Source organism: Novosphingobium sp. ZN18A2 (assembly GCF_036784765.1).
Lineage (GTDB): Bacteria > Pseudomonadota > Alphaproteobacteria > Sphingomonadales > Sphingomonadaceae > Novosphingobium.
In genome coordinates, this window is sequence record NZ_CP136651.1 from 219,921 (window position 1) to 331,952 (window position 112,032).

General features: G+C 65.2%; 110 protein-coding genes and 1 tRNA gene (2 of these 111 running past the window's edge). 59 read left to right on the forward strand and 52 right to left on the reverse strand.

The annotated features are described in order from the left end of the window. The 6 genes from prfA to RXV95_RS01180 all read left to right on the forward strand — a co-directional run. Positions 1–914, forward strand: partial view of a peptide chain release factor 1 gene (prfA, locus tag RXV95_RS01155; RefSeq protein WP_338467197.1) — the 3' portion only. It extends 157 nt beyond the left edge of the window; 914 of the gene's 1,071 nt are visible here — the last part of the coding sequence; the start codon falls outside the window, past its left edge; it ends in the stop codon at positions 912–914. Further along, entirely contained in the window at positions 911–1,783 is an 873-nt protein-coding gene (gene prmC, locus RXV95_RS01160) for a peptide chain release factor N(5)-glutamine methyltransferase (protein WP_338467198.1), read from the forward strand. The genes prfA and prmC overlap by 4 nt, the downstream gene beginning before the upstream one ends. A 205-nt stretch (positions 1,784–1,988) precedes the next feature. After that, entirely contained in the window at positions 1,989–2,747 is a 759-nt protein-coding gene (locus tag RXV95_RS01165; RefSeq protein ID WP_338467199.1) for a DUF4167 domain-containing protein, read from the forward strand. Positions 2,748–2,768: 21 nt separating this feature from the next. Continuing rightward, complete coding sequence (lnt, locus tag RXV95_RS01170; RefSeq protein ID WP_338467200.1) at positions 2,769–4,424, forward strand: apolipoprotein N-acyltransferase; 1,656 nt, start codon at positions 2,769–2,771, stop codon at positions 4,422–4,424. Positions 4,425–4,466: 42 nt separating this feature from the next. Next, complete coding sequence (gene metK / locus RXV95_RS01175; RefSeq protein WP_338468602.1) at positions 4,467–5,684, forward strand: methionine adenosyltransferase; 1,218 nt, start codon at positions 4,467–4,469, stop codon at positions 5,682–5,684. Between the two features lie 117 nt (positions 5,685–5,801). Then, entirely contained in the window at positions 5,802–6,401 is a 600-nt protein-coding gene (locus RXV95_RS01180) for a hypothetical protein (protein ID WP_338467201.1), read from the forward strand. Positions 6,402–6,420: 19 nt separating this feature from the next. Here RXV95_RS01180 and RXV95_RS01185 read toward each other — a convergent pair whose 3' ends face one another. Both RXV95_RS01185 and RXV95_RS01190 read right to left on the reverse strand, forming a co-directional pair. Continuing rightward, on the reverse strand, positions 6,421–7,722 hold the full coding sequence (locus RXV95_RS01185; protein WP_338467202.1) for an acyl-CoA dehydrogenase: 1,302 nt from the start codon (positions 7,720–7,722) through the stop codon (positions 6,421–6,423). Then, the gene (locus tag RXV95_RS01190; RefSeq protein ID WP_338467203.1) at positions 7,722–9,074 is read right to left on the reverse strand and encodes a phosphotransferase family protein; all 1,353 of its coding nucleotides are present in this window, start codon (positions 9,072–9,074) and stop codon (positions 7,722–7,724) included. Before RXV95_RS01190 ends, RXV95_RS01185 begins: the two co-directional genes overlap by 1 nt. Positions 9,075–9,378: 304 nt before the next feature. Between RXV95_RS01190 and RXV95_RS01195 the strand changes: the two genes are divergently transcribed. Next, complete coding sequence (locus RXV95_RS01195; protein WP_338467204.1) at positions 9,379–10,347, forward strand: serine hydrolase; 969 nt, start codon at positions 9,379–9,381, stop codon at positions 10,345–10,347. Between the two features lie 186 nt (positions 10,348–10,533). Here the strand turns inward: RXV95_RS01195 and RXV95_RS01200 are convergent, their stop codons facing one another. Further along, positions 10,534–10,776 (reverse strand): hypothetical protein, encoded by a 243-nt coding sequence (locus RXV95_RS01200; RefSeq protein ID WP_338467205.1) that lies wholly within the window; start codon positions 10,774–10,776, stop codon positions 10,534–10,536. A 300-nt stretch (positions 10,777–11,076) separates the two neighbouring features. On the opposite strand from RXV95_RS01200, the gene polA reads away from it, so the two are divergent. Continuing rightward, the gene (gene polA / locus RXV95_RS01205; protein WP_338467206.1) at positions 11,077–13,923 is read left to right on the forward strand and encodes a DNA polymerase I; all 2,847 of its coding nucleotides are present in this window, start codon (positions 11,077–11,079) and stop codon (positions 13,921–13,923) included. Between the two features lie 18 nt (positions 13,924–13,941). On the opposite strand, the gene RXV95_RS01210 is transcribed toward polA, so the two are convergent. Beyond that, a complete protein-coding gene (locus RXV95_RS01210; RefSeq protein ID WP_338467207.1) occupies positions 13,942–14,670 on the reverse strand; it encodes a hypothetical protein in 729 nt (242 codons plus the stop codon). A 146-nt stretch (positions 14,671–14,816) separates the two neighbouring features. Here RXV95_RS01210 and RXV95_RS01215 point away from each other — a divergent pair, with 146 nt between their 5' ends. After that, a complete protein-coding gene (locus RXV95_RS01215) occupies positions 14,817–16,325 on the forward strand; it encodes a YifB family Mg chelatase-like AAA ATPase (protein WP_338467208.1) in 1,509 nt (502 codons plus the stop codon). 688 nt (positions 16,326–17,013) lie between these two features. On the opposite strand, the gene RXV95_RS01220 is transcribed toward RXV95_RS01215, so the two are convergent. The 3 genes from RXV95_RS01220 to RXV95_RS01230 form a co-directional block, all read right to left on the reverse strand. Next, positions 17,014–17,757, reverse strand: a complete 744-nt coding sequence (locus tag RXV95_RS01220; protein ID WP_338467209.1) for a LytTR family DNA-binding domain-containing protein — start codon at positions 17,755–17,757, stop codon at positions 17,014–17,016. After that, positions 17,744–19,039, reverse strand: coding sequence for a histidine kinase (locus RXV95_RS01225; protein ID WP_338467210.1), 1,296 nt, complete (start codon positions 19,037–19,039; stop codon positions 17,744–17,746). The genes RXV95_RS01220 and RXV95_RS01225 overlap by 14 nt, the downstream gene beginning before the upstream one ends. A 99-nt stretch (positions 19,040–19,138) precedes the next feature. Further along, positions 19,139–20,656 carry a fumarate hydratase gene (locus RXV95_RS01230; protein WP_338468603.1) on the reverse strand — a complete coding sequence of 506 codons (1,518 nt, stop codon included), beginning with the start codon at positions 20,654–20,656 and terminating at the stop codon, positions 19,139–19,141. A 175-nt stretch (positions 20,657–20,831) separates the two neighbouring features. Between RXV95_RS01230 and RXV95_RS01235 the strand changes: the two genes are divergently transcribed. From RXV95_RS01235 to RXV95_RS01255, 5 genes are read left to right on the forward strand one after another with little or no spacing between them, the layout of a single operon-like run. Then, positions 20,832–21,428, forward strand: a complete 597-nt coding sequence (locus tag RXV95_RS01235) for a protein-L-isoaspartate O-methyltransferase (RefSeq protein ID WP_338467211.1) — start codon at positions 20,832–20,834, stop codon at positions 21,426–21,428. A 5-nt stretch (positions 21,429–21,433) separates the two neighbouring features. Continuing rightward, positions 21,434–22,918, forward strand: a complete 1,485-nt coding sequence (locus RXV95_RS01240) for a TolC family outer membrane protein (RefSeq protein ID WP_338467212.1) — start codon at positions 21,434–21,436, stop codon at positions 22,916–22,918. A 5-nt stretch (positions 22,919–22,923) separates the two neighbouring features. Continuing rightward, on the forward strand, positions 22,924–23,433 hold the full coding sequence (locus RXV95_RS01245) for a DUF2497 domain-containing protein (RefSeq protein WP_338468604.1): 510 nt from the start codon (positions 22,924–22,926) through the stop codon (positions 23,431–23,433). A gap of 32 nt (positions 23,434–23,465) precedes the next feature. After that, a complete protein-coding gene (locus RXV95_RS01250) occupies positions 23,466–25,640 on the forward strand; it encodes a S9 family peptidase (protein ID WP_338467213.1) in 2,175 nt (724 codons plus the stop codon). After that, on the forward strand, positions 25,637–26,053 hold the full coding sequence (locus tag RXV95_RS01255) for a (2Fe-2S) ferredoxin domain-containing protein (RefSeq protein WP_338467214.1): 417 nt from the start codon (positions 25,637–25,639) through the stop codon (positions 26,051–26,053). Before RXV95_RS01250 ends, RXV95_RS01255 begins: the two co-directional genes overlap by 4 nt. A 7-nt stretch (positions 26,054–26,060) precedes the next feature. Here RXV95_RS01255 and RXV95_RS01260 read toward each other — a convergent pair whose 3' ends face one another. Continuing rightward, positions 26,061–26,360 carry a hypothetical protein gene (locus tag RXV95_RS01260; RefSeq protein WP_338467215.1) on the reverse strand — a complete coding sequence of 100 codons (300 nt, stop codon included), beginning with the start codon at positions 26,358–26,360 and terminating at the stop codon, positions 26,061–26,063. Between the two features lie 116 nt (positions 26,361–26,476). Between RXV95_RS01260 and RXV95_RS01265 the strand changes: the two genes are divergently transcribed. The 6 genes from RXV95_RS01265 to RXV95_RS01290 all read left to right on the forward strand — a co-directional run bounded on the left by RXV95_RS01265 (position 26,477) and on the right by RXV95_RS01290 (position 29,668). Beyond that, a complete protein-coding gene (locus RXV95_RS01265) occupies positions 26,477–26,908 on the forward strand; it encodes a CBS domain-containing protein (RefSeq protein WP_338467216.1) in 432 nt (143 codons plus the stop codon). A 92-nt stretch (positions 26,909–27,000) separates the two neighbouring features. Next, the gene (gene erpA / locus RXV95_RS01270; protein ID WP_338467217.1) at positions 27,001–27,333 is read left to right on the forward strand and encodes an iron-sulfur cluster insertion protein ErpA; all 333 of its coding nucleotides are present in this window, start codon (positions 27,001–27,003) and stop codon (positions 27,331–27,333) included. A 118-nt stretch (positions 27,334–27,451) separates the two neighbouring features. Next, the gene (xth, locus tag RXV95_RS01275) at positions 27,452–28,225 is read left to right on the forward strand and encodes an exodeoxyribonuclease III (RefSeq protein WP_338467218.1); all 774 of its coding nucleotides are present in this window, start codon (positions 27,452–27,454) and stop codon (positions 28,223–28,225) included. 117 nt (positions 28,226–28,342) lie between these two features. After that, the gene (locus RXV95_RS01280; protein WP_338467219.1) at positions 28,343–28,468 is read left to right on the forward strand and encodes a hypothetical protein; all 126 of its coding nucleotides are present in this window, start codon (positions 28,343–28,345) and stop codon (positions 28,466–28,468) included. After that, a complete protein-coding gene (gene msrA, locus RXV95_RS01285) occupies positions 28,465–29,139 on the forward strand; it encodes a peptide-methionine (S)-S-oxide reductase MsrA (protein ID WP_338467220.1) in 675 nt (224 codons plus the stop codon). The genes RXV95_RS01280 and msrA overlap by 4 nt, the downstream gene beginning before the upstream one ends. 58 nt (positions 29,140–29,197) lie before the next feature. Next, the gene (locus tag RXV95_RS01290; protein WP_338467221.1) at positions 29,198–29,668 is read left to right on the forward strand and encodes a transcriptional repressor; all 471 of its coding nucleotides are present in this window, start codon (positions 29,198–29,200) and stop codon (positions 29,666–29,668) included. Positions 29,669–29,671: 3 nt separating this feature from the next. On the opposite strand, the gene RXV95_RS01295 is transcribed toward RXV95_RS01290, so the two are convergent. Then, a complete protein-coding gene (locus RXV95_RS01295; protein ID WP_338468605.1) occupies positions 29,672–30,151 on the reverse strand; it encodes a GNAT family N-acetyltransferase in 480 nt (159 codons plus the stop codon). Positions 30,152–30,302: 151 nt separating this feature from the next. Between RXV95_RS01295 and dxs the strand changes: the two genes are divergently transcribed. Continuing rightward, entirely contained in the window at positions 30,303–32,225 is a 1,923-nt protein-coding gene (gene dxs / locus RXV95_RS01300) for a 1-deoxy-D-xylulose-5-phosphate synthase (RefSeq protein ID WP_338467222.1), read from the forward strand. Positions 32,226–32,244: 19 nt separating this feature from the next. Here dxs and RXV95_RS01305 read toward each other — a convergent pair whose 3' ends face one another. The 4 genes from RXV95_RS01305 to RXV95_RS01320 form a co-directional block, all read right to left on the reverse strand. After that, positions 32,245–32,940 (reverse strand): NnrU family protein, encoded by a 696-nt coding sequence (locus RXV95_RS01305; protein WP_338467223.1) that lies wholly within the window; start codon positions 32,938–32,940, stop codon positions 32,245–32,247. 35 nt (positions 32,941–32,975) lie between these two features. Further along, on the reverse strand, positions 32,976–34,280 hold the full coding sequence (locus RXV95_RS01310) for an amidohydrolase family protein (RefSeq protein WP_338467224.1): 1,305 nt from the start codon (positions 34,278–34,280) through the stop codon (positions 32,976–32,978). After that, a complete protein-coding gene (locus RXV95_RS01315) occupies positions 34,277–35,569 on the reverse strand; it encodes an amidohydrolase (protein ID WP_338468606.1) in 1,293 nt (430 codons plus the stop codon). Before RXV95_RS01315 ends, RXV95_RS01310 begins: the two co-directional genes overlap by 4 nt. 209 nt (positions 35,570–35,778) lie before the next feature. Then, a complete protein-coding gene (locus tag RXV95_RS01320) occupies positions 35,779–37,623 on the reverse strand; it encodes a peptide MFS transporter (protein ID WP_338467225.1) in 1,845 nt (614 codons plus the stop codon). Positions 37,624–37,861: 238 nt separating this feature from the next. On the opposite strand from RXV95_RS01320, the gene RXV95_RS01325 reads away from it, so the two are divergent. The 9 genes from RXV95_RS01325 (at position 37,862) to RXV95_RS01365 (ending at position 45,659) form a co-directional block, all read left to right on the forward strand. After that, positions 37,862–38,206: a GntR family transcriptional regulator gene (locus RXV95_RS01325; protein WP_338467226.1), complete on the forward strand. Its 345-nt coding sequence runs from the start codon at positions 37,862–37,864 to the stop codon at positions 38,204–38,206. Positions 38,207–38,390: 184 nt separating this feature from the next. Then, positions 38,391–38,669: an integration host factor subunit beta gene (locus RXV95_RS01330; protein ID WP_338467227.1), complete on the forward strand. Its 279-nt coding sequence runs from the start codon at positions 38,391–38,393 to the stop codon at positions 38,667–38,669. 139 nt (positions 38,670–38,808) lie between these two features. Continuing rightward, positions 38,809–38,893: transfer RNA gene (locus RXV95_RS01335), tRNA-Leu, on the forward strand. Between the two features lie 142 nt (positions 38,894–39,035). Beyond that, a complete protein-coding gene (locus RXV95_RS01340) occupies positions 39,036–39,740 on the forward strand; it encodes a PilZ domain-containing protein (protein ID WP_338467228.1) in 705 nt (234 codons plus the stop codon). A 128-nt stretch (positions 39,741–39,868) separates the two neighbouring features. Continuing rightward, the gene (locus tag RXV95_RS01345; RefSeq protein WP_338467229.1) at positions 39,869–41,491 is read left to right on the forward strand and encodes an NAD(P)/FAD-dependent oxidoreductase; all 1,623 of its coding nucleotides are present in this window, start codon (positions 39,869–39,871) and stop codon (positions 41,489–41,491) included. 31 nt (positions 41,492–41,522) lie between these two features. Beyond that, positions 41,523–41,936: a GtrA family protein gene (locus tag RXV95_RS01350; RefSeq protein WP_338467230.1), complete on the forward strand. Its 414-nt coding sequence runs from the start codon at positions 41,523–41,525 to the stop codon at positions 41,934–41,936. A 68-nt stretch (positions 41,937–42,004) separates the two neighbouring features. After that, on the forward strand, positions 42,005–43,771 hold the full coding sequence (locus RXV95_RS01355; RefSeq protein WP_338467231.1) for a hypothetical protein: 1,767 nt from the start codon (positions 42,005–42,007) through the stop codon (positions 43,769–43,771). 5 nt (positions 43,772–43,776) lie between these two features. After that, on the forward strand, positions 43,777–44,142 hold the full coding sequence (locus RXV95_RS01360; RefSeq protein WP_338467232.1) for a hypothetical protein: 366 nt from the start codon (positions 43,777–43,779) through the stop codon (positions 44,140–44,142). Positions 44,143–44,189: 47 nt separating this feature from the next. Next, positions 44,190–45,659: a sulfotransferase gene (locus tag RXV95_RS01365; RefSeq protein WP_338467233.1), complete on the forward strand. Its 1,470-nt coding sequence runs from the start codon at positions 44,190–44,192 to the stop codon at positions 45,657–45,659. On the opposite strand, the gene RXV95_RS01370 is transcribed toward RXV95_RS01365, so the two are convergent. Both RXV95_RS01370 and RXV95_RS01375 read right to left on the reverse strand, forming a co-directional pair. Continuing rightward, positions 45,656–47,173 (reverse strand): putative 2OG-Fe(II) oxygenase, encoded by a 1,518-nt coding sequence (locus RXV95_RS01370; RefSeq protein ID WP_338467234.1) that lies wholly within the window; start codon positions 47,171–47,173, stop codon positions 45,656–45,658. The genes RXV95_RS01365 and RXV95_RS01370 overlap by 4 nt on opposite strands. A 147-nt stretch (positions 47,174–47,320) precedes the next feature. Further along, complete coding sequence (locus RXV95_RS01375; RefSeq protein WP_338467235.1) at positions 47,321–50,239, reverse strand: TonB-dependent receptor; 2,919 nt, start codon at positions 50,237–50,239, stop codon at positions 47,321–47,323. Between the two features lie 288 nt (positions 50,240–50,527). Here RXV95_RS01375 and RXV95_RS01380 point away from each other — a divergent pair, with 288 nt between their 5' ends. Continuing rightward, entirely contained in the window at positions 50,528–51,079 is a 552-nt protein-coding gene (locus RXV95_RS01380) for a hypothetical protein (protein WP_338467236.1), read from the forward strand. Positions 51,080–51,092: 13 nt separating this feature from the next. Here RXV95_RS01380 and RXV95_RS01385 read toward each other — a convergent pair whose 3' ends face one another. The 3 genes from RXV95_RS01385 to xseA are packed head-to-tail and all read right to left on the reverse strand — an operon-like array spanning position 51,093 to position 53,713. Then, the gene (locus tag RXV95_RS01385; protein WP_338467237.1) at positions 51,093–52,022 is read right to left on the reverse strand and encodes a M23 family metallopeptidase; all 930 of its coding nucleotides are present in this window, start codon (positions 52,020–52,022) and stop codon (positions 51,093–51,095) included. Continuing rightward, on the reverse strand, positions 52,019–52,222 hold the full coding sequence (locus tag RXV95_RS01390; RefSeq protein ID WP_338467238.1) for a DUF2093 domain-containing protein: 204 nt from the start codon (positions 52,220–52,222) through the stop codon (positions 52,019–52,021). Before RXV95_RS01390 ends, RXV95_RS01385 begins: the two co-directional genes overlap by 4 nt. Positions 52,223–52,249: 27 nt before the next feature. Next, entirely contained in the window at positions 52,250–53,713 is a 1,464-nt protein-coding gene (gene xseA / locus RXV95_RS01395; protein ID WP_338467239.1) for an exodeoxyribonuclease VII large subunit, read from the reverse strand. Here xseA and purD point away from each other — a divergent pair. Continuing rightward, a complete protein-coding gene (gene purD, locus RXV95_RS01400; protein ID WP_338467240.1) occupies positions 53,712–54,998 on the forward strand; it encodes a phosphoribosylamine--glycine ligase in 1,287 nt (428 codons plus the stop codon). The two genes, xseA and purD, sit on opposite strands and share 2 nt — an antisense overlap. A 72-nt stretch (positions 54,999–55,070) precedes the next feature. Then, positions 55,071–55,577 (forward strand): hypothetical protein, encoded by a 507-nt coding sequence (locus RXV95_RS01405; protein WP_338467241.1) that lies wholly within the window; start codon positions 55,071–55,073, stop codon positions 55,575–55,577. Here RXV95_RS01405 and RXV95_RS01410 read toward each other — a convergent pair. After that, positions 55,574–56,569, reverse strand: a complete 996-nt coding sequence (locus RXV95_RS01410; protein WP_338467242.1) for an adenosine kinase — start codon at positions 56,567–56,569, stop codon at positions 55,574–55,576. The two genes, RXV95_RS01405 and RXV95_RS01410, sit on opposite strands and share 4 nt — an antisense overlap. A 139-nt stretch (positions 56,570–56,708) precedes the next feature. Between RXV95_RS01410 and RXV95_RS01415 the strand changes: the two genes are divergently transcribed. Then, positions 56,709–57,377, forward strand: a complete 669-nt coding sequence (locus tag RXV95_RS01415; RefSeq protein ID WP_338467243.1) for an EI24 domain-containing protein — start codon at positions 56,709–56,711, stop codon at positions 57,375–57,377. After that, positions 57,367–57,765 carry a hypothetical protein gene (locus RXV95_RS01420; RefSeq protein ID WP_338467244.1) on the forward strand — a complete coding sequence of 133 codons (399 nt, stop codon included), beginning with the start codon at positions 57,367–57,369 and terminating at the stop codon, positions 57,763–57,765. Before RXV95_RS01415 ends, RXV95_RS01420 begins: the two co-directional genes overlap by 11 nt. Here the strand turns inward: RXV95_RS01420 and RXV95_RS01425 are convergent. Continuing rightward, the gene (locus tag RXV95_RS01425) at positions 57,740–58,201 is read right to left on the reverse strand and encodes an Rrf2 family transcriptional regulator (protein ID WP_338467245.1); all 462 of its coding nucleotides are present in this window, start codon (positions 58,199–58,201) and stop codon (positions 57,740–57,742) included. The genes RXV95_RS01420 and RXV95_RS01425 overlap by 26 nt on opposite strands. 89 nt (positions 58,202–58,290) lie before the next feature. Here RXV95_RS01425 and RXV95_RS01430 point away from each other — a divergent pair, with 89 nt between their 5' ends. Then, on the forward strand, positions 58,291–58,740 hold the full coding sequence (locus tag RXV95_RS01430) for a globin domain-containing protein (protein ID WP_338467246.1): 450 nt from the start codon (positions 58,291–58,293) through the stop codon (positions 58,738–58,740). Between the two features lie 75 nt (positions 58,741–58,815). Here the strand turns inward: RXV95_RS01430 and RXV95_RS01435 are convergent, their stop codons facing one another. The 7 genes from RXV95_RS01435 to RXV95_RS01465 form a co-directional block, all read right to left on the reverse strand. Further along, positions 58,816–59,994, reverse strand: a complete 1,179-nt coding sequence (locus RXV95_RS01435) for a saccharopine dehydrogenase NADP-binding domain-containing protein (RefSeq protein WP_338467247.1) — start codon at positions 59,992–59,994, stop codon at positions 58,816–58,818. Positions 59,995–60,090: 96 nt separating this feature from the next. After that, on the reverse strand, positions 60,091–61,260 hold the full coding sequence (locus RXV95_RS01440; RefSeq protein ID WP_338467248.1) for an acyl-CoA dehydrogenase family protein: 1,170 nt from the start codon (positions 61,258–61,260) through the stop codon (positions 60,091–60,093). 33 nt (positions 61,261–61,293) lie between these two features. Further along, a complete protein-coding gene (gene dcd, locus RXV95_RS01445; protein ID WP_338467249.1) occupies positions 61,294–61,848 on the reverse strand; it encodes a dCTP deaminase in 555 nt (184 codons plus the stop codon). Positions 61,849–61,869: 21 nt separating this feature from the next. After that, a complete protein-coding gene (locus RXV95_RS01450) occupies positions 61,870–62,319 on the reverse strand; it encodes a cytidine deaminase (RefSeq protein ID WP_338467250.1) in 450 nt (149 codons plus the stop codon). A 54-nt stretch (positions 62,320–62,373) separates the two neighbouring features. Next, positions 62,374–62,646, reverse strand: coding sequence for a hypothetical protein (locus tag RXV95_RS01455; protein ID WP_338467251.1), 273 nt, complete (start codon positions 62,644–62,646; stop codon positions 62,374–62,376). Beyond that, the gene (locus RXV95_RS01460) at positions 62,643–63,338 is read right to left on the reverse strand and encodes a glycoside hydrolase family 25 protein (RefSeq protein ID WP_338467252.1); all 696 of its coding nucleotides are present in this window, start codon (positions 63,336–63,338) and stop codon (positions 62,643–62,645) included. Before RXV95_RS01460 ends, RXV95_RS01455 begins: the two co-directional genes overlap by 4 nt. Before the next feature lie 40 nt (positions 63,339–63,378). After that, positions 63,379–63,861, reverse strand: a complete 483-nt coding sequence (locus tag RXV95_RS01465; protein ID WP_338467254.1) for a UPF0262 family protein — start codon at positions 63,859–63,861, stop codon at positions 63,379–63,381. Positions 63,862–63,993: 132 nt separating this feature from the next. On the opposite strand from RXV95_RS01465, the gene RXV95_RS01470 reads away from it, so the two are divergent. Together RXV95_RS01470 and rpoZ are read left to right on the forward strand one after the other, a co-directional pair. Next, on the forward strand, positions 63,994–65,514 hold the full coding sequence (locus RXV95_RS01470; RefSeq protein ID WP_338467255.1) for a replicative DNA helicase: 1,521 nt from the start codon (positions 63,994–63,996) through the stop codon (positions 65,512–65,514). A gap of 182 nt (positions 65,515–65,696) precedes the next feature. Next, positions 65,697–66,041 carry a DNA-directed RNA polymerase subunit omega gene (gene rpoZ / locus RXV95_RS01475; RefSeq protein ID WP_338467256.1) on the forward strand — a complete coding sequence of 115 codons (345 nt, stop codon included), beginning with the start codon at positions 65,697–65,699 and terminating at the stop codon, positions 66,039–66,041. Between the two features lie 400 nt (positions 66,042–66,441). Here rpoZ and RXV95_RS01480 read toward each other — a convergent pair whose 3' ends face one another. The 7 genes from RXV95_RS01480 to RXV95_RS01510 form a co-directional block, all read right to left on the reverse strand. Then, entirely contained in the window at positions 66,442–67,428 is a 987-nt protein-coding gene (locus RXV95_RS01480) for a quinone oxidoreductase (RefSeq protein WP_338467257.1), read from the reverse strand. Between the two features lie 3 nt (positions 67,429–67,431). Then, positions 67,432–69,381, reverse strand: coding sequence for an ATP-dependent zinc metalloprotease FtsH (gene ftsH, locus RXV95_RS01485; RefSeq protein ID WP_338467258.1), 1,950 nt, complete (start codon positions 69,379–69,381; stop codon positions 67,432–67,434). 97 nt (positions 69,382–69,478) lie between these two features. Next, on the reverse strand, positions 69,479–70,462 hold the full coding sequence (gene tilS / locus RXV95_RS01490) for a tRNA lysidine(34) synthetase TilS (RefSeq protein WP_338467259.1): 984 nt from the start codon (positions 70,460–70,462) through the stop codon (positions 69,479–69,481). Positions 70,463–70,469: 7 nt separating this feature from the next. Next, the gene (locus tag RXV95_RS01495) at positions 70,470–71,441 is read right to left on the reverse strand and encodes a hypothetical protein (RefSeq protein WP_338467260.1); all 972 of its coding nucleotides are present in this window, start codon (positions 71,439–71,441) and stop codon (positions 70,470–70,472) included. An 85-nt stretch (positions 71,442–71,526) separates the two neighbouring features. Next, complete coding sequence (locus tag RXV95_RS01500; RefSeq protein WP_338467261.1) at positions 71,527–72,375, reverse strand: helix-turn-helix domain-containing protein; 849 nt, start codon at positions 72,373–72,375, stop codon at positions 71,527–71,529. Between the two features lie 147 nt (positions 72,376–72,522). Then, positions 72,523–74,799 carry a phosphoenolpyruvate--protein phosphotransferase gene (gene ptsP, locus RXV95_RS01505; RefSeq protein ID WP_338467262.1) on the reverse strand — a complete coding sequence of 759 codons (2,277 nt, stop codon included), beginning with the start codon at positions 74,797–74,799 and terminating at the stop codon, positions 72,523–72,525. 163 nt (positions 74,800–74,962) lie between these two features. Further along, a complete protein-coding gene (locus tag RXV95_RS01510; protein WP_338467263.1) occupies positions 74,963–75,121 on the reverse strand; it encodes a DUF465 domain-containing protein in 159 nt (52 codons plus the stop codon). Between the two features lie 184 nt (positions 75,122–75,305). On the opposite strand from RXV95_RS01510, the gene RXV95_RS01515 reads away from it, so the two are divergent. Continuing rightward, positions 75,306–75,503 carry a DUF465 domain-containing protein gene (locus RXV95_RS01515; RefSeq protein ID WP_338467264.1) on the forward strand — a complete coding sequence of 66 codons (198 nt, stop codon included), beginning with the start codon at positions 75,306–75,308 and terminating at the stop codon, positions 75,501–75,503. A 154-nt stretch (positions 75,504–75,657) separates the two neighbouring features. After that, positions 75,658–76,128, forward strand: coding sequence for a DUF1465 family protein (locus RXV95_RS01520; protein ID WP_338467265.1), 471 nt, complete (start codon positions 75,658–75,660; stop codon positions 76,126–76,128). 43 nt (positions 76,129–76,171) lie between these two features. Here RXV95_RS01520 and RXV95_RS01525 read toward each other — a convergent pair whose 3' ends face one another. Then, complete coding sequence (locus RXV95_RS01525) at positions 76,172–77,647, reverse strand: glycerol kinase (protein ID WP_338467266.1); 1,476 nt, start codon at positions 77,645–77,647, stop codon at positions 76,172–76,174. Next, a complete protein-coding gene (locus RXV95_RS01530; RefSeq protein WP_338468607.1) occupies positions 77,644–79,158 on the reverse strand; it encodes a glycerol-3-phosphate dehydrogenase in 1,515 nt (504 codons plus the stop codon). Before RXV95_RS01530 ends, RXV95_RS01525 begins: the two co-directional genes overlap by 4 nt. 62 nt (positions 79,159–79,220) lie before the next feature. On the opposite strand from RXV95_RS01530, the gene RXV95_RS01535 reads away from it, so the two are divergent. The 5 genes from RXV95_RS01535 (at position 79,221) to RXV95_RS01555 (ending at position 85,630) form a co-directional block, all read left to right on the forward strand. After that, positions 79,221–80,165, forward strand: coding sequence for an MBL fold metallo-hydrolase (locus tag RXV95_RS01535; RefSeq protein WP_338467267.1), 945 nt, complete (start codon positions 79,221–79,223; stop codon positions 80,163–80,165). A gap of 59 nt (positions 80,166–80,224) precedes the next feature. Beyond that, complete coding sequence (locus RXV95_RS01540; RefSeq protein WP_338467268.1) at positions 80,225–81,001, forward strand: adenylate cyclase; 777 nt, start codon at positions 80,225–80,227, stop codon at positions 80,999–81,001. Positions 81,002–81,091: 90 nt separating this feature from the next. Continuing rightward, positions 81,092–82,090, forward strand: coding sequence for a quinolinate synthase NadA (nadA, locus tag RXV95_RS01545; protein ID WP_338467269.1), 999 nt, complete (start codon positions 81,092–81,094; stop codon positions 82,088–82,090). Positions 82,091–82,175: 85 nt separating this feature from the next. Next, positions 82,176–84,323, forward strand: coding sequence for a prolyl oligopeptidase family serine peptidase (locus tag RXV95_RS01550; protein WP_338467270.1), 2,148 nt, complete (start codon positions 82,176–82,178; stop codon positions 84,321–84,323). Continuing rightward, the gene (locus RXV95_RS01555; protein WP_338467271.1) at positions 84,320–85,630 is read left to right on the forward strand and encodes a DUF2254 domain-containing protein; all 1,311 of its coding nucleotides are present in this window, start codon (positions 84,320–84,322) and stop codon (positions 85,628–85,630) included. The genes RXV95_RS01550 and RXV95_RS01555 overlap by 4 nt, the downstream gene beginning before the upstream one ends. Before the next feature lie 54 nt (positions 85,631–85,684). Here RXV95_RS01555 and RXV95_RS01560 read toward each other — a convergent pair whose 3' ends face one another. Then, on the reverse strand, positions 85,685–87,505 hold the full coding sequence (locus tag RXV95_RS01560) for a DUF885 domain-containing protein (protein WP_338467272.1): 1,821 nt from the start codon (positions 87,503–87,505) through the stop codon (positions 85,685–85,687). 61 nt (positions 87,506–87,566) lie between these two features. Beyond that, a complete protein-coding gene (locus tag RXV95_RS01565; RefSeq protein ID WP_338467273.1) occupies positions 87,567–88,514 on the reverse strand; it encodes a DMT family transporter in 948 nt (315 codons plus the stop codon). A gap of 86 nt (positions 88,515–88,600) precedes the next feature. Between RXV95_RS01565 and RXV95_RS01570 the strand changes: the two genes are divergently transcribed. Both RXV95_RS01570 and RXV95_RS01575 read left to right on the forward strand, forming a co-directional pair. Then, the gene (locus tag RXV95_RS01570) at positions 88,601–89,713 is read left to right on the forward strand and encodes an alkene reductase (RefSeq protein ID WP_338467274.1); all 1,113 of its coding nucleotides are present in this window, start codon (positions 88,601–88,603) and stop codon (positions 89,711–89,713) included. 27 nt (positions 89,714–89,740) lie between these two features. Further along, positions 89,741–90,619: a CoA ester lyase gene (locus RXV95_RS01575; protein ID WP_338467275.1), complete on the forward strand. Its 879-nt coding sequence runs from the start codon at positions 89,741–89,743 to the stop codon at positions 90,617–90,619. 15 nt (positions 90,620–90,634) lie between these two features. On the opposite strand, the gene RXV95_RS01580 is transcribed toward RXV95_RS01575, so the two are convergent. Next, the gene (locus tag RXV95_RS01580) at positions 90,635–90,991 is read right to left on the reverse strand and encodes a hypothetical protein (protein ID WP_338467276.1); all 357 of its coding nucleotides are present in this window, start codon (positions 90,989–90,991) and stop codon (positions 90,635–90,637) included. Then, a complete protein-coding gene (lipB, locus tag RXV95_RS01585; RefSeq protein ID WP_338468608.1) occupies positions 90,988–91,683 on the reverse strand; it encodes a lipoyl(octanoyl) transferase LipB in 696 nt (231 codons plus the stop codon). The genes RXV95_RS01580 and lipB overlap by 4 nt, the downstream gene beginning before the upstream one ends. Before the next feature lie 128 nt (positions 91,684–91,811). On the opposite strand from lipB, the gene RXV95_RS01590 reads away from it, so the two are divergent. Then, positions 91,812–92,630, forward strand: a complete 819-nt coding sequence (locus tag RXV95_RS01590; protein ID WP_338467277.1) for a hypothetical protein — start codon at positions 91,812–91,814, stop codon at positions 92,628–92,630. A gap of 75 nt (positions 92,631–92,705) precedes the next feature. Here RXV95_RS01590 and RXV95_RS01595 read toward each other — a convergent pair whose 3' ends face one another. Then, positions 92,706–93,332 (reverse strand): methyltransferase domain-containing protein, encoded by a 627-nt coding sequence (locus RXV95_RS01595; RefSeq protein ID WP_338467278.1) that lies wholly within the window; start codon positions 93,330–93,332, stop codon positions 92,706–92,708. A gap of 121 nt (positions 93,333–93,453) precedes the next feature. On the opposite strand from RXV95_RS01595, the gene RXV95_RS01600 reads away from it, so the two are divergent. From RXV95_RS01600 to purH, 4 genes are all read left to right on the forward strand, one after another. Then, positions 93,454–94,803: an MFS transporter gene (locus RXV95_RS01600; RefSeq protein ID WP_338467279.1), complete on the forward strand. Its 1,350-nt coding sequence runs from the start codon at positions 93,454–93,456 to the stop codon at positions 94,801–94,803. Positions 94,804–95,009: 206 nt separating this feature from the next. Beyond that, on the forward strand, positions 95,010–95,672 hold the full coding sequence (gene rpe / locus RXV95_RS01605; protein WP_338467280.1) for a ribulose-phosphate 3-epimerase: 663 nt from the start codon (positions 95,010–95,012) through the stop codon (positions 95,670–95,672). A 186-nt stretch (positions 95,673–95,858) separates the two neighbouring features. Beyond that, positions 95,859–97,634, forward strand: coding sequence for a heparinase II/III family protein (locus tag RXV95_RS01610; RefSeq protein ID WP_338468609.1), 1,776 nt, complete (start codon positions 95,859–95,861; stop codon positions 97,632–97,634). A 10-nt stretch (positions 97,635–97,644) separates the two neighbouring features. Then, positions 97,645–99,237, forward strand: coding sequence for a bifunctional phosphoribosylaminoimidazolecarboxamide formyltransferase/IMP cyclohydrolase (purH, locus tag RXV95_RS01615; RefSeq protein WP_338468610.1), 1,593 nt, complete (start codon positions 97,645–97,647; stop codon positions 99,235–99,237). Positions 99,238–99,485: 248 nt separating this feature from the next. Here the strand turns inward: purH and RXV95_RS01620 are convergent, their stop codons facing one another. The 10 genes from RXV95_RS01620 to RXV95_RS01665 form a co-directional block, all read right to left on the reverse strand. After that, the gene (locus RXV95_RS01620) at positions 99,486–100,169 is read right to left on the reverse strand and encodes a cell wall hydrolase (RefSeq protein WP_338467281.1); all 684 of its coding nucleotides are present in this window, start codon (positions 100,167–100,169) and stop codon (positions 99,486–99,488) included. A 212-nt stretch (positions 100,170–100,381) separates the two neighbouring features. Beyond that, the gene (locus RXV95_RS01625) at positions 100,382–100,711 is read right to left on the reverse strand and encodes a DUF1491 family protein (protein ID WP_338467282.1); all 330 of its coding nucleotides are present in this window, start codon (positions 100,709–100,711) and stop codon (positions 100,382–100,384) included. Next, complete coding sequence (locus tag RXV95_RS01630; RefSeq protein WP_338467283.1) at positions 100,708–101,205, reverse strand: PaaI family thioesterase; 498 nt, start codon at positions 101,203–101,205, stop codon at positions 100,708–100,710. The genes RXV95_RS01625 and RXV95_RS01630 overlap by 4 nt, the downstream gene beginning before the upstream one ends. Further along, complete coding sequence (locus tag RXV95_RS01635; RefSeq protein WP_338467284.1) at positions 101,195–101,656, reverse strand: PTS sugar transporter subunit IIA; 462 nt, start codon at positions 101,654–101,656, stop codon at positions 101,195–101,197. The genes RXV95_RS01630 and RXV95_RS01635 overlap by 11 nt, the downstream gene beginning before the upstream one ends. Positions 101,657–101,790: 134 nt before the next feature. Then, positions 101,791–102,387, reverse strand: coding sequence for a ribosome-associated translation inhibitor RaiA (raiA, locus tag RXV95_RS01640; RefSeq protein WP_338467285.1), 597 nt, complete (start codon positions 102,385–102,387; stop codon positions 101,791–101,793). Positions 102,388–102,429: 42 nt separating this feature from the next. Further along, positions 102,430–103,110: a DNA polymerase III subunit epsilon gene (dnaQ, locus tag RXV95_RS01645; RefSeq protein WP_338467286.1), complete on the reverse strand. Its 681-nt coding sequence runs from the start codon at positions 103,108–103,110 to the stop codon at positions 102,430–102,432. A gap of 73 nt (positions 103,111–103,183) precedes the next feature. Then, positions 103,184–103,801, reverse strand: coding sequence for a dephospho-CoA kinase (gene coaE / locus RXV95_RS01650; RefSeq protein WP_338467287.1), 618 nt, complete (start codon positions 103,799–103,801; stop codon positions 103,184–103,186). Beyond that, a complete protein-coding gene (locus RXV95_RS01655; protein WP_338467288.1) occupies positions 103,798–104,652 on the reverse strand; it encodes a shikimate dehydrogenase in 855 nt (284 codons plus the stop codon). The genes coaE and RXV95_RS01655 overlap by 4 nt, the downstream gene beginning before the upstream one ends. Next, complete coding sequence (locus RXV95_RS01660; protein WP_338467289.1) at positions 104,649–105,236, reverse strand: Maf family protein; 588 nt, start codon at positions 105,234–105,236, stop codon at positions 104,649–104,651. The genes RXV95_RS01655 and RXV95_RS01660 overlap by 4 nt, the downstream gene beginning before the upstream one ends. Continuing rightward, a complete protein-coding gene (locus RXV95_RS01665; RefSeq protein ID WP_338467290.1) occupies positions 105,233–106,078 on the reverse strand; it encodes a pyruvate, water dikinase regulatory protein in 846 nt (281 codons plus the stop codon). The genes RXV95_RS01660 and RXV95_RS01665 overlap by 4 nt, the downstream gene beginning before the upstream one ends. 364 nt (positions 106,079–106,442) lie before the next feature. On the opposite strand from RXV95_RS01665, the gene hemE reads away from it, so the two are divergent. From hemE to RXV95_RS01700, 7 genes are all read left to right on the forward strand, one after another. Then, on the forward strand, positions 106,443–107,474 hold the full coding sequence (hemE, locus tag RXV95_RS01670) for a uroporphyrinogen decarboxylase (protein ID WP_338467291.1): 1,032 nt from the start codon (positions 106,443–106,445) through the stop codon (positions 107,472–107,474). A gap of 76 nt (positions 107,475–107,550) precedes the next feature. Further along, entirely contained in the window at positions 107,551–107,994 is a 444-nt protein-coding gene (locus tag RXV95_RS01675; protein ID WP_338467292.1) for a CopD family protein, read from the forward strand. Between the two features lie 22 nt (positions 107,995–108,016). Beyond that, a complete protein-coding gene (locus tag RXV95_RS01680) occupies positions 108,017–108,394 on the forward strand; it encodes a hypothetical protein (protein ID WP_338467293.1) in 378 nt (125 codons plus the stop codon). Between the two features lie 226 nt (positions 108,395–108,620). Next, entirely contained in the window at positions 108,621–109,877 is a 1,257-nt protein-coding gene (gene rho / locus RXV95_RS01685; RefSeq protein ID WP_338467294.1) for a transcription termination factor Rho, read from the forward strand. A gap of 7 nt (positions 109,878–109,884) precedes the next feature. Further along, positions 109,885–110,442 (forward strand): ATP-binding protein, encoded by a 558-nt coding sequence (locus tag RXV95_RS01690; protein ID WP_338467295.1) that lies wholly within the window; start codon positions 109,885–109,887, stop codon positions 110,440–110,442. A 126-nt stretch (positions 110,443–110,568) separates the two neighbouring features. Next, complete coding sequence (locus RXV95_RS01695; RefSeq protein ID WP_338467296.1) at positions 110,569–110,961, forward strand: BLUF domain-containing protein; 393 nt, start codon at positions 110,569–110,571, stop codon at positions 110,959–110,961. Between the two features lie 155 nt (positions 110,962–111,116). Continuing rightward, complete coding sequence (locus RXV95_RS01700; RefSeq protein ID WP_338467297.1) at positions 111,117–111,833, forward strand: hypothetical protein; 717 nt, start codon at positions 111,117–111,119, stop codon at positions 111,831–111,833. 30 nt (positions 111,834–111,863) lie between these two features. Here the strand turns inward: RXV95_RS01700 and RXV95_RS01705 are convergent, their stop codons facing one another. Next, positions 111,864–112,032: the 3' end of a nuclear transport factor 2 family protein gene (locus RXV95_RS01705; protein ID WP_338467298.1), read on the reverse strand. The gene runs 218 nt beyond the window's last position; only the last 169 of its 387 coding nucleotides appear in the window; its start codon lies off the right edge, out of view; it ends in the stop codon at positions 111,864–111,866.

Below are 112,032 nucleotides of genomic sequence, written 5' to 3' on the forward strand. Positions count from 1 at the left end.
GCGAAATGCGCGGGGAACTGGCGGAACTGGAAGCGCTGAACGATGCCGACCCCGAAATGCGCGCGCTCGCCGAAGAGGAAGCGGCGCGGATCAGGGGCGACCTTCCCGACGCGGAACACAAGCTCGCCATCGCCATGCTGCCGCGCGACAGTGCCGACAGCCGGCCCGCCATGCTGGAAATCCGCGCGGGCACCGGGGGCGATGAAGCCGCGCTGTTCGCGGCCGACCTGTTCCGCATGTATGAACGCTTTGCCGCCGAGCAGGGCTGGCGGGTGGAAACGATCAGCGTCAACGCCAACGATCTGGGCGGCTTCAAGGAAGTGGTTGCCAACATCGCCGGCAGCGGCGTGTTCGCCAAACTGAAGTTCGAATCCGGCGTCCACCGCGTGCAGCGCGTGCCGGTGACGGAAAGCGGCGGGCGCATCCACACCAGCGCGGCGACCGTGGCGGTCCTGCCCGAGCCGGACGAAGTGGACGTTGCGATCGAGGACAAGGATCTGAAGATCGACATCTACCGCGCCAGCGGCGCGGGCGGGCAGCACGTCAACACCACCGATTCGGCGGTGCGCATCACGCACTTGCCCAGCGGCATCGTCGTCACCCAGCAGGATGAACGCAGCCAGCACAAGAACAAGGCCAAGGCCATGCAAGTGCTGCGCGCGCGGCTTTATGAAAAGATGCGCGACGAAGCGCAGGGCGAGGAAGCCGCCGCGCGCAAGGCGATGGTGGGTTCGGGCGACCGTTCCGAGCGCATCCGCACGTATAATTTCCCGCAAGGCCGCGTGACCGATCACCGCATCAACCTGACGCTGCACCGCTTGCCCGAAGTGCTGGAAGGGCCGGGGCTTGGCGAACTGATCGACGCGCTGACGGCGGAGGACCAGGCCAAGCGGCTGGCCGCGATCGGCGCATGACCGTTGCGGAACGGCTGCGCGCAGCCACCGCCGCGCTTGGCCCCGGCGCATCGACCGCGCGGCTGGACGTGGAACTGCTGATGGCGCACGCGCTGGGCGTTTCGCGTTCCGACCTGTTGCTGCGGCACATGGCCGATCCCGCGCCGCACGCGTTCGAAGCGCTGATGGCAAGGCGCATCGCGCACGAACCTGTCGCCTATATCGTCGGCCATACCGAATTCTGGAGCCTCGACCTTGCGGTAACGCCCGCCGTGCTGGTGCCGCGCGCGGATTCCGAAACGCTGATCGAAGCCACCTGCGCGGCCTTCACCAATCGCGAACCACCGCGGCGCGTGCTCGATTGCGGCACCGGATCAGGCGCATTGCTGCTGGCCGCGCTGAGCGAGTTTCCCGGAGCCGAAGGGATCGGGATCGACCGGTCCGAAGCGGCGCTGGCCGTCGCGCGGGAAAACGCCCGACGCACCGGCATCGCCGCGCGCGCGACGATGATGGCGCGCGATTGGGACGAACCCGGCTGGGCGCGGGGCCTTGGCCGGTTCGACCTTGTTCTGGCCAACCCGCCCTATGTGGAAGACGACGCGCCGCTGGAACGCGTGGTGCGCGATCATGAACCCGGCGGCGCGCTGTTTGCGGGGCCGGAAGGGCTTGATGCCTATCGCGTGCTGGTCCCGCAATTGCCCGCCCTGCTGACGCCGGAAGCCATAGCGCTGGTAGAGATCGGCGCGCGCCAATCCGACGCGGTCAGCGCAATAGCCGCCGAATCGGGTCTTTCCACACGGCTCCATCGCGACCTTGCCGGAAGGCCGCGTGCACTGGAAATGCGCGTTCAAGGCAATATTTCGCTTGGCAAGGCGGCAAGCGGTCACTAGTTATGTCCTCAGGCAGGGCGACGGACGAAGGCTTCCCGTCCCGGCCAACTCCACCATTTGCGCAAGCGACCGGACGGGATCCGGCCTGAAGCAGATGCTGGAAACACCACGGTCCGTGGGGACCCGTGGCGGAGGGTTGCGCGGCCACGCGGAGAGAAAGTCAGTACAAACCGCATGGGCCGCCCCAGACAAGGAAGTGCCTGAGTTGAATAACAATCGTGGCAACAACCGCCGGCGCGGCCGCGGCAACAACCGCGCGCAAGGCGGCCAGCAGCTTAACCGGATAGACAGTCGTGCGCGCGGCAATGCGCCCCAGCTGCTCGACAAGTACAAGAAGCTGGCGCACGACGCGCATCTGAACGGCGATCGGGTTCAGGAGGAATATTACCTCCAGTTCGCGGACCATTATTTCCGCGTGATCGCCGACCAGCGCGCCCGCCAGGACGAACAGCGCCAGCGCAACAACCCCAACAGGGAAGGCGGCGGCAACGATCGCTGGCAGGATTCGGATTCGGACGACGACAGCGACGAAAACGAATCCGAAACCGAAAGCCGTGGCTCTTCGGGCCGCGAACAGCGCGAGCAGCGTGCCCCCCGGCGCGAGCGCGGCAGCGGCAACCGCCGCGAACGCGACGATACGCGCAGCGAACAGGGCGCCATCGTTTCGGAAGGCGATCCGATCGATTCCGAAGACGACAAGAACCCCTTCGTCCGCGAAACGCGCCCGGCGCGCGGCCGCCGCACGCGGAGCGACCGTTCCGAAGCAGCGGAAGGCGGCGAAAGCAGCGATAACGGACTCGATCCGTCAAGCCTGCCGCCCGCGCTTTCTTCTTCGCGCGAGGAAGATTCTTCGCGCGACGAAGAAACGCTGGAAGTGCCGAGCGAAGCCCCCGCACCGAAGCGGCGCGGCCGCCCGCGCAAGAATCCGGCCAAGGACGAAGCGTCAGCCACGGTCGAGAGCTGACGCGGCGGCACGCAAGCCGCAATGCTTGCCACCCGCGCCGCGAACGGCCACAAGCCGCGCGTGATCGCGCACCGCCTCTCGCGCCTCGGCAGCTTCGTTTCCGCGCGTCCGATGTGGATCGCGCCCGTTGCCGGCGCAATCGGCGCGACCGGGTTTCAGCCGCTTGAAGCATGGCCATTCACGCTGCTTGCGATAGGCTGGCTGATGGCCGCCACGCGGAACGCGAACGGATGGCGCCATGCCGCGCTGATCGGCTGGCTGTGGGGCGTCGGCCATTTCACCGCTGGCAACAACTGGATCGCCACCGCCTTTACCTATCAGGCCAAGATGCCCGCATGGCTTGGCGGGATCGCCGTTGTCCTGCTTTCGCTGTATCTGGCGATCTTCCCGGCGCTTGCGGCGCTTGCCGCGCGCGCGGTCGCCCGGCGCCGCACCGCCCGTCCCGCGCTGGCGCATGCGCTGGCCTTCGCCGGGGCGTGGATCGTAACCGAATGGATTCGCGGATGGCTGTTCACCGGCTTTCCATGGAACCCGCTCGGCGCGGTGACGCTGGGCGGCTTCGGCCGTCCGGGCCTGGCGCGTATTCTGCCCTGGACCGGCACATACGCGCTGTCCGGCCTTGTGGTGCTGCTTTCCGCGGCGTGGCTTGCCGGCTGGCGCAAGACGCAAGACCGGCATTTTCCCGCCGCCGCAGCCCTGTTCGCGATTCCGGGCGCGTTGATGCTGCTTCCGCTTGGCGGGGATTCGCACCAGGGGAAACTCCCCTTCACCCTCGTCCAGCCGGACATCCCGCAGGACGAGATCGACGATCCGACCAAATACGAGGAGCAATTCCGGCGCATCGCGCGGCTGACATTGCCCCGAAAGCCGGGTGAACACCGGCTGGTGCTCTGGCCCGAATCGGCAATCCCGGACTACCTGCGCACCGGCTATCCCGCTTACTTTTACGAAGAGACGACTTACGCCGCCGATCCGGTTCTGGCGCGGGAGCGGATTGGCCGGGTGATCGGGCCGGGCAGCCTGCTGCTCACCGGCTCGGTGGATCTGGCGATGAAACAAGGTGCGGTGATCGGCGCGTGGAACGTCGTGTCCGCGATCGACCCCAGCGGCGCGTTCCGTGGCAGCTATGCCAAGGCGCATCTTGTTCCCTATGGCGAATACCTGCCAATGCGCAGCCTGCTGGCGCCGCTCGGCCTTTCGCGGCTGGTCGCGGGGTCGCTGGACTTCTTTCCCGGCCCCGGCCCGAAGACGATCGATTTCGGCAGGATCGCGGACGGCGGCTGGGGCAGGATCGGCTTCCAGATCTGCTATGAAATCGTCTTTTCCGGAGAGGTCGTGGACGAAGCGGACCGGCCGGATTTCCTATTCAATCCGTCGAACGATGGCTGGTTCGGCGCATGGGGCCCGCCGCAGCACCTCGCCCAGGCGCGGATGCGCGCGATAGAGGAAGGGTTGCCCATCCTGCGCGCAACCACGACCGGCATCAGCGCGGTGATCGACGCGGACGGCGCGGTGGTTTCGCACATCGGACGCAACGCTCCCGGCCGGATCGACGGACTGGTTCCGCCCCCGCACGATCCCACGCTCTTTTCACGGCTTGGAAACCGGCTTCCGCTTGGCTGGGCGATAGTACTTCTTGTGCTCAGTCTTGTTGCCACGCGCCGTCGCGCCCGCTAGGGGAAACGCGACATAAAGATTCCTTTATATCGGATGGACCGCATGCGCAGCGAATACCTCTTCACCTCTGAATCCGTGTCCGAAGGCCACCCCGACAAGGTGTCCGACCAGATTTCCGACGCGATTGTCGACCTGTTCCTGTCAAAAGACCCCTATGCGCGCGTCGCCTGTGAAACGCTGACCACCACCGATCTTGTGGTTCTGGCCGGCGAAGTGCGCGGCGAAGGCATGATCGACCGCGACGGCAACTGGGCGCCCGGCGCACCGGAAGAAATCCAGAAGCGCGTTCGCGAGGTCGTGCGGGACATCGGCTACGAACAGAAGGGCTTCCACTGGCAGAACCTGACGTTCGAGAACCACCTGCACCCGCAGTCTTCCGACATTGCGCAGGGCGTGGACGCAGCCGGCAACAAGGACGAGGGCGCCGGCGACCAGGGCATCATGTTCGGCTTCGCCTGCGACGAGACGCCCGACCTGATGCCGGCGACGCTCGATTACAGCCACAAAATCCTGCAACGCATGGCGAAAGACCGCCATTCCGGCGCCGCGCCTTTCCTTGAACCCGACACCAAGAGCCAGGTGACGCTTCGCTTCAAGGACGGCAAGCCCGCGGCGGCGACCGCGATCGTCGTCTCCACCCAGCACAAGCCGGGCTATCACGAAGGCGCGAAAGAGGCCGAACTGAAGGCCTATGTGAAGAAAGTCGTGGCCGAGATCATCCCGGCAGAGCTGCTTTCGGACCAGACCGTCTATCACATCAACCCGACCGGCAAGTTCGAGATTGGCGGCCCCGACGGTGACGCCGGGCTTACCGGGCGCAAGATCATCGTCGATACCTATGGCGGCGCGGCTCCGCACGGCGGCGGCGCGTTCTCGGGCAAGGACCCCACCAAGGTCGACCGCTCGGCCGCATACGTAACGCGCTACCTTGCCAAGAACATCGTTGCCGCCGGGCTGGCCAAGCGTTGCACGATCCAGGTCGCCTATGCGATCGGCGTATCGGAACCGCTGTCGCTCTATGTCGATACGCATGGCACCGGCACGCACGCGGATGACAAACTGGAAGCGGCAGTTGCCTCCGTCGCGCGCGAAAAGCTGGGCGGGCTGACCCCGCGCGGCATCCGCGAAGGACTGGGCCTCAACAAGCCGATCTATTACCGCACGGCGGCCTATGGCCACTTTGGCCGCGAGCCGGACGGCGAGCATTTCCCGTGGGAGCGCACCGACCTTGCCGATGCGCTGAAGGCCGCGCTGGCCTGATCATGTGCGACCCCATCCGACCTCCCGCCTATGCGGCGGGGGGCCGATGGGTTTCAGTTTCGCTGTCCTACAGCGCACAAGGCAAGGAATGTACGCGGCTTTTGCAGGAGCCGCACATTGCGCAGCCTTACCCCCCGAATCGTTCTCGAGCTGCTGGCGCAGGAAGGGCTGGTTCGCGAAGCCTATCGCGACAGCCAGGGCATATGGACGTGGAGCGTGGGCATCACCGGCGCATCCGGACACCGCGTCTATCCCCGATACAAGGACAATCCCCAGCCGGTTTCGCGCTGTCTGGAAGTCTATATCTGGCTGCTGCGCGAACGTTATCTGCCGCCGGTACTCGATGCCTTCGCAAGCCACGATCCGGCCGAACACGAATTGGCAGCCGCGCTTTCCTTCCACTGGAACACCGGCGCGATCCGCCGGGCAAGCTGGGTGGCCAGGTTCCTGCGCGGAGAGCGCGAGGCGGCGCGCAGTGCATTCCTCCGGTGGAACAGGCCACCCGCCATCGTCGCACGGCGGCGGCGCGAAGCCGCGCTGCTGTTCGAAGGCGCATGGTCGAATAACGGCACCGCGCCGGTCTATTCCGTCGCCAAGCCTTCATACCGGCCGATCCGACCCGTGTGGCAAGACCTGTCCGAAACCGTCGCAGACCTGATCGAACCCGGCCGGCCCGACGAATCGATGCAAGTCAGGCGCCCGGCTGCGCGCGCCTGACTTGCACGGGGCCGCGCGCCTAGCCGATCTTGCCCTTGCGCGGTCCGATATAGCCGAACAGGTACGCGCCCACCTTGCGCATCTGGATCTCTTCCGCGCCTTCGGTGATGCGATAGCGGCGGTGGTGGCGATAGATATGCTCGAACGGTTTGTGCCGCGAATAGCCGATCCCGCCGTGGACCTGCATCGCACGATCCGCCGCCTGGCAGACAAGGCGGTTCGCCCAGTAGTTGCACATGGAAATCTTGTCCGAAAGCTCGCGCTCTATCGCCTTGTGCCCGCCTTCGCCCCGCTCCAGCTTGTCCATCTGCCACGCCGTCTTGTAGATCATCATGCGCAGCATCTCGCACTGGGTGGCAAGTTCGACCAGCGGGAACTGGATCGCCTGGTTCTTTGCCAGTTCCTCACCGAACGGCTTGCGCTGGCGGGCGTATTTCACCGATTCCTCCACGCAGAACGTCGCCGCACCCAATGAGCTTGCCGCCTGGCGGATGCGGTTCTGGTGGACGAAGCTCTGCGCGATGGCGAGCGCGCCGCCTTCCGGCCCAAGCATCGCGGTTTCGGGAACCCAGCAGTTTTCGAAGTGCATGCGCGGATGGTCGGTCGGCATGTTGAAGGTCCACATGTATTCGTCGACCACCATGCCCGGCGTTCCCGCCGGCACCAGAAGGCAGGTGATGCCGCGCGCGTCGCCGTCCTCGCCGGCCGTGCGGCAGAACGCGGCGCAGTGCGTGGCGACGTGCATACCGGTGATCCACATCTTTTCGCCGTCGATGCGCCAGCCGGGCACGCCATCGCGCGTTTCGCGCACCGCGCGCGTCTCCATGTGCGTGGCGTCCGATCCGTGGTGCGGTTCGGTCAGGCCGAAGGCAACGCGGCGCGTGCGCTCGAACCCGCCGAGGATGAATTCCTGCTGCTGGGCCTCTGTGCCGAAATGTTCGAACATGTTCACGAAGGGGAAATTGCCGACGATCGAATGTTCGTTCTGCAGGTCGTTGTGCAGGCCCAGGCCCTTTTGCGTGAAGTGATCGCGAATCACCGCCATCCACAGGTTGGACCCGTCCTTGCCGCCGTATTTCTTCGGGGCGGAAAAGCGCCAGTGCCCGGCCTTGTCCGCGCGCTGCTGCGCTTCGCGAAGCAGGTCTTCCCATTCGTGGCGGGGCAGGCCGTCATTGTCGAAATCGGTGCGCGCCCATTCGCGGCGGTGATCGAAGAAGCGGATGTTGTCGTCCGCATCCTCAAGCGGTTTGATCTCTTTCTCGATGAAAGTATCGAGTTCGGCGAGATAGGCGACAAGCGCCTCGGGCAGGTCGAAGTCCATCAGTTTCCTTCCCATTCCTCCCGCGCGCGCGGAAGCGCCGGGTATTTCGGCTGATCGGATGCCAGCGTGTCGAGAACCGTGCGGCGCAGCCGCGCAAGCAGGCCGGGCGTGGCGAGCGTGGCCCGCCCGGAAAGCAGATCTTCCACCAGCACGCGGTCATGCGGATCGGGGCGGCCCGCCAGTTCGCGCCGCACGATGCCGAGCGCGTTCTGTGCAACCGCAAGGTCGAACCGGTCGCGCCCTTCCAGCTTCGGCTTTACCGCCGCGGCGAGCCATTCGGATATGGCGGTCAGGATTTCGCCTGCTGACGGCTCGCCCTGGCGCTCGCCCTCCGGCTGCGGCGCAGGGGCAAGGCGGCGCTGCCGCTCTTCTTCGGGCGCATCGGATTCAAGCAACAGCAACAGGTCCAGTTCCTGCTCCGCCGCGCGGCGGGCAACGACCACGCGTTCAAGCGAACGGTCCGTGCCGCCGCGCCAATAGGTGCCCATGCCAAGGCAGCCGAGCGCCCACCACACCGTGCGATAGACCAGCCAGAACCGGAAACGCGCGCGATCGACAGGCGCACCGCCCGCCGCCTCATAGGCCGCGAAATAGGTTTCCAGGTCGGTAAAACCGAAGGCTGGCGCATCGAGCTTGCCGAAACGCCACACGGTCATGCAGCCATAGGCAAGATCCTCGTGCGGGTCGCCGGTATGCGCCAGTTCCCAGTCGAGAACGCCGGAAAGGCGGCCATCGTGCGCCATGACGTTGCCGATGCGCAAGTCCCCATGCACCAGCCGGGGCGCGGCGGGCGGCGGCACGTTGGCGCGCAGCCACGCAAGGCCCAGCGCGATAACCGGCCGGTCGCCGCCATAACTTTCGAATTGTTCGGCCAGCGATTCCACCCCGGATGCGGGGTCGAGCACGGGAAGGAAGTCCAGCCCTTCCGGATCGAGCGCGTGAATCCGGGCCAGCGCGGTCGCAAGATCGCCGATCATCGCCTGCGGATCGCCCGCCAGCACAGCCTTGGGATCGGCCGTACCGGGGATCGCCCGCATCACGAAGCCGATGCCGATCCCGTCGGACGGCGTCAGTTCCTCGATCACTTCGGGCGCCATGACGCCGCCCGCCACCGCGCGGCGGATTACTGCGGCTTCTTGCGCAAGCGCGACGGGGCGCGCTTCGATCCATTCCTGCGACGGCGCACGGCGAAGCACGAAATCCTCGTCCCCGCAGGAAAAGCGCCAGCTCTGCATATTGGCGCCGCCCGAAAGGCGGTGAGGCGTGCCCAATTCGCCGCGAAAGCCCGCCCGCGCCATCACGCGGCGCAGGCCATCCGCCAGGTCGGCCGTGTCGCTGCCCGGCTCCGTCACCGTGCCGCCGCCGTGTCGAGAATTGCCGCGCCGTGCCTTGTTTCGCCCATCACCTCGCCCATTTCTTGCGCACCGATTGCCCCGATGTCCGGTTTAATCGCTTGATTAAACGGCCTGCACCGCGATGCAACAGGTAATCGGGGCGAAACCGCATGAATCGGCCGCAACCCCGCCGATTCGCGCAATAGCTGGCCAAGTTGCGCCAGATTGGCGATAAACCGATGGCAGGCGTGCTTTCCCGCCGCTTTGCAATAAGTTAACCTGCTAACCACGGGTAAACTGCCGGTATGGTATGTGGGGTCTCATGAAAAAGCGTTTCGCAAAGCTCTCTCTCGGGCTGCTGCTGGCGGTGCCGATGCTGGCGGCCACTGCGCCGGTGCGCAGCCAGGAACCGGCGACGGTAAACCAGCAGCGCGACATGGTGCTGCAACAGGCGGTGGAATCGATCGTTGCCGACGCGCGCGGCCGGGTCGGCATCGCGGCGATGGATCTTGACGGCGGCGGGCAGGTGATGATCGACGCCGATCAGCCTTTCCCGATGGCCAGCACGGCAAAGATCGCCATCGCGGCAACCTATCTCAGTCAGGTCGAGGACGGGTCGAAGACGCTGGGCGAAAAGTTCCCGATGCTGATTCCCGTGCGCCAGTCCAGGGCGGATTGGGGACCGGTCGCCAAAGTGCGCGAAGGCAATGTCCTGACCGCGCAAGGCCTGATGGAGCTTTCCATCACCCGCAGCAACAACGAGGCAACCGATGGCCTGCTGCGCGCGGTTGGCGGGCCGAAGGCCGTCAACGCATGGCTGGCCAGCCGCGGCATCACCGGCCAGCACCTGGATGGCGATATCGCGACGCTGGTGCGCGACGACGGCCAGGTCGATCCCGCCGTAACGATCAACGTGCCGACCACCAGCACGCCGCGCGCCATGCTGGCGCTGCTGGCCGCGATCGATCGCGGAAACGCGCTTTCGCCCAAGAGCCGCGCCGTTCTGCTCGACACGATGACGCGGACGGTGACCGGCAAGCGCCGCATTCGTGCCGGGCTGCCCGAAGGGGTGCTGTTCGCGCACAAGACCGGCACATTGCACGATGTAACCTGCGACGTTGGCATCGTGCGCCTGCCCGACGGGCATCATCTTGCGATGGTGATGTATTTCGCCGGTCCGGACGGCCACGCCGCGCACGGCCGGATGATGGCCGAGATCGGGCGCACGCTTTACGACGGGTTCTCCGCCTCGTCCTCCGGACGCGGAAATATCGCGATGGGCCGTCGCTGACGGGTTACCCCACAGCCTGAAAGACCGGGAAACGAAGGGGCGCTGCGGCGCCCCTTTTGCCGTGCGCTGCGCCGGCAACTGGGGCGGCCCCGGCTTGGGCGCAGAGAGGGCTACGCTTCGCGCAAAGAGAAAGGGCGCGCCCTGCAAGAGGGCACGCCCTTTCCTGAAATCAAGCCTTTCGGCTGATTACATCGCAGCGTCCGAAGCAGCGTCGGTCGCAGCGTCGGAAGCCGAAGCAGCGGCGTCCATCGCGGCGTCCGAAGCCGAAGCAGCGGCGTCAGCGGCGGTCGAAGCGGCGTCGTCCATGGTGGCGGCAGCGTCCGAAGCGGCCGAGTCAGCAGCCGTACCGGCGGCGTCTTCGGTCTTCTGCGAGCAGCCCGCGAGGGCGAAGGCGGTGCCGACAGCGGCGGCGAGGATGAGCTTGCGCATTTGGTTTACAATCCCTGGATTGAAGTGAACCACGCCGGACAGGTAGCCCGGCGCAAAGCCTACTCAACCGGTAGACTTCGACGCCCCAATTAAAGGGCATTTGAACGCCATGCAAGCCAAAGTGCGAACCGGACATTTTCCGGCCACCATACCGCAAGGCTTGTGTCAGGCATGTGACCGGCACCTGTACGGTACTGAAAAGGTGGCCGGACCGTGCCTCGCGCGGGCACGAAACGCGCAAATGCGATAGGGTCGCAAAGCCGCATGACGGCGCGGCGCGCGGCTGCTAGACCCGCGCGAATGGACGCCAAACAGCACCTCTATCTGGTCGACGGATCGGCCTATATCTTCCGCGCCTATCACCGCCTTCCGCCGCTTACGAATCCGCAGGGGACGCCCGTGGGCGCGGTCTATGGCTATACAACAATGCTGTGGAAACTTGCCGACGATCTGCACAAGGCGGACGGTCCCACGCACCTTGCGGTGATCCTGGATGCCGGGTCGAAAAGCTTTCGCAACGATCTCTACGACGAATACAAGGCCAACCGCCCGCCCCCGCCCGAAGACCTGGTGCCGCAGTTCCCGCTGATTCGCGACGCGACGCGCGCGTTCAGCCTGCCCTGCATAGAGGAACAGGGCCTTGAGGCGGACGACCTGATCGCCAGCTATGCCCGCGCCGCCACGCTGCGCGGCTGGGACGTGACCATCGTCAGTTCGGACAAGGACCTGATGCAGCTTGTCGGCACCTGCGTGGGCACGAATGGCGACGAGGCCTGCATCGATATGCTGGACACGATGAAGAACCAGCGCATCGATGTGCCGCAGGTGATCGAGAAATTCGGCGTACCGCCCGAAAAGGTGGGCGACGTGCTGGCGCTGATGGGCGATTCGGTCGACAACGTGCCCGGCATCCGCGGGATCGGCCCGAAAACGGCCAGCAAGCTGATCAACGAATATGGCGACCTTGAAAGCGCGCTGGCCGCCGCGCCGGACATGAAGCCTTCGAAGATGCGTGAAAGCCTGATCGAACAGGCAGACATGGCGCGGTTGAGCCGCGTGCTCGTCGCGCTGAAGGAAGATGCGGCGCTGCCTTTGCCGCTCGACGATTTCAAGCTGGGCGAGATTCCGCCCGACCCACTGAAATCCTTCCTCTCGGAACACGGCTTTTCCAGCCTTTTGCGCAAACTTGGCGCCGAGCCGCCCGCCACGCCGCCGACGGGGGACGGGGCCGCGCCCGATGCCGCCGCCACGCCGCAGGGCAACCGCCAGCCGCTACCCGAATGGCCGGCGGTCGACCGCGAAGCCTATGCCTGCGTGCAGGCGATGGGCGAGCTTGAGCAATGGATCGCCCGCGCGTTCGAAGCGCGCGTCGTCGCCATCGATACCGAGACGAGCAGCCTCGATTCGATGCGCGCGGACCTTGTCGGCATCAGCCTTGCGCTTGGTCCCAACGATGCGTGCTATATCCCGCTGGGCCACGGCGGCAGCGACATGTTCGCGGAAAAGCCCGTGCAGGTGGACAAGGCCGCCGCGCTCTCCGCTCTGAAGCCGTTGCTGGAAAGCGACGCGGTCCTGAAGATCGGGCAGAACATCAAGTATGACCTGACCGTGCTGGCCCGCGCCGGCGAATCGGTGGGCGGCATCGCCGTGTCGCCGATGCAGGACACGATGGTGATGAGCTTCTGCCTTGATGCCGGACGGTCCGAAACCGGCATCAACGGCCACGGCATGGACGAGCTTTCAGCCACGCACCTCGGCCACCAGCCGATGACGTTCAAGGAAGTGTGCGGCACCGGCAAGAAGGCGATCTCCTTCGCCGAAGTGCCGCTGGCCGATGCCACGCGCTATGCCGCAGAGGACGCGGACGTGACATGGCGGCTTTACCACCTTTTCGCGCCGCGCATGGCCGATGAGGGCGCAACGCGAATCTACAACCGGGTCGACCGGCCGCTGGTCCCCGTCGTCGCCGCGATGGAGCGGCACGGAATCAAGGTGGACCGGGAGCGACTGGCCGCGCTCTCCGCCGAATTCGCGCGCGAGATAGAGGCGCTGGAAACGCAGATCCACGAAGCGGCGGGCGGCCCCTTCACCATCGGCAGCCCCAAGCAACTGGGCGAAGTGCTGTTCGACAAGCTGGGGTACAAGGGCGGCAAAAAGGGCAAGAGCGGCCAGTATTCCACCGACCAGTCGGTGCTGGAACGGCTTGCGGACGAAGGCGCCGATGTCGCGCGGCTGGTGCTCGACTGGCGGCAGTTGTCCAAGCTGAAGTCCACCTATACCGACGCGCTGCAGGCCGCGATCAATCCGGACACGGGACGGGTGCATACCAGTTATTCGCTGGTGGGCGCGCAGACCGGGCGCCTTTCCTCCACCGATCCCAATTTGCAGAACATCCCGGTGCGCACCGAGATCGGCCGCCAGATCCGCGATGCCTTTGTCGCGGAAGAGGGCAATGTTCTGCTTGCCGCCGACTATTCGCAGATCGAACTGCGGCTTGCCGCGCACATCGCAGACGTGCCCGCATTGAAGGAAGCCTTCGAAGCGGGCGAGGACATCCATGCCCGCACCGCGACGGAGATGTTCGGCCATGTCGACCGCGATACGCGCGGCCGCGCCAAAACGATCAACTTCGCGATCCTTTACGGCATCAGCCGCTGGGGTCTGGCCGGGCGCCTTGGTGTGACGCCGGAAGAAGCGCAGGAAATGATCGACCGCTATTTCGAACGCTTTCCCGGCATCCAGCGCTATATCCACGAAACGCTCGAATCGGTGCGCGAATGCGGCTTTTCGCAGACGCTGTTCGGCCGCAAGACGTGGTTCCCGCGCATCGGATCGAAGAACCAGGCCGAACGCCAGGGCAGCGAACGCGCGGCAATTAACGCGCCGATCCAGGGCACCAGCGCCGACATCATCAAGCGCGCGATGGCCCGCATGATGCCCGCGCTGGAAGACGCGGGGCTGGGCCACGTGCGCATGCTGTTGCAGGTGCACGACGAACTGGTGTTCGAACTGCCGCAGGCGGACGTGGACGCGGCGAAACCCGTGATCGAACGCGTGATGGCCCAGGCCGCCGCGCCGTCGGTAAGGCTGACCGTCCCGCTGGGGATCGACATCGGGACGGGCAAGTCATGGGGCGAGGCCCACTAGGGTCGCGGCGGGCGGAACTCAATCCAGCGCGGCATATCGCGCAACGTCCGCCCGGTGCAGCCACAGCACCTGGCTGTAGGGCACCGAATTGGTCATCGCATAGAAGCCGCGCGCTTCGGTCGGCGTCAGCCCCATGTCGCGATAGTAATCGAGATAGGCCGCGTTTACCGGATCGGTCGGCGCATAGTCCTTTGCCTGCTTGCCCTGATCGTCGAGCCAGGAATGCACCGCGAACTCCGCATCGGGCGCTGCGTGGCGCGTCTTGCCCGCAAGAAACAGGTCGACCGCGCCCGAACGCACAGAGCCGCCGGGCGGCACGTCTGTGGCAATGCCGCGCGCGCGGATCATCCGGCCGAGCCGCAGGTTGGCGGTATCGTCCACCGTGCCCGGGCAATCGGGCATCTCCAGCATGCGGATGCCCGGAAAGGCGCGCAGCATCGCTTCGAAGTCAGCGGGCGAATAGCTGTCGGTTTCCGCCACCAGCGCCGCGCGGCGCCTGTCCAGCACGGTAAAGGGGCCGAAACTGGCGATTCCCGCGCGATGACCGGCCCCGGCGCGCTGGCCCGAGCCGCCGTCTGCCACGAACCGTTCCGCGCCCGGCGCTTCATCGACCACTTCGACCGTTGTCGTTTCCGTCCACTGGACACCGTCGGCATCGGTCCACGTGCGGGTGGAAACCTCGCGCGCCGCGGCTGGCGTGGCGATTGCCGCGGCGGCGAGGCAGACAAGGGCGAACATGCGTCGCATTGGGCGGCTATCGCCCCCGCGCACTTGCCGCTTCGCCAAGAAAGGCGGTTAAGAATTGCTTGCCATGTTTCGCTTCCGTTTTGGCGGCATCGGCTTGGCAGCCCCTCTCCCTACCCTAATGTCGTCCCGATTCAGGGGGTTGCATCATGGTCGCGCTGGTATCGACGGTTGCCTATCTGGGCCTGGAGGCCCGCAGCGTGGAGGTGCAGTGCCAGGTTGCACCGGGCATGCCCGCATTCAAGCTGGTCGGCCTGCCCGACAAAGCGGTGGGCGAAAGCCGCGAACGGGTGCAGTCCGCGCTTTCGGCGCTGGGTCTGGCCCTGCCGCCAAAACGCATCACGGTAAACCTGTCTCCGGCCGACCTGCCCAAGGAGGGTTCGCATTACGACCTGCCGATCGCGCTTGCCCTGCTGGCGGCGATGGGCGTGGTCGATCGCGAACAGATGGCGGACTATGTGGCGGTGGGCGAACTGGCGCTGGACGGCCGGATCGTGGGATCGCCCGGCGTGCTGCTGGCGGCACTCCATGCCGGCGGCGAGGAAAAGGGCCTGATCTGTCCCGCCGCGCAAGGCAGCGAGGCCCGCTGGGCCAGCGGGATAGACGTTGTGGCCGCGCCCGACCTTGTCAGCCTGCTCAACCACCTGAAGGGCACGCAGCGGCTGCCCGCGCCCGCACAGGGCGAAGCCGCGCCCGTGCGGCGCGCGGCGGACCTGAAGCAGGTGAAGGGACAGGAAACCGCAAAGCGCGCGCTGGAGATCGCGGCGGCGGGCGGGCACAACCTGCTGATGATCGGGCCGCCGGGCGCGGGCAAGTCCCTGCTGGCATCCTGCCTGCCGGGAATCCTGCCCGAACTGACGCCGGCAGAGGCGCTGGAAGCCTCTATGGTGGCGTCGGTCGCGGGGCTGCTGGAAGACGGGAAGATCAGCCGCCAGCGCCCGTTCCGCGCGCCGCACCATTCGGCCTCGATGGCCGCGCTGACGGGCGGCGGGCTGCGGGTGAAACCGGGCGAAGTCTCGCTCGCCCACCTTGGGGTGCTGTTCCTTGATGAGCTGCCCGAATTCCAGCGCGCGGTGCTCGATTCGCTGCGCCAGCCGCTGGAAACAGGCGAAGTCAGCGTGGCGCGCGCCAATGCCCACGTCACCTTCCCCGCGCGCGTCCAGTTGGTCGCGGCGATGAATCCGTGCCGCTGCGGGCATCTGGGCGATCCGGCGCTGGGCTGTTCGCGCGCGCCCAAATGCGCCGCCGATTACCAGAGCCGCGTCTCCGGCCCGCTGCTCGACCGGATTGACCTGCACGTGGAAGTCGATCCGGTCAGCGCGATGGACCTTGCCCTGCCGCAGCCCGCAGAAGGCTCACACGAAGTCGCGGCGCGGGTCGCGCGTGCCCGCGCGGTCCAGACCCGCCGGCTGGACGGCACCGGCAAGCGCAGCAATGCCGAACTCGACGCGGATTTGCTGGAACAACACGCGACGCCCGACGAAGCCGGCCGCAAGCTGCTGATGCAGGCCGCAGAGGCGATGCGCCTGTCCGCGCGCGGCTATACCCGGATGCTGCGCGTGGCGCGCACGATTGCCGACATGGCGGGAGCGGAAGGCGTGGGGCGTGTGCACATCGCAGAGGCGCTGAGTTACCGGAGAATGGCGCCGCGGGCGTAAGCGGCGCGTTATCCGTCAAGCCCACAAAAGAAAGGCCCCAGAGCTTTGGACTCTGGGGCTATTCGAAGCTGCACCGAAGCTTGTTATCGCCAATGATGCAGCTGCCTCTTGCGAGGTCTTGAGGCCCAGAGAGCAAGCTCCTGAGCAGATCATGGCTTATATGAGTCGCGCAATCCTACTTGTCAACCTGGAGGCCCAATGCGTGCCGAACGGCATCTTTGATCAAGTCAAATTGCTCGTCGCTCACTCGCAAGTTGCTGAAGTATTTTCTCTTTCCATATTGATCTCTTGCAGTGTGAAACAAGTCCAACCGGTCAAGTCCGACAGTGGCAATCATGTCAGCCTTTACCCACCAGACCGTTTCGGCAAATGGTTCCGGCAATGGTTGCTTGAGTGTGATCTTGCATTGGTATCGGCACGTTGCCGCAGACTCGGTACCGCTCAGAGGTACAACGGTGTGAAGGTTGGGCCGTCCCGGCAATGCCCCCATCAATACGACTGCCGGACGCCTCTTCACCATTTCGGGAGGCTGAAATCCGCCGCGACTATAGTCGCACAAGACGAGCGTCTTTGGTTTGACGGGGTACTTCATAGCCCGTCGGGCCTACCCGCTTGATCTTATATCCGCGAATCCAAGCCTATGGTTTTCCTCAAAATAAATAATCAACTGCCGCCATATTGGCGTAAATTACCGCCCCGCCATCGCCTTGACCTTCGAAAGATACGTGCGCCCGATGCGCAGTTGCGTGCCGTCGGCCAGTTCCACCGACCAGACGCCCAGCCCGTCGTGCTTCAGGCCCGCGATCGCGTCCTTGCGGAGGATCGTGGAGCGGTGGATGCGGATGAACTGCGCGGGGTCCAGCCGTTCTTCCAGCCCGGCGATGGTGTGCAGCATCAGATAGCTGCGGTCGCCCACGTGCAACCGCACATAATCGCGTTCGGCATCGATGCGCTCGATGTCGGCGGCAGCGATGCGGACGAGTTCCGAGCGGTGGGGCACCCAGAACTCCTCGATCCACGGACTGTCTTCCGCCCCTTCGGCGGCGGACACGCGGCGGGCCAGCGCGCGTTCTATCGCGCGCTCCAGCCGGTCTTGCGCCACGGGCTTGAGCACATAGTCCACCGCGTCGAGATCGAACGCCTCTACCGCGAAGTGATCGTGCGCGGTCACGAAGATTACCGCCGGACGCGGGTCTTGCGCGGCCAGCGACCGGGCAACCGAAAGCCCGTCCATTTCGGGCATCGTCATGTCGAGCAGCACCAGTTCCGGGGCAAGCGCATCGGCCAGGCGCATCGCGGCGGCGCCATCGGGCGCGGTGCCCACCACGTTCAGCGCGGGGATGCGCGAACACAGGATCTGCATGCGTTCGACGGCCAGCGGCTCGTCATCGACGATCAGCGTGCGCAGGGTCTGGGTTTCAGCAACATTCATTTCGCACCATCGGCATTGTCAGCACAGTAGCATAGCCGCCCGCCGGCAGCGGACCGCTTTCAACCTTGCCCGCGTCCCCGAACCGGGCCGAAAGGCGCTGGCGCACATTGGAAAGGCCGATGCCGGTGCCGCCCTTGGGGATGCCCGGCTCGCCGCTGGCCGGACCATCGTCCGCAACGGTCAGCACCAGCATTCCGCCCGCCTCGCGCGCGGCGATGCGGATCGTCACCGGGCGGCGCGTGGCCGAAACCGCGTACTTGATGGAGTTTTCCACCAGCGGCTGGAGGATCATGCCGGGCACACAGGCGCTTTCCAGCGCCTTGGGCACGTCGAATTCGGTCAACAGGCGATCGGGGAAGCGCACCGCCTCGATCGCGAGGTAATGGCGCTGCAACTCCATTTCGTCGACCAGCGGCACATCGGCCGTGGGATCGTTGGCAAGGCTGTGGCGATAGAAGCTGGAGATCGTCTGGATCATCCGCTCCGCCGCGTCCGTCCGGCCTGACATGACCTGGGCCGACAGCGAATTCAACGTGTTGAACAGGAAGTGCGGATTGACCTGATAACGCAGGCTGCGCAGTTCCGCCGCCTTGGCCGCGCGGCGCAATTCGCCCGCGCTGCGCTCTACCGCACGCAACCGCTCGCCATTGGCCAGCGCTAGGTACAGCGCGGCCCAGGCGATCAGCAGGAAATAACGGCCGAAGGCGATGTCCGTGAACTGGCGCAGCAGGCCTTCGCTGGCGAGCTTCCTGTTGATGATCGCGCGCTGTTCGGGAGAGATCTTTTCACCCAGTTGCTTGTCGTAATTGGCGGCCTTCCCGCTGTCGTCCACGTCGACCAGCAGGTTTCCGGCCATATCGCGGCCAAAGCGGATTCCGGCCTTGGCGGCCGCGCTGTCGGACTTGCTGTCTTCCTTCACCCCGCTGGCGTTCAACTGCTTGGCGATGGGGGCGAAGGCCTGCTGGTTCACCGCCGCAAGCAATATCGATGCCGGCAACATGATCACCAGCGCGGCAGCGACGCGCGCGCCGAAAGGACGTTCGTCGAACCGGCGCAGGATCGGCCAGGTGGCAACCGTCACCACGATTCCTGCCACGGTCACGACAACGCGCGGCAGCATGAGCTGGCCGAAAAGCTGCGGATCGATCACCAGGCTGCGCAGCGTGACAAGCACGAAATAACACAGCCACAGCGCCACGGCGGACAGCCACACCAGCCGCGCGGGCACGCGGCCGGGCGTGATTGCCCCGTTCAGGTCGTCAAGATCAAAGGCCGTCGCCATCGACGCCTTCTAGACTTGCAGCCCCGCCGGACGCCAGCGTGACCGGTCGGCCCGAGTCTGTCGTTTGTCGAACAATGGCGCGGTCGAACCGCAGCAGGCTCACGCCTTTTGCAGCAGGTGTTCCTCGGCGATCTTCTTCTGCCAGACGAGCGGCGCAAGCTGGTGGACGTTTTGCCCTTCGGCATCGACCGCCACGGTCACCGGCATATCTTCCACGGTGAATTCGTAGATCGCTTCCATGCCAAGATCCTCGAACCCGACGACTTTGGCATCCTTGATCGCGCGCGAGACAAGGTAGGCCGCGCCGCCCACCGCCATCAGATAGGCCGATTTGTGCTTCGCGATCGATTCGGTCGCCGCCGGTCCGCGCTCCGCCTTGCCGACGCAGGCGAGCAGGCCCTGCTCCAGCATCATGTCCATGAACTTGTCCATCCGCGTGGCAGTCGTGGGGCCGGCGGGGCCGACCACTTCATCGCGCACCGGATCGACCGGGCCGACGTAATAGATCACGCGCCCCTTGAACTCGACCGGTAGCGTCTCACCCCGGCTCAGCATGTCCTGAATGCGTTTGTGTGCCGCGTCACGCCCCGTCAGCATCTTGCCGTTCAGAAGCAGCCGGTCGCCCTGTTTCCAGCCCTGCACCTCTTGCGGCGTCAGCGTATCCAGATTGACGCGCTTTGCTTCGGCAGAGGGCGCCCACTGCACCTTGGGCCATGCGTTGAGGTCAGGCTTTTCAAGGAAGCTGGGGCCAGAACCGTCCAGCGTGAAATGCGCGTGGCGGGTGGCTGCGCAGTTGGGGATCATGGCGATCGGCTTGTTCGCCGCATGGCACGGCGCGTCCATGATCTTCACGTCCAGCACAGTCGCCAGACCGCCAAGGCCCTGCGCGCCGATGCCCATCGCGTTTACCGCGTCGAAGATTTCGATACGCAGCTTTTCGATATCGTTTTGCGGGCCGCGCTGCTTCAGCTGGCCCATATCGATCGGGTCCATCAGGCTCTGCTTGGCCAGCTTCACGCAATGTTCCGCCGTGCCGCCGATGCCGATACCCAGCATCCCCGGCGGGCACCAGCCCGCGCCCATCTGCGGCAGCATTTCCAGCACCCAGTCCACGATATTGTCGCTGGGGTTCATCATCTTGAACTTGGACTTCGCTTCGCTGCCGCCGCCCTTCGCCGCGACGTCAATCGAAACGGTATTGCCCTTCACCATCTCCACCGACAGCACGCAGGGGGTGTTGTCGCGCGTGTTGCGGCGGGTGAAGGCGGGATCGGCCAGCACGGAAGCGCGCAGCTTGTTGTCCGGGTCCATATAGGCGCGGCGCACGCCTTCATCGACCACGTCCTGCAACGACTTGTCCGATTCGAGCCGGCAATCCTGCCCCCATTTGACGAACACGTTCACGATGCCGGTGTCCTGGCAGATCGGGCGGTGCCCTTCGGCGCACATCCGGCTGTTGGTGAGGATCTGCGCAATCGCGTCCTTGGCGGCCGGGCCTTGCTCCGCCTCATAGGCTTCGCCCAGCGCGCGGATATAGTCCATCGGGTGGAAATAGCTGATATATTGCAAGGCGTCGGCGACGCTCTCTACCAGGTCCGCCTCGCGGATCGTCACCATTTCGGCCATTGCGGCTTCTCCATTGACAGGCATATCGATGGAGGCCCCTTACGCGCCGACGAGCGTCGTGCAAAGCGCTTGGCGTAGGCAAAGCGATATTCTACAGGCCTCGCTGTAAAGGATTGCGCCAGTGTGTTGCCGGTGCAATACAGCGATGCAAGAACCGAGGGATTTCATGACCGTGGTTGAAGAACGGCCGGCAGCTACCGGCATGGTGCGCGAACGCCGGGCAATGATCGACAGCCAGCTGCGGGTAAGCGGGGTGAACGATCCCGCCATTCTCGCCGCATTCGCCGCTGTCCCGCGCGAAGACTTCGTGCCCGAGGCGCGCCGCGCCGTCGCCTATGCCGACCGGCTGGTTCCTTTGGGAGAGGGCCGCACGCTCGCCCCCGCGCTCAGCTATGGCCAGTTGCTTACCGCCGCAGAGGTGCACGGCAGCGACAGTGTGCTGGTGATCGGCAAGCCGGGCGGATACCTTTCCGCGCTGGCCGCCAGGATTGCGGGCAAGGTCGAAACGGCATCACCCGACGATTATGCCGGCAAGGGCACGTTCTCGCTCGTGCTGGTGGACGGCGCGATGGAACAGGCGCCCGACGCGCTTGCCACGGTGCTGTCCGACGATGGCCGTATCGTGACCGGGATGGTGAATCGCGGCGTTGTCCGCCTTGCCATCGGCCGCAAGACGGCGGACGGGCTGGCCTTCGCCAACCTGTCCGAAATCGACCTTGCGCCGCTGCCCGAATTTGCCGCGCCGCGGAGCTGGAGCTTCTGAATCCCATGTCGAAGGCCGCCGTCCAAGCCGCGCTGCTGGGCGCGTCCCTGCTGACCCTGCCCGCCGCGGCGCGGGCAGACGACCTGCGCGATGCGCTGCTGAACGCCTATCAGACGAACCCGACGCTTCAGGCCGCCCGCGCCAACCAGCGCGCCACGGACGAGGGCGTGCCGATCGCCAAGGCGCCCGGCCTGCCTTCGCTGAACGGCACGGCAACCTATACCGAATACCTGAAGCAAAGCTCGGTCAGCTTCATCGCGCCGAAGCGCAACCTTGATGTTCAGGCGCAGGCGACCCTGCCGCTCTATTCAGGCGGTGCGGTGAAAAACTCGGTGCGGGCCGCCAAGACGCGGGTCGAAGCCGGCCGGGCCGACCTGCGCGGTTCGGAAAGCGGCGTGTTCAGCCAGGTTGTCGCGTCGTATATGGACGTGATCCTCCAGCAGGCGATCGTCGGGCTCAACCGCAACAACGTGAACGTCCTGAAGGTCAACCTGCAGGCAACCAGCGACCGGTTCGAGATCGGCGACCTTACCCGCACCGACGTTGCGCAATCGGATTCGCGCCTTGCCATCGCCCGCGCGGGGCTGCGCAATGCGGAAGCCAGCCTGATCGGCGCGCGCGAAACCTATCTGCAGGTTGTCGGCAAGCCCGCGAAGGATCTTGCGCCGCCGCCACCGCTGACCGGCCTTCCCGCGACACCGGACGACGCGGTGCAGGTCGCGCTCGACAACAACCCGGACCTGCTTGCCGCAAAGCAGCGCAGCAAAGCGGCGGGCTATGACGTGAAAGTGGCCGGATCCGGGCGTTATCCGAAGATCAGCCTGTACACGTCTGGCGACTATTCGAACTACCTCGGCTCGCTCAGCTATCCCGGTGTCGGCACGGTTCCGGGGCAGACCACCGCGCAAGCCGGCGTGCGCGCCACGATCCCGCTGTTCCAGGGCGGCCTGCCCGCCGCGCAGCAGCGCCAGGCGCAGGCACGCGAAGGGGCGGCGCTGGAGCAGGAAATCGGCGTGGAGCGGCAGGTGATCGCGTCGGTCCGCTCGGCCTTTTCGTCGTGGCGCGCGGCGAACGACGTCATCAAGATGAACGAAACCGCCGTTTCCGCCGCGCAGCTCAGCCTTGAAGGTGTGCGGGCGGAAAACAGCGTGGGCAACCGCACGATCCTGGATATCCTGAATGCCGAGCAGGAACTGCTCAACGCACAGGTCCAGCTCGTCACCGCGCGGCGCAACGCTTATGTCGCGGGCTTCAACCTGCTGGCCGCGATGGGCAAGGCCGAAGCGCGCGACCTGGGGCTGGACGGCGGCGTGCTTTACGATCCGCAAGTCAACTATGACCGCGTGAAGGGCAAGATCTTCGACTGGGACCGCGATCCCGATCCGATTGCCAAATCCACGCGCACCGTTGACAGTCCCGCGCAAGATGCGAAAATCCCCGCTGATTCTGTACCCGCCACATCCGGGAACAGCACAGGGGGACAAGAGTGACGTCTATGCGCCAGGCAGGAGAGCCCTCGGTCGAGGAAATCCTCCAATCGATCAAGAAGGTGATCGCGCGTGACAATCGCGCCGATGCCGCCCAGCTGCGCGCCCGCCGTGAAGGCGCCGGCGTCGTCACCACGCATTCCCCCGAAGGTCTTGCCGCCGATGGCCAGGCTTCGGCACCCCACGGGTCACAAAAGGCGCCGCGTGTGCACGATGTGCTCGAACTGACCGACGAGGATGTCGATTCGATGGCGGACGATAGCGAAGAGGGCGAAGAAAGCCCGCTGGTCGACGATGGCGCAATTGCCTCGATGCGCGATTCGCTTGCGGCGCTGGCCATGCTGTCCGAACCCGGCGTGCCGCCACAGATCGTGCGCTCGGGCGAAACGTCGCTTGAAGGCCTGGTGCGCGAAATGCTCCGCCCGATGCTGTCCGACTGGCTGGACAAGAACCTTCCCGCCATGGTCGAAAAGATGGTTGCGGCAGAGATCGCGCGGATCGCCGGCAAGAAGGGCTAGAACTCGCGCCCGCCGGGGGCTACCCCCTGCATATGCATCTGAAATTCCCCGCTGCCGCGCCGGTTGCGCTGGCTTTCGCCTGTTCGCTTCCTGCCCTCGCCCTTGGCGCCACCGCGCATGCCGAAGCCGCGCCGATGAGCGCGCAGGATATCGTCACCCTGCCCCGGCTGGGCGGTGTGGCCGTATCGCCCGACGGGCGGACGGCGGCCTATGTCGTTACCACGACCAACCCCGAGACATACGAACGCACGCGTTCGCTGCGGATCGTCGCGCTGAACGCGAAAGGCACGCCCGTCCGCGCACTGCCGTGGGACGGGGTGAGCGATCCGGCCTTCGCGCCCGACGGCAGCCTTTACCTGCTCTCCACCCATGCGCCCGGCACGGACGCTGCGGACGGTGCAACGACGCAGGTATGGGCCATCCCCGCCGCACGGATCGCGTCGGCCGATGCAAGCGAGGCTATCCCGGCCATTCAGGTCACGGCCTTCAAGGCCGACGTCGCCGGCTTCAAGCTATCGCCGAACGGGAAACGCATCGCCGTTTGGGGCGACATCGCGCGCGATTGCCCGACGTTCGGCGGCTGCAAGGATGACGGCAACACCGCGCTGCCCGGCCCGGGTACCGGCCGCCTTTACAAGGACGGGGCCGGTTTCATCCGGCACTGGGACAAGTGGGAGACGCCGGGCAATTACAGCCGCGTGTTCGCGTTCGACCTCGATCCCCGGGGCAAGGTCATGGGCGCGGGACACGCGCTTGACGGCGATCCGGCCAATGGGGGGCTGACCGGCGATTCGCCTACGAAGCCCTTTGGCGGCGGCGAGGAAATCGCGTGGAGCGCCGATTCGAACGCCGTGGTCTATGCCGCGCGGCAAGCAAACCGCGACGAACCGCTTTCCACCAACCTGGACCTGTGGTGGGCGCCGGTCGACGGATCGGCCCCGAAGAACATTACCGCCGCCAACAAAGCCACGGATACCCTGCCCGCGCTCTCGCCCGACGGTCGCTGGCTCGCCTATGCGGCGATGGCCCGGCCCGGATACGAATCCGACCGGCTGGTGGTGCAACTGGTCGACCTAAAGACGGGCCGGCACCGCGCGCTGGCGCAGGACTGGGACCGTTCGCCGGGATCGTTGACGTGGACGAGGGATTCGAAGGCCCTGATCGCGACCGCGGGTGACGTGCTGGACACGCCCGCCTTCCGGATCGACATCGCGACCGGCAAGGTCACGCGCCTGAAGCTTTCGCCCACCCCCCGCGAGGGCCATATCGGCAATGTGACTCCGCTCAACGGTGGCGGCATGGTGTTCACCCGCGACACGATCGATGCGCCGGCGGAAATATATGTCGCAGGGGCGGGCAAGCGCGGGCGCAGGGTAACGGACATCGATGCAAGCCTGATGGCCGGCATGGCACGGGTCGTCACCACGCGCTTCAGCTTCGCCGGAGCGAACGGCGATACCGTGTGGGGCCAGATCACCAAGCCTGCGTGGATCAAGGGGCAGATGCCGGCCATCCTCTATGTCCACGGCGGGCCGCAAGGCTCGTTCAACGATGGCTGGTCATGGCGCTGGAATCCGCGCGTAACCGCCAGCCAGGGCTATGCGGTCGTCTCGGTCGATTTCCACGGCAGCACCGGATACGGCCAGGCCTTCACCGACAGCATCAACCGCGACTGGGGCGGCAAACCGCTGGTCGACCTGCAAAAGGGCTTCGCGGCGGCAGCGGCCATGGACCCGCAAGTGGACACGGCCAACGCCTGCGCCATGGGCGCAAGCTATGGCGGGTACATGATGAACTGGATCGAAGGCATGTGGCCGGACAAGTTCAAGTGCGAGATCCAGCACGACGGCGTGTTCGATGCGCGGGCGATGGCCTATGAAACCGAGGAATTGTGGTTCGACGAATGGGAGCACGGCGGCCACCCCTATTACGAGGCGCCGCAGGAATACGAGAAGTGGAACCCGGTGAACCATGTCGACCAGTGGAAGACCCCGATGCTGGTCGTCACCAGCCAGCATGACTTCCGCATCCCCTATACGCAGGGCATCGCCGCCTTTACCGCACTGCAGCGCCGCCATGTGCCCAGCGAACTGCTGGTATTCCCGGACGAGAACCACTGGGTTCTGAAGCCGAAGAATTCGCTGCAATGGCACGAGACGGTGTTCGCCTGGCTGAAGCGCTGGCTGCGCCCGCAGGAGGACAAATGAGCGACGGGGCCAAGGAGCGCGGAACCGCGGACGCGCGCGAAGTTGCTGAAGCGGAAGAAAAGCTGGCCCGGCTGGGCGGATTCGCCACCCGGCGGCACATCTTCCTTTGCGTCGATCCCGAAAAGCCCAAGTGCTGCGATCTTGAGACCGGACACAGGGCGTGGAAGTTTCTGAAAACCCGGCTGGGCGAGCTGGGCCTTGGCAGCCACAACGGCGTCTTGCGCAACAAGGCGGGATGCCTGCGCGTGTGCGGCGCGGGACCGATCGCGGTCGTCTATCCCGAAGGCGTCTGGTACCATTCGGCGACTGAACCCGTGCTTGAGCGGATCATCCGGGAACATCTTGTCGGCGGCGTGCCGGTCGAAGAATTCCGCCTGCATCCGCCCGAAGCCAAGGCCATGCGCGCGGACTGATCCCGGCCTACCAGTCGTGCTGGTCGGACAGCGGGTCTTCCACTGCTTCGTCGTGGCCTGTGCCGCTCGACAGGAAGGCAAGGCCCATAAGTGCGCCGCCCAGCATCATGGTAAGGCCGATGCCCAGCCCGGTCGCGATGTAGAAGTGGATAGAGATCATGCCGAAGGCGGCATAGAAGTACGCCCAGATCGCCAGCACGACGCCCAGCGAGACCCAGGCCATCAGCTTCATCAACCGGCGAAAGCGCGCCCAGGCGTGCGCGGCATTCGCGGGATCGTCGAGAGGGGACGGGATCGGCACATCCATCAAGATGGTGCTTCGCGGCCCTTCTGGCAATGCGCTTTCGCCAAATCGCGTTTGGTGGCATCATTCGGCAGATCGAATGGGGAGATAAGGGCGCAACAGGCCGAAAGGAGGATGCCATGACGATAGCAAGGCTTATTGCCGACAGGAGCAGCGACGTCTGGAGCTGTCACGCGGACGACAGCGTGGCCGACGCGGTTGCGATCCTGGCGACGAAACGGATCGGCGCTCTGCCTGTGCGCGACGGGAACGAAGACGTTGCCGGCATCTTTTCCGAACGCGACGTACTCTATTCGCTGAAACAGCACGGAGCCGACGCGCTGGGCATGAAAGTGCGCGACACGATGACCGCGCCCGCGGTGACGATCGCCCCCGAAACCCCCGTTCTGGAAGCGCTGGCGCTGATGACACGGCGCAGGATTCGCCATTTGCCGGTGATCGAGAACGGCCGCATGACGGGGTTTGTTTCCATCGGCGACCTGGTGAAATACCGGATCGACCATATCGAGGCGGAAGCCAGCGCGCTGCGCGACTATATCCAGATGGCCTGATTCCGGCTGGCCGCACCTGCGAGGGTGCGAATTTCGCGCGACTGCCCGGCCGCAACTTGAGAGCAGGGGCACAAGCCCCTATCTTGCATGGCATGAGCGAAGCCCAGGTCACCCTAGCCCCCAGCGCCGCCGCGCGCGTCGCCGTTATCGCCGCCAAGCAGGGCAAGCCCGCGATCCTGCGGCTTGCCGTGGAAGGCGGCGGATGTTCGGGCTTCCAGTACCGCTTCGGGCTGGACGAGGCACCGCAGGACGACGACACGATCGCCGAAACCGACGGAGTGAAGCTTCTGGTCGATTCGGTGAGCCTGGACCTTGTTGCCGGAAGCACGGTGGAATTCGTCGAATCGCTGGGCGGATCGGCTTTCCAGGTAACCAATCCCAACGCCAGCGCCGGATGCGGATGCGGCAGCAGCTTCGCCGTTTGACCTTGCGGGCCTTGTAGGCGGTGGCTCCCGGCCTCCCTGTCGGTAGCCGGCCCGGTCCGCCGGTCAGCAACGCAGGGATGACCCGACGCGACGATTCTCCAGACGGCCGGAAACAGACATGAAAATCGCATCGTTCAACATCAACGGCATCAAGGCGCGTCTGCCGCGCCTGCTGGAATGGCTGGAGGAAACGCGCCCGGCCGTTGCCTGCCTGCAGGAAATCAAGACGCAGGACGAAGGCTTCCCCGCCGCCGAGTTCGAGAAGATCGGCTACAAGGCGATCTGGCATGGCCAGAAGAGCTTCAACGGCGTGGCTATCCTTGCCGATGGCGAGGAACCGGTTGAAGTGCAGCACGGGCTGGACGGCGATCCGGAAGACGATCATTCCCGTTACCTGGAAGCCGATGTGAAGGGCGTTCGCGTTTCCTGCATCTATCTGCCCAACGGCAATCCCCAGCCCGGCCCGAAGTTCGATTACAAACTGCGCTGGATGGAACGGCTGCGCGCCCGCATGGCGCGGATTTCGGCCGAGGAAGTGCCCGCCGTTGTGATCGGTGATTATAACGTGATCCCCCAAGACAAGGACGTCTGGTCGCCCAAGGCCATGGCGAGCGACGCCCTGATGCAACCCGAATCGCGCGATGCCTATGCCCGCCTGCTGGGCGACGGCTGGACCGACGCGATCGACCTGCTCAACCCGCGCGGCGGAGTGTGGACGTTCTGGGATTACCAGGCGGGCGCATGGCAGCGCGATCACGGGTTCCGTATCGACCACGCGCTGCTCTCGCCCGAACTGGCGGACCGGCTGGTGGCGGCGGGCGTGGACAAGGAATACCGGGGCCGCGAAAAGGCGAGCGATCACGCACCGATCTGGATCGACGTGCGCGACTGACCGTCAGGCGCGCGCTGTGCGCCCGTTCACAGCATGGCAAGCGCACCTGTGGCACAAGCGCCGCCGATGCAGGACGAAAACCATGCCCTGCCGGCACCTGTTACCAAGAGAATCATCATGCGACTGTTTGGCCCAGACCTTATCCGCTCTTTCGTCATCGGCTTCCTGATCGGTGCCGCCGGACTGGCGGTTACGGCAAGCGTCGAAGCCCATGCGCATCCCGTTTCAGCCATTTCGCCATGACACGCGCGGCCCGCATCCCGCTCGCCGCGGTAATGCTCACCGCCGCCTGTCACCAGCCGGCCTTTGCCGAATCCGCGGTCGCCACGCCTGCGGCGGTGGTCAAAGCACACGAATCGTCTGGACCGAAGGCGGCGATCTTCGCGGGCGGTTGCTTCTGGGGCGTCGAAGCGGTTTTCAGCCACGTAAAGGGCGTATCCAGCGTCGTTTCGGGCTATGAAGGCGGGGCGAAGGCCGATGCGCGGTACGAACGCGTCAGCCGGGGCGATACCGGCCTCGCCGAATCGGTGCGGGTTACCTACGATCCGTCCGTCGTGCGTTACGACCAGCTTTTGCAGATCTATTTCGGCGTGATCGCCGATCCGACCGAACTGAACCGGCAAGGCCCGGACACCGGCACGCAATACCGCTCTGCTCTCGTGCCGCTCGACAAGGAACAGCGCCGCGCGGCAGCCGGATATATCGCGCAGTTGAAGGCGCTTAAGCTCTGGGATCGGCCGATCGTTACCGCGATAGAGCCCTATCGCGGGTTCTATCCGGCCGAACGCTATCACCAGGACTTCATGCAGAAGCACCCGGACCATCCCTATATCGTGATGTGGGACAAGCCCAAGGTCCGCGCGCTGAAGAGGCTGTTTCCCGCGCTTTACAAGGCGAGCTTCACCGGCGGCTGATCCGCGCGCACGGGCAGCGCGATTTGCCTCCCGCGCCCGGCGCGCCTATCTATCGGACATGGTCAAAGACGCCGTCCGCCATCACCACCACGAACATTCCGGTGAAGAACTGGTGAGCGCCGCGCGCCATGCGCTGATCGACGCGGGCGAACAGTGGACCGATATGCGCGCCGACGTGTTCGATGCGCTTGTCAGCCACGACAAGCCGGCATCGGCCTATGACATTGCGGAAAGCGTCGGCGCGCTGCGTGGCAAGCGCGTTGCGGCCAACAGCGTCTATCGCATCCTTGACCTGTTCGTGCGCACGAACCTTGCCCGGCGGGTGGAAAGCGCGAACGCCTATCTTGCCAACAGCCACCCGGGTTGCCGGCACGACTGTATCTTCCTGATCTGCGACGAATGCGGACAGGCAATCCATATCGACGACGACAGCCTTACCGGCGCGCTGCGCGATGCGGCGCGCAAGGCGGGATTTGCCGATGTGCGCCCGGTGGTGGAGATTCGCGGCCGCTGCGGCGATTGCGCCTGACGGTCAGCCCAGCACTTTCCCCATGCGGGTGAGCGGCACGGCCACGCCGCCGCGCACGTCTTCCACGTCTTCGATCGGGTTATAGCCCGCCGCGCGGTACAGCGGGGCGCCGGCGCGTGTCGCCATCAGTTCGACCCGCAAAAAGCCCTCTGCCCGCGCCGCCGCTTCGCAATGCGCAAGGATCGCGCGCCCGACCCCGCGCCGCGCGAAGGGGGGCGCTGTGTACATCGCCCGCACGCGCGCTGCTTCGGTCGCGGGATCGAGCAGGCGCGGCTCTCTGAGGTCGAGCGTATGGTCCCCGCCATAAAGCGTGGCGCGGCGGCTCCACCCGCCGCATCCCGCCACTGCTCCGTCCGCGCCTTTCGCCACGAAATAGGTGCCGTCGAGGACAAGCTGGCGATCCAGCCCCATCACCGCGCGACTGGCCTTTACCTGTTCGGGAGAGAGGAAGCCGGCCTGAAGCTGGCCGATCGCCGCATCCATCACGCCGCGAAGCGTTTCGATCTGCGCGATGTCCGCAGCCGCGATAGTCCAGTTTTCCACGCCGGATAGGTGCAATGCCGGCCCGCATCGCGGCAAGCGGTTTTCGCACTCGATGTTCGACACGGGACAATGCCCGTTGTAAAGCGGCGTAATGTCTTCCGATCCGGTGACCCCGCTTCTCGATACAGTCGATACGCCCGACGACCTGCGAAAGCTCGCCCCCGCGCAATTGCGCCAGCTTGCGGACGAACTGCGCAGCGAAATGCTCGCTGCCGTCGGCCAGACCGGCGGCCACCTTGGCTCCGGGCTGGGCGTGGTCGAACTGACCGTTGCCATCCACTATGTATTCAATACGCCCGACGACCGGCTGGTGTGGGACGTGGGCCACCAGGCCTATCCCCACAAGATCCTGACCGGCCGGCGCAACCGCATCCGCACCTTGCGGCAGGGTGGCGGGCTGTCCGGTTTCACCAAGCGCAGCGAGAGCGAATACGATCCGTTCGGGGCGGCCCATTCGTCCACGTCGATCTCCGCCGCGCTGGGCTTTGCCGTGGCCAACAAGCTTTCGGGCAAGCCGGGCAAGGGCATTGCGGTAATCGGCGACGGCGCGATGAGCGCGGGCATGGCCTATGAGGCGATGAACAATGCCGAGCAGGCGGGCAACCGGCTGGTCGTGATCCTGAACGACAACGACATGTCGATCGCGCCGCCAGTTGGCGGCCTTTCGACCTACCTTGCGCGGCTTGTATCCTCGGGCAAGTTCCTGGGCCTGCGCGAACTGGCGAAACGTTTTGCGCGCAAGCTGCCGCGCCCGTTGCACGTTGCCGCCCGCAAGACGGACGAATTCGCGCGCGGCATGGCCATGGGCGGCACCCTGTTCGAGGAACTGGGCTTCTATTACGTCGGCCCGATCGACGGGCACGATATCGACGCGCTGGTGCCGGTGCTGGAAAATGTGCGCGATGCGGCCGAAGGGCCGATCCTGGTCCATGTGGTGACGCAGAAGGGCAAGGGCTATGCCCCGGCCGAAAACAGCGCGGACAAGTATCACGGCGTACAGAAGTTCGACGTGATCACCGGCGAACAGAAAAAGTCGAGCGGTGGGCCGCCCGCTTACCAGAACGTATTCGGCGAAGCGCTGGCTAAGCTGGCCGACAGTGACACGCGCATCTGCGCGATCACTGCGGCGATGCCGTCCGGCACCGGCGTCGACAAGTTCGCAAAGGCGCACCCGGATCGCTCTTTCGACGTGGGCATTGCCGAACAGCACGCGGTGACGTTCGCCGCAGGGCTTGCCGCGCAGGGGATGCGCCCGTTCTGCGCGATCTATTCCACCTTCCTGCAACGCGCCTTCGACCAGGTGGTGCACGACGTCGCGATCCAGAACCTGCCGGTGCGCTTCGCGATAGACCGTGCCGGACTGGTCGGCGCGGACGGAGCCACCCATGCGGGCAGCTTCGACATCACCTATCTTTCCACGCTGCCCAACATGGTGGTGATGGCCGCCGCCGACGAGGCGGAGCTGGTGCACATGACCTATACGGCAGCGCAATACGACACCGGGCCGATCGCGTTCCGCTACCCGCGTGGAGCGGGTACGGGCGTGCCTCTGCCCGAAACGCCGGAATTGCTGGAAATCGGCAAGGGACGGATCGTGCGCGAAGGCACGAAGGTTGCGCTGCTGTCGCTCGGCACGCGGCTGGCCGAAAGCCTGAAAGCGGCCGATCAGCTTGAAGCCAGGGGGCTTTCAACCACGGTCGCGGACCTGCGCTTCGCCAAGCCGCTCGACACAGACCTCATCCGCCGCCTGATGACCAGCCACGAAGTGATCGTGACGGTGGAAGAAGGCAGCATCGGCGGGCTGGGCGCGCACGTGCTGACGATGGCGAGCGACGAGGGGCTGACCGATGCGGGCCTGAAGATCCGCACGATGCGCCTGCCAGACCTGTTCCAGGACCATGACGCACCCGACAAGCAGTATGACGCCGCCGGCCTCAACGCGCCGCAGATCGTCGATACCGTGTTGAAAGCACTGCGCCACAACAGCGCGGGGGTTGAGGAAGCGCGCGCTTAGGGGTCAGGACTAGGGAGGGCTAACCCACCCAGCGCCAGATCCCGGCGGGGATACCCGACAGCCACAGGTGCGCCCAGGTGATCGCGACCCAGATCGCAATGGCGAGCAGCCACAGCACCGCGCCCGCGCCGCCTAACCGGCCCACGCGTGGCCAGAAGCTGGTCTTCGCTTCCCACGCCGCCCAGCCATCGCCCATCAGCGCTTCTTTCTTGCGGTCCTGCATATGCGCGCCGACCAGCGCGAGGATCAGGATTCCGCCCGCCAGGATCAGCGTGCGCCCCGCGGGTGCGACAAGCAGGTGCGCGATGGCCCAGAAGCCGAAGCCCCACATCATGGGATGGCGCGTCACGCGGAACACGCCGGCCGGCTGCTTGTCTGCCAAGGCCTTCGCCGCGTTCGGATCGGGCAACGCCGGATTGCCGCTGAGCGAGCCGAGGAACAGCACCAGAGCCACAATCGTCAACACGCTGGCGACGATCCATGCGAGAGCGCCATACGTTCCGTCGAACGCGACAGGCGATGGCGACGCGGCGCGAAACGCCATGGCCATCCACGCGAACGTGGCAAGGCTGACCAGCGAATAGGCGCCCAGGAAACCCGTTTCGCCCAGCACGCCCGTCATCGCCGGGCGCAACGGGTGCGACATCGCGAAATGCGTGCCGACGAAGGCGATCGTTGCGGCGGTGAGCGAAACGAGTGCGGGATCCACTGGCATTTCCCCTTCCTTTCGCGACCGCCGCCGATCCGGCCTTACCAGTCCCAGGCCTTGGGCAACGCGCCCGGTGCGGGATGGCGATAGCGTTCGCGCAGCCGCGTCTGGTGGTTGGAAACCGGCTGCTCCACGCCGTCGATATACACTTTCACGGGCGCATTGCCCACTTCAAGCGGATCGCCGTCCCAAACCACCACATCCGCGTCGCGGCCGGGCAGCAGGCTGCCGTACCGGTCGCCCTCGCCCATGATCCCAGCGGGCACGGAACTGATCGCGGCGAAAGCCTGTCCCCAGGTCAGTCCCGTTGCGCCGGGCATCTTGCCGACAGCGACAAGGTTTCCCGCGTATTGCGGGGCATAGCGCGGCTGGTCCATGTCGAACATTCCGCCGATCGCCACCTTGACGCCCGCCTTCGTCATGCGTCCGATGTTGGACTGCGTTGCGGCCATCGTCTCGAACCGGCCGGGCAGGTCGGTCATCGGCTGCGCGATCACCGGCACCTTGGCGGCGGCAAGCGTACCGGCCACGCGCCAGCCTTCCGATGCGCCGACGATCACCAGATTCAACGCGGGGAACTCCGACTTCAGCGCCAGCGCACCGCGAATGTCGGATGCGCGCTCAACATGGACGTAAAGCGGCTGCTTGCCGGTCACGACCGGTACCAGCGCCACCGCGTCCGACCGGGTGAGCAGCACGTCGTCCCGCCGCGTGCCTTTCGGCATTGCCGCGATCTCGCGCGCCTCGGCCAAGGCGTTGCGCAACAGCGCCTGTGCGGCAAGGCGGCTTCCCCCGGCAAGGCGCGCACCGCGCTCACCCAGTTCGACCAGCTGGAACGCGCGCGGCTTTTCCACCGCCTGTGGATCGGCGCCGAGGTCGATATAGGCGCCCTGCCCGGCAAAGATCGAATTGCCCGCGCTTGCCGACACCGCGGCGCGCGTCACGCCGCCCGCGCGGCTGACTTCCAGCGGCAGCGCCTCGGGATCGACCGCGGTCGAAACGTCGAGCGCGGCGTTGAACACCGATTTATCGGCTTCGCTGTCATTGCTTGAACTGACCGCGCCGACATCCAGCAGGCCCAGGTCGGTAACGGCGATAACAAGGCCCGGCGTGATCCACTTTCCGCCCGCGTCCACCACGGTCGCACCGGCGGGCACCGGCACATTCGCGCCCGCGGCAAGGATCTTGCCGTCGCGCACCACGACCGTACCGTGTTCGACAGGCGCGCTGCCGTCTCCGATCACGACGGTGGCGTTGGTAAAGGCCGTGTCGGCCGCAACGGCGGGCGTGGCTGCAGCGGCGGCAAGCAGCATGGCTGCGCCTGAAGCAAGGATGCGCGCGCTCATTTCACGTCTCCTTCACCGGGCTGGCCAAGTTCGAAATCGCTAACCGGCCGCATTTTCGGATTGTCCGCATCGTAAAGCATCGCGCCGTCGATCCAGACCTTTTCGGGCCGCGAATAGACCGACAGCGGGTTACCGTTCCACAGCACCACGTCACCCATCTTTCCGGGGGTGAGACTGCCCGTCACCTTGTCGATTCCCATCGCGTGCGCGGGGTTCAGCGTGAACCAGCGCACCACCTGCCCGTCCGGGATGGAAATGCCCATGCGGCGACCCGCGCCCTGCGCCTTCGCGGCTTCCTGATTCAGGCGCTGGATGCCGTATTCATCGTCCGAATGGATAATCACGCACGCGCCCGCATCCTGCAGCAGCGCCGCGTTTTCGGGGATGCCGTCATAGGCTTCCATCTTGAAGCCCCACCAATCGGCCCAGATTGCCGAGCAGATGTCTTTCTGCTTCAGCAGGTCGCCGATCTTGTAGGCTTCCACCGCGTGGTGGAACGCGGCGACGTGATAGCCGAACTCCTTCGACATATCGATGACCTGCGCCATCTCGTCCGCGCGGTAACAGTGGTTGTGCACCAGGATCTTGCCGTCGAGCACGCCGACCAGCGTTTCCATCGCGAGGTCACGCTTCTCCAGCTTACCGGCGTCGCGCTTCTTTTTGTATTCTACCGCCTTGATCCACGTCTCGCGGTCGACCGCGAAATTGCCCATCCGCGTGGAAGGCATGCGGCCCTTCGATCCATAGACGCGCTTGGGATTCTCCCCGCACGCCATTTTCAGGCCATAGGGCGCGCCGGGGAACTTCATCGATTGCACCGTGCGGCCCGGCACGTTCTTGAGCACCACCGAACGCCCGCCCATCAGGTTGGCCGAACCGGGCAGGATCTGCAGGCTGGTGACGCCGCCGTTGACAAGCGCGCGCGTGAAGCCCGGGTCTTGCGGCCAGACCGAATGTTCCGCCCATACTTCGGGCGTGGTCGGGCTGGTCGCTTCGTTACCGTCCGAAAGGGCACGAACGCCGGGGCTGGGATAGACGCCAAGGTGGCTGTGGATGTCGATCACGCCGGGCGTCACGTATTTGCCGCGCCCATCGATCCGGTCATAGCCTTCGGGCACCGTCAGCGAGGCATCGCCGACCGCTTCCACCTTGCCGCCCGATACCAGCACCGTGCCGTTGTCTATCTCCGCGCCGGTCCCGTCGAACACGGTCGCCCCCACGATCGCGACCGGCCGACCCGGATAGGGGCGATAAGTCGATGGATAGGGATTGTCGTCGGGCGCGGACATCGCGGATGCCTCTGCCTTCTTCTCGCGCGCACCCGCTTGGGCCGTGCCCAGCACAAGGACAACCGATGCCAGGGCCGCCCCGGCGACCCGTCCCACTCTTCGCATTTGTCTGAAGCTCCCCATTCGCCTGAAGCCGCTCTCACGGCGTTTGTTCCATCCCCATGGACCGCCCCGGCGCCCACGCGCCGGAGCGAACGATACGTGTATTCCTAAGCCTTCAGCGCGGGATGCGCGCCCGGCCCCTGCGGTTCGGCAACCTCTTCCTGGCCTGCCAGATCGTCGCCAACGTCGTCGTCGGTCAGCTTGTCGACGTGCATCAGGCGCTTGACCAGCGGGTTGAGCAGCACGACCACCACACCGATACCGATGGCGACCAATCCCATCGACCAATAGACGTCGAGCGCCGCCTGCCGCGTGATCTCGCCCCCGTCGCCTTCGCCCATGATCGAACCCAGGAAACCGGCAACGTAATTGCCGCCCGCCGTGCCGAAGAAGAACGCAGCCATCATCAGGCTGGCCATGTGCCGCACCGAAAGCCGGTTCATGGCCGAAAGCCCGACCGGCGACAGGCTGAGTTCGCCGGTGGTGGAAAGCAGATAGAACAGGAAGATATAGATCACCGGAACCAGCGCGCTGCCTGCGGCATTCGCGCCCAGCACCAGCACCACGAAGGCAAGGCCCATCTGCACGATGCCAAGGCCCATCTTGGCTGGCGTGGCCGGTTCCCATCCGCGCCGGCCGAGCCATTGCCAAAGCGCGGCGAATACGGGGCCGAGCAGGATGATATAGATCGGGTTGATCGACTGGAACAGCGATGTCGGCACGCCCGCGCGATCGACATAGCGATCGGTGAACAGGTTGACCGATCCGCCCGCCTGTTCGAACAGGCCCCAGAACACCGGCATCAGCAGGATCAGGAAGATCATCGCGAACACCCTGTCGCGCGCATAATTGGCGGATTTGCGCGCTTCGCCGATGCAGGCCGCGGCAACCAGCCCCAGCCCCGCAATCGCGGCGACAACGGCAATCGTGTCCGCGCCGTTGCTGACGATCATCCACGCCGCCATGGCCAGCAGGACGACCACCCCGGCATAGAAGAGGTTGCGGGTCGATCCGTTGCTTATCTGCCCGCTTTCATCCTTCAACTGGTAAAGCGCCTGTTGCAGGACATAGGCGAGCAGCAGGATGCCCGAAATCAGCAGGATCCAGCCGACCGCGTCCTGGAACTGGATCAGCGCCCAGACGACCGCCACGCCCGCGAACCCCGCGAGATAGAGAAACCATTCGAGATTGAGCCCCGCGACTTTCGCCTTCAGGTGCGCGGGCTCGGGCGGTTCGCCCTGACCGTTGAGCAGCGGCTTGCCGATCACGAACACGATCAGGCCCAGCAACATGCCCACGCCTGCCGCGCCGAAGCCCCACGACCAGCCGATCGTTTCGCCAAGGTATCCGGCCAGGATCGTGCCGATGGCCGCGCCCACGTTGATGCCCATGTAGAAGATCGTATAGGCGCCATCGCGCCTGATGTCGGTACGCGGATAAAGCTGGCCGACGATGACCGAGATATTGGCCTTGAGGAAGCCCGATCCCACGATGATGAAGGACAGCGCCAGCCAGAACACGTTGATCGCAGGGTTGTTCTGGTATCCCCCGCCGTTCCCCTCGAACGCCATGAAGAAGTGGCCCAGCGTAAGCAGGACCGCGCCGAACAGCACCGCCTTGCGCTGGCCCAGGTATCGGTCCGCCAGCCAGCCGCCAAGCACCGGGGTGATATAGACCAGGCTGGTATAGGCGCCATAGATGATGGTCGCCTGTCCGTCAGAATAGAGCCAGTGCTTGACCAGATAGAGTGTCAGCAGCGCCCGCATGCCGTAGTAGGAAAAGCGTTCCCACATCTCGGCGAAGAACAGGACGAAAAGACCCTTGGGATGGCCGGCGAACTCCGGCTCCTTGCGCGTTACGGCATAGGCCCCGATCGCCAGGAAAACCACCAGCGCAACCGCGCCGATGGCCGCGATCCAGTCAGCCTCGTTCCACAGCGCCATTTCCTTCATGCGACCATCCCTTTTCGCGAATTCTATTGCCCGGCGTTTGCGCCACCCTGTCTCCCGCGGCGCGAAGGGGCCAAACTAACCGCCAAATCCCCATGCGAAAGACTTTTGTTGCAATTGCGACAATTCCCGCTGTCCGATGCGGAAACGGGGTGCCCGCGTGAAACTTTCCGCAAATTTCACCCGCAACGGGCGCAACGGCCTTGCCCGATGCGCTGTATTATGGCACTGCCACACCCTGATGAGCAATTCCGGACGCCCCGTTTATCTCAAGCTGCGCGACATGATCGCGGCAGCCATCATCGATGGACGTTATCCCGAAGGCGAATTGCTTCCATCGGTGCGGGCCTTCGCCGCCGACCAGGGCGCCAACCCGCTGACGGTCGCCAAGGCATACCAGCAGTTCCAGGCCGAAGGGCTGATCGAAGTGCAGCGCGGCGTGGGCATGTATGTCGCGCCCGGCGCGGCCGAAGCACTGCGGCGCAGTGAACGCGACGCGTTTCTCAATCGGGAATGGCCCGAAATAGCCGCACGCATCCGCCGCCTGCGGATCGATCCGGAAGACCTCCTGCACACGGTCGATTGAAGGCGCGGGCCGGCTGTCCCGCATCGGGACGGCAAACCCATTACGCAATTGAAATTGTTGAACCGATCTGGCAGATTATTTCCGCGTGTGGGGATCGCACGCAATCTTTGTCCCGCGTCCAGGCTGTTCCCGTAGCAAGGCGCGGACAGTTGTCACCGCAAACCGGTGCCAATGGGGGGATAAGATGATCAGGTCGGAACTCTTGCAGATACTCGCAAAGCACAGCCCGGAACTGCGCGGCGAGGAAATCGAACGCGTTGTCGATGTGTTCTTCGACGAAATCGGCCGTCGCCTTGCCGAAGGCGGCAGGGTGGAACTGCGCGGCTTTGGCGCCTTTTCCACGCGAGAGCGCGATGCGCGCAAGGGGCGCAACCCGCGCACCGGCGAAACGGTGGAGGTTCCGGCGAAGCGCGTGCCTTATTTCAAGCCCGGCAAGGAAATGCGCCAGCGCCTGAATCCCTGAATCGGCTGAAACCGCCAGGCGGTTCGCCGCGGGTTTCACCCCGACAAACCGGCTTGTCACGAAACGGCGCCCTAGCGGCGACCTGGATGTAGGCGTTGCCGCCCGCAATGCCTTGTGCCATTGCCGCGCACCTACCCGCGCGGACGTGGCGGAATGGTAGACGCAGGGGACTTAAAATCCCTTGATCTTTGATCGTGCGGGTTCAAGTCCCGCCGTCCGCACCAATTGCGCAGGCCGGGGCACGCGCCTTGCGGATTCCCCTGCGCCGCCGGTAACGGCCCGACAACCTTATGCACCCTACCTTGATGACGACCGGGGCGCGCTGGCCCGGTCCGCGACGGGACGGCGCATATAGGGGAAAGGGTTTTGACCCAGGAACTGAGCAACCGGTCTGGCGGGCCGGAAGGGGGCGGCACCGGATTCGAAGGCGCGGCAGGCAGCCACGACCAGCGCGAAGCGCCCCGCTTTACCCTGCTTATCAGGGCGGCGAAGCTGATCGTGGACGGGCGCGAGTTCCTTTGCGTGATCCGCGATGCGGCAAGCAAGGGCATCAAGATCCGCCTGTTCCACCCCATCCCTGAGCACAAGACACTCGAAATAGAGCTCGGCAACGGGGATCGCCACCCTGTCCACCTTGTCTGGAGCACCGACGATTTCGCGGGATTCCGTTTCCCCCGGCAGATCGATATCGAACGCCTGCTGGACGAAGGACAGGGGGCATTTCCGCGCCGCCAGGTGCGCCTGCGCATCGCGATGGACGCCTCTGTCCATTCCGGCGGGCACAGGGCCAAGGTGGCGCTTCAGGACATCTCGCAACAGGGTGCCTGCATCGAATGCGACAAATGGCTGCTCAAGAACGAGCTGATCCGGCTCGACACCGGAATCGTTCCGCCGATCTATGCCAAGGTCAGGTGGCGCAGGGCACCGCGATACGGGCTGATCTTCGAACAGACCTTTCGGCTTGACGAGCTTGCCCGGCTCGCCGCGCCGCTGCAGTTCACCAGAGCGGTGGAGGAATCACTGGAGGGGGACGACGCCAGCCGCCCGACCGGCAATCGCAACTTCGGCTGACACGGCGCCGCAAGGAATCGCGCGCCGGTCTGGTTAGCGAATCCGCGCACGCCGTTAACCATCCCTTATCCATTTTCCTTCACTTCCGGGCAGGACGATTTGGTTCGCTTGGACGGAGAGATTTCGAGATGGAAAACGGGGGCAAGGTTTCCACCAGCCGGTCGGCTGAAAACGAAGTCGATGTTGCGATCATCGGCGCGGGGCCAGCGGGGCTGACCGCGGGCTACCTGCTTTCGAAACATGGCTATTCGGTGGCCATAATCGAAAAAGACCCGAAATACGTGGGCGGCATCAGCCGCACCGTGGAACACGAGGGCTATCGCTTCGACATCGGCGGACACCGCTTCTTTTCGAAAAGCCAGCAGGTCGTCGACCTGTGGAACGAGATCCTGCCGGACGACTTCATCCAGCGCCCGCGGATGAGCCGCATCTATTATGAGGGCAAGTTCTATTCCTATCCGCTGCGCGCATTCGAAGCGCTGGGCAACCTGGGAATCCTGCGTTCGACCGCGTGCATGGCAAGCTATGCCTGGACCAAGCTGTTCCCGGTGAAGGACGTGAAAAGCTTCGAGGACTGGACCACCAACCAGTTCGGCAGGAAGCTCTATTCGATCTTTTTCAAGACCTATACCGAAAAGGTGTGGGGTATGCCCTGCGACGAAATGAGCGCCGACTGGGCCGCGCAGCGCATCAAGGGCCTTTCGCTGTGGGGCGCGGTGACAGACGGCATCAAGCGTAGCCTGGGCCTCAACAAGCGGCCGAACGACGGGCAGGCGGTAAAGACTCTGCTTGAAACCTTCCGTTACCCCCGCCTTGGCCCCGGAATGATGTGGGACGCCGCGCGCGACTTCATCGAAGGCAAGGGCAACCGGGTGCTGATGGGCCACGCGATGAAGCAGCTCGCATCGGACGGGCAGGGCGGCTGGCGTCTTTCGGCAACGAAAGAGGACGGCGGCGAAACCGTGATCCGTGCCCGCCACGCGATCAGTTCCGCACCGATGCGCGAACTTTCCGCGCGCCTGCATCCGCTGCCGCAAACCTCGCTTCAGGCAGACCGCCTTCGTTATCGCGACTTCCTGACCGTTGCGCTGAAGATCCGGTCGGAAGACCTGTTCCCCGACAACTGGATCTACATCCACGACAGCAAGGTGAAGGTCGGCCGTATCCAGAACTTCCGTTCATGGTCGCCAGAAATGGTGCCGGACGAAGGCGTGGCCTGCGTGGGTCTTGAATATTTCTGCTTCGAAGGCGACGACCTCTGGGCCTCGACCGACGAGGATCTGGTCGCGCTGGCGACGAAAGAGATGGAAACGCTGGGCCTTGTGAAAGGCGAGCAGGTTATCGGCGGCGCGGTGGTGCGGCAGGAAAAGGCCTATCCCGTCTATGACGACGAATATGCCGCCAATGTCGTGGCGATGCGCGATGAGCTGGAAGAGCTCTATCCAACGCTGCACCTGGTCGGCCGCAACGGCATGCACCGCTACAACAACCAGGATCACGCGATGATGACCGCGATGCTGACGGTCGAGAACATCATGGCGGGTGAGCGGGTTTACGACATCTGGTGCGTGAACGAGGACGCCGAATATCACGAGTCCGGCGACGAGGGCGCGGAAAAGGTCATTGCCACCGGGCGCAAGCCTGTGAGCGAGGACCAGGCCGCCGCGCTGGGTTCGGTGCGCGACGTTCCCGAACGAATCGCGGAAGACGAAAAGCCGACCGCAACCGGCAAGGATCGCCGCGCAGCCTGACGCCGTCCGCCGCTAAACAGGGGGCTTGTCGATGAACGAATTGGTGGTTCCGTTCCTCCAGCGCATGCGGCAGGTCACGCTGCTGCGCTACATGATCGCCAGCGTGGGGGCGCTGGCGGTCGACATGGGATCGTTCCTGGCGTTGCTGACGGCGAGCGTGCCGGCAGTGGCGGCCTCTTCGATCGGGTATTGCCTGGGCATCGTCGCCCACTGGATCCTTTCCAGCCGCAAGGTCTTTGCGGACCAGGTGGCCGAACGCGGAATGGCCCGAACCCGGCAAAAGGCGATGTTCGTCATCTCGGCGCTTGTCGGCCTTGCCCTTACCACGGCCATCGTATGGGCCGCGACCGTGACCGGCATAGACCCGCGCATCGCCAAGCTGGTGGCCGTTGTCGTAAGCTTCGCAGTCACATGGATGCTGCGCAAGTCGGTCGTCTTCCGGTGACCGCCGGCGCAATGGCGCCGGCAGCGCCACTTTCCGCCCCACCCCATGCGGGGGGCGGCAGCCGGATCATGACGGGCGCGCTGCTGCTGCGACTGACGATCTGCTGGCTGTTGCTTTGCGCGCTGCTGGTGGCCGTTCACTGGAGCGACATCGCCGCGCACCGTTTTCCCGATCCTGACGATTCGCTGCGCCTTGTCCAGGTGCGGGACCTTCTGGCCGGCCAGAGCTGGTTCGATGTCCACCAATACCGCGTCGCCGCGCCCGCAGGTGTGCCGATGCACTGGACCCGGCTGGTCGATGTCCCGATCGCAGGCTTGATCCTGCTGCTGCGGCCCCTGCTGGGCCAGCCCTTGGCCGAGACCGTCACCTGCATCCTCGTTCCGCTGCTTACGCTGCTGGCGGCGGTTTTGCTGGCCGGACGGCTGGCCGCCAAATACTTCAACCACGAAATCGCCGGGCTTGCCGCGCTGACCATGGGGCTTGCCGCGCCGGCGATGTTCCAGTTCCAGCCCATGCGGATTGATCATCACGCCTGGCAGATCGTGCTTGCTCTAGCCGCGCTGAACGGCCTTGCCGCCCGCGATGCCCGCAAGGGCGGGCTGGTGATCGGCCTTTCGCTTGCCACATCGCTTGCCATCTCGCTTGAAAACCTGCCGCTGGCCGCCGTCTTCATCGCCGTCTGCGGTGTGCGTTTCCTGCGCGATCCTTCACAGGGCCGATGGTTGCTGTGGTCGATGAATACACTGGCCGGAAGCTCCATCGCACTGTTCCTGGGAACGCGCGGCCTTTACGACCTGGGGCAGCATTGCGATGCGATCTCGCCCTTTCACCTTGCGGTCTTTGCATGGGGCGCGCTCGGCTGTTCGGCTCTGGTCGCCATGAAACCGCGCCGCATCGTCGTTTCGCTGGTGCTGGCCGGGGCGATCGGCGCGGGTGCGATCCTGATCGTGCTTGCGCAGGCGCCGGAATGCACGAAGGGCGCGTTCGCCGCGCTCGATCCCATCGTGCGCAAGTACTGGTACAACGCGGTTCTCGAAGGAAAGCCGGTCTGGGATATGCCGCCGGCCGCCGCCGTTACCATGGTCGCCCTGCCGCTTTTCGGCCTGATCGCGACGCTGCGGCTGGCGCTTCGCGCGACGAGCCGCGACGATGCGCGCTGGTGGATAGACTATTCGTTGTTGCTTGGCGGTTCGATCGTTATCGGCGTGCTTGTCGCGCGGGCCTCTGCAACGGCCTGCCTGCTCGCCGTTGCGCCGGCCGCATGGCAATTGCGCGACAGGCTGGACGCGGCACGCGCCGCGGCCGGACGGCCGGGACGGCAAGCGCTCGCCTATCTTGGCGTGGCCCTGTTGCTGTTTCCTTCGATCCCGGTTTTCGCGATCGCCGCGGTGCTTCCCGGGAACGAGGCAGAGGCCGCCACGGGCGCAAGCGGAACAACCAGTTGCGATTACGACAAGCTGGCCGCCGGACTGAACCGGCTGCCCGCAACCGATATTTTCGCGCCGATCGATATCGGCCCGCAAATCCTTGTCGATACGCCGCACCGGGTGGTCGCCACTGGCCACCACCGGGGCAACCTGGCGATGAAGGACGTGATAGAAGCCTTCATCAGCGATCCCGCCAAGGCCCGAAAGATCGTCGAACGGCGGCACGCAACCCTGCTTGTCCTGTGCCCCGACCTGATGGAGCCGGCCAACTACGAACGGGCCAATCCGCATGGCCTGGCGGCAGACCTGATGGATCACAAGGTGCCGGCATGGCTTCAGCCAGCCAACATCGCGCCGGGTAGCGGGTTCCAGGTATACAGGGTGGCGATTTCCGGCGCTGCAAGGTGACCGGCGTGACAACCCCCGACGGGACTGTTACCATTATCGCATCTTTTCAAATTCCTGCCGCGCGTTTGCGCGGAGAGGATTGCCGGGAGGTTCATATGAACCGCAGAATGCTTTTCCTCGCCCTCGCCATGCCTGCCCTTGCCGCAAGCATGCCGGCAATGGCTGATTCCGCCAAGAACGCCAAGAAGACGTCCGATTCGGCCGAGATGGGGAAATCGGACCGCGTAATCTGCCGCCGGATCCAGGAGATCGGATCGCGCCTCAAATCCAAACGCGTCTGTGCAACGGCAGAACAATGGCAGGCCATTCGCGAACAGGACCGGGATATGATTGAGCGCGCGCAGCAGCGTAAGCCGTATCAGGGCGGATAAGCGCAAGGCGTCTTGCGCGCCTTGTCCAGCGCGTTACATCGCGAAGAATGACCGGTCAGGACCGCGTCGCGCAGCTTCATGCGAACGCGACAGCACTGTTGCGCCAGGGGGCGACGCGCGAGGCGATCGACGCCTATCGCGCCCTTCTTGCCGAAAAGACCGACCTTCCGGCCAGCTGGTTCAATCTGGGCTGGCTGGAACGGCAAGACCGGCAGTTCGACAACGCCTTGACTTCATATGACAAGGCGCTTCGGCTGGGGATCGACCACGCCGAAGAAGTTCACGTGAACAGGGCGTCGATCCTTGCCGATCATCTCGCCCGCCCGGCTGATGCCATGGCGGAGCTGCACCGCGCGCTTGACCTTGATCCCGCTTACGTTCCCGCCCTGCTCAACCTGGGCAACTTGCACGAGGACATGGGCAATGTGCAGGATGCGCGCGACGCTTATACGCGCGCGTTGCAGGCAGCGCCCGGGCATCCCCTGGCGCTGGCCCGGCTAGCGGGCGTATGTTCGATAGACAGCGCCGACGATCCGCTGGCCCGCTCGCTCGCCGCCATCGTCGCGCATCCCGCTGCTCCGCCTGCCGACCGTGCCGATGCCGGATTCGCGCTTGCCCGCCTGCTCGATGCCTGCGGCGAACATGATCGCGCGTTCACCGCCGCAACGGCTGCCAATGGCGCCGCTATCGACAGCTTCGGCCCGCGTTTCACTGGTTATGACGCGCGGCGCGCCGCCGCACAGGTCGATGCCCTGATCGCCGCGTTCGACAAACCCGCCGCCCAAAGTGCGTCGTCGAACGGCCCGGCACCCATTTTCATCTGCGGAATGTTCCGTTCGGGCTCGACACTGCTTGAACAGATCTTGGGACGTCACCCCGCTGTCGCCAGCGGTGGAGAGCTTGGCGCCCTTCCCGCAATCGTGGATCGGCTGGGTGAGGATTATCCTGCTGGCGTTGCTGGCATGGACGAGCAAACGTTGACGCAGCTTCGTAAAAGCTACCTTGCTGAAATTCCGGAGCAATTGAGAGGCGTCCAGCTGTTTACAGACAAGCGCCCGGACAATTTCCTGCACATCGGCCTGGCCATGGCGCTGTTCCCCGAAGCAAGGGTGCTCGTCACAAGACGCAACCCGTGTGACAACGCGATCTCCGTCTATTTCCAGCACTTGTCTCCGCAATTCGGATATGGCGCACGGCTGGAAGATTTCGCTGACTGGTATGCCCAGCACCAGCGCCTCGTCGCGCATTGGCAGGCGCTGTTTCCGGAACGGCTGAAAATCGTCGATTACGACCGGTTGGTTGCAAGCCCGCATGAAGAGATTGCGTCGGCGCTCGCTTTTCTGGGGCTGGAATGGAACGATGCCTGCCTCACTCCCGAACAGGCTGCGGTCCAGGTGCGCACAGCAAGCGTTTGGCAAGTGCGCCAGCCGCTCTATCGCCACGCGTCCGGCCGGTGGCGCAATTATGCGCAATTCATGGAGCCGATAGCGTCCCGTTTCGATTGCAACGCGGGTTAGCGCTGCGCGAAGCCGGGGCCACGCGCGATGTCGAAGGCAACGGTCATGCGCTCACCGCCCGTGATCGGCTTGGTGCCGTGCCACATGGTCGACGGGAAAAGTGCGAGACGGCCCACCTCGGGCCGCACCGCGCGGAACGCCGGCGGGCAGCCCGGAAACTCCGGCTGGTCGCCCATCGTCAGCCAGCCCGCTTCGGGCTTTTCGGCATCCATGTTTTCGGGAAGAGCCACATAGAAGGCAGAACTGAACCAGCCTTCGGGATGCATGTGGACCGCGTGGTGCCCCTCCCCCGTCAGGCGCACGGACCATGATCCGGCGAAGCGGATCTCTTTCGGTTTTACGCCCAGTGTCGGGTGTTTCGCGCCCATCGGTGGCAGCTGGGCCGCGTGGCGCTCCACCGCTTTGACAATCGCCTGACGCAAGCGCTGCACTTCGGGCTCTATCCGCGCGAACAGGCGGCCGTTGGTCTGCGTGCCTCCACGCAGCGACTGTTCCAGCGGCTGGTGCGTGGTCTGGTGCAGCCGCCGCAGGAATGCGGCCAGCTCGTCCAGCGAGCCGATGTCAGCTGTTATATCGTAAACGCCGGTAAGGCGCGGATCGCCTTCAAGCCATTGCCATCGCGGATCGTCCGTCATCCGCCATGCCGTGGCGATATAGGGCCAGAAATGCTGCGCCCCGTCTTCCGCGGTCCACACCAGTGCCACGGCGGCGGCATCCTGTGGGCGGCCGGCCTTCAGCAAATGCCGGGTAAAGCGCAGGGCGATGCCCGCGTGGGCAACGCGCCCCATGCCAAGGAAAATGCGTTCCGCCTCGGCAAACCGGCCCAACTCGTCAAGACAGCCCGCTTCGCTGGAATCGAAGAAGATATCCGCACCAGCCAAACGTCGCGCCTTTGCAATCTCCGCAAGCGCCACCTCGAATTTCTTCGCGTGCATCAGGCCAAGAATCAGTTCGCGCCACAAGGGCACATCGTCACCGCGGCTTTCGGCGGCGGCACGGACGCTTCGCCATGACGCGTCCCCCTGTCCGCCTTGCCAGCGCAAGCGGACCAGAGCGGCATGACCATCGGCCCAGCCCGGGTCGACGACCAGCGCGTCTTCAAGCAGGCGATCCGCTTGCTGTGCCTCCCCCGCTTCAAGCAGGGCGGCAACGTAGCCGAGCAGCGCCTGCTTGTCTTGTGGCGCCAGCGCAAGAGCGCGCTCGAACCGTTCGGCCGCGGGAAGCCCGGCGTCGAGCCTCACCTGCGCCGCAGCATAGGCGATGCGCGGATTGTCCGGCGCAAGCCGGGCGGCCTTGTCGAAATGGTGCAGGGCCTGCGCGTTTTCATCAAGCGCGCGGTACAACACGCCCAGCATCTGGTGCAGGCGTGGCTCATCGGGGTGGCGGGCGATCATATCGCGCACCGGCGCAATGGCATCGCGTTCATCCCAGGTTTTCTGCGAGTCTATTGCCATGCGAAGAACCTGGTCCACCGAAAGGGACGACGTGTCTTTGGCGGTGGGGCTTTCGGTCATGGCACCTTCAACTGTTGTTATCGGGCAAGCATTCGCAGGCGTAAATCGTGGGCAACGCGCCCTGTTTCCTATCGTTTCGGCAGGCAAAGAAAAAGGCGGCGAACCCGGTAAGGTCCGCCGCCCAATTCAGTCTAACGTGTCTGGAACTTAGTATTCCAGGGTCACGCCCGCGAAGATGTAACGACCCAGAGCGTCGTAAACCTGCGGGAAGGTGTTGCCGTTGCCAAAACCGGCACCGACGTGACCCGAAAGCGGCGGAGCCTTGTCGAACACGTTGTTCACGCCAAGGCGGAACGAATAGTGATCGCCAATGCGCGCGTTCAGCGTCATGTCGATGTAGTTCTGGGCAGCCAGGTGGTCGTTGCCATTGATGTAGTCCACCGGACCGAAATGCCGCCAGCGAACCGACGCACCCAAACCGCTCGGCAGATCCCAGCTGACGCGCATCTGGTGGCGCCACTTGGGATTCGGCGTACCGCACGACGAGCCAAACAGGCCTTCGCAGCGGTAAGCGGCCGAAACACCCGGATCGATCTCGTACTTGTCGAGATAGGTCCCCTGGAACGTCACGTTCAGCTTGCCGAGGCTACCACCAAGCGGCTGCGTGTAGGCGGCGCTGACGTCAATGCCCGAAGTCTTCAGACCACCGATGTTCTGTGTGGTATCGATGACGTACCCGTTGGGCGACAGCCACAGCGAACCACCAGCGTCACGGTGAACCAGGCTACAGATGAACGTATCACCCGAGCTTGCACAAGCATCGAGGATCGTATCGGCGCCGATGCCCTGAATGGCCTGCTTCAGGTTGATGCTGAACCAGTCGACACTGGCCGAGAAGCGCGGCAGGAACGTCGGAGTGAGGACCACGCCGGCCGTCCACGTATCGGCGACTTCGGGCTGCAGCGTCTGGTTGCCGCCGATGTAGCCGTTGTACTGCTGCGCCGGGTTTTCCGGTATCGTGCCATACTGGGCAGCCGTGACACCCATGTAGGCACACTGTGCGGCCGTGTAGGTCGGCGTTGCACCCGCGCAACCATCGGTTTCACCATCAAGAGCTACACGGTTCGGAGCGAAGAGATCCTGCACGTTCGGCGCACGGACCGCGCGGTTGTAACCGCCACGGAACGCGATGTCAGCCGTCGGGGCGAAGGTGCCTTCGATCTTGTAGGTGTCAGTGTTGAAGCTGTTGCCCGCATTCGTATAGGTCGAATAACGGTAACCGGCGTTCAGCGACAGTTCCTTGATGAAGCTGTCCTGCACGATCGGCAGGCTGATTTCCGAGAAGAACTCGCTCACGTGGAACGAACCCGCCACCGGCAGCGTGGGCGCGCCCTGGCCGGTAAGGTCACCGGTCTGGAAGGCCTGGTCACTGCGAAGCTCAAGGCTTTCCTTGCGGTATTCGAAGCCGACGTTGATTGCCACGCCATCGGTCGCCCACGGCGTGCGCACACCGTATTCGCCAAGCTGGCCGGTAAGCGAAGCGTTCGCCACCTGCTCGGTCGTGGTGCCACGCTGGAAGCCGGGGGTCGAAAGGTAGGCGGTTGCAGCCGGATCGACGTTGCCGAGGGTGAAGATGTTCCACGGCACGCAGTTCGGATCGGAACCGTCGAGCACCGAACGGCAGACTGCGTTGCCCGTAGCCGGATCAGTCACGACATCAAGAGCGCGGGCCACGCGGGTCGCCGAAAGGTCGTTCAGGTAGGTTTCGGCGTAATTCGTGCGACCGTACTGGTAGTACGCATCGTATGACCAAGCCATACCCAGGTCGCCCTGGACGCCCACGACACCGCGATACGAGGTGTGCTGCAGGTCATCCTGACGCGGACCGCCTTCAATATTACGACGCAGGACGTAAACGCCGGCAACGTCATACGAGGCACCGGTGGTCGGGTCGATGCGGGTACCGATCACATTCGACGGAGCACAGATAATCGAGAGCTGCTGCGCCGACAGAAGCGGGTTGTCGCAGTTGAGCGTCGAAGTATTGCCGAAGTCGCCCGATGGCGCGATCTGCGCAACGGTGCGGTCGTCCATGAACATGAATTCCATGTACGGCTTCACAGCGTCGCTGATGTCGTAGTGGGCGAAGAAACCCGCCGTATAGCGTTCGTCAGGACGCTGGTAATAGTTCAGCGGGTTGTAGTTGTAGATGTTAAATCCGGGCACGAACGTCTGCGAGCCATCGGGGTTCGGCTGGTAGCTGTCGAAGCTGCCATCGCCCGAAAGCAGGAAGCGACCGGTTGGCGAGGTGGACGAACCACTGCACGAGAAACCAGTGATCCCCGAGCCAGCGAGGGCGCAGTTCGAATAGTCGCGGCTTCCCTGCAGGACCGGGTCGATCTTGCGGTAACCGAAATAGGCGGTGATGTGGCCGCGGCCATCATCGAAACCGGTGCCCATGACCGCTGTCGCATCAACCGCTCCGCCATTGGTCGACGACCCGCTGGGAGTGGTGTAGCCCGCTGCCGTGTTTGCATCGAGGATGTTGGATCCGGCACTGTTGTTGTGTTGGTAGAACGAATACTGACCGTCGAGCTTGAAGCCTTCGAAATCGGTATCCATCACGAAGTTCACAACGCCCGCGACGGCGTCCGAACCGTAGACCGACGAAGCACCGCCGGTCAGCACGTCAACGCGCTTGATCAGCGCGCCCGGGATGGCGTTGATGTCGGCAGCCGAGGAATTCGGATCACCCGGCATGAGGCGGCGGCCATTGACGAGCACAAGGGTGCGCTCCGAACCGATACCGCGCAGGTTCAGAGTTGCCGTGCCCGACGAACCGTTCGAAATGTTGCCGCCCTGGCCGGCAAAGACCTGCGGCAGCGAGTTGATGAGATCCTCGACGCGGGTCGTACCCGTGTCCTGGATTTCCTGCGCGCTGACGACGGTAACCGGCGTAGCAGATTCGAGATTCGGCTGCTTGAGGCGCGAACCGGTAACGACGATGGGCGCATTGGCTGCGCCCGCGTCAGCCGGTGCGTCCTGCGCGAACGCAGGTGCCGCAACCAGCGCAAGACCGATCGCCACAGGTGCGGCGCCAGCCTTCAGCTTCGAGAAATTCTTCATGTGTTTCCAGCCCCTAATTAGGATCGGCAGGACATTGTCTGCCGGACACAAGGCCGGGCCGACCGCGTGCGCAATGCACGGTTTCCGGAGGCCCGGATTGGGCGTGGGTGCCGAAACGGTCCCCGCGTGTAAAGGCGCGAGGCGGCGCCCTGCGGCGCTTTTGTTCCTTATGTAACCATTTTGCCACACTGGACGTTCATGGGGCTTTCCCCCTTGCGAACGCACGCGCACGGCCCCAACCTGACGACGCAACCAACAGGCGGCGATCCGCCAGGAGAATGTGATCCGATGAAGCGAATCGTGCCGGTCATGCTGCTTGTCCCCGTCACCGCCATGGCCACAAGCGCACTGGCGAAGGATGTCGATCCCGCCAATCTCGACAAGCCGCAGATATACAAGGACGTGGTGGAATGCCGGGCCATCGCCGATGCGGGCGCCCGGCTTGCGTGTTACGACCGCACCGTTGCCGCGCTGCAGCAGGCGACCGACAAGCGCGATGTAGTGATCGCCGACAAGGCGGACGTGCGCGAAGCGCGCAAGGGGCTTTTCGGGTTCCATCTGCCCACGCTCAAGATCTTCGGTGGCGGGAAGAGCGACGGCAAGGACGAGGAAGACGAGATCAAGCAGATCGAATCGACCCTGAAGTCCGCAAGACACGGCCGCTATGGCGCGTGGACCTTTGTGTTGCAGGACGGTGCCGTCTGGCAGCAGACCGACACCAAGGGCTTTGCGGTCGATCCGCGCGCGGGCGCGAAGATCGAGATCAAGCGCGGTGCGTTCGGAAGCTATATGGCAAGCATCAACGGCCAGCCCGCCGTAAAGGTCAAGCGGATCGAATAAGCGCGGCGCGCGCCTATGGCATCGGCCCTGCCAGCAGCAGCGGGTCCAGACGGGCGTCCTTCCACTTGACGCTCCAGTGAAGGTGCGGGCCGGTGGCGCGGCCGGTCATGCCGATGCGCGCGATCATCTGGCCCTGCTTCACGTGGTCGCCCACTTTCACATCCAGTTCCGAACAGTGCAGGAACGCGCTGTTCAGCCCCATGCCGTGATCGATCATCAGCAGGTGCCCTTCCAGCGTGAAGGGGTCGGTCGCGGCCAGAACCACCGTGCCGTCCGCCGGCGCCACGATGGGCGTGCCGCTGTGGCCCGTGGCGATATCTATGCCCGAATGATAGCTGCCGGCCACGCCCTGGTATATCCGCTGCGAGCCGAACTTGCCGGAAATCCGCCCCGTTACCGGCCAGATGAATTTTTGCCGCCATCCGTCCGCTCCGGTGCGCATGGCCCGCGCCGCGTGGATTTGCGAAAGTTCGCCCTTGCGGATGCGCAGGAAGGCGGCGCTGGGCATCTTGCGCGGCTTCATCGGGATGTTGAGCCGTTCGATGTCCCACTCGCGCGGGGCGATAGCCAGGTCGCGGTGGACGATCCCGCCGCCTGACAGATGCGCGACAAGGCTGGCCGCGCTTCCCGCGTTGCGATCGAAGGCGATGAAGAAGCTGCCGTCGGGCGCGACCGAAACCGGCTTTCCGTCCAGATCGAGCGAAACGGTGCCGGCGGGCGCCGTGCCGCGCGCCCAGCCACCCTGCTCAAGCGCGCCGGTAAGCTCTATAGCGGCCGGCCGGTGCATTTCCGGAATGGCCGACGAGGAAACGGCACCCGCTTGCGCCGCCGGACTGGTTGGCGCGGCCGTGCTGGTGGACGCCGCCGCGCAACCCGTTCCCGCACCTGCCAGCAACATTGCGGCGCCGGCCAGGCGCCAGGTGCTTTTCGGTCGGCGCTTCACGCCCGGTCCAGCAGGCGGCGGCTCGCGATTTCGGGCGTGGCATAGGCTTCCTGGAGCTCGACACTCCAGTAGCGCAGCAGGTCAAGCGGGATGCTTTCGCCGGTAACCGCGCAGGTGACGTGATCGCCCGGCGAAATCTGGCGGAAACCGTTGGGAAGGTAGTGGAGGCGGGCGGTACGGCCCTTGGAAGACATCAACATGGCCACAAGCCTAACGGAGCCACGCGTTCAAAACAATTCCTGCTGGTCTCCGCCCTGTGCGGCGGGCCTTGCGCGCGGGGCGCTTCGCGGCGCCTTTCCGGGCGCGACGTCAAGCTTTCCGTCGTCGAACTCAAGCGTCAGCGAAGCAAGCGCCGCGGCATCTGCGCGATGGCGCACCACCGATCCGTCCGGCGCGGTGACCAGCACATAGCCGCGCTTCAATGGTGCGCGCGGATCAAGCTGGCGGCGCAACCGGTCAAGCGCGTCCACCTTCTGGCGGGCTGCCTCGATCCTTTGCAGGACGATTTCCGGGCGCAGCCGCGTGGCAGCCAAACGCTCGCGCTCTCGCCCGACGCGATTGGAGAGCAGCGAAGGACGCAGCGCCCCCGCATCGCGATCCAGCGCCGCGCGGGCCAGTGCGGTGCGCTGAACCAGCCCGCGCCGCAAACGATCGCCCAGGTCGTCAAGCTTCTGGGCCTGCGCCTGCAACAGCGCCTCGGGCCGGGGCAGGCGCTGGCTGCGCGCTTCCAGCCGCTCGCGACGCAGCGAGAGCATCCGCACCATGCCGCGCCGCTGGCGGGCGTGCAGTTCGGAAAGAAGCGCCGCCAGTTCCCCGCGAACGGGAACCGCCAGTTCGGCGGCGGCGGTCGGCGTGGGCGCGCGCAAGTCTGCCGCATAGTCGGCAAGCGTGGTGTCCGTTTCATGCCCCACCGCGCTGATCACCGGGATCGTGCAATCGGCGATGGCACGGACGACAACTTCCTCGTTGAAGCACCACAGGTCTTCGATCGACCCGCCGCCGCGCGCGACAATCACGATATCCGGGCGCGACACCGGCCCGCCTTCGGGCAGCGCCGAAAATCCGCGCACCGCCGCCGCAACCTGCTCTGCCGCGCCCTTGCCCTGCACCGCCACGGGCCAGACCACCACGTGACTGGGAAACCGGTCCGACAGGCGGTGCAGGATATCGCGGATCACCGCCCCCGTAGGCGACGTAACCACGCCGATCGTTTTCGGCAGGAAGGGCAGCGGCCGCTTGCGCGCTTCGTCGAACAGGCCTTCGGCGCCCAGCCGCGCCTTCAGCTTTTCCAGCAGGGCGAGCAGCGCGCCTTCGCCCGCGATTTCCATCCGTTCGATCACGATCTGGTAGTTCGACCGGCCGGGATAGGTCGTCATCTTGCCGCTGGCGATCACTTCCAGCCCGTCTTCGGGCAGGAACGAAAGCCGCCCCGTGCTGCCGCGCCACATCACCGCGTCAAGTCGCGCCTTGTCGTCCTTGAGGTTGCAATAGAGGTGGCCGGATGCCGCGCGTTTCACGCCCGAAAGCTCGCCGCGCACGCGAACGAAGCCGAACCGGTCCTCCACCGTGCGCTTCAGCATCTGCGAAATCTCGGACACGGAAAGCGCGCCGGCGTTGTCCCCCGGCGTTTCCCTCGCTAACAGCCCGCCAGTTTCATCGTCGTCGTCATCGGGCACGGAAGGGAAAGCCATGAATATCCTGTTGCTGGGTGGAGGCGGCCGCGAACATGCGCTGGCATGGAAACTGGCGCAATCGCCGCGTCTGGGCAAGCTCTACGCCGCGCCGGGCAACCCGGGAATCGCGCATCATGCCGATCTGGTTACGCTGGATGCCGCCGATCATGGCGCGGTCGTATCGTTCTGCGAAGCGCATGAAATCGGCCTGGTGGTGATCGGCCCGGAAGCGCCGCTGGTCGACGGACTGGCGGATTCGCTGCGCGACGCCGGCTTTTCGGTGTTCGGCCCGTCGAAGGCGGCGGCGCAGCTGGAAGGTTCGAAGGGCTTCACCAAGGAACTGTGCGACCGCGCGGGAATTCCGACCGCCGGTTACGTTCGCGCAAGGGACGAGGCCGAGGCGATGGCCGCGCTGGACCGTTTCGGTGCGCCAGTGGTGGTGAAGGCGGACGGGCTGGCGGCGGGCAAGGGCGTTGTCGTGGCGATGACCATGGACGAGGCGCGCAATGCCGTAACCGATATCTTCGGGGGCCAGTTCGGCGCGGCGGGCGCGGAAGTGGTGGTCGAGGAATTTCTCGAGGGCGAGGAAGCGAGCTTCTTTGCCCTTACCGACGGCGCGACCATCGTTCCGCTTGCCAGCGCGCAGGACCACAAGCGCGTGGGCGAAGGCGATACCGGCCCCAACACCGGCGGCATGGGCGCCTACAGCCCGGCACGTGTGCTTACCCCCGCGCTGGAAGCCGAAGTGATCGAAAAGATCATCGCGCCCACCGTCAGGACAATGGCGGATGAGGGGATGCCCTATTCGGGCGTGCTTTACGCCGGGCTGATGTTGACGCGCAGCGGACCGAAACTGATCGAATACAACGCGCGCTTCGGCGATCCGGAATGCCAGGTGCTGATGATGCGGCTGGAAAGCGACCTGGTAGAGCTGCTGCGCGCCTGCGCGGATTCCGCCCTGTCCGCGCTTCCCGTGCCGCGCTTCCGTTCCGAAACCGCGCTGACCGTGGTGATGGCGGCACAAGGCTATCCCGGTACGCCGAAGAAGGGCGGACTGATCGAAGGCGTCGATGCCGCCGAAGCGACCGGCGCCAAGGTGTTCCACGCCGGAACCGCGCTGAAAGACGGCGCGCTCGTGGCGAACGGTGGCCGCGTGCTGAACGTGACCGCGCTCGGCGCGTCGGTTCGCGTGGCGCAAGCCACCGCCTATGCGGCCGTGGACAGGATCGACGCGCCGGACCTGTTCTGCCGCCGCGACATCGGCCAAAAGGAAATTGCGCGGGAAATGGCGCGCGAGGGGTAATACCGGCCCCTATGATTGCACGGCATTTGCGTTAGGATCGTCAGCGGGAGCCGGGGGCACGGAGCAATCGCGATGCCTCGACAGTCAATCCGTTCGATCGTGGTGCCGGCCGCCGCAGCTTGCCTTGCGCTTGCAATCGCAGGTTGTTCAGTGCGCAATTCGTCCGATAAGTCGGAAGCCCATGACCAGCCCGCGTTGGCGATTGGTGAGCTGATGGAGTTCACCCAGATCCGCCACGCCAAGCTGTGGTTCGCGGGCGAAGCGGAAAACTGGCCGCTCGCCGCTTACGAAACCGCGGAACTTCGCGAAGGCTTTGACGATGTCGCCAAGGAACCGCCCCCGCGCGAAGGCGCAGCGCAGCCGCTGTCCAGCATGGTGCCCGAATTCGTGACCCAGCCGCTCGACGAGATGGACAAGGCGATCGCCGCAAGGGACAAGGCAAAGTTCGAAGCCGCGTTCGACCAGCTTACCCAAGGCTGCAACGGCTGCCACGAAGGCGCGCACGTGCAGTTCAACCGGATCGTGCGGCCAACACAGCCGCCGCTCACCAACCAGTCGTTCGCACCCTTGCCGGGTTAGGCGGCTTTCGCGGCGACAAGATCCTTGAGGTCCGCTTCCGGGCGCGCGCCATAGTGGCTGATGATTTCCGCCGCACAGATCGCGCCGAGCTTCAGGCACTGTTCCAGCGACTGCCCGCGCGTGTGGCCGAACAGGAACCCGGCCGCGAACAGGTCGCCCGCGCCGGTGGTGTCGACCACTTGCTCGACGGGTTCCGCCGGAACGTGCGCGTGCTCGGCCCCGCGCACCGCGTGCGCGCCCTTTTCGCTGCGCGTGACGACCACCGTCTTTACCTTGCCGCCAAGGTGCGTGATGCCTTCGTGGAAATCCTCGATCCCGGTCAGCGCGGCCAGTTCGTGTTCGTTAGCGAACAGGATATCGATCTCGCCCGCGTCGATCATCTTGCGGAAATCGTCGCCGTGGCGGCTGATCACGAAGGGATCGGACAGCGTGAAAGCCACTTCGCGGCCCGCCCCGCGCGCTGCTTCGATCGCGCGGCGCATTGCCTTGCGCGGTTCTTCCGGGTCCCACAGATAGCCTTCGAGGTAGAGTACCTTCGCTGCCTTGATCGCCTGTTCGTCCAGCGCTTCGGCGGGCAGGAACTGGCTGGCGCCAAGGAAGGTGTTCATCGTGCGCTGGCCGTCCGGCGTCACGAAGATCAGGCAGCGCGCCGTGGCGGGTTCGCCCGCGCGCACCGGCGTGGCGAATCCGATGCCCGACGCGCGGATATCGTGCGCGAAAACCTCGCCCAGCTGGTCGTCCGCCACCTGGCCGATGAAGGCGCAATTCGCGCCCAGTTCAGCCAACCCGGCCAGCGTGTTCGCCGCCGATCCGCCCGAAATCTCACGCGCAGGCCCCATCGCTTCGTACAGTTCCTTCGCCCGGTCGGGATCGACCAGCGTCATGCCGCCCTTGGCCAGTCCCAGCCGTTCGATATCGGCATCGTCGGCCGGGGCCATCACGTCGACAATGGCGTTGCCGATGGCGATGACGTCGGTTGTGGGCTGGCTCATGTCGGGGAAATCTCCGCAAGGGTGCAAACGCACGTGCGCCTAGACGTTCGCCCCACCGGCCGCAAGCCCGCCGCCGTTCCGCCGCAAGCGCATCGCCCCGCCATTGACAGCGCCGCGCCCTGCGGCAATCCAGCGGTCAATGCCGACCGCCCTTGCGCTTTCCCTTGCCGCCCTTGCAGATCGCCGCGTGCTTGCCGTGCTGGGCAAGAGCGCACTGGCGACCGTTGCGATCGTGACCTTGCTGAGCGCCGGGGCGTGGTGGGCGGTGGAGCGCACATTCCTGGCAACGTATTATGTCAAAGGGCTGAGCGAGATCGTCGCCACCGTGGCGGCGCTGGTCGGCGCATGGCTGCTGTTTCGGCTGGTTGCCCTGGCCGTAATACAGTTCTTCGCGGACGAGGTGGTGATCGCGGTCGAGCAGGAACATTATCCCGAAGCGGCCATGCGCGCGCGCCCGCTGGGGCTGCACCGCGAAATGCAGGTCGCGCTGCGCGGATTCCTGCGGTCGCTGGGCTGGAACCTTGCCGCGCTGCCTGTTGCCCTGCTTCTGCTGGTGACGGGCGTTGGCTCCGTTCTGCTGTTCGGCTTCGTCAACGCCGTGCTGCTGGGGAGGGAACTGACCGACATGGTGCGCCTGCGCCATGAAGGCGCGCCCGCGGTTCCGGCATTCAGCCGCTTCCTGCTCGGGGCCGTGGTGGTTGCGCTGCTTGCCGTTCCATTCGTCAACTTTCTTGCGCCGGTGATCGGCGCCGCGGCGGCGACACACCTTGTCCATCGCCGCGCATCCGGAGTGTTTCATGCGTCTTGACCGTATCGCAATCCTGGCCGCGCCGCTGGCTCTCGGTGCGTGTGCTGCCGTACCCAGCGCCACGCCGCCCATCCGCTCCACCTACACCTCTCCGACCCAACGGCCGGCGCCGCAGGTGCAGACCGTGCCGGGGCTTGAGGGGGTGATCGGCGCGGACGAGCAATCGCTGATCCGCCAGTTCGGCCAGCCGCGCCTCAATGTGGTGGAAGAAGACGCGGTCAAGCTGCAGTGGAGCGGCATTCCCTGCATCCTCGACATCTACCTCTATCCGCCAAAGAGCGGCGGACGGCCGACCGCGACATACGTTGACGCCCGGCGCGGAGACGGTCGCGATGTGGACCGCGCGGCCTGCGTCGCCGCGCTCAGGTCTCTTCAGGGCGGTCGCTGACCGCGCAACCGGGCGCCTGCGGGACACCGCCCCACAATGAGCGAACTCCGGCACCTTCGCGGGCAACGTCCGCCAGGGTATAACGGTCCAGTACGGCCAGGAACGCAGAGAGCGCCTCGGCCAGAACGCCGCTCAGCACGCAATCGACGCGCAACGCGCAGTTCGCGCAATCGGCCAGTTGCATCCCGCGCTCAAGCACGCGAACCACGTCGCCTACGCTGATTTCCGCGGGCGGCCTTGCCAGTTCGATCCCACCGTTGCGCCCGCGGTGCGAAATTGCCAGCCCTGCGCGAACCAGCTCCTGCGCAACCTTGGCGACGTGGTTGTACGAAAGCCCCTGATCGGCGGCGAACGCAGGCAGGGCAATGGCCTCGCCGCGCCGGGCGAGCACGATCAGCAGGCGCAGGCCAAAGTCCGTGTGCTGGGTCAACTGCATTTCATGCCGATATTGCACAAATGGAGTTGCATAAATCAAGCATTCTATATACCGGCATTCTAAATACCTGTTTAGGAGAAGAATCCGAAATGCGTACCGCTTCCGAAAACGCCATCGCCATCGTCAAGGCCACCGCCCCCGCCATCGAAAAGCACGGCGTGGCAATCACCACGGCGATGTACGCGCGGCTTTTCACCAACGCCGAAGTGAAGGCGATGTTCGACGAAGCCGCCCAAGAAAGCGGTGAGCAGCCGCGCCGCCTTGCCGCCGCGATCCTTGCCTATGCCAAGAACATCGACAAGCTGGCCAACCTGGGCGCTGCTGTCGAACGCATGGTTACCCGCCACGTGGAAACCGGCGTGAAGGCTGAACATTATCCCCATGTCGCCGATGCCCTTCTGCCCGCGATCCGCGACGTGCTCGGCGCCGATGTCGCCACCGACGAAGTGCTGGCCGCATGGGGCGAAGCCTACTGGATGCTTGCCGACATCCTCATCTCCGCCGAAGCGCAAGCCTATGAGGATCGCGCCGCCGCCTGATTCAGCCCAAGGGCCGCAAGAGGAGGGGCAGGCGCCGCTTGCCCCTCCTTTTTTGCGTGTGCCGGACAGGCGAATTCAGCCCTCTGCCGCGAACGTGATTTCCGCCTCGTCGCCCAGCCGCTTTACGAGGTCTGCGCCCATCAGCGCGCCCGGCGTTGAAATCCCGCCTTCGGCCTTGCATGAAAGCAGCGCGATACCGGTTTCCGCCAGCATCCGGCTGGTCGAGCCATAACCCGGATCGTAACGCCCCTTCACGCCATAGGTCACGCGCAACCCGTCCGGCCACTCACCAATGAACAGCACGTCGTAGAATCCGTTCTCACGCTCTTCCTTCGTCGGCCCCTCGCCGGGTTTGGGATCATTGGGCGTACCGATCATCGGGGTGCTGGCCAAATGCTTCGCAACCGCCTCCCCCTGCTCGCCCGGACCGGTAAGCACCATCTCGTCATAAACGAAATCGGTGCCATAGGGGTGGCCAAGCAACTGGTTCGTGCGGTGGACGTTCTTCACGTTGATCACAGCCATGATGAACGGCGCGCACCAGCTTTGCAGCGCTTCGTCATACTCCGGCTGGTCGGCGGGCGGCTGGGCCGGGCCTTCGAAGCCCGGCGTCAGGCCGAAGGGACTGGCCATGATAGCACCAAGCGACGGTTCGGCCGCGATCGCCTTCAGGGTTGCGCCAAGACTGGCCGCGGTTCCGCCCGAGACGCCGCCCTGCATGGCGCGCACCCGCGCCTTCACGCGCGGCGCAGGCATTCCATGCACTTCAACCGCGTGCTTCTGCAGCATCAGCACGCCAAGATCGAAAGGGATCGAATCGAAGCCCGAAGAGAACGAGATGCGCGCGCCGCTTTTCTTCGCGGCTTCGTGGTACTTGTCCGCCATCTGGCGCATCCACACCGGCTCTCCGCACAAGTCGGCATAGTCGGTGCCCGCGGCAACGCAGGCGGAAAGCAGCGGCTCGCTGTATAGCTGATAGGGGCCGACGGTCGTCAGGACGACGCGCGCCTGTTCAGCCAGCGCCTTCATGCTTGCGGGATCGTTCGAATCGGCGACGACCAGCGGCGTATTGGCGGGCGCGCCGATCAGGTCGCGCACCTCTTCCAGCTTGGCCTTGCTGCGCCCGGCCATCGCCCAGCGCGGCGCATCGGCGCGGCCCGCGTAATGATGCGCAAGATATTCGGCGACGAGCCGGCCGGTGTACCCGGTGGCGCCATAGACGACGATATCGAAAGGACGGTCTGCCTTTGTCATGTTCTCTCCCCGCGCCGAACCGGCGCTGCGTTACGTTTGGCGCGATGAGAGACGATCCGCCCACGCGGAGCAAGGGTTTCATTCGGAAACCGAACGTCAGAACCCGAACTGGCGCGCGGCAAGGTCGAACATGATCTCTTCCGACCCGCCGCCGATCGCCATCACGCGCACTTCGCGATAGATCCGCTCAACCCGGCTGCCGCGCACGAAGCTGGCCCCGCCAAGGATCTGGCACGCCTCGCGCGCGCAGAATTCCATCGTCTGCGTTGCCTGCACCTTGAGCAGCGCGAAATCGCCGGGCGCGGCCTTCCCATTCAGAACGCACCACGCGCAATGATCGATCCACGCCTGCGTCGCCTGTATCCGCCGCATCATGTCAGAGAGTTTGTGGCGGATGACCTGATTGGAGACGAGCGGCTTGCCGAACGTCGTCCGTTCACGCGCCCAGTCCAGCGCATCCTCGAAGCACAGGCGCGCATAGGCCGCCGCCTGCTGCGCCATGCCCAGCCGCTCTCCATTGAAGTTGCGCATGATGCCGGAAAAGCCGCCATTTTCCGGCCCGATCAGGTTTTCCGCCGGAACCTCCACATCGTCGAAATGGATCGTCGCGGTGTCGGACGCGTGCCAGCCCATCTTCTCCAGCGGCGTGCGCGAAACGCCGGGCCGGTCGGTTTCCACCAGCAGCAGCGAGATGCCGCCCAGCCCCGGCCCGCCGGTGCGAACGGCCAGCGTGATGTAATCGGCGCGCACGCCCGAGGTAATCAGCGTTTTCGCGCCGTTGACGATATAGGCCGCGCCCTTGCGCTCTGCTCGCGTGCGCAGGTTGGCAACGTCGGACCCACCCGAAGGTTCGGTAATGCCAAGGCAGATGATCTTCTCGCCCGCCAGCACCTCTGGCGCAATCCGGCGCTTCATCTCTTCGCTGCCCATCGCGATGATCGGCGGCAGGCCGATGCCGTGAGTCAGCAAGGAAGCGGGAATGCCGCCCGCGCCGGGGCGGCAGATTTCCTCGCTCTGCACCAGCGAATGGAAGATAGTGAAACCTTCCGAGTGCCCGCCGAACTCTTCGGGATAGCCCAGCCCCAGCACGCCCGCCGCCGCCGCCTTTCGGTGCAGGTCGCGCGGCAATTGCCCTGCGCGTTCCCATTCGTCGACATGCGGCGCGATCTCGCGCAAAACGAAAGCGCGAACGCTGTCTGCCACCGCTTCGTGGGTTTCGTCGTAATGCGGCGAACGGGCGCGCCATTCGTCGAACAGATATGCCATGCGTCCTCTCCCAAACGCCGGCCGGAGCGGGATCTACAGTCTGGGCAGGGTCACCCCGCGCTGGCCCATATATTTGCCCGCGCGGTCCGCATAAGTGGTTTCGCACGGTTCGTTCCCTTGCAGGAACAGGAACTGGCACGCGCCTTCATTGGCATAGATCTTGGCCGGAAGCGGCGTGGTGTTGGAAAATTCCAGCGTGACGTGCCCTTCCCAGCCCGGCTCAAGCGGGGTGACGTTCACGATGATCCCGCAGCGGGCATAGGTGCTCTTGCCAAGGCAGATCACCAGCACGTCGTTCGGCACGCGGAAATATTCGACCGTGCGCGCCAGCGCGAAGGAATTGGGCGGGATCACGCAGACGTCGGTCTTGCGGTCGACAAAGCTGTTCGACGCAAAGTCCTTGGGGTCGACCACCGCCGAATCGACGTTGGTAAAGATCTTGAACTCGTCCGCCACGCGCGCGTCATAGCCATAGGAGGAAAGGCCAAAGGAAATGCAGCCTTCGCGCCGCTGGCTTTCCACGAAAGGTTCTATCATCCCTTCGGATCGGGCCTTTTCGCGTATCCACTTGTCGGAAAGAATGGCCAAGACGGTCCCCTCATATGTCGTTCAGGCCAGATTGGCCGGGCCGAAAGCATGCGGCAAGAGGGCGGACAGGCGGATTTCCACGATTTCGCGCGCGCCGACGCACAGGACGATCGGATCGGTGCCGCCCAGTTGCGCCAATTCGTTGACCACCTGCCTGCACCGTCCGCACGGCGTGACCGGCGCTTCGGCAATCACCGGCGCGCCGTCAGCCCCGGTCATTCCGCCCAGCACCGCCACCGCGACCAGCCCGCCGCGCCGTCCGGCCTGCGACGCGATGGCGCAGGCAACCGTTTCGGCACACAGCGACAGGCCATAGCTTGCGTTCTCCACGTTGGACCCGGCCACGATCGCGCCATCGTCGAACAGCAGCGCCGCGCCCACGCGAAAGCCCGAATAGGGCGCATAAGCCGCAAGCGCCGCGGTGCGAGCGGCGGCGACCAGCCGGTCGCGCGTTTCGGTGTCGATTGCCATGGCGCGCGTGATCGCCGGTAACGCGAGGCGTGGCAAGCGCTTCCTCGAACGTTGTCAGCGATTGAACGCCACGAACGCCCCTGCCAGCGCAATATCTATTGCCAGCCCGGCCAGGAAAATCGCGGGCCAGCGATACTTGCGCCACTTCACCGCCACCACGATGCAGACAACCGGCATCGCCAGGATCGGGCTCGCGCCAAGCCACGGCCCAAGCCCCGCCAGCCCGGCCGACAGCATCATCAGGAAATAGAGCGTGACGACGACCTGGAACGAAAGCGCGGTCAACCCCGCAAAGTCGAGCCTGCCTTGCTTGCCGGGCTCGCTCATGGATGCACCACCACCCAGCGCAGCGCCGCGTCGGATGCGGGCGTATGCAACCGGTCCGTCGCGGTCCACAGCACCCAGGGGCGCGCCACATAGTCCGGCGCGATGAAATCGCCTTCCACCCAGGTGTTGCGGTCAAGCATCGTGGAAAGGTGATAACGCTTTTCGAAGCGCGACGACATCATCAGGATCGCGGGCTTACCCGAATGACGCTCGATCTGGTTGAGGAACGTCGTCAACTCGCTTTGCAGCGCCGCTTCGCTGGGAACCTCTCCGCAATGCGCGGGATCGATGTCGAGTGAGACCGCCGGCGGCAGCAGGTGCGAATCGCGCGGCACGGTTGTCACGAAATTTGCCGCCTGCCCGTCTTCCGGCTCGCACGCGTCGTAAACGATCACCGCACCTGCCTGCATGCCCCTGTCGCGCACGGCAGCCAGCGCCTTGCCGAAGGCCGGATCGCGGCGCTCGCTTCCGATTGTCGCCGTCAGATACGCGAAATCCGCGCCTTCGGCATGGAGCAGCCGCCAGTCCACCGGCATGGCATTCGCGTCCAGCCACACGCCCTGCACCGGATAGTCGGTGCGCGCCGGCTTCCATTTGCGCGCTTCGCGCCATGCCGCGCCGCCCGCCACCAGCAACAGCAACAAGGCCGCCGCCAGCCAGCGCCTGCGCGCCGCCTTCCTGTTTTTCGCCATGTGCCTGTTGCCCCTCGCGCGGCCCGATGCGGGTCTGGATTCAGCCCCTGATATGGAGGACGCAGATCAAGGTAAAGAGACGCCGCGCGGTGGCGAAGTCGGTCTCCACCTTCCCGTCCAGCCGTTCCAGCAGCATTTCCGCCGCATTGTTGTGGATACCGCGCCGCGCCATGTCGATCGTCTCGATTTCCTGCGCGGTGGAGCGGCGGATCGCCTGGTAATAGCTGTCGCAGATGGCGAAATAATCGCGAATCGGGCGGCGGAAGCGGCCCAGCCCCAGCACGATGGTTTCCAGCGGATTTTCCGCTTCGTCCGATATGGCCATCGCAAGCCGCCCGTCCTCGACCGAAAGCGCCAGCCGATAGGGGCCTTCATTCCCCGCCGCGAAGGCGCGCACCGGCCTGAACGTGTTTTCCTCGATCAGGTCGAAGATGGCGATGCGCCGCTCCTGCTCGATATCGGCGTTGCGCCAGATGATCGTCGCGTCGTCGAGCTCGATATGCGAGATGCGCGGGTCCGCCATGAGGCGGCTTGTGTTGCAGACGCGAAGGGACCGGGCAAGGGGGCCGTTAAGCCGATTCGTCCACAGTCCGTGCACAGACCCGTCGAGAGGTTGCTATTGCCCCTCCGGAACGGCGGGCGCATGACAGCGCACATGGCCACTCCCGCTCCCGCCAATGACCCGTTCCAGTCCGCCGATGGCGACGAACTTCGCGCGCTGCCGTCCAACGTGGAGGCCGAAGCCGCCTTCCTCGGCGCTGTGCTGATCGACAACCGCATCCTGGAAGAAATCGGCGCCCAGTTGAAGCCGGAACACTTCTTCGCGGACGTCCACGGCCGGGTTTACGAACGAATCCTGACGCTGATGGATCGCAAGGCGGTGGTCACGCCGGTTACGCTGAAACCCTATTTCGAAAGCGACGAAGGGCTGAAGGAACTGGGCGGCACGGCCTATCTCGCCCGGCTTACGGCCGACGGGCAGGGCCTGCTCAACCCCCGCGAACTGGCCGAACAGATCTATGACCTGGCGCTGCTGCGCGAACTCATCTCGGTTGGGCGCGGGCTGGTTGCCGGCGCGATGGACACCAGCGAATCGGTTTCGCCGATGGCGCAAGTGGAACAGGCCGAATCGCGGCTTTACGAAGTGGCAGAGGGTGCGCAGACCGGCAACGAAGCGCAAAGCTTCACCGCCGCCACCCGCGTCGCCATTGCCGCAATCGAAAAGGCGCTGAATTCGGGCGGCCACATCGCGGGCAAGACCACCGGCCTGTCCTCGGTCAACGAAAAGGTCGGCGGCCTTCACGACAGCGACCTTATCATCCTTGCCGGCCGTCCGGGCATGGGCAAGACCTCGCTTGCCACCAACATCGCCTTTAATGCGGCCGACCGCCTGCGCCGCGACCTGGCCGACGGGATCGACGCGGCCAAGTCGGTCGGCGCGGGAACCGTGTTCTTCAGCCTGGAAATGAGCGCGGACCAGCTTGCCACGCGTATCCTGGCCGAACAGTCGGGTATCAGTTCCGAAGCGTTGCGCATGGGGCGCATCAGCCGCGAGGATTTCAAGCAGCTTTCGCGCGCCAGCCAGACACTGGCCGAACTGCCGCTTTATATCGACGACACCCCGGCGCTGACGATCTCCGCCTTGCGCACGCGCGCGCGGCGGTTGAAGCGGCGGAATCCGGAAATCGGCCTGATCGTGGTCGACTACCTGCAACTGCTGCAAGGCACCGGACGGACCGAAGGCCGCGTCAACGAAATCTCGGAAATCAGCCGCGGGCTGAAAACGCTGGCCAAGGAACTGGCGGTGCCGGTGATCGCCCTGTCGCAGCTGTCCCGCGCGGTGGAAAGCCGCGACGACAAGCGACCGATGCTTTCAGACCTGCGCGAATCCGGCTCTATCGAGCAAGACGCCGACATGGTCTGGTTCGTGTTCCGTGAGGATTATTACGTCGCCGCGCGTGAGCCCAAGCGCCCGACCGAAGCGGATGACGCCAAGACGCACGAAGCGCACGGCGCCTGGGCGGCCGAGATGGAGCGCGTCTATGGACTGGCCGAACTGATCGTTGCCAAGCAGCGCCACGGCGCCACCGGCAAGGTGCGCCTGCGCTTCGAACCGCGCATCACCCGCTTCAGCGACCTGGCAGAAGACGCGCAGGCCGCCAGCAGTTACGATTGATCGGGTTTGGTGCTTGCGGCCGACGGAGCGATCCGCTCCCGCTATCACGCCGGTCCGGGTTACCACCCCAATTCGCGAAATTACGCTTTATATTTCAATATGTTATGCGAATTTTTCTTGACTTTTCAATGCGCAGTCGTGTAGCAGCCGCGCTTTCCTGAATTGCCAGATTGGAGTGCCACATGGCGCGCGTTACCGTCGAAGATTGCGTCGACAAGGTTCCCAACCGTTTCGATCTCGTCCTGCTCGCCGCAGAGCGTGCGCGCGCGATTTCGGGCGGCGCGGAGCTGACCCTCGATCGCGACCGCGATAAGAACCCGGTCGTCGCCCTGCGCGAAATTGCGGAAGAAACGATCAAGCCCAAGGATCTCAACGAAAGCCTCGTCCAGTCGCTGCAGCGCGTTCTGCCCGACGACGATGACGAAGTGGACGAAATCGGCTCGCTCAGCCAGTCGGCCGAAGCACTGCGCATCACGGCCTCCGCGCCCACGCGCAACACATCGCTGGGTGCCGATTACGACGGCTGATCGCCGCGAGTTGATCGCCGCGAGGCAAAGCAATCACCAAGCGCGGCCCGTCATCCCATCCGGATGGCGGGCCGCCCTCGTTTCGGTGTCGGCGTTTCCGCGCCAGAATCGCACGCGGCGATGAGCGGCGCTAGAGCGTTTCCCGACCAATCCGGATCGCCGTGATTGCGTGAGGGAGCCCACTGGCAAGGCGCGGCGTGCAGCAGGGGCCGGCCCGCCCCTGCAAGCGGCGCAACGCTGTCCAGCGGGCTCCCTCACGCAACCGCTTCGCGGCGGGCCCCTTTTGGCCGATCGCAGCGTCGCTCGTCGCGCACGATGGCCCGCATCGCGCTGCTTCTCGCTCCTCGCGACCGGCCAAAATCGGCTCCGTCACGGTGACCCAGATTGGTCGGAAAACGCTCTAGCAATTGAGGACGAACGGCCCCGCTTCGCGCGCTTCGAGGGCGCGGTGGGCCGCAGCGGCATCGGCCAGCGGGAAGTGCCCGCCGATACCAACAGGAAGATCGCCGGCCGCGATCATCGCGAACAATTGCGCGGACAGGTCGCGCAAACGCTTTGTGCCGTCCAGATAGGCCCAGAGGAACGGCCGCGTGACCGAATTCGATTTCGCACCGAGCCGTTGCAGCTGGAACGGCGGCACCGGCCCCGATGCCTGCCCGTAAAGCACAAGATGTCCGCGCAGGCCCAGTGCGCCAAGCGAGCCTTCGAACGTGTCCGCGCCCACCGCGTCGTATGCGACGGCCACGCCCTTTCCGCCGGTAAGGTCGGCAATTCGCGCGGATACATCGGCTTCGCGATAGGGGATGACCTCGTCGCAACCCGCTTCACGCGCAAGGCGCTGTTTCTTTTCCGATCCGGCCGTTCCATAGACCGTGCAGCCACGGCGCGAGGCGATCCGCGCCAGCAACTGGCCAACGCCGCCGCCCGCCGCGTGCACCAGCACGTGCATATCCGCTTCCAGCTTGTGCACGTCTTCGGCCAGCACCATCGCCGTCAACCCGCGCAGCAGCCAGGCCGCCGCCGTATCGAACCCCACCGCATCGGGCACGGGCACCGCCAGATGCGCGTCCAGCACCCGGTTGCGCGCATATCCGCCGTATGAGTTGTCCATGTAGGCCACCCGGTCGCCCACCGCGAAATCCGTGACGCCCTCACCCACGGCCTCGACCACGCCCGCGCCTTCAAGCCCCGGAATCCCGGGTGGTGTCAGCGTCTGGTAAAGGCCCGAGCGGACATAGACATCGTGAAAGTTCACGCCTGCCGCGTGCTGGCGGATCTGGATCTGGCCCGGCCCCGGCGTGCCCAGCGGCACGCTTTCAAGCTGGAGTGCCTCCGGCCCTCCATAGGCCCTGATCACGATCGCGTCGGTCTGGCCCGAACTTGCCAAGGATCAGGCCCCCTGGGGTTGCGCGGACCCCGAACCGCCGCCCGAAAATCGCCGTCCGGCCTTCGGCACGGCAGACCCGCGCCCGGCGACCGGGCGCAGCGTTCCGGAAGGTTCGTCCGGACGGTCGATCTTGCCGTTCTTCATCAGTTCGGTGATCTCGTCGCCGGTCAGCGTTTCGTATTCCAGCATCGCCTGGGCAAGCAGGTGGAGCTTGTCCTCCTGCGCCTTCAGGATCTCCGTCGCGCGGACATGGGCATTGTCCACCAGAAGGCGGATTTCGGTGTCGATCAGCTTGTTCGTCTCGTCGGACGACATAAGCCGCTGCGATCCGCCCATGCCAAGATAGCCTTCCTGCTGCTCTTCGTATTGCAGCGGGCCGAGCTTGTCGGACATGCCCCACTTGGTGACCATGTTGCGCGCCAGAGAAGTGGCATACTGGATATCGGACGAAGCGCCCGAACTCACCTTGTCGTGGCCGAAGATGATCTCTTCCGCCACGCGGCCGCCCATCGATACCGCCAGGTTCGCCAGCATCTTGTCACGGTGATAGGAATAGCTGTCGCGTTCCGGCAGGCGCATGACCATGCCCAGCGCGCGGCCGCGCGGGATGATCGTGGCCTTGTGGATCGGGTCTGACGCTTCCTCGTTCACAGAGACGATCGCGTGGCCCGCCTCGTGATAGGCGGTCATCTTCTTCTCGTCCTCGGTCATGACCATCGAGCGGCGCTCGCTGCCCATCATGACCTTGTCCTTCGCGTCCTCGAACTCCTGCATGGCGACAAGGCGCTTGTTGCGCCGCGCGGCCAGAAGCGCCGCTTCGTTGCACAGGTTGGCAAGGTCGGCGCCCGAAAAGCCGGGCGTGCCGCGCGCGATGGTGCGCGGATTGACGTCGGGCGCCAGCGGCAGCTTCTTCATGTGCACGCCCAGGATCTTCTCGCGCCCGTCGATGTCGGGCACCGGCACCACGACCTGACGGTCGAAACGGCCGGGACGAAGCAACGCGGGGTCGAGCACGTCGGGTCGGTTGGTGGCGGCGATGATGATGATGCCTTCGTTGGCTTCGAAGCCATCCATTTCGACCAGAAGCTGGTTCAGCGTCTGTTCGCGCTCGTCGTTCGAATTGCCGAGGCCGTGGCCGCGATGGCGGCCGACCGCGTCGATTTCGTCGATGAACACGATGCACGGCGCGTTCTTCTTCGCCTGTTCGAACATGTCGCGCACGCGGCTGGCGCCGACGCCCACGAACATCTCGACGAAGTCGGAACCCGAAATGGTGAAGAACGGCACGCCCGCCTCACCCGCGATAGCGCGGGCGAGCAGCGTCTTGCCGGTGCCGGGCGAGCCGACCAGCAGCGCGCCCTTGGGAATCTTGCCGCCCAGCTTCGCAAAGCGCGACGGGTCTTTCAGGAACTCGACGATTTCCTCAAGCTCTTCGCGCGCTTCGTCGATGCCCGCCACGTCATCGAACGTCACGCGGCCGTGGCGTTCGGTCAGCAACTTCGCCTTCGACTTGCCGAAACCCATCGCACCGCCGGCACCGCCACCCTTCTGCACCTGCCGCAACGCGAAGAACGCGATGCCCAGGATCAACAGGAACGGCAGGGAATTGGCGAGGATGTAAAGCAGGAGGTTCGGCTGGTCCTGCGGCTTACCGGTAAACTGCACGTCATGCTGTTCGAGTAGTTGCGGCAGCGTGGTGTCACCGGGGATCGGCACGGTCTGGAACGTCTGGTCGTTCTTCAACGTGCCGGTAATCCGGTCGGGCGAAATCTGCACGTCGCGCACGGACCCTTCCGCCACTTCCGCGCGGAAGTCAGAATAGCGCATCATCTGGCCCGATGCGTCGTTGTGCGAACCGAACATCGATACGACAAGCAGCAGGGCAAGGAATATCCCGCCCCATATGAGGAAGCTCTTGATCCAGGGGTTACCCTGCGGCTGGTCGTCGTTCATTGCGTTCCGGTCTCGAAAAAATGAGTGGTTCGCCCGTCAATGTAGGACCGGACGGGTGAATCGCAATATAAGCCAGTCGCGAAAAAACGCGCATTTCTTATCGTTGCTGGTGATCAGTCGCGGGATTCGCACGGTGTGGCGGGGCCTTGGTGAAGCGCCAGGTGCTTTCCCGCCCTTCCGCACGCACCCCTGCAAGCGTGGCCGTTTCCCCCGATTCGAGCGAATCGAGCCAGCGCGCGATCTCGCTTCCGCGCGGGTTTCCGCTTCCGATCACGGCGACGATCCGTTCCAGCACGCGCATCCGCACCGCGCGCGGGGCGCGGGGCGAATAGCTGATCTCGAGCGGGCGTTGCGCGACATCGCGCCATTCCACGTCCACCGCCCATTCCAGCGCATCGTCCGCTTCGGCAAGGCGCGACGCGCTGGCCGCAAGGCCGGCGGAATCGATCCAGTCCGCCCCGGAAAGCCCTTCGCGAACGCGCACGCGTTCATATTCGCGGTCGCGGTTGGACGGGTCTTGCGCCGGGACGATCCCTGCCGCCCGGCATAACTCGGCCAGTTCGGCGCGGCGCCAGTCAAGCAAGGGGCGCAGCAGGGGAATCGACGGTGCGCCAGGAACCGTCGCCGCCGGGCGCATCGCGGCCAGCCCGCGAAGCCCTGCACCGCGATTCAGCCGCATGACCAGCGTTTCGGCCTGGTCGTCCGCATGGTGCGCCGTCACCAGCGCATCCAGCCCTTCCTCTCGCATCCATGCGGCCAGCACCGCGTACCGCGCGTCGCGCGCGCGCGCCTGCACCGCCGAACCGGGCGCAAGGTTTATCGCCAGCGTCCGGTGCGGAACGCCAAGCCTGGCGCAAAGCGTGGCAACCATCGCCGCTTCGTCCGCCGCCTCGGTCCGCAGGCCATGATCGACGGTGGCGCAATGGATGCGTCCGGGCGCGGCCCCGGCGGCAAGCGCCAGCAAGGCAAGGCTGTCCGGCCCTCCGGAAACCGCCAGCGCGATGCGCAACCCGTCGCCGCCCAGCGCGGACAACCTGGCCGCAAGCCGCGCGCGCGCGCCGATCAGCGCATCACCCGGCATCACCGCATCAGTTGCAGTTCACAGCGCTGCTGGCGCGGGCGTATTGCGTTTTCAGCCGGCCGGCGATGACCGTCGCATAGTTGCGCTGCAGTTCTTCCAGCGCGAGGCACGCGCGCTTGGTTTCGTGCAACTGCTGCATCGCTTCGGACAAGTAGATCAGGCTGTCGGGCGCACGCGCGCCGTTCTTGTCCGCCTGGTAGTTCTTGACGAACCATTGCGCGGCGGTGCCGGGCTTGCCGTCGTCAAGATAAGCCCGGCCCAGCAGGTTGCGCGCATAGCTGATGCGCTTGTGGCCGGGGTATTCCTGCACCACTTTCTGCAATTGCTGTTCGGCTTCGGGATAGAACTTCGCGTCCCACAGCCGGTAGCCGTAAAGGTATTCGTCCTCTCCCTTGTCGCCGCTGTCGGGCATGACAATCGCCTTCACCGCCGCGACGCGGTCAGCCGAAGGCTTTGGTGCGGGGAGCGCGGTAGAAGCCGGCTGGGATGAAGGCTGCGAAGCGCCGCCGGTCATGGCGGCGGTATTGGCATCGATGGTGGCGCCGTTGCGGACCGCATCGTCTTGCCCCGTCCCGTCGGCAGCGGCGGCGGGGGCCGCATCCATCGCGGCGAACTTCGCTTCCAGCTTGCCGATGCGGTTCTGGTTCAGTTCCACCTGCGATGTCAGCCGCGCAAGCTGCGCCTCCACCGTGTCCATGCGCGCCAGAAGGTCTGTCACAGCGGATGGCGAAGGCGCGGTCGTCGTCTGGGGAGCGGCCGTTCCGCCGGTTATCTGGGGCGCGAACGTCTTGCCAGCGCCATTGGGGAAGACCTTGCGCTGCAAGGCACGCAACTGCGATTCTATGTGGTCGATCCGGGTGTTCACGTCCTGCGCCGCAACGGTTGCGGGCATGCCTGTGGCAGCCAGTGCAAGCGCGCAGGCGATGGCGGGCATGGCCCGGACCGTGCGGGGGCGGAAGGTTCTCTTTGTCGTCGTCATCTGGTCCCGTCCGGAGCTTTCGGCGCGATCTGGCCGTTGTTGCGGCATTCTTTAACCAAGCGCCGCACAGCCTGTCGAGCAAGGGCTACATCGTAGTGGTGGAAGATGCCTGCGGCGCAGGCGACGCGGCATTCCCCCGCGCAAGCAGCGCGGAAGGCGTAACCGGCACGTCCTTTACCACCGTCTGTGCGTCAGCAAGCGGCGGCACGGGCTTTCCGCCCACGGTGATAGCGAATGCGTCGGGCCTGCCCGTCCAGACCTGCGGGTCTTTCGCATCGACCGGGACGGTATAGCTTTCGCCCTGCGCCATCTGCTTCTGCATCAGTTGCTTGCCCGATCCGTCATAGAACTTGATCCAGATCTTGTCGGCAAGCGCGGTGAAGACGACCGGACCGTTGTTCACCGTGGGCGCGGGGGATGTGGAAGGCGTGGGAGTCGCTGCCCTGTTTGCAGCGGGTGCGGGCTCCGGCGCGCCGGCCAGCGGGGGAAGCCCGGTTGCCGGGCTATAGTAATTGCTCCAGAACAGGCCCCCGGCGACCAGCACGGCCAACGCCACGGCCACGGCGATCCACACCGTTGCCGTTCCCGGCGTCTTGGCGGGATCGCCAACCTCGAACTGCTGCACGGTACGCGCGGAATCGGACGGACCGAGCGCATCGAGCTCTTCGCGCACGCTATCGGCGATTTCGGCGTCATCCAGGCCCAGCGCACGCGCGACGCTTCTCGAAAAGCCGATGGCATAGGGCCTGCCGGGCAGCGCGGCGAAATCGCCCGCTTCGATGTTTTCCAGATGGCGAACTGCAATGCGCGTCTCGTCGGACAAGTCGCTTATCGACTTGCCCGCCTCTTCGCGGGCTGCGCGCAGACGTGCGCCTACTCCGCCGGGAGGAGCGTTCTCCTGCGTGTCTTCCGTATAGACATCGGCTTCGGCCACGGTGGTACTCCCGTTGCGCGTTCTAGTGTTGGCAAACCCTGCGTGCGAGGCAGGCCGTCTATTGCTCGAAATGTCAACGGTTTTTCGTTTCGAATCCACATTTCGAGCGGCGTGAATCCGTGCCCGCGCCCCTGGAGTGCGCGGCCCTTAATCGCAATCGATATCGCGCGCCGCGGCCCAGGCCTTAAGTTCGGCGCGCAAGTCCGCCGGCGGGCTAGCCAGCCATTGTTCCATCGCTTGGGCGATCTCGGCCGTGTCGACCTTGCGCACCAGTTCCTTGATCGGCCCCACTGCGGCGGGCGTGATCGACAGCCGCGTGAACCCGATGCCGATCAGGGCCAGCGCCTCAAGCCGCCGCCCGCCCATCTCTCCGCAAACGGTAAGATCGATGCCGTGCGGGCCAACCGTGCGCACCACGCGGCGCAGGAAGCGCAGGATACTGGCGCCCAGCCAGTCATACCGTTCGGCCAGCTTCGGATTGGCGCGATCGGCGGCGAAAAGGAACTGCGTCAGGTCGTTGGTGCCGACCGACAGGAACGAGATGCGCGGGGCCAGTTCATCGAGGCTTTCGGCCAACGCGGGCACTTCCAGCATCGCGCCGAAGCGGATCGATTCCGGCAGCTGCTTCTTGCGTGCTTTCAGGAAGGCCACCTGGGTTTCGAACATCGCGCGCGCCGCGTCGAATTCCCACGGTTCCGTCACCATCGGGAACATCACGTTCAGCGTGCGTCCCGCCGCCGCCTCTATCAGCGCGCGGGCCTGCGCCTTCATCAGCCCCTCACGCTCAAGCGCGACGCGCAGCGCCCGCCAGCCCATCGCGGGGTTTTCCTCGTCCAGCAGGTCTTCGTCGTGGCGCAGGTACGGCAGGATCTTGTCGCCGCCGATGTCGACCGTGCGGAAAATCACCGGCTTGTCTCCGGCGGTATCCAGCACGTCGCGGTAAAGCCGCGTCTGCCGCTCGCGCGCGGGAAGGGTCGCCGAAACAAGGAACTGGAATTCGGTGCGGAACAGCCCGATCCCGTCAGCGCCGGTCACCGCGACCATCGCCGCGTCGTCACGCAGGCCGGCATTCATCATCACCGTGATGCGCTTTCCGTCGCGGCTGACGGGTTCAAGGTCGCGCATCGCCGCATAGGCGGCCTGGCGTTCGCGGTTGCGGGCAGAGCGGTTTTCGAACGCCTCGATCAGCATCGGCGTCGGCCGCACGTCGACCACGCCCTGTTCCGCGTCGAGCAACAGTTCGTCCCCTTCGCGGATCACCGCGCGAAGACCCCTTGCCCGGCCCAGCACGGGAACGCCCATCGCCCGCGCCACGATCACCACGTGCGCGGTAAGCGATCCTTCTTCCAGGATCACGCCTTTCAGGCGCCGCCGGTCGTATTCCAGCAATTCCGCCGGGCCAAGGTTGCGCGCGATCAGGATCGCATCGCCCTTCAGCCCCAGCGTGGCCGCCGTGCCCAGCTGACCGGAAACGATGCGCAGGAGCCTGTTCGAAAGGTCTTCCAGATCGTGCATCCGGTCCGCCAACAACGGATCGTCTATCTGGCGCATGCGCATCCGCGTGCGCTGCTGCACGCGTTCGATCGCGGCTTCTGCGGTAAGACCGGAATCGATCGCTTCGTTGATCCGGCGGCTCCACCCTTCGTCGTAGGCGAACATCTTGTAGGTCTCGAGCACTTCCTCGTGCTCTCCTCCCACGCCGAATTCGGCCTGGTTCGCCATGCGGTCGATCTGGTCGCGCATCTTGTCGAAGGCGAGATAGACGCGCTGGCGTTCGGCCTCGATATCCTCGGCCATCACGTGTTCGATGGTGACGCGCGGCTGATGGAACACGGCCACACCCGCCGCCAGCCCCTTTACCAGCGTCAGCCCATGAAGCCGTTCCGGCCCGGTCTGCAGCGGCAGCGGGCCAAGCGCGTCTTCCTCGTCGATCAGCTCGGCATTGGCGATCAGTTCGGAAAGGACCATGGCCACGGTCTGCAGCGCCTCGATTTCCACTTCCTCGTAACGGCGCGGGTCAAGGTGCTGGACCGAGAGCACGCCCACCGCCCGTTCTCGCCGCACGATCGGCACGCCGGCGAAGGAATGGAACTTTTCCTCGCCCGTCTCTGGGCGGAAGGCGAAGTCCGGATGGGTTGCCGCCTCGGCAAGGTTCAGCGTCTCGATATTATCGGCAATCGTGCCGACAAGGCCTTCGCCCACCGCCAGCCGCGTAACGTGGACGGCGCTTTGTTCCAGCCCGCGCGTGGCGAACAGTTCAAGCATCCCTTCGCGCAGGAGATAGATCGAGCAGACCTCGCTATCGAGGCTCTCGCCTATCACCTCCACGACCTGGTTGAGCTTGGCCTGCGCACCGGCCCGTGAGGCCATGACCTCGTGAAGGGAAGTCAGGATCGCTCGGGCTGCGGCTACGGCTGTGGTCATGCTGCATGGCGTAGCGCAAGCGCGCGGAATTGAAAACGCCGCGACCGGCGAACCGGGCGAATTTTGGCGAGTTAATTATCCCCGGCGCGCCTGCGCCGCCATACGGCAGGAAGGTTCCTGATGCGTCTCACCCAAGGGCTGAGAGGATTCAGCCCATGCGGGCCTAGTGTATCTCGGCGATCTCTTCCTTGATCTTCAACTTTCGGCGCTTCAACTCCATCAGCACGACTTCATCCGGGGCAGGACGGGCGCTTTCCTCTGCGATCTGCCGTTCAAGGCCGGCGTGCTTGGATTGCAGAGCGCTGATGTGCGAGGTTTCCATAGATCGTTTCTCCTGGCGGGGTTCCGCCCCGCTGTTCGCCAACCCGACTCAACCTGCCGGGTGCGTTGTCATGCTTTCACATTGGCCGTATCTTGCAAGTTAAACCGCGCCGGATCGACGCCGATGCGGGTTCTGCCGTAAGCCGCGCGGCCAAAACGCTTCGCCGCACCAAGAGGGAACCCTTGTGACAGAAGAAGAAATGCGCAAGCGTCTCGAGGCGTTGCGGATAGAACACCGCGATCTCGACACGGCGATCGACGCGCTGACAGCCGGGGGCTCGGGCGACCAGCTGCAAATCGCCCGGCTCAAGAAGCGCAAGCTGAAGTTGAAAGACCAGATCGCGATCATCGAGGATTACCTGATCCCCGATATAATCGCCTGATTTTCCATCGGTATCCGCGCGGCCCCGCGCATCGCGACGGTTAATCGCGCAAAGTTGCGAGCCGTACCGCGGCGGGACGGTCTGCACATGGATCGCACAACTTGTCCACAGACCCATTGGCGACAGCGTGCGATGGGTATTAAGCCGGACCATTATGGCCCTGATGCCCAGCCTCAACCCGCGCATTGTCGAAGCGCTCTATGCCGAAGCACTCGTGCTTGCGGACGAGGTGCGCCAGCAGTTCGAACAGGCGCGCCGGGACGCGGTGGATGAATGCGAAGCGGCGGACGACCTTTCGAACGTGGCGCTGTCATGCGAAGCGCTGCGCACCACGACGCGGGTGATGCATTGCCTGGCCTGGCTGCTCAATCACCGCGCCTATTTCGCGGGTGAGCTTTCCGAACTCCAGTTGCGCCGCCATGGCCGGCTGATCGCCAACATGCCGCCCAGCGAGCCTGACAATGTCGCCATGCTCTCACCACGGGTGCAACAACTGGTGAGCGAGAGCGAGCGGCTTTACGAACGCATAGAGCGGCTGGAAAACGCGTGGCGCGGCGAAGTGCCCGAAGGCCCGACGGCGATCGAACGCCTGCGCCAGCGGCTGGCCGCATCGATGGGCGCCTGATTCGTCCACGGCTGAAGCAAAGCCACGGCCGAAAAGAGCGCGCTCAGACTTTCGCCAGCGCCTCGTGCCAGCCTGAAAGGCGTGCGCCGCGCACCGCATCGGAAATTCGCGGTTCGAAGCGGTGAACGTCGCCGCGCATCGACGCGGCGGCATCGTCCAGCGTATCGAACCAGTCGGACCCCACAGCCGCCAGAACTCCTGCACCCAGCGCCGTCGTTTCAACGAATTCGGGGCGTTCCACCGGGATGCCCAGCACGTCCGCCAGATCCTGCGCCATCCAGTCGTTCGCGGCCATGCCGCCGTCGATGCGCAGGGAACTCCACGGCGCGCGATCGGCCGCGAAGGCGCGCATCAGGTCGTGCGTCTGGTACGCCATCGCTTCCAACGCGGCGCGTACCACGTGCGCGGGCGTGGTGGAAAAGCTCATCCCCGTGATCGCGGCGCGCGCCTCCGGCTTCCAGTGCGGCGCCCCAAGCCCCGACAGCGCGGGAACCAGAACGACCCCGCCGCTGTCCGGCACCGAGGCGGCAAGCGCGGCGGTTTCTTCGGCGCTGGCGACAAGCCCCATCGTATCGCGCAGCCATTTCACAAGGCTTCCCGCTACGAAGACAGAGCCTTCCAGCGCAAAAGTCCGCCTGCCGCGCTCTTGCGTCAGAACAGTGCCCAGCAGACGGTGGCCCGAACGGGGCTGCGTCTGCCCGGTCGAGGCGAGCACGAATGCGCCGGTGCCGAAGGTCGCCTTTACCTCACCCGGCGAAAGGCATCCCTGCCCGATCGTCGCCGCCTGCTGGTCCCCGGCAAGGCCGCGAATGGCAATGCCGCCGCCGAACAGGTCATGATGCGTGGTGCCGAATTCGCCCAGCATGTCCGTCACGCGCGGCAGCGCGTCTTGCGGCACGCCGAACAGCGCGCAAAGTTCGCCATCCCACTCCGCCCCGCCCAGCGCGAGGAGCAGCGTGCGGCTGGCGTTGCTCGCGTCTGTCAGGAAATGCCCGGTCAGGCAGAATACCAGCCACGCTTCCACCGTGCCCAGCGCCAGCCGCCCGGCGCGCGCCGCTTCGGCCACCGCACTCTCGTTGGCCAGCATCCAGTGCATCTTTGTGGCGGAAAAATAGGGGTCGAGCAGCAGGCCCGTCTTAGCCTGGACCAGCGGTTCCGCGCCTTCGCGGCGCAGGCGCGCGCAAGTGTCCGCCGTGCGCCGGTCCTGCCACACGATCGCGCGCGAAAGCGGCTCCCCCGTTTCGCGGTCCCACGCGACAACGGTTTCGCGCTGGTTGGTGATGCCGATTGCGGCGATCCGCGCCACGCCGCCCGCCTTTTCCACCATTTCGCGCGCGCAGCGGATCGTGCGGTCGCGGATTTCCGCCGCGTCGTGCTCCACGCGGCCCGGCGCGGGATAGTGCTGCGTCAGTTCGGCCTGCGCCACGCCGCGCGGGCGCCCGTCACGCCCGAACAGCATCGCGCGGGTCGATGTGGTGCCGGCATCCAGCACCATCAGCAGTTCACGCTCATCGCTCATCGCAGCCTGGCCTCCAGCCATTCTTCCACATTGGCCGCCTGGTCGCGCGAAAGGCGCAGGCCCAGCTTGGACCGGCGCCACAGGACGTCGGCGGCGGTCGCGGCCCATTCGCGGCGGACCAGATGGTCAAGCTCGGCCTCGAACAGGCCATGCCCCAGGTCCGCACCCATGTTGCGCGACGCGATGCCCAGCGCCACCGTGCCATAGGCGCGGGCCAGCCGGTGGATCACGCCGGGCGGCAATTGCGGGGCTTCGGCGGCGATGTCCTGTTCCAGCGGCGCAAGATTGGTCGCTTCGTCCAGCCCGTCGGGCTCAAAATCGCCGCCGGGAAGCGGCGCACTTGCCGTCCAGCCTTCGTTCTGCGTAACGCCCAGCCGTTCGAGCGCGTGCATCGCCAGCGTGCGGTGCGTTGTGATCTTGCCGCCCATCACCGCCAGCAGCGGTGCATCCCTGCCGCTTGCCCCGCGATCGAGATCGAAGCGATAGCCGCGCGTCGCCGCTTCCGGCCGGCCGCTGCCGTCGTCCGCCAGCAGGCGCACACCGGCATAGGACCACACGATGTCGTCACGCGTCACCGGGTGCGAGAACGCGCGGTTCGCGGCGGCGAGCAGGTAGTCAATCTCATCCCCATCGGGTCGCGGCGGATCGATTTCCACGTGCTCTTCGGCATCGGTGGTCCCAATCAACGTGAAACCGTGCTGATAGGGGATTGCGAAGCAAAGCCGCCCGTCGGGCTGCTGAAGGAACAGCGCGCGCGGATCGTCGTTCAGGTGCGGCACCACGATATGCGAACCGCGCACCCGGCGCAGCGTCGTGGGCTTGGGCAGCGCGGCGCGGTCGAGCACCTGGCCCACTTGCGGCCCCGCGGCATTCGCCACCATCCGCGCGACGCGCACTTCGCCGCCCGCCTCTATCTTCCAGACGCTGCTTTCGCCGCGCCCGTCGCGCCACAGCGCGGTGACTTCGGCATGGGTCCGCACATCGGCCCCGCGATCCGCCGCGTCGCGGGCCAGCAAGGTTACCAGCCGCGCATCGTCCACCCAGCAATCGGAATATTCATAAGCCCTGACCGGCCCAGGCTTCAGGCCCAGCAGCGCCCCTTCGCTGCGCAAGTCGACGCCGGTCGTGCCGGGCAGCTTTTCGCGCTTGCCAAGGTGATCGTAAAGCCACAGCCCCGCGCGCAGCATCCATGCGGGTCGCCCGCCCGGCGTGACCGGAAGCACGAAGCGCATCGGCCAGATGATATGCGGCGCCTGCGCCCACAGCACTTCCCGTTCCGCCAGGGCTTCGCGCACAAGGCCGAACTCGCGATGCTCAAGGTATCGCAGCCCGCCGTGGATCAGCTTGGTCGAAGCGGAAGACGTGCCTTGCGCCAGGTCGCCGCGCTCCAGCAGCAGCACCGAAAGCCCGCGCCCCACCGCATCGCGCGCGATGGCCGCGCCGTTCACGCCGCCGCCGATCACCGCGAGGTCATAGGGGATGCCGGACGGTGAGGGGCTGGCGCGCTCCATACGCGCATGATGGAACGCGCCCGCGCTTGGCGCAAGCGTGCGCACGCCCTACATTGCCTGTCATGGCCAGCAAACTCCCAGAAACGCCGCGCATATCCCCCAATCCGGAAGACTGGCCCACCGGCCTTGCGGAACGGGTGGAGCCGCTGGTGCAGCGCGTTCTTGCGCCCAACCCTTCGCCCTACACGCTGACGGGGACGGAGACCTATGTGGTCGGCGCGGGTGCGGACGTGGCGGTGATCGATCCCGGACCGGCAGGAACCGGCGAAGCTGGCCATGCCGACACCAACGGCGCGGGCCATGTCGACGCGATCCTTGTCGCCATCGGCGATGCCCGGCTTGCCGCGATCATGTGCACGCACACCCATCGCGACCACAGCCCCGCCTCAAGGGAACTGAAAGCGCGCACAGGTGCACCTATCGTGGGTTGCGCGCCGCTGAGCATGGCCGACGACGGACCGCGGGCCGATTCGGCCTTTGATCCCGACTATGTGCCCGATCGGGTGCTGTTGGACGGAGAGCGGATTTCCGGCGACGGCTGGACGATTGAGGCGGTCGCTACCCCCGGCCACACCAGCAACCACCTTTGCTATGCATTGCTGGAAAGTGGCGCGCTGTTTACCGGCGATCACGTGATGGGCTGGTCCACCAGCGTCGTCTCTCCGCCCGACGGCGACATGGCGGACTATATGGCCAGCCTGTCCCGCCTCTATGACCGGGAAGACCGCATTTATTATCCCGCGCATGGCGATCCGGTGGAAAAGCCGCGCCAGCTGGTACGCGGAATGCTGGGCCACCGCCGCCAGCGCGAACGCCAGATCCTGCGTGTGCTGGAAGAGGGCGGCAACCACGCGATCCCCGAATTCGTGGCGAAAATGTACAAGGGACTGGACGAGCGGCTTCACGGTGCAGCGGGCCGGTCCGTGCTTGCGCACCTTATAGACCTGGAGCGCCAGGGCCGCGTGGCGCAGGCGAACGACGGCTGGGTGGTTATCCGCGCCGATTGACTTGATCCATTTTGGTGGCATCTTTCCCCCGTGTCGTTGACACAGGGGGGAGAGCAATCATGGCTTCTACCGCATCGCCGGCCCAACTCTTCGTTCGCGAGAGCCGGCTCTACAAACAGGTGGCCCTCGCGATTGCCGCGCTGATGGTGATGGCCTTCGGCCTGTTCAACGCGCTGGGGGTGACCGACATCACCGCGGCGCCGCACAGCACCTGGCTGCATGGGTCCATCATGTTCTCGTGGCTGTTGCTGTTCGTGGTGCAGAGTTATCTGGGCACTGGCCGCAATCTCGCGCTCCACCGCAAGGTCGGCTGGTTCGGCGCCGGACTGGCGGCGATGGCGGTGGTCACCGCATGGAACACCGGTTTCACCACGACCATGCTGGATCGCGCTCCGCCGGTCTTCTATCCGCCCTATTTCCTTGGCCTCAACCTGCTGACCCCGGTGTTCTTCGCCGCCTTCGTCATCGCCGCGATCGCCATGCGCAAGCGCACCGACTGGCACCGCCGGCTGATGCTGGGCGCGATCCTTATAGTGATCGAACCCTCGCTCGGGCGCCTGACGATCATGTCGCTGATCGCCGTGGTGGGCGACCCGGCAAAGGCGATTGCGCTGGGCGCGGCAAACCAGTGGCTCGTCCCGACGATCGAAATGATCGCGCAGCTGGCCATCGTAGGCGTGATCGCCTTGCGCGACCGGGCCGTTCGCGGCCGCGTGCACCCGGCCATCTGGGTGGCGATGGCCGGCGTCGCATTGCTCTACGCCTCGATCTGGACGCTGGCCGCCCTGCCTCCGTTCGCGGGCTATGTCTTCGCCCTGAAGGGGAGCGGCCTCTGAAGGCGGACCCGCCCGAATCTTCGCGGCACCGGCCGTTTCGTCTTGCCATTGCTCCTTGATTGACGGGCCGGATGGGGCCATCTGGCAGGTATGACCGCCCAGACCCCCATCCCGCCCGGCACCGACCTGCTCGCCGAGATCGACCGGCTGCGCAAAGAGCGCAATGCCGTGATCCTTGCCCATTATTACCAGAAGCCGGAAATCCAGGATCTGGCGGACTTCGTGGGCGACAGCCTTGAGCTCAGCCGCAAGGCGGCGGCCACCGATGCCGACGTGATCGCGTTCTGCGGGGTGAAGTTCATGGCGGATACGGCCAAGATCCTTTCGCCCGAAAAGATCGTGGTGCTGCCCGATCTCAACGCCGGGTGCAGCCTTGAAGACGCCTGCCCGCCCGACAAGTTCAGGGCCTTCCGCGAAGCGCATCCCGATCACATCGCGCTGACCTATATCAACTGCTCCACAGAGGTTAAGGCGCTGTCGGACGTGATCGTCACCAGTTCCAGCGCCGAAACGATCCTTGCCAAGATCCCGCCCGAACAGAAGATCATCTTCGGGCCGGACCGGCACCTTGGCGGCTATCTGAACCGCAAGTTCGGGCGCGACATGCTGTTGTGGCCGGGCGTGTGCATCGTGCACGAAGCCTTCAGCGAAACGGAACTGATGAAGCTGAAGGCGCAGAACCCCGGCGCCCCTGTGGCCGCGCATCCCGAATGCCCGCCCAGCATCATCGACCACGCCGATTTCGTCGGCTCTACCAGCGGCATCCTCAACTATGCAAAGGAAATGGACGGCGACACGCTGATCGTCGCGACCGAGCCGCACATCATCCACCAGATGGAAAAGGCGCTGCCGGGCAAGACCTTCATCGGCGCGCCCGGCGCGGACGGCAACTGCAACTGCAACATCTGCCCCTACATGGCACTGAACACGCTGGAGAAGCTCTATATCGCGCTGCGCGACCTCGAACCGCGTATCGAGATAGAGGAAAGCCTGCGCCTGAAGGCCAAGCAAAGCCTTGATGCGATGCTGGAAATGGCAAGCGGAACCGTGGGCAAGGGCGATCTTGGGGCAAAAGTCAGCGGCGACTGACAGGCGGCTGGCCAATCGGGGACGAGCAGCTTAACAGTTGCACAAGAAACGTCTTTTCCGCCCCGCAAAGAGGTCGCCCGATCCCATGAAGTTCCGTTATCCCCGTACCGCCGCTCTTCTTGCAGCGGCCTGCGCCGCGCCGTTTCTGGTTGCCGCCGCCGCCAGTGCGGACAATGCTGATCCCTACCTGTGGCTGGAAAACATCCACGGCGAAAAGGCGCTGGCGACGGTCGGGAAATGGAATGCCGAGACCGCCAGGGTGCTGGATGCGATGCCCGGCTATGAGGCCGACCGGGTGCGCGCGAAGGCGATCATGGATGACGAACACCAGATTGCCGAACCCGCGCAGGTGATGGGCGACACCGTCACCAACCTTTGGCGCGATGCGAAGCATCCCAAGGGATTGTGGCGCGAGGCGAGCCTGTCGTCCTACCTTTCCGGCAAGCCCGAATGGCAAACGCTGATAGACGTGGATGCGCTGGGCAAGGAAGAAGGCAAAAGCTGGATCTGGCACGGCGCCAACTGCCTTGCGCCCGATTACGAACGCTGCCTCGTCTCGCTCAGCCCCGGCGGATCGGACGCCGACGTGATGCGCGAATGGGACCGCACGACGAAAAGCTTCGTCGACGGCGGCTTCACCCTGCCCGAAGCCAAGAGCACCGTCGCGTGGGAGGATGCAGATACGCTGCTTGTCGCCACCGACTTTGGCAAGGGGACGATGACCACGTCGGGCTATCCCTTCGTCGTAAAACGCTGGAAACGCGGCACGCCGCTTTCCGCCGCGCAAACGGTGATGGAAGGCAAGGCGAGCGACGTTGGCGTGTTTCCGCGGCGGCTGATCGATTCGGACGGCACGGCCTATAATGTCATCAATCGCGGCATCACCTTCTATACCGGCGAGACGTGGATCGAAGGGCCGGACCACGCGTTCATCAAGACACCGCTTCCGGAAACCGCGGACCTGGAAGGCGTCGAAGGCGGGCGGTTGTTCGCTTTCCTCAACAAGCCGCTGGGCGAAATCCCCGCCGGATCGGTGGTCGACTGGGCGATCCCCGATGTGATCGCGGGCACGGCCGGCGCGCCCGAAGTGGTCTTCACGCCCAACGCCCGCCAGGCGGTGGAGGACGTCGGCACGACCGACCATCACGTGTGGATCAAGCTGCTGGACGACGTATCGGGCCGCCTGCTGGTGATGACACGCGGCGCGGACGGCACATGGTCCCACCAAACGGCCGACTTGCCAGACAAGGCGACGATCACGCTGAAGGCCAGCGCGGACAAGCAGGACATCGCCTTTGCCACGGTGCAATCGTTCCTGGTGCCGCCCACGCTCTATGCGGTGGATGCCGGCGGCAAGGCGGCCGCGGTGCAATCGCTCCCCGCAAAGTTCGATCCCTCGCAATTCACCGTGGAACAGCGCTTCGCCACGTCGAAGGACGGCACGCGCGTGCCCTATTTCCTGGCGATGCGGAAAGGCGTGAAGGGGCCGGTGCCCGCACTGATCCACGCATACGGCGGTTTCCGTGTCGCGCAGACGCCGACCTATCTTACCACCGAACCCTATCGCGCCGGGCCGCTGGCGCTGTTCTGGGTGGAGGACGGCAACGCCTATGTACTCGCCAACATACGCGGCGGCGGCGAATACGGGCCGAAGTGGCACGATGCGGCGCTGCGCGAAAAGCGGCAGAATGCCTATGACGATCTTTATGCCGTGGCGCAGGACCTGGTGAAGCGCGGGATCACCGCCAGGGGCAAGATCGCGGTTTCGGGCCGGTCCAATGGCGGGCTGATGGCGGGCGTTGCGATGACTCAGCGGCCGGACCTGTTCGGCGCGGCGATCATCGGTTCGCCGCTGCTCGACATGAAGCGTTATTCGCATATGCTGGCGGGCGCTTCGTGGATGGCCGAATACGGCAATCCCGACAATCCGAAGGACTGGGCCTTCATCAGGAAGTATTCGCCCTACCAGAACCTGAAGGCGGGCGTGCACTATCCGCCGCCGTTCATCTATCTTTCGACCGAGGATGACCGCGTCCACCCGGGCCATGCGCGCAAGTTCACCGCCAAGCTGAAAGCGCTGGGCGATACGGTCTATTACCATGAATACCGCGAGGGCGGGCATTCGGTGGGTGCAGCCCATGCCGAAGACGCGGTGCGCGCGGCGATGCTGCACGCATACCTGCGCCACGTGCTGATGGGCGTGCAGCCGCTGAAAGGCCCGGTGAAACAGTGACCGCGCGGCTGCGCGCGATCTGGCTGGCGGTAAACGCCAGTTACTGGTTCTATCCGGCGCTGGCCGCGCTGCTTGCGCTGCTGCTTTCGGCGATCACCGTCCATCTGGATCACAACGGCGCGTCCGACTGGCTGGCCCGGTTCGGCGCGATCATTCCCGCGCGGCCGCAGGGGGCGAGCAACCTGCTGACGGTGATATCGGGATCGATGATCGGCGTTGCCTCCACCGTCTTTTCGATCACCATCGCCGCGGTCGCCTATGCCAGCGGCAACTATGGCCCGCGCCTGTTGACCAACTTCATGGAAGACCGGGGCAACCAGTTGAGCCTGGCTGCCTTCATCGGCACCTTCACCTATGCGCTGTTCATCCTGCGCACCGTGCGCGCGCCGGGAGAGGCCGTTGCCGGCGGCGGGCCGTCGCAAGCGGGCTTCGTGCCGCAACTTTCGCTGCTGGTCGCGATGGGGCTGATGGGTCTGTCGATCGCGACGCTGGTCTATTTCCTCAACCACATCCCCTCATCGATCCGCATCAACACCGTGCTGGAAGGCATCGGACGCCGGTTGCTGGACATGGTCGACGACATGTTCCCCGAACCCTGCCGCGAAACCGTGGGCGAACCGCCCGCCCATTTCTTCCCGGTCGCGGCGACGGGTACCGGCTATATCCAGGTGATCGAATGGGGTGCACTGGACGATGCGGTGGAAGACGCGGGACGCCGCTTTTCGCTTTCGCTGCGCGCGGGCGATTTCGTGCATCCGGGGGTCGAGCTGGGCAGGCTGGACGGCCCGGCGGGCGACGATGCGTTAGACCGGATTCGCGGCGCGTTCGCCCTGGGCGCAACCCGCACCCCCGCGCAAGACCTGCAGTTCCTGATAGACGAACTGGTGGAAATTGCCCTGCGCGCGCTTTCGCCGGGGATCAACGACCCGTTCACCGCGATCACCGCGATCCACTGGCTGGGCGCGGCAACCGCCCTGTTCGGGCAGCGCGACCTCAACCGCCGGATCGGCGGCGAAACGAAAGACAGGGACGCGATCGCCCCGCTGAACGACCGTTTCGACCACTATCTCTATCGCGGTTTCGGAGCCGCGCGCGGATCGATCGCGTCCAGCAAGCTGGTGACGATGATGACATTCGAAGCCTTGCAGAACGCGGCGCTGCCGCTTGACAGCGCAGCACGGCGCGAAGCGATCCGCGAGGAAGGACGGCTGCTGTTCGAACAGGCACGGCTTGCGCTGCAAGGGCCGGAACTGGACGAAGTGCGCGCGCGGGCCGAAGCCTTCGACAAGGCGCTGGCCCCGGCCTGAATCGCGCGTTCGCGGGCGAATCCCCGCCTGATCGGCCCTTACCGCATCGCCCTCCTACCGGACAGGAAGACCGAACATCAGGTCGCGCACGTATTTCACCGGTGGCGAGCCGTGCGCCAGAACCGCGTCGTTATAGGCCTTCAGGTCGAACTTCGCGCCCTGCCGCTTCTCCGCCTCGGCCCGCAGCGCGCGATGTTCCTCGAACCCGGTGAAGTATGACAGCAACTGCACCGAGCTGAGGCTGGCGCGCACCCATTTCCCCGCCGCTTCACGCTCTTGCTGGAACGCGCCCTTTTGCATCAGTTCCATCGCCTGGTCGCGCGTCATCCCTTCTGTCTGGATACCGATATCGAGCAGGGTATTGGTGATCGAACGCAGCCGCATCTTCAGCACCGTAAGCGCGAACAGCGGATCGCCGTCCATATAGCCCTGGTCCATCATCATGCCTTCGGCATAGACCGCCCAGCCTTCCACGAAGGGGCCGGAACCCAGCACCGCGCGCAGCACGTCAGGGCTCTTGTTCGCGTGGGCAAGTTGCAGGTAATGGCCGGGCATCGCCTCGTGGATCGCCAGGTCCTGCACCATGTAATCGTTGTATTCCGACAGGAACGAGGTCGCCTGCTTGTCGCTCCATTCGGGCGGGATCGGCGCGACCGCGAAGAAATTGGGCTGGTTCTTTTCCAGCGGCCCCGGCGCATCGTCATAGGCGACGGCATAGCCCCACTGGCTGCGCGGCATCTCTATGATCCGCACCGGCGAATCCGGCACCCAGACAAGATCCTTCGCGCGCACGAAATCGGTCGCGTTCTTCAAGGCTGCCCTGGCCGCATCCATCAGCCCGTCGCGCGCGGGGCGGTGGACATATGTAAGCGCAAGCGCGGCCTCTATCCCGGCCTGCTGCTGCGCTGCGGTGGGATGGTCCGGCAGCGGCGGCGCGCCCGCCCTTCCGGCCAGCACCTTCTGCGCGATCGCATACATCTGCGTGCGCGTTTCGGCCTTGGCGTTTTCGGCGGCGGCCTTCAGTTCGCCCCGCGTCATGCTGGATTGCAGCGCGAAAGCCATCTTCCGGTCGTAAAGTTTCGCGCCCAGCCGGAAATCGCCCTTCGCCTGCGGGACCAGCACGGTATCGATCCAGGTCTGGTTTTCGTCCACCGCGGCGGCCAGCTTGTCGCGCGCCGCCCTGAAGCGCGCCTGATCGGCTTCGGACAGCGTATCGAGATGCGGGGCAAGCATCCCGTCGACCACGTCCATGATGCCCTTGTTGCGCTTCGAAACCGTTTCCGCATGGATCGCCGGCACGCGCGCGGGCACCAGTTCGGCGCGGCCCTGCGCCAGCAGCGCGGGGATGCCCTCCATCCGCGCGGTCGCGTTTTTCAGCCGTTCGGGCCAGGGCGCGAAATCGCGCGCGGCAAGGCCATAGAGCGCCTGCGACGCCACGCCGATATAGCCCTGGGGATCCCAGGCCCATTCCTTCAGGCTGGCATCGCGCCACAGGTCGTAACGCAATTCGTTGTCGAGCAGCGCAAAATCGACCTGGTTGTCGCGAGACAGCCTTGCACGGTCGATCTTCGCCATCGCGCCCAGGATCGCGCGTTCCTCCGCCGCCCAGGCTTCGCGTCCGGCCTTGCTGATATCGGGCAGCTTCGCATCGAAGCGGTGATCGCCAAGCTGCGTCGCGGTGACGGGCGAGAAGCGCGCCAGCGAATCGAGATAGCGTTCGGCCAGCGCCTGGAACGCCTTGTCCTGCGCGGACGGCATCGACAGGGCATCGCCCGAATCCCCAAGCGCACAAGGCGCGGCGCGGACGGGCGCGGCGCCTGATACGGCGCAGGCAAGGGCAAGGGCCGCCGTCGCGGCGGTGAAGGCAGGTTTCATGATTTCGGGCGCTCCCCGGTTTCGGCCAAGGTTGCAATTGCTACCAGCCGGGCGATTCCCGTCAATCGTTACCGGCAGGCTCCGGCGGGTCGTCCTTCGGATCGAAGCGGCGCGACAGCACCAGCGCGCCCGCCACCAGCGCCATGCCCAGCGCATCCATCCGACCCATGTCCTCACCGAACACGGTCCAGCCGACGAGGACCGCCACCGCAGGCTGGGTCAACAGCGCCAGGCCGATGACCAGCGGGGTGAAATGGCGGAAGGAATAGACCAGCAAGCCCTGCCCGATCACCTGGCTGCCCAGCGCCAGCGCGACAAGCGGCCCCCACGAATGCGGCCACACCGGCTCACCGCGCAGCAGCGCGATGGCCAGCAGCACCGGCGCGGCCGCCATGCTGGCCAGCAGCAGCAGCGCCCAGCTTCCGAACCGCGCGCGCGCATCATGCAGCAGCAGGATATAGAAGCCATAGAAGAACCCGGCGAGGATGCAGAACAGGTCGCCCGCCAGCGAACGCGAATCGATCTGCATTGACCGGCCCAGCAGGATCGCCGCGCCGCCCAGCGCCATGCCGATGGCCAACGCCTCGCCCCAGCGCGGGAGGCGGCGCATCATCACGATGCCCCAGACCATCAGCATCAGGCTGCCGCCGTTGCCGAACAGCGTTGCATTGGCAAGCCGCGTGCGTTCGATCCCGACGTGATAGCTCGCGATGTCAAGCGCGAAGAACACGCCCGCCGCCAGCGCGCCGATCATCACCTTGCGTTCAACGCCGGAAATGCGCTGCCCGGTCTGCCACGCGATGACCGCCAGCAGCGGCAGCGGCAGGAACAGGCGCCAGAACCCGGCCGAAACCGGGCCGGAATCTGCCAGGCGCACCCACCACGGCCCCAGTGCAAGCGCCACGTTGCCGGTCAGCAAGGCAAGAAAGGGCACGATCCGCGCCGCGCCGCCAAGCCATGCTTTGCGCGCGGTCAGGTTTTCTTTTGCAACTTGGGTTGCCTCGTCCATCGACGCGCCCTAGCTCTCTTGGGTCAAAGGGCGCGAACGATTTTTTCACGCGCCGTATCGGAAACATTCGCCGGAGAGTTCAAACCATGCACGATTCGCTGTTCCAACCGATCAAACTCGGCGCAATCGAAGCGCCCAACCGCATCCTGATGGCGCCGCTTACGCGCGGACGTTCCGAACCGGGCCACGTTCCGGGCGAACTGATGGTCGAATACTATCGCCAGCGCGCCAGCGCCGGGCTTATCATTTCGGAAGCGACCGGCATCAGCGTGGAAGGGCTTGGATGGCCCGCGGCACCGGGCATCTGGACCGCGGAGCAGACCGAAGGCTGGAAGAAAGTGACCGAAGCCGTGCACGAAGCGGGCGGCCGCATCATGTTGCAGATGTGGCACATGGGCCGCCTGGTCCACCCCGATTTCCTGAACGGAGAGCCGGGCGTATCCTCTTCCGCCAGCTGCGCGCCGGGCAACGCGCACACTCCGTTGGGCACCAAGCCCAATGCGCCGGCGCGCGCGCTGGAGCTGAATGAAATTCCCCGCGTGGTTGACGATTACGGCAAGGCCGCGCGCAACGCGAAGGAAGCCGGGTTCGACGGCGTGCAGCTCCACGGCGCGAACGGCTACCTGATCGACCAGTTCCTGCGCGATGGCGTGAACAAGCGCGAGGATGAATATGGCGGCACGCCCGAAAACCGCGTGCGCCTGATGCGCGAAGTGATGGAGCGCCTGATCGCCGAATGGGGCGCGGACCGCGTTTCCATCCGCCTTTCGCCCAATGGCGAGACGCAGGGCGTGGACGATTCCAACCCGTCGGCGACTTTCGGAGAGGCGGCGCGCGTGCTCGACAAGATGGGCATCTCCTTCCTCGAACTGCGCGAGCCGGGGCCCGACGGAACCTTCGGACAGACCGACGTGCCCAAGCAAAGCCCGCTGATCCGCACGCTGTTCAAGGGACCGCTGGTGCTGAACAGCGATTACACGGCAGAGCAGGCCGACGCCGACGTCGTGCAAGGCCGGGCCGACGCAATCAGCTTCGGCCGCCCGTTCATATCGAATCCCGATCTTCCCGCCCGCATCCGCGCAGGCGCCGAATGGGCGCCCAACGTCGATTTCCCGAAGACGTGGTACCTGCCCGGCCCGGTCGGCTACATTGACTATCCGGCGATGGATGCGGAAAAGGCGTCCGCACCCGCCGGCTGACCGGCGGCAACTGGAGACACACGCGCAATGACCCCCCGTTCCTGGCTTTTCGTTCCCGGCGACAGCGAGAAGAAGCTTGGCAAGGCCATGGAGACGGGGGCGCACGCCATCATCGTCGACCTGGAAGATTCGGTCGCACACAAGGCCAAGGCGCAGGCGCGCACGCTGGCCGTCCAGTGGCTGAAGGACCACGGCGCGCAGCCTGCCAGGCCGGGCGTGGAACGCTGGGTGCGGATCAATCCGATGGACGACCCGATGTGGCGCGAAGACCTGATCGCCGTAATGCCCGGCGCACCCGACGGGATCATGCTGCCCAAGGCATCCGGACCGGACCAGGTTCGCCTGCTTGCCGCCGAACTTTACGAACTGGAACAGGCGAACGGCCTGCCCTCGCTATCGACGCGCATCCTGCCGCTGGTCAGCGAAACGCCGATGGCGGCAATGACCATTCCCGCCTATCTGGATGCGCCGATGCCGCGCCTGTTCGGCATTACGTGGGGCGCGGAAGACCTTTCCGCCGCGATCGGCGCCACGCGCAAGCGCGATGCAAGCGGCGCGTGGACCGATACCTTCCGCATGGTGCGCAGCCAGGTGGTGCTGACGGCGCACGCGATAGAAATCGCCGCGATCGACACGCTCTATGCCGATTTTTCCGATCCCGAAGGGCTGAAGATCGCCGCCGATGAAGCGCGGCAAGACGGATTTGCCGGGATGCTGGCGATCCACCCGGCGCAAGTGCCCGTGATCAACGCCGCCTTCGCCCCCAGCGACGAAGAACTGGCAGAAGCGCGCGCAATCGTGGCCGCCTTCGAAGCCAACCCGAACGCGGGCACCTTGCAGGTGGCAGGGAAAATGGTCGACCAGCCGCACCTGAAACTGGCGCGGCAATTGCTGGCCGCCACGTAGGTCCGAAGCCCGCGATCAATCGCCCGTCGGCACGTCCGAGCCTGCGGCCTGTGGCTGGTTTGCGCCGGTTGCCGGGGCTCCGGTCGCAGGGGTGGCGGGGGCAATCGCCTCGTCAACCGCTTCCTGCGCCGCCTGCTTGTCCTCCGCGCTGGGCGGGGCGTCCTTTTCCGCCTTGCGCGGGGCGAGCGGCGCCTGCGATTTCGACCCGTCGAGGTCGATCATCGCATCGCTGACCGTTCCGGGCAGCACTTCCCCGCCGGCAGCGGCAGATTGCGCGGCGTCAGGCGCGGACTTGTCCTTGCCGCAGGCGGAAACGAGCGCGCTGGCGGCCAGAGCAGCGAGCAGGGCAGACTTGGGTATGGCGCGGGTCATCTGGAATCCTTCGGCGGGCACGCCCTGTCCAACGCGGCCAGGAAATCCCCGGCGCGCGCCAGCAATGCCCGATCCCATGCCGGGGGCGCAACCTCGATTCCCAGCTGTTCAAGGCTGGTGACGCCGAATTCGTCGATCCCGCACGGCACGATGCCGGTAAAATGCGCAAGGTCGGGCGAAAGGTTCACCGAAAATCCGTGCATCGTCACCCAGCGGCGGATGCGCACGCCGATGGCGCCGATCTTTGCCTCGCGCCCGTCCGGCCCGTTGGTCCAGATGCCCACGCGGCCTTCGGCGCGCCAGCTTTCCAGTCCGAAGTCGCCCAGCGTATCGATCACCCAGCCTTCCAGCGCATGGACGAAGCCGCGCACGTCGCGCGCGCGTTTGGTCAGGTCCAGAAGGATATAGCCGATGCGCTGGCCCGGCCCGTGATAGGTATAGCGCCCGCCGCGCCCGGCCTCGACCACCTCGAAACGCGGATCGAGCAGTTCGGACGGCGCGGCGCTGGTTCCGGCGGTATAGACGGGCGGATGCTCCAGCAGCCAGACCAGTTCGCGCGCATCGCCCGCCGCAATGGCGGCATTGCGCGCGGTCATGGCGTCAAGCGCGGTGCGATAGGGCACCGGCGCGAAATCCTGCCGGATTTCTATCGATTCGGCAGCGGGATCGGGGATCGTGGCAGGATTTTCCATCGCAAGCGCGAGATGGCCCGCCTTGCCGCGCCGCGCAAGTGCCCCCGCACATTTCACGCGGCGCTCCACGGGACTGTGCAGAGCCGCATCGCATCGCTAAACAGGGCGGGCAACTTATGGACCGGCCGGTGACAAAACTCGATATTTCCGCAGCATGGACCAGCGCAACGCGCATGGTTTCAGCCAACCGTGACATGCTTATGGCCATCGCGGGGGTGTTCTTCCTGCTGCCCGGACTGGCGGTGGCCGTGTTCATGGGCGATCCCGACATCGCGTCGAACGTCGATCCCAAGCAGGCGATGACGATCCTGGCCGAAACCTATCTTTCCGCCGCGCCGCTGCTGATCTTCGTCTCGCTTTTGCAGCTTACAGGGACGCTGATTGTGCTGATCGTGATGATAGATCCGTCGCGCCCCACCGTTGCCGAGGCGATCAAGCGCGGATTCGTGGCCACGCCGCCCTATTTCGGGGCGCAAGTGCTGGTCTATGTGGTGGGGGGCTTCACCATGCTGGCGCTGGCCAGCCTGCTGGCGGCAACGGGCGTCGCGGTACTGGCGGCCGCCGCGCTGGTGGCGCTTTTCGTCGCGATGGTGTGGGTATTGCTGCGCGTGTCGCTGGTCGCGCCGGTGCTTGCCAGCAGCGAAACGCGCAACCCGGTTACGGCGATAAAGCGCAGCTGGAGCCTGACGACGGGCAATTCGCCCTATCTCCTTGCGTTTTACGGGCTATCCGCGCTGCTGTTCTTCGTCGTTTACGGCCTGATCATGATGTTCGCCGGGGTCGTGCTGGCGCTGACCACGTCGGGATCGGTCCAGACGGTGCTGGCCGCGGTAGTATCGAGCGCGCTGTTTTCGGCCTGGCTGGTCTATTTCGCGGCGATGACGGCGGCGGTGCACCGGCAACTGTCCGGCCCGCCCTCTGGCGAAACCCGCGAAGTCTTCGAATAACAGGATAGGGGAATAACAGGGGAAGGGCGCGGATCGACGCGCGCCGGCCCTGCAGCCCCGCTGTTTCTTCCGGCCCTATTCCTTCCAGCCCCAGAAAAGCTGGCAAGGCAGCACGTTCCAGGGTTCGAAACCCTTGTCGATGTTCTTGAAGTGCAGCGCCATGAAATCACGGCACTTGGCGGAGAACTGGTAGACAAGGAACGCCCCGCCCTTGCGCAGCACGCGGTGCGTGGCGCCCGCGATCGCCGGGCCAACGCCATCGGGCAGGGTGGAGAAGGGCAGGCCCGACAGCACATAGTCGGCGTGGTCGAAACCGTGCGCCTTCACGATGTCCTCTACATCGGCGGCGGACCCGTTCACCGCGATAAAGCGCGAATCCCCGATCGTGCGCGTCAGGTATTCGATGAAATCGGGATTGGTATCGATCACGATCAGTGTGCCGTCGCGCGGAAGCCGGTCTAGCACCGGGCGGCAGAACGTGCCGACGCCGGGACCGTATTCGACGAAAAGCTTGCAGTTTTCCCAGTCGACCGGGGCCAGCATCTTGTTGATCGTGCGGCGCGAAGACGGGATGATCGATCCCACCATGACCGGGTGCTTGAGAAAGCCCTTGAAGAAAACACCCCAGGGTCCGAGCATTCGTTCTGCCTTGCGCTTTGCCCTGCGGAGCGCAGGCTCGCGCGCGGCTTGGGTGGAAGTCATTCGCGACAGTATCCTTTTCACGCAATATTGCGCTTTGGCGGGGCCGTCGCAAATTTGCCGACCGATTGCAAGCGTGGCCGGCACGGCGTAACGCTTCGGCACCAGAGGGGAGAGCCAAGTCGTGACAGCATCGTCGACCGATGCCAGCCGCCTGCCGCGCGACCGGCTTGCGCTGCTTTTTACCGTGATGCTGACCACCGCCGCGGGCAATACCGCGATGCAATCGGTCATGCCATCGATCGGCACGCACCTTGGCGTTGCCGACGTGTGGGTAAGCCTTGCCTATTCGTGGTCCGCGCTGCTGTGGATGCTGCTGGCCCCGTTCTGGGCCCGCCGGTCCGACCGGCGCGGACGCAAGGCGATGATGGCGCTGGGCCTGTCGGGTTTCGCGCTGTCCTTCGCGCTGTGCGGGGCGGTGCTTTATGGCGGGCTGAACGGCTGGCTTACCGCCGGCATGACGATGGCGCTTTTCGCGCTGTTCCGTTCGCTTTACGGCGGCTTCGGCTCGGCCGCGCCGCCCGCCGTTCAGGCTTATGTCGCCAGCCGCACGGACCGCGCCACGCGCACCAGGACGCTGGCCATGATCGTTTCCAGCTTCGGCCTTGGCACGGTGATCGGCCCCGCGCTGGCGCCGCTGCTGGTATTCCCCGGCCTTGGGCTGGTCGGCCCGTTCGTGGCTTTTACGGTCTTCGCGGTCGTCGTGCTTGTCCTGCTGCGCCTGCGCCTGCCCAACGACGATCCGCGCTATGCCGCGCGCGGAGAGATCGTGGGCGATCCGTACAGCGCCGCATCGGGCGCACGCAGCCTTGCGCGGCGTCATTCCGGAGAGGACATCGCCGAGGACGAGAACCTTGACGAATTGCGGCAGGACGAAAGCCGGCCGCACGGCAAGCTGCACTGGACGGACGCCCGGCTGCGGCCCTGGCTGCTGGCCGGCGTGTTGGGCGGGCAGGTGCAATCGATGATGCTGGGGATCATCGGCTTCCTCATCCTCGACCGGCTGGGCCTGCGCAGCACGCCGGACCTGGGCGCGGGGCCGACCGGCCTTGTGCTGATGAGCGGCGCGCTTGCCACCCTGCTGGCGCAATGGGGCCTGATCCCCGGCCTTTCGCTCGGCCCGCGCACCGCGGCGCTGTGGGGAATAGGGCTTTCAGGCATCGGTGTGCTGGGCGTGGCGCTGGGGCCGAACCTTCACAGCCTGGCCGCGGCCTTCGCGATCTGTTCGCTGGGATTCGGCCTGTTCCGGCCCGGTTTCACATCGGGGATGAGCCTTGCGGTCGCCCCGTCGGAACAGGGGCAGGTCGCGGGGATCGTCGCGGCGGTGAACGGATCGGCCTATATCGTCTCGCCGGCGATCGGCGTGTTCCTTTACGACCATGTCGAAGGCGTGGCGTGGATCATCATCGAGGCGTTCTGCATTGCCGTGCTGGCCGTCGGTATGAAGGGGCTGCCGCGCGACGAGGTGGAATAGGGGTTGAATCCCCACTGCGCGTGACCGGACGGACACGTTCACGTCCCGTTCGCGGCAAGCACCGGATTACCAACCCGAATCGACACAAACCGTGTGGAAAACGGGGGAAAACCGCCTTGTTGTGACGATTCGCGAGGGTTAAGCGAATCAGTTACATCCTGCCTGCTTTTCCGGGCAGCCGCACCTCACGGAAAAAAGCCGACCGAATGACCGTGCCGCTGATCTCCCCCTCTATCCTTTCCGCCGATTTCGCACGGCTGGGCGAAGAAGTGCGCGCGGTGGACGCCGCCGGGGCCGACTGGATCCATGTCGACGTGATGGACGGGCATTACGTGCCGAACCTCACCATCGGGCCGATGGTGGTAAAGGCGCTGCGCCCGCACAGCGACAAGCCGTTCGACGTTCACCTGATGATCAGCCCGGTCGATCCCTACCTCCAGGCTTTTGCCGATGCCGGTGCGGACCACATCATCGTCCACCCCGAAGCCGGGCCGCACGTCCACCGCACGCTTCAGGAAATCCGCCGCCTGGGCAAGAAGCCGGGCGTATCGCTCAACCCCGGCACACCGGCCAAGATGCTCGACTACCTGATCGACGAGGTCGACGTTGTCCTGATCATGAGTGTCAATCCCGGTTTCGGCGGGCAGAAGTTCATTTCCAGCCAGCTTCGCAAGATCGAGGCGGTGCGCAAGATGATCGAAAAATCGGGCCGCAAGATCTGGCTCGAGGTCGATGGCGGCGTCGATCCGCAGACCGCGCCGCTATGCGTCGATGCGGGCGCCGATGTGCTCGTGGCCGGATCGGCCACGTTTCGCGGCGGGCCGGATTGCTATGCGGCCAATATCGCCGCACTAAAGGGAGCCGGCTGAACCATGGCGGAAGATGGCGTCACTATTGCCCGGGGCACGACCCGCGACCGTGACGCCTTTCGCCCCGCGATCCCGCTCGGCGCCGGAGAGGAGGCCCACCTTATCGAGGACGCTGCCCAGCCCGACAGCAACGATGCGGCCGAATCCGGTTCAGTATTGGCCGCTTCGGAATTGGCCGATGACGTCATGCCGGAAACCGCAATACCCGACAGCGATATGACCGGGACTGGCAACCTCCCGCCGGATGAGGTGATCCAGCCGGGCCGCGCGCTGACCGTTACCGATTTCTCCGCGCCCGCGCTCGGCATGGGTGAACGCTTCGTGCGCTTCGCCTATGCGATGGGCCTGCCCTCCACGGTGCTCCACCCTTTCCGCAAGAGCGCGAAGCCGCGCCTGCTGGCCACCGTCACCAACCCGCTGGCCGGAGACAAGGTGGCGGGCACCGCGCTGCGTGCCGGGCACTTCCTGCTCCACGGCGTGAAGGCGCCTATCGCGGATACGGAGTTTTCCGGCCCGCGCCTTGCCCCGCCGTTCGAACGCATGGTGCACGGCTTCACCTGGCTTGCCGACCTTGAAGCCTGCGCCCCGCGTCAGCAGTGCACGCAAGTGGCCGAACGCGTGCTGGGCGCATGGCTTTCCGCCAATCCCCAGCCGGACCGGACGCCCGCGTGGGACGTGGGCAACGTGGGCCACCGGCTGATGAACTGGCTGGTTCACGCCCCGCTGATCCTTTCGGGCGACAAGCAGTCCCGCGCGAAAGTGCTGATCACCATGCTGGCCACCGCGCGCTGGCTGGACCGGCACGTGGGCAAGGCGCAGGACCGGCTTGGTGAAGTGGCCGGATGGTGCGGCATCGTTGCCGCCGGCCTTCTGCTGGAAGGCGGGAAGGCGCGGCGGCTCTATGGCGAAATGGGGCTGATCCGCGCGCTGGGCGAACTGGTGGGCGACGATGGCGGCGTCCTTTCGCGCAGTCCGCTGGGGCAGATAGAGGCAATCGCGCTGCTGGTGCGGCTGCGTGCCTGCTATGCGGCGGTGCGGCGCGATCCGCCCGAACAGATCGACGTCATGCTGTCGCTGCTCGTGCCGCCGCTGCTGGCGATGCTGCACGGTGACGGCGCCGTGGCAAGCTGGCAGGGCGCGGGCGCGGTCACGGCGGAACGGATAGAGGCGCTGATCGCGGCCAGCGGCGTGCGCACCCGGCCTTTGCGCGATGCGCGCCAGTGGGGATACCAGCGCGTTTCGGCGGGCAAGGGCGTGCTGATCATGGACGCCGCGCCGCCGCCACTGGCCCGGCACGCACGGTGCGGCTGTGCATCGACGCTGGCGTTCGAATTCAGCCACGGCGCGCAGCGCATCATCGTCAACTGCGGGGGCGCGGCGTTCGCGGGCGGGATGATCCCGCTGCGGCTGGAACAGGGCCTGCGCGCCACGGCCGCCCATTCCACGCTGGCGATAGACGATTTCAACTCCACCGCGGTGCTGATCAACGGCCGCCTTGGCTCCGGGGTATCCGAAGTAGAGCTCGACCGGCGCACGCTGGCGGCGGACAGCGGGCCGGGCGCGACGCGGATAGAGGCCAGCCACAATGGCTATGTCCCGCGCTATGGCCTTACCCACCGCCGCATCCTGATCCTGCGTGACGACGGCAGCGAGCTGCGCGGCGAAGACCTGCTTGTGCCCGCCGGCCGCAAGGGCAAGCGCGGAACGATCGGCGTTGCGTTGCGCTTCCACCTTGCCCCGCACGTAGAGATAGCGCAGGGCGAGGACGGGCAGGGCGTAACGCTCTCGCTGCCCGATGGCAGCCTGTGGCAGTTCCGTTCGGGCCGCGATGCGATCAGCGTGGAGGAAAGCCTCTGGGCAGATGGCAGGGGCCGCCCGCACGGCACGCGGCAACTGGTTATCGCGGCCAAGGTTCCGCGCAGCGGGGAGACGTTCTCCTGGCTGCTCAAGAAGATGAGATAGGGAAGCAAAAATCGTGAGCGAGGTTAAGATCCGCCGGGCACTTCTTTCAGTGTCCGACAAATCCGGCTTGGCAGAGCTGGGCAAGGCGCTTGCCGGGCGCGGCGTGGAACTGGTTTCGACCGGCGGCACCGCAAGGGCGCTGCGCGACGCCGGGCTGGAAGTGCGCGACGTATCCGACCTTACCGGATTTCCGGAAATGATGGACGGCCGGGTGAAAACGCTGCACCCGATGGTCCACGGCGGATTGCTGGCCGTGCGCGACAACCCCGAACACGCCGCCGCGATGGCCGAACATGCCATCGGCGCGATCGACCTTGTGGTGGTGAACCTCTATCCGTTCGAGGCAACGGTCGCCAAGGGCGCGGATCGCGACACGATTATCGAGAACATCGATATCGGCGGTCCCTCGATGGTGCGCTCTGCCGCGAAAAACCACGCCTATGTGACGATCGTGACCGATCCGGCCGACTATGACGGCCTTCTGGGCGAGCTTGACGCGAACGACGGCGCGACCACCACGGAATTCCGCAAGCTGATGGCGGCCCGCGCCTTCGCGCAGACCGCCGCCTATGACGCGATGATCAGCCAGTGGTTCGCCTTTGCCGACCAGCAGGAAATGTTCCCCGAGATGCTGGCGGTGAACGGCCGCCGCGTGACCGAACTGCGTTATGGCGAAAACCCGCACCAGCGCGCCGCGCTCTACACGCCGGTCGGCCCACACGCGAAGGGTATCGCGCAAGGGGAGCAGGTGCAGGGCAAGGCGCTTTCGTACAACAACTACAACGATGCCGACGCCGCGCTTGAGCTATGCGCCGAATTCCGAGGGCAGGGGCCTTCGGTGGTAATCGTGAAGCACGCCAACCCCTGCGGCGTGGCGCAGGCCGATACGCTGCTGGACGCATGGAAGGGTGCGCTGGCGTGCGACGATGTTTCGGCCTTCGGCGGTATCGTTGCCGTCAACCAGACGCTTGACGGGCCGACCGCCGAAGCGATTTGCGAGATATTCACCGAAGTCGTCGTCGCACCCGATGCCGACGATGCCGCGCGGGCCGCTTTCGCGAAGAAGAAGAACCTTCGCCTGCTGCTTACCGGCGACCTGCCCGATCCCCGCCGTGGCGGGTTGCAGGTAAAGCCGATCACCGGCGGCCTGCTGGTGCAGACGCGCGACAACGGCGCGATTTCGGAAGCAGACCTGAAAGTCGTGACCAAACGCGCACCGACCGAACAGGAACTGAAAGACTGCCTGTTCGCCTGGACCGTGGCGCGCCACGTGAAGTCCAACGCGATCGTCTATGCCAAGGACGGCGTGACCGCCGGTATCGGCGCGGGCCAGATGAACCGGCGCGATTCCAGCCGCATCGCCGCGATGAAGGCGGCAGAGGCGGCGGAGAAGTTCGGCTGGGCAAAGCCGCGCACGGCGGGCAGCGCCGTTGCATCGGACGCGTTCTTCCCCTTTGCCGACGGCTTGCTGGCCGCCGCCGAGGCGGGCGCGACCGCGATCATCCAGCCGGGCGGATCGATCCGCGACGAAGACGTGATCGCCGCGGCCGACGAAGCGGGCCTTGCGATGGTCTTCACAGGAATGCGGCACTTCCGGCATTGATCGGCCTTTGGCCGATCAATGTGGTCGGATTGCCGCCAGTCTTGCCGACCTGATACCTGGTTCAATCGGCAGTCTGGCGGAACCGCACCGGCCCGCTCCCCCACCCGGCCACCCGATCAGGATAATTCCATGGGTGGCCGGGTGGGGGAGTGGGCCGGTGCCGTAAGGCGTGGCCGGACGGCCATGCCGTCCGCCGGTCCGACAGCCGGATCAGGCGTCACGCCTGCCCGACCGGCGGCCATCAAGCCTCAACGATAAAAAATATGATTATCGATGCGCGCGACGCGGTGGTGGCTCCAGCGCGGCGAGACATAGGTCGCGTGGAAGAACAGCGCGCCCTTGGCGGGATTGGTCCACGCATTGTCCACCGCGATCTGCGCGATGCGCACCGCATTGGCCCATGCATGGCTCGACGTGCGGATATGCGGCATCGATCCGCGACGGACGAACGAGAACTGCGAACGCTGGAACACCACGCCGCAATAGCTGTTCGGGAAACGTCCGGACACCGCGCGGTTGATGACCACGCGGCCCACGGCGAGTTGCCCCGCCAGCGTTTCGCCCTTGGATTCGAAATAGATCGCCCCGGCAAGGCAGCGCATCTGCTTCGACAGGGTGGCGGGCACGGGCGTCTGCGCGACGAGCTCTGCCAGCGAGGCGGCTTCGGGCGCATCGTCGTCATCCGTGTCGACGGCGACGGTTTCGTCCACGGCACTGTCGTCAGCGGCCTCGGAATCGGGCAGCGGCTGGACAACGGGCTGGGCGATGAAACTGGGTGTGGTGGTTGCTTCGTTCGCGGCGGCCTGCGCCGCGGGAGTGGCCGTCTGGGTATATACCTGCGCGGCCGCGCCGGAACCTTCGGCGCTGAACAGGATTGTGACTAATGTCGCAGCAACGCTGAGCGCACTGGCATATCGAAGTTTCGTGCTCATCAAAACGCGGTCTTGTGCGGTGAACGAGCCGGTCACGGTGCGGCACGGGCAAGAACGGCTGTTTGCCGCTGGAGACTGCTCATGCCGGCGGTCCGTGGCGGACGCCCCCCGTCTGCGTGCTAGCGTGCTCCGCGGTGGTGCGGTGCGACGCCGCCTGCGCAACATCGGTGCGCGCCCATTATGGTTCGTTGCGCCAAAGTCAACCCGCCGGCTTAACTTTTCAGGATCAGCCGTTCGCCTTCGTCGATAGCCAGTTCAACAATCCACAGATCGTCATCCTGGCGGGCGCGCCGTTCAAGGTATTCGTCTATTTCCTTTTTATTTTCAGCGGTTTGCGTCTTGGATAGGGTCCACGCTCTGGTCCCGTCAAGCTGCGGCATCCGCTCGTAAATCCCTGAAGTTCCATCGCTTCGGGCCAGGACGACGATAATTGTGCCCGCATCGCGTTCACCTTTCCTGATCACCGCTGCGAAACCACCTTCGGACTCGCAGAGTCGAATCAGCGCGGAAACCTCAAGGTGGGCGGGAAGCCGCGCGGTCATTCGCCCGAAACGGCCCGGCGCAAGCCTTCGGAATAGCCCGGCAGACCGGCCAGCGCGATGTGAGAGCGCATGAACGTGCCCGTGCCGCGCCCGATTTCCTCACCCTCTTCGTCAACCAGGCGCGATTCCGCGACGAGGACGCGCCGCTTGCCGCTGATCCACTTGCCTTCGGCATAGACCGTGCCTTCGCGGATCGGACGCAGGAACTGCAGCGAAAAATGCGTGGTCAGCAGGAAGCGATCGGTGATGAGCGTGTTCGCGGCATAGAAGCCCGCATCGTCGAGCATCTTGAAATAGATCGTGCCGTGCGCGGCGCCCGCGGCGTGATAGCAATCGGGCGTGATATCGAACCGGATGCGCGCGCGGCCTTCGCCGGTGATTTCCAGTTGCGAACGGAACATCTCGTTGACCGGCGCGGAGGCATAAAGCCCTTCCAGCGCGCGCCAGTGGAGCCGCGCACCTTCCACCGCACCGCTGCCTTCTTCAGGCGGCATTCCGGTCTATCACATTGACCAGCAGTCCGTTGAGCGCTTCCACGTCCGTTGCGGCCACAAGGGCTTCGTGCATGCGTTCATCGCGCGTCATCCGCGAAATCGCGGCAAGCGCCTGCAGGTGCATCGCGCCGGCCTGTTCGGGCGAAAGCAGCCCGAAGATGCAATCCACGGGCATTCCGTCGGCCGCATCGAAATCGACCGGGTGTTCCAGCTTCAGGAAAACCGCGACCGGGCGCGAAAGGCCTTCGATGCGGGCGTGGGGGATCGCCACGCCACGGCCAAAGCCCGTGCTGCCCAGCTTTTCCCGCTCGTCGATCCGCTCGCTCACCTCGGTCCGGTCGAGCGCATAGACATCCGCAAAGCAATCGGCCAGCGCGTCGAGAATCTCGCGCTTGGTTTCGGCTTTGACAATGCGCACGGCGCGCGGGTCGATCGTAAAAAGAGCGGTCATCGTTCTGGACAGACGTATCTGTGCGGGGGGTTGGTCGCGCATGGCGACAAGGTCGCCGCTCCCATGCGCCTTCATGCCGTCATGCGCAAGCGCTGATTGGCCGCATGAAGGCGCGGGAGGCCGCGTCCGGCGGATCAGCGGGCCGGTTCGACCCAGCCGATCGTGCCGTCATCCCGGCGATACACCATGTTGTGCGCACCGGTTCCGGCGTTCTTGAACAGCAGCGCGGTGGTGTTGCGCAGGTCAAGCATCATCACTGCATCGGAAACGGTCGTTTCGGGGATGTTGGCGCGCGTTTCGGCCACGACCAGCGGCGCTTCGCTGGCTTCGGCATCGTCCGCGCCATCGGTCTGGAACACGGTATAACCCGCATTGTCCAGCGCCGCGGCATCATACCCGTCAACTTCCGCGCGTCGCGCCGCGTCGGCCTGTTCGTGCCGGTCCTTCAGCCGGCGCTTGTAACGGCGAAGCTGCTTGTCGATCTTCTCGGCCGCGGCATCCAGCGCCTGGTGCGCCTCTTGCGCGACAGCGCCACCCTTCAGGATCAGGCCCTGCATCACGTGGGTCACGATATCGCATCGGAAACCGCCGTGTGGCGCCTTGCCGAGCGTGACCTGCGAGGAAAGCGCCTGGGAAAAGTACTTGTCGACGATGCCGCCGAGGCGTTCCTCGGCATGGGCCTGGAGCGCGGCGCCGGTATCGACCTGGTGTCCCGAAACGCGAATTTCCATCTAAGACTTCTCCTGGTTTTGCCCCCGCCAAGCGGAGGGTGGTCAACGCCGCCAGATCGGTTCGTTCAACCCGTCAACGAATTCGGCGTGACGGGCGAGTTCATCCTCGCTGGCGACGTGCGGGCGCGGAGCCCGGAACTTGCGGGTCACCGAAATCTCGCTGACCCGGACTGTGGCAACTTCCGCATCGGCGGCAAGTTCCAGCCCGATCTGCCGGCCACCCATCAATTCCACGTAAAGCTGGGCCAGCAGTTCGGCGTCGAGCAGGGCGCCGTGCTTGGTGCGGTGGCTGCGGTCTATCCCGTATCGGCTGCACAAGGCATCGAGCGAAAGCTTCGCGCCCGGATGCTTGCGCCGCGCGATGGCGATCGTGTCCACCATGCGCGCACGGTCCACCGCATCCATCTGGCACTGTTCAAGTTCGCAATTGAGGAAGGCGAAGTCGAACCCGGCGTTGTGCGCGACAAGCGGGGAATCGGCGATGAAATCGATCAGCTCCGAAGCGCGATCGCGAAACAGCGGCTTGTCGGCCAGGAAGGTGCTGGACAAGCCGTGCACCGCTTCGGCTTCGGCGGGCATGTCGCGCTCAGGATTGAAGTAGGCGTGGAACACGTCGCCGGTGGGAACGCGGTTCACCAGTTCGATGCAGCCGATCTCGACGAGGCGGTCGCCGCTGCGGGGGTCGAGGCCGGTGGTCTCGGTATCGAATACGATCTCACGCATCATTATCTATATCGGCCCGAGACAGAGGCGTGACAAGGGCGCGAAAGGACTTCGGGCGCCCTTTTTTCGCGCTTCAGCCGCTTGTCAGCCGATTGACCAGTTCGCCAACCGCCGCGCGCGTCTCGGCAAGGGTGACGCCGGTGTCGATCACGTGGTCCGCGCGGGCGCGTTTTTCCGAGTCGGGCACTTGCAGGTCCAGGATGTGCGCGAACTTTTCCGGGGTCATGCCGGGGCGGGCCAGCACGCGTTCGCGCTGCACGGCGGCGGGCGCGGAAACCACCGCCACGGCATCGAGCAGGTCGGCGCCGCCCTTTTCGTAAAGCAGCGGGATATCGAACACGACCAGCGGCTGTCCGGCATGTTCAATCAGGAATGCCTGGCGCATTTCCGCCACTGCGGGATGGACGATAGATTCCAGCCGTTTGAGCGCGGCCTGATCGCCAAACACTTTTGCCCCCAGTTCCGCGCGCTTCACGCCTTCGGGGCCGGTGCTGCCGGGAAAGGCCGCCTCTATCGCGGGAAGCAGCTTTCCGCCCGGTCCCTGCAGCACGTGAACGGCGGCATCGGCATCGAACACCGGCACGCCCAGTTCCATGAACATCGAAGCGACCGCCGACTTGCCCATGCCGATCGATCCGGTCAGGCCGAGGATGAAGGGCTTGTGGTGCGCTTTGCGATCATCCCGCGTCATGACGTCAATTTCTCCCGCAGCTCGGCATCGTGTTCGCGCGGCGGCGCCTGGCCGAAAAACCGTGCGAACGCGAATGCCGCCTGCCCGATCAGCATGGAAAGCCCGTCCACCGTGCGGTGCCCGGCGGCCCGTGCGGCCTGCAACAGCCGCGTATCCACCGGATGGGTAACGATGTCATAGAACACCGCGCCGGGCGGTGCGTGGCTCATGTCGAAGGCAAGCAGCGGCTGTCCTGCCATGCCCAGCGGACTGGCATTGACGACCAGATCGAGCAGGCCCTGCCGGTCGTCGAAGGCGAAATCGGTGGGATCGGCGAAGTGCGCGATGTCCACCGCGTGGTGATCGCCGCCGGGATCGAGATCGTCCAGCAAGGCCCGCGCCTTGGCGGGATCGCGCCCGGCAAGAACGATCGTCAGCCCCTCTCCGGCAAGCGCCGCAACGATGGCGCGGGCCGCGCCGCCGGTTCCCAGCACGCGGGCCATGCGGAACAGGTGCCGTTCCGCAAGATCCGCGCGCAGCGGTTCAAGGAACCCCGGCGCATCGGTGTTGTATCCGGCCAGCCCGCCCGCTTCCGGAACGATCGTGTTGACCGCCCCGATGCGTTCGGCCAGCGGGTCCAGCCTGTCGAGCAAGGGTATCACCGCCTGCTTGTGCGGCATGGTGACGTTGCACCCGCGCCAGTGGGCATCGCGGCGGCGCGCGGCAAGATAGTCCGCAAGATCGCCCGCGAGCACGTGGCAGGCGCGATAGTCGGCCGCGATCCCCAGCTTTTCCAGCCAGAACCCGTGAATCAGCGGCGATTTCGACTGCGCGATGGGATCGCCGATCACTTCGGCAAACGGACGGCTCAAGCCGGGATCTCCCCCGCTTCGCGCAAGGCGCCCAGCAAGGGCAGCAAGGGCATGCCCAGCACGGTGAAGTGGCTGCCTTCGATGTTTTCGAACAATTGCACGCCCAGTGCCTCTATCCGGAACACGCCCACGCAGCCCGAAACGGCGGGCCATTCGCTGTCGAGATAGCTGTCGATAAAGCTGTCGGTAAGCTGGCGGACCCGCAGTTTTGCGACATCCGCGTGGCGCCAGGTCACGCGCCCGTCGCGCAGCAACGCGGCCGCAGCGACAAGGTGCATTTCCTTGCCCGAAAAGAAGCGCAGATGTTCGGCCGCTTCCTTGCGGTCCTTCGGCTTGTCGAACAGCCGGCCGCCCACTTCGACCAGCGAATCCCCGCCAAGCACCAGGCGGCCCGGCATCGAAACCGAAACGCACATCGCCTTGGCTTCTGCCAGGACAAGCGCGATTTCCGATGCGGGAACGGCAATCAGTTCGCGCTTCAGCTCCGCCTCGTCGCAGGACGAGGTGCGCGCCTCGTAGGGCACGCCCGCGGCATCGAGCATGGCCTTGCGCGATGCGCTTTGCGACGCGAGGACGATGGTCATATCGGCTTTGCTCCTTGCGAACCGCTGATCCCGGCGGCCTTGCGCTCGTTATACAGGTTGATCACGGCGGCGGCGGTTTCCTCGATCGAGCGGCGCGATACGTCTATCACCGCCCAGCCATTGTTGGCGAACATGCGCCGCGCGAACTGCACTTCGCGGGCCACCGCCTCGCTGTCGACATAGGCGGTTTCCGGCGCCTGGTTCAGTGTGAGCAGACGGTTGCGCCGCACTTGCACCAGCCGTTCGGGGCTGGTCGTCAACCCGACCACCATCGGCCGCCGCAGCGAATAGAGCGAATCCGGCGGCGGGCTTTCCGGCACGATGGGAATGTTGGCCACCTTGTAACCGCGATTGGCGAGATAGATCGAGGTCGGCGTTTTCGACGATCGCGAAACACCGGCCAGGACGATGTCCGCCTCTTCCCAGTTTTGCCAGCCGATGCCGTCGTCATGGGCAATGGTGAACTGGATCGCGTCGACCCGCTTGAAATAGGCCTCGTCCATCGCGTGCTGGCGGCCGGGCCGGCCGTGCGCGACCTGACCAAGCTGTTGTTCCAGCGCGTCCGTCACCGCATCCAGCGCCGCGACCACGGGCAGGCCAAGCGCGGCGCAACGGCTTTCCAGCCGGTCGCGCGTGTCGGCATTGACCAGTGTGAACAGGACTAGCCCCGGATTTGCGGCAATCTCTCCCATGATCCGGTCAAGATGCTGGAGCGAACGAACCATTGGCCAGAAGTGGCGCACGACGTCCGCATCCTCGAACTGGGCGAGCGCGGCCTTGGCGATCATCTCCAGCGTTTCGCCCGTGGAGTCTGACAGCAGATGGAGATGGAGGCGCTTCATATGGCGGTTTTGCGCGGTTTTCCGGTCATTTGGCAAGCACCTATGGACAGGGCTGTGGAAAGGCGTGCGATAACCCGCTGGATGCTTTCGCGGATATTCCGGGCCGCCGGTTTCATGCCTGCTATCCGGCATTCCATCCGCCACCTGTGGACATGTGGACGGCGTTTTCCCAATGGTCGGGACAGTGGGGATAACTCTTCGTTGACGACGGATTCCGCCAGAGTCGCATCGGCCAGTTTTCCCTTTGCGGCCCGGCACAATTCGGGCACAGGCGCGCCATCCCCGATATCCACAGCACAACAGATTCCTACATCCTGATTCATATAATTCTTTATTTTGTTTATTGAGCACTGGAACGAAAGCGATGCCCGGTCCCCTTCTCGATACCCTCAAAGGCGCAAACCTTGCCAGGCGTCCGATCTGGCTTATGCGCCAGGCGGGACGATACCTGCCCGAATACCGCGAGCTTCGGGCCGAGAAGGGCGGATTCCTGGCCCTCGTTTACGATACCGATGCCGCCGCCGAAGTGACGATCCAGCCGGTGCGGCGGTTCGGGTTCGACGGGGCGATCCTGTTCTCCGATATCCTGATCGTGCCCTATGCGATGGGGCAGGCGCTGGAATTCCTGGCCGGGGAAGGGCCGAAGCTTTCCCCCCGGCTGATCGACCGTACGCTGGATTCTCTGGACGAGGCGCCGCAGCGGCTCCATCCGATTTACGAAACGGTGCGCAAGGTCGCGGCCCAGCTTCCGGCCGAAACCACCATGCTGGGCTTTGCGGGAAGCCCGTGGACGATCGCCACCTACATGGTCGCGGGTGAGGGCAGCCGCGACCAGCACGATACGCGCGCCTTTGCCTATGCGGATCGCGAAGCGTTCGCCGCGATCGTCGATGCCATCGTCGATGTTACGGTCGAATATCTTTCCGGCCAGATACAGGCGGGCGCGGAGGCGGTGCAGCTGTTCGACAGCTGGGCGGGCAGCCTTGCCCCGGCCGAGTTCGAACGCTGGGTGATAGAACCCAACGCGGCCATCGTCGCCGCACTGAAAAAACTGCACCCGGACGTGCCGGTGATCGGCTTTCCGAAAGGCGCGGGCGAGAAACTGGCGCTCTATGCGCAGGGCACCGGGGTCGATGCCGTCGGCGTGGATGAGACGGTCAACCCCGCGTGGGCGGCGCGCGAACTGCCGTCGAGCATGCCGGTGCAGGGCAACCTCGATCCTCTGCTCCTGCTGGCCGGCGGGGCAGAGCTGGAACGCCGCGCGCGGCATATCCTGGATTGCTTCGCCGATCGCCCGCACGTGTTCAACCTTGGCCACGGCATCGGCCAGTTCACGCCGATCGCACACGTGGAATACCTGCTGGAAGTGGTCAGGGAATGGACGCGCGACGCGTGACGCGGTTCATTATCATTTCTTCACGATCCGTGCCCTTGGGTGGCATGCAAGGCCAAGGCGTCCTACATCGGCCGACATGGAACAGGTGCTTTCGATGATCTATCTCTGGCTCAAGGCCGGTCACGTGATCTTCGTGATCTTCTGGATGGCGGGGCTTTTCATGCTGCCGCGCTATTTTGTCTATCATCAGGAATCGGAACCGGGATCGCCCGAAAACGCCCTTTGGATCGATCGTGAGCGCAAGCTGCTGAAGATCATCATGTGGCCTTCGCTGCTGCTGGTCTGGGCCTTCGGGCTGGCGCTGGCGTGGAGCGGCGGGTTCTTCACCGCCGGATGGTTCCACGCAAAGCTGGCGCTTGTTCTGGTGCTGACCGCCTATCACTTCTGGCTGGCGAGTTATGCCGGCGCGCTGTCGCGCGGGACTCGCAAACTGTCCGGACGGGCGCTCAGGATGCTGAACGAGGTTCCGGGCATCGCCGCGGCGCTGATCGTGATACTGGTTGTCGTGAAGCCGTTCTGAGCCTTCCTGGGGGGAAAGTGGCATGATTGCGTTACCGCTTATGGCCGCGGCCGCTTCGGCCGCCACGGCGGCGCCTGTGGCGGACCTGAACCTTGCCGATACCAAGTGTATCGCGGTGATCGCGGCAATCGCCAGCAGGGAGGACGATCCCTTGCGCAAGAGCGGGCTGGCCAGCGGCATGATGTATTACATCGGCCGTGTGGACGGGCGCACGCCGGGATACGACTATGCCGGAGAGATCACGCGCCTGTTCGGCGACAAGAGCTTCGTCGAAAACGAATTCGAAGGCGAAGCCAACCGGTGCGGCAACGAAATGACCGCCAAGGGCAAGGAAGTCCGTGCGTTCGGACAGGCACTGAAAGCCGCCGGGCGCAAGGCGGTCGAGAAGCCCGGCGACTGAGGTTATTCGCGCTGTTCGCGAAGCCGCTGCGGCGCCTGTCCCGCCATAGCCTCATGATAGCCGCGCGACTGGCGTTTGCGCGTTGACAGCGCGCGTGCGGCGGGACTAATGCGCTTGGTGTTACCGGCGGCGGGCGGCCCGTTCCAGGGGGTTGCTCCAGGCTCGCTTTCTCCAAGCCCAGACAGCCATCGCCGGCCAACTCCCAGCATTCCATCCGGAACACGACATGCACTTGAAAGAATTGAAAAAGAAAACCCCTGCCGAGCTGGTCGAGATGGCCGAAGAGCTTGGCGTCGAAGGCGCATCGACCATGCGCCGCCAGGACCTGATGTTCGGGATCCTGAAGGAAGTTGCCGAAGACGGCGAGGAAATCATGGGTCTCGGCACGATCGAGGTCCTGCCCGACGGTTTCGGCTTCCTGCGCAGCCCCGAAGCGAACTATCTTGCCGGGCCTGACGATATCTACGTGTCGCCCAACCAGGTCCGCAAATGGGGCCTGCGCACCGGCGATACCGTGGAAGGCGAAATTCGCGCGCCGCGCGACGGTGAACGCTATTTCGCGATTACCAAGCTGACCAAGGTCAACTTCGACGAACCCGACGTGGTGCGCCATCGCGTGAACTTCGACAACCTGACCCCGCTCTATCCTGACGAGCGGTTGCGGCTCGACACGCTCGATCCCACGGTCAAGGACAAGTCCGCCCGCGTGATCGACCTGATCAGCCCGCAGGGCAAGGGCCAGCGCGCGCTGATCGTGGCGCCGCCGCGCACCGGCAAGACCGTACTGTTGCAGAATATCGCCAAGGCGATCACCGACAACCACCCCGAGGTGTTCCTGATCGTGCTGCTGGTGGACGAGCGGCCCGAGGAAGTCACCGACATGCAGCGCAGCGTGAACGGCGAGGTTATCTCCTCCACCTTCGACGAACCGGCCAGCCGCCACGTGCAGGTTGCCGAAATGGTGATCGAAAAGGCCAAGCGCCTTGTCGAACACAAGAAGGACGTGGTGATCCTGCTCGATTCGATCACGCGCCTTGGCCGCGCCTACAACACCGTCGTCCCCTCGTCGGGCAAGGTGCTGACCGGCGGTGTGGATGCGAACGCCCTGCAGCGCCCCAAGCGCTTCTTCGGCGCGGCGCGCAATATCGAGGAAGGCGGATCGCTTTCCATCATCGCCACCGCGCTGATCGACACCGGCAGCCGCATGGACGAAGTGATTTTCGAAGAGTTCAAGGGCACCGGCAACAGCGAAATCGTGCTGGACCGCAAGGTGGCCGACAAGCGTATCTTCCCCGCGCTGGACGTGGGCAAGAGCGGCACCCGCAAGGAAGAGCTGCTGGTGCCCAAGGACCAGCTTTCCAAGATGTGGGTGCTTCGCCGCATCCTCATGCAGATGGGCACGGTCGACGCGATGGAATTCCTGCTCGACAAGATGAAGGATTCCAAGACCAACGAGGACTTCTTCGCCACGATGAACCAGTAAGGGTTGCGTGGTTTCCACCGCTCCCCGCGTCCGTTCGGCAATTACCGGCGGACCGGGGGCGGGCAAGTCCACGCTGATCGCGGCGCTTGAACGCGATGGTGTGGCGGCGGTGCCGGAAGTGGCGCGCATCATCCTGCAGCAACCCGGCGGAATGGCGCTCCGTGCGAACGATCCGGCCGGTTTCGCGCTTGCGATGTTCGAAGCGGAACGGGCGGCCTTCGAAGCGGCGAGGCCGGGAATCACCGTGTTCGATCGCGGTTTTCCCGACATCGCCGGTTTTCTCGACCTGGAAGGGCTGGCGATTCCCGCCGAGGTGGAACGCGCCTGCGCGGGCCTGCGCTATGAAGGGCCGGTTTTCCATGCGCCGATGTGGGAAGACATCTATGCCCAGGACGAGGAACGCATCCAGACCTGGCCCGAAGCGCTTGAAAGCGATGCCGCCGTGCTTTCGGCATGGCGCCGCTATGGCTATGATCCGATAGAACTTCCCAGGGTTTCGGTGCAGGCGCGTGCCCGCTTCGTGCGAAACTGGCTGGGGCCGATTGCAGGGGCCGCGCAAGGTTGATAAGCAGGTCGAACTCAGGCGGAGACGCTCAGCTTTGCGACGGCTTTGCGGATTTTCCTTCGGGGTTCGTCACAATCCGACATTCGCACGTGTAACGCGGCACGCGCGCGTCATTTGGGGGACCGAATGCGTCAATATATCTATGTCAGCAATGCCGCGCCGGACTTTTGCGAAGACGATCTGGGATCGATCCTGTCCACGTCGCGCCAGCGCAACGGCGATGACGGGATCACCGGGTTCCTGTTGTTCAACGGGCGGAATTTCCTGCAACTGGTGGAAGGGGAAAGCGGTGTTCTGGACCCGCTGATCCAGCGGCTTCACGACGATGACCGCCATTCGGGCATCCGCGCCGTGGAAGACCGCGAAGTGGCTGCACGGTGCTGCGAAGACTGGGCGATGCACCTGATACAGATCGGCGGCGCGGTAAGCGACAAGCGAAGGATCCTCGACGAGGCGCTGCCCGTTGGCCTTGTTCCGCCGCAACGCGACCTTGTGCTGAACTTCGCACGGCTTACCTGATTCGAGCACCGGCCTGATGTAGTTGATGGCCTGATGCTGGCTGCGGAAGGATTTCGGTAAGTTCACGTTACCGAAATCGCGGTGCAATCTGCGGGGCCATAGCGCCTTCATGACATTCGACGTCATGACGATCGTCATCGCCGGGAGGTTGCATCGTGCCCCTGATCCCGCTTCTTCTTGCCGCAGCCTTGCAGGCCGGTGCTTCCGCGTCTGCCGCCGCCCCGGCGCCAGTGCCGATGCAGGTGTTCATCGCGCCTTCGGGGGAGCCGTTCCGCGCACCTGAAGGCGCGCCCTATCCGGTCGCGCAATGGTTCGCGCAGGCCGACGGCAATCACGACGGGCGGATCAGTTCGAGCGAGTTCGTCGTCGATTTCATGCATTTCTTCGACAGTCTCGATACCAATCGCGACCATGTGCTCGATCACGCGGAAATCGCGCACTACGAAAACGACATCGCGCCCGAGGCCCGCTCGGGTGATCGGTACGGCTATGGCGGAAATGGCGGCGTGGCCGGGTATGGAAGTGGCTGGCACGGCGCGGCACGGCATTTCCAGGGCGCCGACGGGGACGATGGCCAGGGCGATGGTTTTGGCCGCGATGTGGGAAGCTGGGACCCGGATTCCGCCAATGCGCGCGGCGTGCCGCGCGGGGCGGCGCGGTTCGACCTTCTGGCCCTGCCCGAACCGGTTACAGCCATGACGCCAGACCTCGATGGAAAGGTCACGCGCGACCAGGCCGAAACCGCGGCCACCAACCGGTTTGCAGCGCTCGACACTTTGGGGCGCGGTTATCTTACGCTGGACAAGCTGCCCGAAACCTGGGTGCAGGCGCACAAACACTGGCGCCGGCACCACCATCGTCATCACAGGTAATGGCCCGCCAAAACGCGGCGATTGCCGCCGTCAGGTGTTCTCCAGCTCCGTCGCCATCTTCTGCCAGAGCGCATTGATCGCCTTCAGCGGCCGAACCATCACCTTGAAATCGGCGATGCGGCCTTCGATGTCGAACCGGATCAGGTCGATCCCGTTGACATATATGCCGTCGATCTCCGCCTCGAACTCAAGGCAGACC

Bases quoted from the DNA above. Each gene is read 5' to 3' on its own strand.
- prmC (WP_338467198.1), top strand. From the start codon at position 911: ATGACCGTTGCGGAACGGCTGCGCGCAGCCACCGCCGCGCTTGGCCCC.
- lnt (WP_338467200.1), top strand. From the start codon at position 2,769: ATGCTTGCCACCCGCGCCGCGAACGGCCACAAGCCGCGCGTGATCGCG.
- metK (WP_338468602.1), top strand. From the start codon at position 4,467: ATGCGCAGCGAATACCTCTTCACCTCTGAATCCGTGTCCGAAGGCCAC.
- RXV95_RS01185 (WP_338467202.1), bottom strand. From the start codon at position 7,722: ATGGACTTCGACCTGCCCGAGGCGCTTGTCGCCTATCTCGCCGAACTC.
- RXV95_RS01195 (WP_338467204.1), top strand. From the start codon at position 9,379: ATGAAAAAGCGTTTCGCAAAGCTCTCTCTCGGGCTGCTGCTGGCGGTG.
- RXV95_RS01200 (WP_338467205.1), bottom strand. From the start codon at position 10,776: ATGCGCAAGCTCATCCTCGCCGCCGCTGTCGGCACCGCCTTCGCCCTC.
- polA (WP_338467206.1), top strand. From the start codon at position 11,077: ATGGACGCCAAACAGCACCTCTATCTGGTCGACGGATCGGCCTATATC.
- RXV95_RS01210 (WP_338467207.1), bottom strand. From the start codon at position 14,670: ATGCGACGCATGTTCGCCCTTGTCTGCCTCGCCGCCGCGGCAATCGCC.
- RXV95_RS01215 (WP_338467208.1), top strand. From the start codon at position 14,817: ATGGTCGCGCTGGTATCGACGGTTGCCTATCTGGGCCTGGAGGCCCGC.
- RXV95_RS01220 (WP_338467209.1), bottom strand. From the start codon at position 17,757: ATGAATGTTGCTGAAACCCAGACCCTGCGCACGCTGATCGTCGATGAC.
- RXV95_RS01225 (WP_338467210.1), bottom strand. From the start codon at position 19,039: ATGGCGACGGCCTTTGATCTTGACGACCTGAACGGGGCAATCACGCCC.
- RXV95_RS01230 (WP_338468603.1), bottom strand. From the start codon at position 20,656: ATGGTGACGATCCGCGAGGCGGACCTGGTAGAGAGCGTCGCCGACGCC.
- RXV95_RS01235 (WP_338467211.1), top strand. From the start codon at position 20,832: ATGACCGTGGTTGAAGAACGGCCGGCAGCTACCGGCATGGTGCGCGAA.
- RXV95_RS01240 (WP_338467212.1), top strand. From the start codon at position 21,434: ATGTCGAAGGCCGCCGTCCAAGCCGCGCTGCTGGGCGCGTCCCTGCTG.
- RXV95_RS01245 (WP_338468604.1), top strand. From the start codon at position 22,924: ATGCGCCAGGCAGGAGAGCCCTCGGTCGAGGAAATCCTCCAATCGATC.
- RXV95_RS01250 (WP_338467213.1), top strand. From the start codon at position 23,466: ATGCATCTGAAATTCCCCGCTGCCGCGCCGGTTGCGCTGGCTTTCGCC.
- RXV95_RS01255 (WP_338467214.1), top strand. From the start codon at position 25,637: ATGAGCGACGGGGCCAAGGAGCGCGGAACCGCGGACGCGCGCGAAGTT.
- RXV95_RS01260 (WP_338467215.1), bottom strand. From the start codon at position 26,360: ATGGATGTGCCGATCCCGTCCCCTCTCGACGATCCCGCGAATGCCGCG.
- RXV95_RS01265 (WP_338467216.1), top strand. From the start codon at position 26,477: ATGACGATAGCAAGGCTTATTGCCGACAGGAGCAGCGACGTCTGGAGC.
- erpA (WP_338467217.1), top strand. From the start codon at position 27,001: ATGAGCGAAGCCCAGGTCACCCTAGCCCCCAGCGCCGCCGCGCGCGTC.
- xth (WP_338467218.1), top strand. From the start codon at position 27,452: ATGAAAATCGCATCGTTCAACATCAACGGCATCAAGGCGCGTCTGCCG.
- RXV95_RS01280 (WP_338467219.1), top strand. From the start codon at position 28,343: ATGCGACTGTTTGGCCCAGACCTTATCCGCTCTTTCGTCATCGGCTTC.
- msrA (WP_338467220.1), top strand. From the start codon at position 28,465: ATGACACGCGCGGCCCGCATCCCGCTCGCCGCGGTAATGCTCACCGCC.
- RXV95_RS01290 (WP_338467221.1), top strand. From the start codon at position 29,198: ATGGTCAAAGACGCCGTCCGCCATCACCACCACGAACATTCCGGTGAA.
- RXV95_RS01295 (WP_338468605.1), bottom strand. From the start codon at position 30,151: ATGGATGCGGCGATCGGCCAGCTTCAGGCCGGCTTCCTCTCTCCCGAA.
- dxs (WP_338467222.1), top strand. From the start codon at position 30,303: ATGTCTTCCGATCCGGTGACCCCGCTTCTCGATACAGTCGATACGCCC.
- RXV95_RS01305 (WP_338467223.1), bottom strand. From the start codon at position 32,940: ATGCCAGTGGATCCCGCACTCGTTTCGCTCACCGCCGCAACGATCGCC.
- RXV95_RS01310 (WP_338467224.1), bottom strand. From the start codon at position 34,280: ATGAGCGCGCGCATCCTTGCTTCAGGCGCAGCCATGCTGCTTGCCGCC.
- RXV95_RS01315 (WP_338468606.1), bottom strand. From the start codon at position 35,569: ATGTCCGCGCCCGACGACAATCCCTATCCATCGACTTATCGCCCCTAT.
- RXV95_RS01320 (WP_338467225.1), bottom strand. From the start codon at position 37,623: ATGAAGGAAATGGCGCTGTGGAACGAGGCTGACTGGATCGCGGCCATC.
- RXV95_RS01325 (WP_338467226.1), top strand. From the start codon at position 37,862: ATGAGCAATTCCGGACGCCCCGTTTATCTCAAGCTGCGCGACATGATC.
- RXV95_RS01330 (WP_338467227.1), top strand. From the start codon at position 38,391: ATGATCAGGTCGGAACTCTTGCAGATACTCGCAAAGCACAGCCCGGAA.
- RXV95_RS01345 (WP_338467229.1), top strand. From the start codon at position 39,869: ATGGAAAACGGGGGCAAGGTTTCCACCAGCCGGTCGGCTGAAAACGAA.
- RXV95_RS01350 (WP_338467230.1), top strand. From the start codon at position 41,523: ATGAACGAATTGGTGGTTCCGTTCCTCCAGCGCATGCGGCAGGTCACG.
- RXV95_RS01355 (WP_338467231.1), top strand. From the start codon at position 42,005: ATGACGGGCGCGCTGCTGCTGCGACTGACGATCTGCTGGCTGTTGCTT.
- RXV95_RS01365 (WP_338467233.1), top strand. From the start codon at position 44,190: ATGACCGGTCAGGACCGCGTCGCGCAGCTTCATGCGAACGCGACAGCA.
- RXV95_RS01370 (WP_338467234.1), bottom strand. From the start codon at position 47,173: ATGACCGAAAGCCCCACCGCCAAAGACACGTCGTCCCTTTCGGTGGAC.
- RXV95_RS01375 (WP_338467235.1), bottom strand. From the start codon at position 50,239: ATGAAGAATTTCTCGAAGCTGAAGGCTGGCGCCGCACCTGTGGCGATC.
- RXV95_RS01380 (WP_338467236.1), top strand. From the start codon at position 50,528: ATGAAGCGAATCGTGCCGGTCATGCTGCTTGTCCCCGTCACCGCCATG.
- RXV95_RS01390 (WP_338467238.1), bottom strand. From the start codon at position 52,222: ATGTTGATGTCTTCCAAGGGCCGTACCGCCCGCCTCCACTACCTTCCC.
- purD (WP_338467240.1), top strand. From the start codon at position 53,712: ATGAATATCCTGTTGCTGGGTGGAGGCGGCCGCGAACATGCGCTGGCA.
- xseA (WP_338467239.1), bottom strand. From the start codon at position 53,713: ATGGCTTTCCCTTCCGTGCCCGATGACGACGACGATGAAACTGGCGGG.
- RXV95_RS01405 (WP_338467241.1), top strand. From the start codon at position 55,071: ATGCCTCGACAGTCAATCCGTTCGATCGTGGTGCCGGCCGCCGCAGCT.
- RXV95_RS01410 (WP_338467242.1), bottom strand. From the start codon at position 56,569: ATGAGCCAGCCCACAACCGACGTCATCGCCATCGGCAACGCCATTGTC.
- RXV95_RS01415 (WP_338467243.1), top strand. From the start codon at position 56,709: ATGCCGACCGCCCTTGCGCTTTCCCTTGCCGCCCTTGCAGATCGCCGC.
- RXV95_RS01420 (WP_338467244.1), top strand. From the start codon at position 57,367: ATGCGTCTTGACCGTATCGCAATCCTGGCCGCGCCGCTGGCTCTCGGT.
- RXV95_RS01425 (WP_338467245.1), bottom strand. From the start codon at position 58,201: ATGCAGTTGACCCAGCACACGGACTTTGGCCTGCGCCTGCTGATCGTG.
- RXV95_RS01430 (WP_338467246.1), top strand. From the start codon at position 58,291: ATGCGTACCGCTTCCGAAAACGCCATCGCCATCGTCAAGGCCACCGCC.
- RXV95_RS01435 (WP_338467247.1), bottom strand. From the start codon at position 59,994: ATGACAAAGGCAGACCGTCCTTTCGATATCGTCGTCTATGGCGCCACC.
- RXV95_RS01440 (WP_338467248.1), bottom strand. From the start codon at position 61,260: ATGGCATATCTGTTCGACGAATGGCGCGCCCGTTCGCCGCATTACGAC.
- RXV95_RS01450 (WP_338467250.1), bottom strand. From the start codon at position 62,319: ATGGCAATCGACACCGAAACGCGCGACCGGCTGGTCGCCGCCGCTCGC.
- RXV95_RS01455 (WP_338467251.1), bottom strand. From the start codon at position 62,646: ATGAGCGAGCCCGGCAAGCAAGGCAGGCTCGACTTTGCGGGGTTGACC.
- RXV95_RS01460 (WP_338467252.1), bottom strand. From the start codon at position 63,338: ATGGCGAAAAACAGGAAGGCGGCGCGCAGGCGCTGGCTGGCGGCGGCC.
- RXV95_RS01465 (WP_338467254.1), bottom strand. From the start codon at position 63,861: ATGGCGGACCCGCGCATCTCGCATATCGAGCTCGACGACGCGACGATC.
- RXV95_RS01470 (WP_338467255.1), top strand. From the start codon at position 63,994: ATGGCCACTCCCGCTCCCGCCAATGACCCGTTCCAGTCCGCCGATGGC.
- rpoZ (WP_338467256.1), top strand. From the start codon at position 65,697: ATGGCGCGCGTTACCGTCGAAGATTGCGTCGACAAGGTTCCCAACCGT.
- ftsH (WP_338467258.1), bottom strand. From the start codon at position 69,381: ATGAACGACGACCAGCCGCAGGGTAACCCCTGGATCAAGAGCTTCCTC.
- tilS (WP_338467259.1), bottom strand. From the start codon at position 70,462: ATGCCGGGTGATGCGCTGATCGGCGCGCGCGCGCGGCTTGCGGCCAGG.
- RXV95_RS01495 (WP_338467260.1), bottom strand. From the start codon at position 71,441: ATGACGACGACAAAGAGAACCTTCCGCCCCCGCACGGTCCGGGCCATG.
- ptsP (WP_338467262.1), bottom strand. From the start codon at position 74,799: ATGACCACAGCCGTAGCCGCAGCCCGAGCGATCCTGACTTCCCTTCAC.
- RXV95_RS01510 (WP_338467263.1), bottom strand. From the start codon at position 75,121: ATGGAAACCTCGCACATCAGCGCTCTGCAATCCAAGCACGCCGGCCTT.
- RXV95_RS01520 (WP_338467265.1), top strand. From the start codon at position 75,658: ATGGCCCTGATGCCCAGCCTCAACCCGCGCATTGTCGAAGCGCTCTAT.
- RXV95_RS01525 (WP_338467266.1), bottom strand. From the start codon at position 77,647: ATGAGCGATGAGCGTGAACTGCTGATGGTGCTGGATGCCGGCACCACA.
- RXV95_RS01530 (WP_338468607.1), bottom strand. From the start codon at position 79,158: ATGGAGCGCGCCAGCCCCTCACCGTCCGGCATCCCCTATGACCTCGCG.
- RXV95_RS01535 (WP_338467267.1), top strand. From the start codon at position 79,221: ATGGCCAGCAAACTCCCAGAAACGCCGCGCATATCCCCCAATCCGGAA.
- RXV95_RS01540 (WP_338467268.1), top strand. From the start codon at position 80,225: ATGGCTTCTACCGCATCGCCGGCCCAACTCTTCGTTCGCGAGAGCCGG.
- nadA (WP_338467269.1), top strand. From the start codon at position 81,092: ATGACCGCCCAGACCCCCATCCCGCCCGGCACCGACCTGCTCGCCGAG.
- RXV95_RS01550 (WP_338467270.1), top strand. From the start codon at position 82,176: ATGAAGTTCCGTTATCCCCGTACCGCCGCTCTTCTTGCAGCGGCCTGC.
- RXV95_RS01560 (WP_338467272.1), bottom strand. From the start codon at position 87,505: ATGAAACCTGCCTTCACCGCCGCGACGGCGGCCCTTGCCCTTGCCTGC.
- RXV95_RS01565 (WP_338467273.1), bottom strand. From the start codon at position 88,514: ATGGACGAGGCAACCCAAGTTGCAAAAGAAAACCTGACCGCGCGCAAA.
- RXV95_RS01570 (WP_338467274.1), top strand. From the start codon at position 88,601: ATGCACGATTCGCTGTTCCAACCGATCAAACTCGGCGCAATCGAAGCG.
- RXV95_RS01575 (WP_338467275.1), top strand. From the start codon at position 89,741: ATGACCCCCCGTTCCTGGCTTTTCGTTCCCGGCGACAGCGAGAAGAAG.
- RXV95_RS01580 (WP_338467276.1), bottom strand. From the start codon at position 90,991: ATGACCCGCGCCATACCCAAGTCTGCCCTGCTCGCTGCTCTGGCCGCC.
- lipB (WP_338468608.1), bottom strand. From the start codon at position 91,683: ATGGAAAATCCTGCCACGATCCCCGATCCCGCTGCCGAATCGATAGAA.
- RXV95_RS01595 (WP_338467278.1), bottom strand. From the start codon at position 93,332: ATGACTTCCACCCAAGCCGCGCGCGAGCCTGCGCTCCGCAGGGCAAAG.
- rpe (WP_338467280.1), top strand. From the start codon at position 95,010: ATGACCGTGCCGCTGATCTCCCCCTCTATCCTTTCCGCCGATTTCGCA.
- RXV95_RS01610 (WP_338468609.1), top strand. From the start codon at position 95,859: ATGCCGGAAACCGCAATACCCGACAGCGATATGACCGGGACTGGCAAC.
- RXV95_RS01620 (WP_338467281.1), bottom strand. From the start codon at position 100,169: ATGAGCACGAAACTTCGATATGCCAGTGCGCTCAGCGTTGCTGCGACA.
- RXV95_RS01625 (WP_338467282.1), bottom strand. From the start codon at position 100,711: ATGACCGCGCGGCTTCCCGCCCACCTTGAGGTTTCCGCGCTGATTCGA.
- RXV95_RS01630 (WP_338467283.1), bottom strand. From the start codon at position 101,205: ATGCCGCCTGAAGAAGGCAGCGGTGCGGTGGAAGGTGCGCGGCTCCAC.
- RXV95_RS01635 (WP_338467284.1), bottom strand. From the start codon at position 101,656: ATGACCGCTCTTTTTACGATCGACCCGCGCGCCGTGCGCATTGTCAAA.
- raiA (WP_338467285.1), bottom strand. From the start codon at position 102,387: ATGGAAATTCGCGTTTCGGGACACCAGGTCGATACCGGCGCCGCGCTC.
- dnaQ (WP_338467286.1), bottom strand. From the start codon at position 103,110: ATGCGTGAGATCGTATTCGATACCGAGACCACCGGCCTCGACCCCCGC.
- coaE (WP_338467287.1), bottom strand. From the start codon at position 103,801: ATGACGCGGGATGATCGCAAAGCGCACCACAAGCCCTTCATCCTCGGC.
- RXV95_RS01660 (WP_338467289.1), bottom strand. From the start codon at position 105,236: ATGACCATCGTCCTCGCGTCGCAAAGCGCATCGCGCAAGGCCATGCTC.
- RXV95_RS01665 (WP_338467290.1), bottom strand. From the start codon at position 106,078: ATGAAGCGCCTCCATCTCCATCTGCTGTCAGACTCCACGGGCGAAACG.
- hemE (WP_338467291.1), top strand. From the start codon at position 106,443: ATGCCCGGTCCCCTTCTCGATACCCTCAAAGGCGCAAACCTTGCCAGG.
- RXV95_RS01675 (WP_338467292.1), top strand. From the start codon at position 107,551: ATGGAACAGGTGCTTTCGATGATCTATCTCTGGCTCAAGGCCGGTCAC.
- RXV95_RS01680 (WP_338467293.1), top strand. From the start codon at position 108,017: ATGATTGCGTTACCGCTTATGGCCGCGGCCGCTTCGGCCGCCACGGCG.
- rho (WP_338467294.1), top strand. From the start codon at position 108,621: ATGCACTTGAAAGAATTGAAAAAGAAAACCCCTGCCGAGCTGGTCGAG.
- RXV95_RS01695 (WP_338467296.1), top strand. From the start codon at position 110,569: ATGCGTCAATATATCTATGTCAGCAATGCCGCGCCGGACTTTTGCGAA.